This window comes from Leifsonia sp. EB41, assembly GCF_041262565.1.
Classification (GTDB): domain Bacteria; phylum Actinomycetota; class Actinomycetes; order Actinomycetales; family Microbacteriaceae; genus Leifsonia.
Window position 1 is genome coordinate 393,499 of record NZ_JBGCCJ010000001.1, and the last position, 114,076, is coordinate 507,574.

Genomic DNA, 114,076 nt, shown 5'->3' on the forward strand with positions numbered 1-114,076 from the left:
CAGCGCGCTCACCCGCTCGGCCGCCGCCGTCACGCCCGCCCCGGTCTCCGTTCCGACGACCTCAGCCATCGATCGTCCCTCCCGTCTCGATCCGCGCCTTCGCGGACAGCAGCCAGCGGGCGACGCCTGCCAGCAGCGCACTGATCTCGGCCCTGGCCGCGCCGCCGTCCCCCGCCGCGACCGCGTCCGCGATCACGCGCGTGGAGTCCGCCGTCCCTGAGCGCAGCTCGGCGTCGCGCATCCCGAGCCAGAGCAGCGGGCCGAACTCGGCCTGCATCCGGATCTGCTCGCGCACCAGCCGGGTCGACTGGCTGAGCACGGCGAGCTCCAGCAGGAAGCCGCCCGCGTTGCGGCGCGCGGCGGCCGGGCCGGTGAAGTCGGCGGCGTCCAGCCACGCCGCCAGCCGCGCGTCGTCGGCGGCGGTCGAGCGCTCGGCGGCGCGGTCCGCGCAGCCGGCCGCGATGGCCGTCACGTAGACGGCGAGGTCGCCCAGCTCCACCTGCGACAGACCGCGGAGCCGGGTCGCCAGCAGCGCCTCGTCGCCGTCGCCCGGGTGGACGACGAACGAGCCGCCGTCCCGTCCGCGCCTGGTCTCGACCAGTCCGGCCTCGCGCAGCATCCCGAGGCCCTCGCGCGCCGTCACCAGGGCGACGCCGAACCGGCGGGCGAGCTCGGCCTCGCTGGGCAGCCGCTCCCCCGGGGCCAGCACGCCGAGGACGATCGCGTCGGCGAGGCGCCGGGCGACCTGCTCCGCGCGGCCTGCGTCGGAGAGCTGCGCGAAGACCGCGTCCCGCGCCCCTGGCGCCGGCCGGGTCGTTCCGGCAGCATCGCGAGTGGAGGTGGTCACGCCTCCCACGATAACCCGATCCAATCATTCGATATAGGATGAATTACCGACGGCTCGTGTGGGCGACCGTCCGAGCGAAGGAGCGAGCATGGCCGACGGCATCCTCTCCGGCCTGCGCGTCGCCGACTTCTCCCGGGTCCTCGCCGGCCCGTACGCGACGATGGCGCTCGCCGACTTCGGCGCCGACGTGGTCAAGATCGAGAGCCCGGCCGGCGACGACACCCGGTCCTGGCGGCCTCCCGTGGACGAGGCGGGCGAGTCCACCTACTTCGGTGCGGTCAACCGCAACAAGCGCTCGGTGGTCTGCGACCTCGCCACGCCGGAGGGCCTCGCCGCCGCGCGCGCCCTCGCCGAGACCGCCGACGTCGTGGTGGAGAACTTCCGCCCGGGGGTGATGGAGCGGTTCGGGCTGGACGAGGACAGCCTCCGCGCGGCCAACCCCGGACTGATCTACTGCTCGATCACCGGCTTCGGGCGGGCGGAGGGTGCCGGCCTGCCGGGCTACGACCTCCTCGTGCAGGCGGTCGGCGGCCTGATGAGCATCACGGGAGCGCCGGACGGCGAGCCCAGCAAGGTCGGCGTCGCGCTCGTGGACGTGCTCACCGGGCAGAACGCGCTCGCCGGCATCCTGCTCGCCCTCCGCGAGCGGGACAGCACCGGCGTCGGGTCGCGCGTCGACGTCGACCTGCTCGGCTCCCTGCTCGCCGCCCTCACCAACCAAGCGTCGAGCACGCTCGCCACCGGCCGCTCCCCCGGCCGGCTCGGCAACGCCCACCCGAGCATCGCGCCGTACGAGCTGTTCCGGGCGGCCGACCGGGAGCTCGTGCTCGCGGTGGGCAACGACCGGCAGTTCGCCGCGTTCGCCGCCGCGATCGGCCTCCCGGAGCTCGCGGCCGACGCCCGCTTCGCGACCAACGAGGAGCGCGTGCACCACCGCGCCGCGCTGCGCGCCGTGCTGGAGCCCGCGCTCGCCGCACGCCCCGCCGCCGACTGGGTGGCCGTGTTCGGCGCCGCTCGCGTCCCGGCCGGGCTCGTCAACAGCGTCGGCGAGGCGTTCGCGTTCGCGGACTCCCTCGGGCTCGACCCGGTGACGACCACCGCCGACCCGGCAACCGGGCGCACATCGCGCCAGCCCGCGACCCCCATCCACCTCAGCACGTCGCCCGCCGTGCACCGCACCCCGCCGCCGCTGCTCGGCGCGCACGAACCCCAGTGGCTGGACGCCGTCCGCCCGTCCACCGAAAGGACCACCCGATGACCACGCAGACCCGCGCCTCCGCCGCCTCCGCACTCGACGAGGCGTTCAGCATCGACCACCTGCTCACCGACGACGAGCTGCGCTGGCGCGACGCCGCCCGGCGCTTCGCGGTCGAGCGGATCGCGCCGGTGATCGAGCAGGACTTCGAGGACAAGCACTTCCGCCGCGAGTTCGTCGCCGAACTCGGCGCCCTCGGGTTCCTCGGCATGCACCTGAAGGACCCCGGCTGCGCAGGAGCCGGGGCCGTCGCCTACGGGCTGGTCTGCCACGAGCTGGAGGCCGCCGACAGCGGCTGGCGCACCTTCGTCTCAGTGCAGGGGTCGCTCGCCATGAGCGCGATCTCGAAGTTCGGCTCCGACGAGCAGAAGGCCGAGTGGCTGCCCCCGATGGCCCGCGGCGAGCGCATCGGCTGCTTCGCGCTCACCGAGCCGCAGGGCGGCAGCGACCCCGCCGCGATGAGCACCACCGCGCGGCGGGACGGCGACGACTGGGTGATCGACGGCGCCAAGCGCTGGATCGGCCTGGCGGCGCTCGCCGACGTCGCGGTCGTCTGGGCGGCGACGGAGGACGGTGTGCGCGGCTTCGTGGTGCCGACCTCCACCCCCGGTTTCACCGCGACCGCGATCGACGGCAAGCTCTCCATGCGGGCGTCGGTGCAGTGCGACATCGTCCTGGACGGCGTGCGCCTCCCCGCCTCGGCGATGCTGCCGGGCGCGCGCGGCCTGTCCGGTCCGTTCTCCTGCCTCAACGAAGCCCGCTACGGGATCGTCTGGGGCGCGATGGGCGCCGCCCGCTCGTGCCTGGAGGTCTCCATCGAGCGCGCGACGACCCGGGAGGTCTTCGGCCGGCCGATCGGGGCGACGCAGCTCATCCAGCAGAAGCTTGCCGACATGCTGGTCGAGTACGAGAAGGGGATGCTGCTCGCCCTGCACCTCGGCCGGCTGAAGGAGGCGGGCCGGCTGACCCCGACGCAGATCAGCGTCGGCAAGCTGAACAGCGTGCGGGAGGCGCTCGCCATCGCGCGCGAGGCCCGCACCATCCTCGGCGGCGACGGCATCACGAGCGAGTTCCCGGTCATGCGCCACATGGCGAACCTGGAGTCGGTGCGCACGTACGAGGGCACGGACGAGATCCACACGCTGGTGCTCGGCCGGGCGCTGACCGGGCTGGCGGCGTTCTGATGCGCGAGGTCACCGCCGCAGCCGCGGCCACCGCGCTCCTCCCCACCACCCGCCAGGAGCGCGCGGCCTGGCTCGACGCCCTCGCCGCCGCCCTCGAAGGCGACCGCGCCGCGCTGGTCGCACTCGCGGCCGAGGAGACCCACCTCTCCGAGGCGCGCCTCGACGGCGAGGTCACCCGCACCGCCGCCCAGCTCCGCTTCTTCGCGGGCGTCGTGCGGGAGGGCGGCTACCTGGAGGCCACAGTCGACTCACCCGACCCGGCGCTCATCCCACCGCGTCCCGACCTGCGCCGGATGCTGCGTCCCCTCGGCCCGGTGGCGGTCTACACGTCGTCCAACTTCCCGTTCGCGTTCTCGGTGCTCGGGAACGACACGGCGTCGGCGCTCGCCGCGGGCTGCCCGGTGATCGTGAAGGCGCATCCCGGGCATCCCCGGCTGTCCCGGCGCACCGCAGAGCTGGCCCTGTCGGTGCTGCCCGCTGGCTGGTTCGCGCTGGTGGAGGGGATGGAGGCCGGCGTCGCGCTCGTGCAGCATCCCGCTGTCCGTGCAGCCGGGTTCACCGGCTCGGAGCACGGCGGGCGCGCCCTGTTCGACCTCGCGTCCTCCCGGCCCGACCCGATCCCGTTCTACGGCGAGCTGGGCAGCGTCAACCCGGTGGTCGTCACGCGAGCGGCGGCCCGGGAGCGTGCCGCCGAGATCGGCGCAGGCCTCGTGGGCTCCTTCACGCGCGACGCGGGGCAGTACTGCACCAAGCCGGGCCTGGTGTTCGTCCCGTCCGGGGAGGGTGTGGACGACGCGGTGAGCGCCGCGCTCGGCGCTGCTCCGGCCTCGCGCCAGCTCACCGACGGGATGAGCGCGGCCTATGCGTCGGCCGTCGAGGCGTTCGGGGCCGACGACGCCGTGACCGTGCTGCTCGGCCGCGACGAGCCTGCGACTTCCGTGCCCGCGGTCGCCCTCACGGACGCGGCGGCCTTCCTCGCGGAGCCTGCCGTGTTCCTGGAGGAGCACTTCGGGCCGTCCACGGTGCTGGTCTCATACCGGGACGACGAACTCGCCGCGCTGGTCGCCGCGCTGCGGCCGTCGCTCACCGCCACCATCCACCGCGGGGCCGGCGAGGACGTGACAGCACTCGCGGCGCTCCTCACTCCCGTTGCGGGCCGCCTCCTCTTCGACGGCTGGCCCACCGGCGTCGCGATCGGCTGGGCACAGCACCACGGCGGCTCCTGGCCCGCGACCACGGCGAGCGTCCACACGTCGGTCGGCGCAACGGCCATCCGCCGCTGGCTGACGCCGATCGCCTACCAGGACGCGCCGCAGGAGGTCCTGCCTCCCGAGCTCCGCGACGGCAACCCGCTCCGCATCCCCCGCCGCGAGTCCTGACACGATCCAGGGGACGCAACACGCCGCCGGCCGCACGCGGAAGCGGCGCGTCGCGTCCCCTCGTTCACACGATCGAGGGGACGCAACACGCCGCTTCCGCGTGCGTGGCGGCGTGTCGCGTCCCCTGGACGCGCGCGGGCGCGGCCCGCCGCCGGCGCACAGTTCCGGCGGCGGGCCGCGTCCCGGCCGGGGTCAGTCGGCCGGGGCCGGCGCGGCGGCGGCGGCCGGCGCGACCGTCCCGCTGCGGTGCGCCCGCAGCAGCTCCGCCACCCGAATGGCGTCGCCCGCCGGCGCGTCCGACGCGCGGTCCGGCCGCGCGAGGAAGAGGTACAGCAGTCCGGCGCCCGCGACGATCCCGAACCCGATGAGCACGATCCAGTCGTTGAACCAGTTGCCCGTGCTCGTCGGCCAGGCCAGCAGCACCATCGCGAAGATCCCGTACGCCAGCGCCAGGATGTTCACGACCATCCCGCCACGCCCGAGCGAGAACGGCCCGGCCGGACGCCAGCCCTTGACCCGCTGCCGCAGCGACGCGAGCACCACCGATTGGAACGCCACGTAGATGCCCAGCACCGCGAACGCGGTCACTTGGGTGATGAGCCCGTCCGGCCCGAGGTAGACGATCAGGCTGATGAGCACCGGGATGCTGCACGCCACGATCAGCGCGTTCACCGGCACCTTCGTGCGCGGCGACACCTTCGACAGCCAACGGTGCGCCGGGATCATCCCGTCGCGCGCGAACGAGAACAGCAGCCGGCTCGCCGCCGCCTGCAGGCTGAGCACGCAGGACAGGAACGCAGTGACCGCAACGACCAGGAAGATCTTCGCGCCGACGTCCCCGAGCGCCGACTGCAGGATCTCCGGGATCGGGTCGACATCCTTGCCCGCCACGATCTTCGCCAGGTCGGGCGCAGCCAGGATGTAGCCGCCGAACGCGAACAGCGCGGACACGCCGCCGACCAGGATCGTCATCATCATGGCGAGCGGGATGCGCCGGGCCGGGTTCGCGACCTCCTCGGCGACGTCGCCGCACGCCTCGAAGCCGTAGAAGAGGAACAGCCCGGCGAGCGCCGCGCCGAGGAACGCCACCAGGTACGAGCCGTGGCCCTGGACGCCCATCGTGTCGAAGAACACCGAGAACGGGTGCTTGCGCTGGAAGATCAGCAGGTAGAGCCCCACCGCGATCACGCCGATGAGCTCCGCCGACAGCCCGATGCGGGCCACCGTCGCGAGCGTCTTCGTCCCGGTGAAGTTCAGCCCGAGCGCCACGACCAGCAGCAGCACGGTCAGCCCGAGGGTGACCTCCTTGGTGGCGGGGAGACCGAACAGGCTGGCGAGGAACCCGCTGCCGTACGACGCCACCGCGGTGATGGTCACGATCATCGCCCAGATGTAGATCCAGGCCGCCATCCACGCGTAGCGCCGGCCCCACAGCCGCCGCGCCCACGGGTAGATGCCGCCGTGGATGGGGTACTGCGAGACCACCTCCCCGAAGACGAGCGAGACCAGGAACTGGCCGGCGCCGACGATGACGATCCACCAGATGGATGGCGGGCCTCCCGTCGCCATCGCGACGGCGAACAGCGAGTAGACGCCGACGAGCGGCGAGAGGTACGTGAAGCCGAGAGCGAAGTTGGCCCACAGGGTCATGGACCGGTTGAAGGAGTCCTCGTACCCGAGGACGGCGAGGTGCTCGCCGTCTCCGAGATGGGCCGAGGACGAGGGTTCTGAGGACATCGAATGCCTTCCGGGTCAGCCGCACACGACGATGTGTGTGGCAGGAGCGTAGCGGAGACCGGACCGTAAACCTATAGGACTGGATGTTTAAGCCCGGACGGCGTGTCGCGTAGTGTTGCCGCGATGACCTCCGACCGGCCGGCACCGCGCCTCAGCGCCGCGCTCGTTGCCGTCGCCCTGGTCGTCGCGGTGGTGGGGAGCCTGGGCGCTCCCCTGATCACCTCGGTGGCGACCACGCTGCATGTGCCCCTGGCTGCGGCGCAGTCGACGCTCACCGTGACGCTGTTCGCCGGCGCCATCGCCGGACCGGTGCTCGGCAGGCTCGGCGCCGGGCCACGCCGCCGTTCCACCCTCCTCCTGTCGCTGGCGGTCGTAACGCTGGGCGGCGTGCTCACGGCACTGCCGCTCCCCGCCGGCGCGCCGGTCGCGTTCGCGGTGCTGGTCGCCGGCCGCGGCCTCCAGGGTCTCGGCCTCGGCGCGGTCGCGCTGCTGATGAGCATCGCCCGCACCGAGCTGCCGGAGGCCCGCTCGGCGAGCACGATCGCGGCGCTGTCGGTCGCCTCCACCGTCGGGATCGGCGTCGGCTATCCGCTCGTCGGCCTGATCGACCAGCTGGCAGGCCTGCGCGCGGCGTACGCGTTCGGACTGGTCCTCTCGGGCGCCGCCCTGGTGCTCGCCTGGCGGAGCGTCCCGCGCGACGCGCCAGGGGCGATACCGCGCCTGGATGTCGCCGGAGCCGTCCTGCTCGGGCTCGGGACGCTCGGCGTCCTCGTCGTCGTGGCCGAGCCGGCGGTCTGGACTCCGCCGCTCGTCGGCGCAAGCATCCTGGTGCTCTCGGCGCTCGTGCTCGCCGCGTGGGCCGTCGTCGAGTTGCGCGTCCCCGCACCGCTGGCCGACCTCCGGCTGCTCGCCAGGCCCCCAGTGTTGCGCGCGAACTCCGCCATGCTGGTCTCCGGCGTCGGGATGTACCTGATCTTCAGCCTCCTGACCCGCTTCCTGCAGACCCCGCCGGGCGCGGGCTACGGGTTCGCGCTGCCGGGCGTCGCCGCCGGGGCCGCGCTCATCCCGTTCTCGGCGCTCGGGTTCGTCGCCGGTCGCGTCGCGCCTCGGATCGTGCCGCGGACCGGGGCGCGCGCCGTCTTCGCACTGTCCGCCGCCGCCGTCGCCGCGGCTGCGGTCCTGCTCGCGGTCGGCACCGGCTCGCTGGCGCTCGTCCTGCTCGCCATGACCGTCCTCGGCTTCGGCGTCGGCGGCGTCTCCGCCGTCATGCCGCGACTCGTGCTGGAGGGCGTGCCCACGCCCGAGACCGCGAGTGTGCTCTCCATCAACCAGATCGTGCGCAGCGTCGGCTTCAGCATCGGCAGCGCGCTGGCGGGCCTCCTGCTGGCCGCGGCCACGCCCGCCGGGGCGCTCGTGCCCCCGGCGGGCGGGTACGTCGCGGCGTCGCTGTGGGTTCTGCCGCTCCTCGCGGCCGGCACCCTGATCGTCGCGGTGCGCAGGAGACCCTTATCACTCCCCGATGTACGACATGACGTGCTTGAGGCGCGTGTAGTCCTCGAACCCGTACATCGACAGGTCCTTGCCGTAGCCGGAGTGCTTGAAGCCGCCGTGCGGCATCTCGGCCACGATCGGGATGTGCGTGTTGATCCACACGCAGCCGAAGTCGAGGCCCTTCGCGAACCGCATCGCCCGGCCATGGTCCTTCGTCCACACCGAGGAGGCCAGGCCGTAGCGCACGCCGTTCGCCCAGCGCATCGCCTCGGCCTCGTCGGTGAACTTCTGCACGGTCTGGACCGGCCCGAAGATCTCGTTCTGCACCGCGTCGTCGTCCTGCCGCAGGCCGGAGACGATGGTGGCCTCCCAGAAGTAGCCGCGTTCGCCCTGGCGGCGGCCGCCGAGCTCGACGTTCGCGTGGTCCGGCAGCCGGTCGACGAAGCCGCTCACCTGGGCGAGCTGGTTCGCGTTGTTCAGCGGGCCGTACAGGATTCCGTCCTCCCGCGGAGCGCCGGTGCGGGCGTTCTCCCGTGCGTACTGGGCCAGCGCCGCCACGAACTCGTCGTGCACGCCCTGCTGCACCAGCAGGCGCGTCGCCGCGGTGCAGTCCTGGCCGGCGTTGAAGTAGCCGGCTGCGACGATCCCCTCGACCGCCTTCTCGATGTCGGCGTCGTCGAACACGATGACCGGCGCCTTGCCGCCCAGCTCCAGGTGCACGCGCTTGAGGTCGTACGAGGCTGCCCGGGCGACCTCCATGCCCGCGCGCACCGAGCCGGTGATCGACACGAGCTGCGGGGTCGGGTGGTCGATCATCGCCGCTCCCGTGCTGCGGTCGCCGAGTACGACGTTGAGCACGCCGGCCGGCAGGAACTCGCTCGCGACCTCCGCCAGCAGCAGGGTCGACAGCGGTGTGGTGTCGGAGGGCTTCAGCACGGTGGTGTTGCCCGCGGCCAGCGCGGGGGCGAACTTCCAGACCGCCATGTTGAGCGGGTAGTTCCACGGCGTCACCTGGCCGACGACGCCGATCGGCTCGCGGCGGATGAAGGAGGTGTGGTCCGGCATGTACTCGCCGGCCGAGCGGCCCTCCAGGTTGCGGGCGGCTCCTGCGAAGAAGCGGATCTGGTCGACGGACAGCAGGATCTCATCCTCGACCAGGGTGCCGCGCGGCTTGCCGGTGTCCTGCGACTCGGCGTCGGCGAACTCTTCGGCGCGCGCCTCCATCGCGTCGGCGATGCGGAACAGCGCGAGCTGGCGCTCGCCGGGCGTGGTGCTCCCCCACACCTCGAAGGCGGACTCCGCGGCGCGGTATGCGTCGGCGACGTCCTCCGCGGTCGAGACGGGGGCGGTGGCGTACACGTCCTCGGTGGCCGGATCGATCAGGGAGATGCTGTCGCTCCCGCGCGCGGCGGTGCGCTCGCCGCCCACGAAGTTGTGCAGTTCGGGTGTGGTTGTTGTGCTCAGCGGTGAACTCATGGCGGGGAGTCTACTGATTTCGTCGGTGAATCGGGCAAGAATGTGCGGATCCGCTTGCTAGACCGCCTCGCCACTGACAGAATCGCTCCATGAGTACCCCTCGGGCAACGAACGGCACGAAGGCTGCGGTCATCGACGACGTCTCCAAAGCGATCATCGAGCAACTGCAGGTGGACGGCCGCAAGTCCTATGCGGAGATCGGCAAAGCCGTCGGTCTCAGCGAGGCGGCCGTGCGCCAGCGCGTGCAGAAGCTGACCGAGTCGGGTGTGATGCAGATCGTGGCCGTCACCGATCCGATGCAGCTCGGCTTCTACCGCCAGGCGATGATCGGCGTGCGCGTCACCGGCGACACGCTGGTGATCGCGGACAAGCTCGCGGCGATGCCCTCCGTGGACTACGTGGTCCTCACGGCAGGCACGTACGACATCCTCGCGGAGGTCGTGTGCGAGAACGACCTCGACCTCATCACGATGCTCAACTCCGAGATCCGGACCCTCGAGGGAGTGCTCTCCACCGAGACGTTCGTGTACCTCAAACTCCACAAACAGTTCTACAACTGGGGAACGCGATAACAATGACGACAACCGTTGAAACGTTCGGTGAGCCCATCACACCCGATGAGGCCGACCTGCAGGCGAAAGCGCGCGACCACCTCTGGATGCACTTCGCGCGCCAGTCGGTGATGGAGGAGGGCCACGGCGTCCCGATCATCACCCGCGGCCAGGGCCACCACATCTGGGACGACCACGGCAAGCGCTACATCGACGGCCTCTCCGGCCTGTTCGTGGTGAACGCCGGCCACGGCCGCAAGCGCCTCGCCGAGGTGGCCGCGAAGCAGGCCGAACAGCTCGCCTTCTTCCCGATCTGGTCCTACGCCCACCCGAACGCGATCGAGCTCGCGGACCGCCTCGCGCACTACGCGCCGGGCGACCTCAACCGCGTCTTCTTCTCCACCGGTGGCGGCGAGGCCGTCGAGACCGCCTTCAAGCTGGCCAAGTACTACTGGAAGCTGCAGGGCCGCCCGACCAAGCACAAGGTGCTCTCCCGCGCCGTCGCCTACCACGGCACCCCGCAGGGCGCGCTGGCCATCACCGGCATCCCGGCCATGAAGGAGATGTTCGAGCCGCTCACCCCCGGTGGGTTCCGCGTCCCGAACACGAACTTCTACCGCGCAGGCGAGATGGGCGCCCCGACCGACGACATCGAGGCCTTCGGCGTCTGGGCCGCGAACCGCATCGAGGAGATGATCCAGTTCGAGGGTCCCGAGACCGTCGCCGCGATCTTCCTGGAGCCGGTGCAGAACTCCGGCGGCTGCTTCCCGCCGCCCCCCGGCTACTTCCAGCGGGTGCGCGAGATCTGCGACAAGTACGACGTGCTCATGGTCAGCGACGAGGTCATCTGCGCCTTCGGCCGCATCGGGCACATGTTCGCCTGCGACCAGTACGGCTACGTGCCGGACATGATCACCTGCGCCAAGGGCATGACCTCCGGATACTCCCCCATCGGCGCGACGATCATCAGCGACCGGATCTACGAGCCCTTCAAGCACGGCAACACGTCGTTCTACCACGGCTACACGTTCGGCGGGCACCCGGTGTCCTCCGCGGTCGCGCTGGCGAACCTGGACATCTTCGAGGAGGAGCGCCTCAACGAGCGCGTCCGCGAGAACTCGCCGCTGTTCCGTGCCGAGCTGGAGAAGCTGCTCGACCTCCCGATCGTCGGCGACGTCCGCGGCGACGGCTACTTCTTCGGCATCGAGCTGGTGAAGGACAAGGCCACCAAGGAGACGTTCAACGACGACGAGTCGGAGCGCCTGCTGCGCGGCTTCCTCTCCAAGGCGCTGTACGACGCGGGCCTGTACTGCCGCGCCGACGACCGTGGCGACCCCGTCGTCCAGCTCGCGCCGCCGCTGACCATCGGCCCGGACGAGTTCGTCGAGATCCGCCAGATCCTGGAGTCGGTTCTCACCGAGGCGAGCAACCACCTGTAAGGAACGCACCACCGGACGAGTCCGCGCACCGCACCACTTGGGCGGAGCGCGGGCTCGTTCCTCTTTTCCTGACGTGATGTTTCCCTGACGTGTTGAGGAGTGACGTGGACTACCGCAGTGTCGGCTTCTGGTTCGACTCGATCGCCGAGGCCGAGGACGGCTTCCGTCCCCGCCCGGCCCTGGCCGACGACGCCACCGTGGACGTGGCCATCGTCGGCGCGGGCCTCACGGGTCTCTGGACGGCCTACTACCTCCAGGAGCTCGACCCCGGCCTGAAGATCCTGCTGCTGGAGCGGGAGGTCGCCGGCTTCGGCGCGTCCGGCCGCAACGGCGGCTGGTGCTCCGCGCTGTTCCCCTGGTCGGCCTCCGCCCTCGACGCCCGCTACGGCCGCGAGGCCGCGGTCGCGCAACGCCAGGCGATGGTGGACACCGTGGCCGAGGTCGGCCGCGTCGCCGCCGCCGAGGACATCGACTGCGACTACGTCCGCGGCGGCACCGTGACCTTCGCCCGCGACCGCGTCCAGCTCGCCGCCGCGCGAGCCGAGTTCGCCGAGTCCGAGGAGTACGGCGTCGACCGGGTGGCGCTCGCCGGAACCGAGACGGTGCAGGATCGCTACGGCGTCCCGGACGCCGTCGCTGCGACCATCACGCCCGCGTGCGCGCGCGTCCACCCCGCCAAGCTCGTGCGCGGCCTCGCCCGCGCCGTCGAGCGCCGCGGAGCCACCATCGTAGAGCGGACGGAGGTCCTGAGCTGGACGGACGGCGTCGTCCGCGTGCGCGTCGGCGGCGTCGAGCGCACGGTGACGGCGGGCACGGTCGTGAACGCCACCGAGGGCTACGGCTCGCAGCTCCCCCAGGTGGGCAGGAGCGTCCTCCCGCTGTACTCGCTGATGATCGCGACCGAGCCACTGTCCGACGCGGTGTGGGACCGGATCGGCATCGAGCACGGCCAGACTTTCGCGGACTTCCGCCACCTGATCGTCTACGGGCAGCGCACAGCGGACAACCGGATCGCGTTCGGCGGCCGCGGCGCCCGCTACCACCTGGGCAGCGCCATCCACCCGTCGTACGACCGCTCACCGCGCGTGCGCGACCACCTCGTCCGCACCCTCGGCGAGCTGTTCCCCGCGGTCGCGGGCGTGCGGATCACGCACCACTGGGGCGGCCCGCTCGGCGTGCCGCGCGACTGGCACGCCGCGGTCGGCATCGACCGCGGGTCGCGGGAGGCCTGGGCCGGCGGCTACGTCGGAGACGGCCTGAGCACGACGAACCTCGCCGGCCGCACCCTCGCCGACCTGATCACCGACCGGCGCACCGCGCTCACGGAGCTCCCGTGGGTCGGCCACCGCTCGCCGCGCTGGGAGCCCGAGCCGCTGCGCTTCCTCGGCGCCAACGCGGGACTCGTCGCCATGGAGGGCGCCGACCTGGAGGAGCGCGCCACCGCCCGCCCGTCCCTCATCGCCCGCGCCATGGCCCCCCTCACCGGCCACTGACGCGCACTCCCACCCCCAAACAATCCGCCGAGGGGCACGTTGTTGTCACTTACGGGCTCGAAAAGTGACAACAACGTGCCCCTCGGCGGAGGGCGGGCGACGGGTTAGGCGTCTTCGAAGCGGAGGTGGCGGACGCTGCGTCCGTTGCGGCGGACGAGGCGCAGCGCCTCCACGCCAATCCGGATGTGCCGTTCGACGAATTGCGCGGTCACGCTCCGGTCGCTCTCGGCGGTCTTGACGCCTTCCGGGATCATCGGCTGGTCCGACACCAGCAGCAGCGCCCCGGCCGGGATGTGGTTGGCGAACCCGGCAGCGAAGATCGTCGCCGTCTCCATGTCGACCGCCATGCACCTGGTCTGCCGCAGGTAGGTCTTGAAGGTGTCGTCGTGCTCCCACACCCGCCGGTTCGTCGTGTACACCGTGCCGGTCCAGTAGTCGTAGCCGGCGTCGCGGATGCTGGTGGAGACACCGCGCTGGAGCTGGAAGGCCGGCAGCGCGGGCACCTCCGGCGGCAGGTAGTCGTTCGACGTCCCCTCGCCGCGGATGGCCGCGATCGGCAGCACCAGGTCGCCGAGCTGGTTCTTCTTCTTCACCCCGCCGCACTTGCCGAGGAAGAGCGCCGCCTTCGGGCTCACCGCGCTCAGCAGGTCCATGATCGTCGCCGCGTTCGGGCTGCCCATGCCGAAGTTGATCATCGTGATGCCGTCGGCGGTCGCGTTCGGCATCGAGCGGTCGGTGCCGCGGACCTCCGCGCCGTACCACTCGGCGAACCGGTAGACGTAGTCGCCGAAGTTGGTGAGCAGGACGTGCTCGCCGAACTCCTCCAGCGGCGTGCCGGTGTAGCGGGGCAGCCAGTCCCGCACGATCTCCAGCTTCTCCTTCATCGCTCCCCCTTCAGCAGCCCGAGGGCGTCAGCCTACCGTCGTGCCGAGCAGCGCGCCGATCGCGAACGTGGCCGCCAGCGCCAGCGCGCCGCCGATCACCACACGCAGCATCGCCTTGCCGCGCGAGGCGCCGCCGATGTAGGCCGCGACGTAGCCGGTGGCCGCCAGCGCGATCAGCACGACCACGAAGGTCAGCGGGATGCGGATGGCCGGCGGCGTCAGGATGGTCAGCAGCGGCAGGATGCCGCCGATCGTGAACGAGATGGCGGACGCGATCGCGGCGTGCCACGGGCTCACCACGTCGTCCTGGTCGATGCCGAGCTCAGCGGAGAGGTGCGCGGCGAGCGCGTCGTGCTCGGTGAGCTCGATCGCGACCTGGCGCGCGGTCTCGGGCTTGAGGCCCTTCGCCTCGTAGAGTCCGGTCAGCTCGGCCAACTCCTCCTCCGGCATCTCCTCCAGCTCGCGGCGCTCCTTCGCGATGAGCGCGTGCTCGCTGTCACGCTGGCTGCTCACCGACACGTACTCGCCAAGGGCCATCGAGATCGCGCCGCCGACCAGGGCGGCGAGGCCGGCGGTCAGGATGGCGGGGACGGCAGGCGTGGCCCCCGCGACACCGACGACGACCGCCGCGACGGACACGATGCCGTCGTTGGCGCCGAGGACGCCGGCCCTCAGCCAGTTCAGCCGTTGCGCGATCCCCTCGCGGTGGGGTTCGTCGGGGTGCTTTCCGTTCACGGTCTCCGCGGTCATAGCGTCAGCCTAGGAACCTCGCGCCCCGGATTCCAGCAAGCGCAGCCGAACCTAACCCGCGGCCGGCTGGCCCTCGGCCGCCTTCGCGCGTCTCGCCGCCCGCAGCCGGCGCTGCACGCGGTACTCGTGGACGGTCAGCGCCACGATGAGCAGGTCGAACAGGGTGAGCCCGAGCAGCCCCCAGGAGAAGTGCCTGGCCAGCTCCCACGTCTGCCAGCCGATGAACACCACGAGGAAGCCCAGCATCCACGGGTACGCCCAGAGCTGCTCCTTCAGCACCGCCCAGACGAGCACGACCTTCACGACGCCGTGCAGCAGCAGGTAGACCGCGCCGAACAGCGTCGCGGAGCCGGTGAGGGTGTGGCCGAAGTGGACGATCCAGTTGGAGACCGGGTCGTTCGGGTCCTCCCCGAGCTCGTGCTGCGTGAGGAAGACGACGACCGCGTTCATCCGCTGCGGCGTGAGGAAGAGCAGCAGGACGCCGCCGATGAGCTCGAGCACACCGTCCGCGCCCTTCAGCACCAGGGTCACGCGGAAGAGGACCTCCAGGAACCGCTCCCCGCGGTCGATGGTGCCGTGTTCGGCGTCGCGCTCCGTGCTCATTCCCCCATCGAACCACCGGAGTGGAGGGCGCTCGTGGCGAAGCCGGCGAGTTGTATGAGAGTAGACTCAGAAATCTTACGTATAGAGAAAGGCCTCCGTGTGACTCCCGCGCTCTCCTCCCTCCTGGACGACGTCCTCCGCCGCAACGCCGGGGAGCCCGAATTCCATCAGGCGGCACGCGAAGTGCTCGGCTCGCTGGGCCCGGTCATCGAGGCCAACCCGCACTACGCACGCGCGGCCGTGCTGGAGCGCATGACGGAGCCGGAGCGACAGCTCATCTTCCGGGTGCCGTGGACGGACGACGAGGGGAACATCCGTGTCAACCGCGGGTTCCGGGTGGAGTTCAACTCGGCGCTCGGCCCGTACAAGGGCGGCCTGCGCTTCCACCCGAGCGTCACGCTCGGCACGGTGAAGTTCCTCGGCTTCGAGCAGATCTTCAAGAACGCGCTCACCGGCCTCCCGATCGGCGGCGGCAAGGGCGGCAGCGACTTCGACCCGAAGGGCCGCTCCGACGCCGAGGTGATGCGGTTCTGCCAGTCGTTCATGACCGAGCTGTACCGCCACCTCGGCGAGTACACCGACGTGCCGGCGGGCGACATCGGCGTCGGCGGCCGCGAGATCGGCTACCTGTTCGGCCAGTACAAGCGCATCACGAACCGCTACGAGTCGGGCGTGCTGACCGGCAAAGGCGTCGGCTGGGGAGGCTCGCTGGTCCGCACGGAGGCGACCGGCTTCGGCGCCGTCGTGTTCGCGCAACGGATGCTCGCCACCCGCGGGCGCTCCTTCGACGGCGCGCGGGTGCTCGTCTCCGGCTCCGGCAACGTCGCGCTGTACGCCATCCAGAAGGTGCACCAGCTCGGCGGGACCGTCATGGCGTGCTCGGACTCCTCCGGCGTCGTCTACGACCGCGACGGCATCGACGTCGAGCTGCTCCGCCGGCTCAAGGAGGTGGAGCGCGCCCGCCTGTCCGAGTACGCGGCCCGGCGCCCCTCCGCGGACTACCGCGCCAACGGCGACATCTGGGCGCTCGCGGCCGAGACCCCGATCGACGTCGCGATCCCCTGCGCCACGCAGAACGAGCTGGACGCGACCGCCGCCACCACCCTCGCGGGCAACGGCGTCGCCGCCGTGGTCGAGGGCGCGAACATGCCGTGCACGCCGGAGGCCGTCCACGTGCTGCGCGCGGCCGGCGTGCTGTTCGCGCCGGGCAAGGCGGCGAACGCGGGCGGCGTGGCGACCTCGGCCCTGGAGATGCAGCAGAACGCGTCGCGGGACGCCTGGACGCTCGAGTACGCCGAGCAGCGCCTCGACGACATCATGACCGCCATCCACGACAGCTGCGCGGAGACCGCCGAGCAGTACGGCGCCCCGGGCGACTACGTGCTGGGGGCGAACGTCGCGGGGTTCGTCCGGGTCGCGGACGCGATGCTGGCCCTCGGGGTCATCTAAGCGCGTCCCGGGCGCCGCGTCCCGCTACCGCCCGATCCGCTTCCGCAGCCACTCGATGCGCTGCTGGAGCTGCGACACGCTCGCCTGCGCCACCGCCGGACCGCCGCACACGCGGCGCAGCTCGGCGTGGATGAGACCGTGCGGCTCCCCCGAGTTCTTCGAGTAGAGGCCGACCAGGCTGTTGAGGAGCTGCCGCTGCTCCTTGAGCGTGCGGTGCAGCGGCGCGGGCGGGTGCCCGTCGGCCGCGGCCGGCCGGGACGAGTGCCGTCGCGCCTGCCGCTGCTGACGCTGCATCAGGAGGTCGTGCACCTGGTCGGGCTCCAGGATGCCGGGGAGCCCGATGAAATCGAGCTCCTCGTCGGTGCCCGGCACCGCGAACCCGCCGAACTCGCGCCCGTCGTAGACCACGCGGTCGAAGTTGGCCTCCGACCCGAGCGCCTCGAACGCGAACTGCTCGGTCAGCGCCTCCGACGCGCGGGACTCCTTGTTGGCGTCCGCGACCAGGGCGTCCTCCGGGTTCCAGAGGTCACCCTCCCCGCCCTCCTCCGTCGGCCGGTCGAGCGCGTGGTCGCGCTCCATCTCCAGGGCGTTCGCGAGCGCCATGAGGGTCGGGACGTTCGGCAGGAACACCGACGCCGTCTCGCCACGGCGGCGCGCGCGCACGAAGCGCCCGATCGCCTGCGCGAAGAACAGCGGGGTGGAGGCGCTGGTCGCGTACACGCCGACCGCCAGCCGCGGCACATCCACGCCCTCCGACACCATCCGCACCGCGACCATCCACCGCGAGTCGCCCGCGGAGAAGTCGGCGATCCGGTCGCTGGCCTCCTTCTCGTCCGAGAGCACGACGGTGACCGGCTCCCCGCTGATCTGCTGCAGGAGGTCGGCGTAGGCGCGGGCCGTGTAGTGGTCGGTCGCGATCACGAGGCCGCCGGCGTCCGGGATGGAGTTGCGCACCTCGGTGAGCCGCCGGTCCGCCGCGCTCAGCACCGCCGGGATCCACTCCCCGCGCGGGTCGAGCGCCGTGCGCCAGGCCCGCGACGTGATGTCCTTGGTGTTGCCCTCGCCGAGCCGCGCCTCCATCTCGTCGCCGGTCTTGGTGCGCCAGCGCATGTGCCCGGCGTAGACCATGAAGATCACCGGGCGCACGACGCCGTCGCTGAGCGCACGGCCGTAGCCGTAGTTGTAGTCGGTGACCGAGGTGCGGATGCCCTGCCGGTCGGGCAGGTAGGCGACGAACGGGATCGGCGCGGTGTCGGAGCGGAACGGCGTCCCCGTCAGCGACAGCCGCCGGGTGGCTCGCTCGAACGCGTCGCGGATCCCGTCGCCCCAGGACAGCGCGTCACCGCCGTGGTGCACCTCATCCAGGATGACGAGCGTGCGGTACGACTCGGTGATGTCCTTGTGCAGGCTCGGCCGCATCGCCACCTGCGCGTAGGTGACCGCGGCGCCCTTGTAGTGCCGGGCGTACCGCCCGTCCGCGTTGCGGAAGTCGGGGTCGAGGTGGAGGCCGACCCGGGCCGCCGCCTCCGCCCACTGCCGCTTCAGGTGCTCGGTCGGCGCGACGACGGTGACCCGCTCGACGACGCGGCGCGACAGCAGCTCGGTCGCCAGCCGGAGCGCGAAGGTGGTCTTTCCTGCGCCCGGCGTCGCGGCCGCGAGGAAGTCGCGCGGCTCGTGCACGAAGTAGGCGTCGAGGGCCTCCGCCTGCCAGGCGCGGAGCTTGCCGGCGGTGCCCCAGGCGGCGCGCTCGGGGAACGACGGGGACAGGTGCTCGGCGGCGAAACTGCCCGCGCGGGCGCCGGCCGAGAGGTCGAGTTCTGCACTGTCTGCGGGTACGCCAGCGCTCATCCCGGGCTCATCGGGCAAGGCTGCTGCGTTCGTCTCCACTTGGATCGAATCTACCGGAGCCGCCTGACAATCGCCGCCGGGCCTCCGCCGGATGCAGAATGGAGGGATGGTCCAAGCTCAGCATCCGTGGTCCCGCTATGTCGCGATCGGCGACTCGTTCACCGAGGGCATCGGCGACCCGGAGCCGCTCAGCCCGGGCGGACACCGCGGCTGGGCCGACCGCGTGGCGGAGGTGCTGAGCAGCAAGACGGACGACTTCGCCTACGCGAACCTGGCCGTCCGCGGCAAGCTGATCAAGCAGATCCTGGACGAGCAGGTCGACGCGGCGGTCGCCCTCCGCCCCGACCTCATCACGATCTCGGCCGGCGGCAACGACGTCATCCGCCCCGGCACCGACCCGGACGTGATCGCCGCGCTGTTCGACGAGGCGGTGCGCCGCCTGAGCGCGGAGGGCGCCACGGTGGTGGTCTTCACGGGCGCGGACGTCGGCTTCTCCCCCGTGTTCCGCGGCATCCGCGGCAAGGTCGCGATCTACAACGAGAACATCCGCGCGGTCGCCGCGAAGTACGACGCGATCGTCGCCGACCTGTGGTCGCTCACCGAGATCCAGGACGTCCGGATGTGGGCCCCCGACCGCCTCCACCTCGCCCCGCTCGGCCACCACACCGTCGCCCGCATGGTCCTGGCCGCCCTCAACGTGGACAACGACCTCCAGCCCCTCGAGCCGGAACCGCTACCCGCCCGGACCTGGCGGCAGGCCCGCGCGGAGGACCTGTCGTGGGCGCGCGAGTACCTGGTGCCGTGGGTGCTGCGGCGCATCCGGCACCAGTCGTCGGGGGATCATGTGCTGCCGAAGCGTCCGCAGGCGGGGCCGTTCGTGATCGAGGTCGTCGAGGAGGAGTGAGCCGGGGAGCTACGTGCCGGTGAGGCTCACACCCGACTCGGCGAGGAGGGCGACGAACGCCGGCGCGATGTACCGCGCGTACTCCTCGGTGATGTGCGTCATGTCGAACTTGACCGGTATGCCGTCGACGAAGGCCGGACATGTGTTGGAGACGCAGAAGAGCTGCTTGGTGTCGACGAACTGTCCGCCGGTCTCTGTGAGAGTCTGCTCGGCCGACATGGTGTACTTCTTCCAGGTCGGCTGAACGGCGGTCACGCAGTCGGCCGGTGCGCTTCGAGGGGAATAGCACTCCCGCACATCCTTCTGGGCAGGGGGCGGCGCAAGGAGGACGACCTTTCCGACGGTGGGTGTGATCCTCTCGAGATACCGTTTGAGGCCCTGTTGGTACTCGGCGGGCGTGATCTTCTTCCCCGTGTCGAGGTTGATATCCGCAGCCGGTCCGTTCGCGATGAAGACGATCTCCGGTCGCATTTCGGCCAGAGTGGAGATCGCGAGCTCTTTGCGCCCGGGGCAGGCGGCCTCGTACTGGGGATTCGGACTGTTCGTGTGGATGTCGACGAAGGGGCAACTGTAGAGTCCGAGCGATGTGACCCGGAGCTGCCCGCCCGATCCCTCGGCAAGGGCACGGATCATCGCCACATAGGCGATCGACATCGAATCGCCCACGAGTGCCACGGAGTGCGGGGCGTTCGCGTCACCCCAGGTGCACTTGTCCACTCCTGGATAGTTCGAACTCGCGCACGCGTGCACGGCTGGCTCGAATTGGTAGTTCTCGACGACACTGTCCATGCTCGGGCTGAGCTCTGGCCAGCTCTTAGCGGCGAGAGCCGTCGTGATCGCCGTCGAGAGCGAGTCGAGCGCGACTCGATCGGCGCCGCCGCCGAGCATGTCTCCCGTCTCCGGCGCCGCTGTCTTCTCCGCGGACGCCTGGGGAGTCGACGAGTTCCGATCCACCGTGAATGCGAACACCAGAGCTCCGACGGTGGCCACCGCCACCGCTCCGAGGGTCACAGCTCTGGCTCGCGAGCCCGACGCTCCGCGTGACCGCTTCTTCTTCCGTGGCTCCAACCACGACGAACGGCGAACAGGCTCCTCGATGAAGCGGTACGACAATGCCGCCAGCACGACCGAGAGCGCGATGGATTCGAGCGCGGGGATCGCCGTTCCGGAGGCCGATGTCCCGCGGGCCAGCTCCGCCACGAGGATGAGCGCCGGGAAATGCCAGAGGTACAGCGAGTAGGAGATGTCCCCGATATAGCTCAGGAACGGGTTGTCCAGTGGGTTGAGCCACGAACGCCTCGGCTGCCAGGGGAAGGCGATGAAAGCCGCGGTGCTGAGCACGGCGAGCGCGGCCCACGGTGCGGGGAAACCCTGGCCGGACGGCGTGATCGCGCTCGCCAGGATCATGCCCGCCAGCGCGAGCAGAGCGATGGCGGGACGGTAGAAGGCCGGCAACCGCGAGAACCACGGCATACAGAGCGCCACCGTTGCGCCGACCGAGAGTTCCCAAAGCCGGGCAGGCGTGATGAAGTAGGCGCTCGCACTGTCGGCCTGTGTGAGCTGCAGGGAGAGTATGAAGAGGGCGGCCGTGATCGCGAGGGTGATCGCGGCGGCGAGCACGCGCGGCCGACTTCCGCGTGCGACGAGCAGAGCGATGGCGAGGATCGCCGCCGGCCAGACCAGGTAGTACTGCTCCTCCAGACTGAGCGACCAATAGTGCTGCAGCGGGGAGGTCTGGGCGCCCTGCGCGAAGTAGTCGGTCTGTGCGGCGGCGAACCGCCAGTTGGAGACGAAGAACAGCGACGCGAGCGCATCCCAGACGGTCGTGACGAACCGGCCGGACGTGAACAGTGCCCACGCGCCGATCACGGTGGCGGCCAGCACCGCGACGGACGCCGGAATGAGCCGCCGGATGCGCCGGCGGTAGAACGCGAGAAACCTGATGCGCCCGCTCCGCTCGTACTCGCGGTGCAGCACCGACGTCATCAGGAAACCGGAGATGACGAAGAAGATGTCGACGCCGACGAAGCCGCCGGCGGGCCACTCGAAGGCGTGGTTTAGGACGACAAGCCCGACGGCGACGGCACGCAGGCCCTGCAGGTCGAGCCGCACTTTCGTACGCGACGGCTCCGGCGCCCCGCGGCGAGCCGCCGGGACCGCCGCACGCGACCGGCGCACCTCGGAACGCCTCTGCGGCGTGGTCATCGTCTCGGAGCCGGTCATTCGTGCTCTCCGTCTTCCTGCGCTCCGGCGAGGCCGATCCCCTGCTGCGCCACAAGCGCGACGAACCCGGCGGCGATGTGGCGCGAGTACTCCTCGGTGTGATGGATATGGTCGAATTTGATCGGCATCCCCGAGGCGAACGCCGGACATTTCGACTTCACGCAGAAGAGGTGCCGGCTGTCGATCCACGCACCGCCGAATTCTGCGGCGAGGGCGGCTTCCGCCTTTCCCATCGCCTTCCAGCGGGAGGGCACCGTCGTGATGCACGCGTTGGGTCCGGTTCGAGGCGAGTAGCACTCGCGCACGTCCTTCTCCGCCGGCGGAGGCGCGAGCAGCAGGACCTTGCCGGTGTTCGGCGTGATCCGCTCGAGGAACGGGCGCAGTCCTGCCGCATACTCGTCGGGCGTGAATGGCGCGCCGTCGCTGGTCTTGTTCAGCGGGATGTACGTGTTGGAGACGATGACGACATCCGGCTTCAGCTCCGCGATGTTGTCGATCGCCTGTCCCTTGCGCCCCGGGCATGCCCGCTTGAACGACGCCTCACCGTTCGTCGTCTCGAAGTCCACGAACGGGCACGCGTACATGCCGAGGGTGCTGACCGTGAGCTGACCGTTCGAACCGTCTGCGAGCGCGCGCAGCATCGCGACATAGCCGACCGAGATGGAGTCGCCGACGATCGCCACGGAGTGCGGCGCGTCAGCGGCGCCCCAGGTGCACGACCCCAGGCCGGGGAAGACTTGATTCGAGCACGCGATCGTCGCGTCATCCCGCTCGTATCCCGCTACTGCGCTGTCCATGCTCGGACTGAGCTCGGGCCAGCTCTTCGCCGTGAGCGCGGTCGCCAGCTCGGCTGAGAGGGAGTCGAGCGCGGGCCGATCGGCGCCTGGGTCGAGCACGTCTGCCGTTTGCGACGGCGCCGTCGCTGCGGCCGAGGGCTCCCGGTCCGTTGCGCGATCGTCTGCGATGAACGCGAGCGCGAGCGCCGCTGCGGTGACCGCGGATGCGGCGAGGACGATGAGCGGTTTGGCCCGCGAGCGGCCGGCCATGCGCCGCTTCCTCCGCGGCTCCAACCAGGCAGATTTCCGCACCGTCTCCTCGACATACCGGTACGACACCTCGGACAACCCGAACGCGATCACGATCGACACCACCGCCGGGATCGCGGTCTTCTCCCCTGGCAGCCCCCGGAACGCCTCCGCGATGAGGATGAGCGCCGGGAAGTGCCACAGGTAGAGCGAGTACGAGATGTCCCCGACATGCGAGACGACCGGGTTCGCGAGCGGGTTGAGCCACGCCCGCCGCGGTTGCCACGGGAACGCGATGAACACGGCCGTGCTGATGACCGCCACCAGCGCCCAGGGCGCGGGGAACCCCGCTCCCGACGGGGTGATGACGGCCGCCGTGATCATGCCGGCGAGCGAGAGCAGCATGATCGACGGGCGCCACATCGACGGGAGCCGGTCGAACAGCGGCATGCAGAGTGCGACCGTCGAACCGATCGAGAGCTCCCACAGGCGGGCCGGGGTGATGAAGTAGGCGGTCGCGCTGTCGGCCTCCGTGAGTTGGAGCGCCACGAGGAAGAGGCCTGCTGTGACCACCAGGCACAGCGCGGCGGCCAGGACCCGCGGGCGGTGCCGACCGGCCACGAGCAACCCCAGCACGAGGACCGCGATCGGCCAGACGAGGTAGTACTGCTCCTCCAGGCTCAGCGACCAGTAGTGCTGCAACGGCGAGGTCTGCGCCCCCTGCGCGAAGTAGTCGGTCTGGACGGCGGCGAACCGCCAGTTGGAGACGAAGAACAGCGCGGCGACGCCGTCCCACACCGTCGAGAGGAACCGGCCAGGGCCGAACAGCGCGAAGGCTCCCGCGATCGTCACTGCGATCACCGTCGCGGATGCGGGGATCAAGCGCCGGATGCGGCGGCGGTAGAACGCGGAGAACCGGATCGTCCCCGAGCGCTCGTACTCCCGGTACAGCAGCGAGGTCATGAGGAACCCCGAGATCACGAAGAAGATGTCGACCCCGACGAAGCCGCCCGCCGGCCACTCGAACGCGTGGTTCAGGATGACGAGTCCGACCGCGAGCGCACGGAGGCCCTGCAGGTCGAGTCGTTTGACCGTGGGAGCGGTCGCGGAGCGGGTCGTCGCGGACGATCGGGAACGGCGGCGGCCGGATTCGGCGCGCGTGAGAGTCTGGGTGTCAGGGTCCATGAACGGTGGGGCCTCAGCGGGTTGTGGGGGAACCTCATCACGCTAAGGGGACGATCCGCCCATGAGAGACCTCACATGTGGGATATCCGGGCGGACACTCCGAACGCGGCCGCCGGACTCACCCCGGCGATCACCCGGGCACCAGCAAGAACAGGGCCGGGCTCAGGTCCCCAGTCCCCCTGGGTGCGCCAACCGCCACCCGAACCCCGGGTCCGGCACATCCTTCGCCAGCGCCAGGTCCACCGTCTTCGCCGCCCCGTTGACCGTGAACGTCACGTGCCCGACGACATCCCCCTTGAACCCCGACTGCAGTCGCTGCGTCGACAGGTCCACCGTGACCGGGGTGTCCGACCACACCACGAAGCTCTGGCCCGAGGTCGCGACCACGTTGGAGGCCGCGCCCCATTTGGTCGTGTAGGAGCCGAAGACCTGGCCCGTCGTCGCGGCCGTCACCTCGTGGAAGCCCGCCTGCATGCTGGTCAGCAGTCCGCTCACTCCCGCCCACAGCGTGTCGTGGTCGGCCGCGCCCAGCACGACGCCGAGCACGCGCACCTTCTCGGCGCCCACCGGCACCTCGGCCGAGAACAGCAGGCAGAATCCCGCCTCGTCGGTGTTGCCGGTCTTGATGCCGTCCACCCCGTCGACGCCCAGCAGCGCATTGGTGTTGTCCTGCGCGCCGGCGCCGGGGAGCGTCGCCGACTTCTGCGAGACGATCGCGGAGAGCGCGGGCGAGGCGAGAACGAGCTTGCCGATCCCGATCAGATCCTTCGTGCTGCTCACGTTGCCGGGGTCGAGGCCGTCCGGGGTCACGACCTTCGTGCCGGTGAAGCCCTTCGACGCGAGCCAGCTGTTCGCCGCCTCGAGGTAGGCGGAGGTGGAGCCGAAGGCCCAGTTCGCCAGCGAGATCGCGTAGTTGTTGGCCGACGGGAGCAGCATCGCGGTGAGCGCCTGCTTCTCGGTCATCGACGTGCCCGCCTTCACGGGAGCCCAGGAGCCGCCGGCGGCGATCACCTGGTTCCAGATGTCGACGTCCTTCTGCGTGAACGCGATGGTCGGGCCGTCCGCGTTTCCGTCCAGCGGCTTGGCCTGGAGGACGACGAGGGCGGTGATCGTCTTGGTCATGCTCGCGATCGGCATGCTCGCGTCGCTGCCGTGGTACTCGGTCGCGCCCGGATAGTCGGGCGCGGTGATCGCGGCCGACCCGTAGCCGGGCCAGTTCAGCTGCGCCGCAGCCTGCGTGAGGGAGGTCTCGTGCTGGGTGACGGCGGCGGTGGCCGGGATCGGGGTGATGACCGAGCCGAAGACGTAGAGGAGGGCGAGCAGCAGCACGCCGCCGACTCCGAAGACGACGATCCGGCGGCGGCGGTAGACCTGCTTGCGGTTCTGGCGGCGCGGCGGATCGGCGAGGACTTGCTGAGGCACCTTCGGATTCTAGGGGGGTGCACTGAGGCATCCGCTGAGAACGCGCCAGTGCGCTCAGGAGGCCCCGGCACCGGGAAGCGACCGGACGACCCGATCCGCCACCTGGCCCGGCGTGAGCCCACCGGTGTCGACGACCGTGCCCGCGTCGTGGAGCCACGAACGCGCGGCGGCCGCGTACGGCTCGACGTACGCGTGCCGGAACGTCGAGGGCCCGAGGTCCTCGTCGTTGTCGATCCTGCTGACCAGCACCTCCTCGTCGGCATGCAGGACGACGTGCTGGACGGGTATCCCGTAACCGGCAAGACCCGCCTCGATCTCGCGCCAGTAGTCCTCGACCAGGACGGTCATGGGGACGATCAGCGTCCCGCCGACGTAGTCGATCAGGCGCCGCGCGGTCTCCACGACCAGCGGACGCCACAGCGGCCAGTGCTGGAAGTCGTCCGTCGCGGGAAGGCCGGGCCGCACATCCATCAGGACCTCGCCGACCTTCTCGGCGTCGAAGATGCGGGAGTCCGGGATCCGCTGCTGCACCAGCGCGCTCGTGGTCGTCTTCCCGACGCCGTGCGTGCCGTTCAGCCAGACGATCATGCCTGCGGCTCCACCCGCATCGCCCACAGCACCACCGCGCTCGCGGACGCGACGTTCAGCGAGTCCACCCCGTGCAGCATCGGGATCGTGACCACGGTGTCCACGGCCGCCAGCGCCCGCCGGCTGAGCCCGTCGCCCTCCGACCCGAACACGAGGGCGGCGCGCTCCGGGGCGCGGGCGGCGTACTCGTCCAGGGAGACCGCCTCGTCCGCGAGCGCGAGCGCCGCGATCTCGAATCCGGCCCCGTGCAGCAGCGGCGCGGCCTCGTCCCATTCCGGGATGCGCGTCCACGGCACCTGGAGGACGGTGCCCATGCTCACGCGAACGCTCCGGCGATAGAGCGGGTCGGCGCAGCGCGGGCTGACCAGCACTGCGTCGGCGCCGAGGCCGGCGACACTGCGGAAGATCGCCCCGACATTCGTATGGTCCACGATGTCCTCCAGCACCACGACCCGCCTGGCCCCAGCGAGCAACGAGCGTGGATCCGGCAGCTCCGGCCGGTGCATCGCCGCCAGCGCCCCGCGGTGGAGGTGATACCCGGTGAGCTGCTCCAGCAGCGCGGACTCCCCCACGAACACCGGCACGTCGGGGTAGTCGGCGAGCAGCGGCGCCACGTCGTCCAGCCACTGCTCCTGCAGCAGCACGGACCGCGGCCGGTGTCCGGCGGCGAGCGCGCGGGTGATCACCTTGGTCGACTCCGCGATGTAGAGGCCGCCCTCCGGCTCGCTCACCCGCCGCAGTGCGACGTCGGTCAGACGGGAGTAGTCGGCGAGGCCATCGGCGGTCAGGTCGGTCACGCGGTGGATGTGCACCCGTCCAGATTGCCAGTAGCCGGAAACAAACTCGAAAAGCGGCCGGTTTAGACTTCGGGGAGGATCGACCGGGAGGTGTCTGTGACCACGCTGACGACCGAGCTCTCACCCGAGCTCTCGCGCGGCATCGACGAGGTCGAGGGCCTACTTGCCGGGCGGACGTTCGCGGTGCTGACCGGCGCCGGCGTGTCGACCGACTCGGGCATCCCCGACTACCGCGGCGAGGGCGCGCCGAAGCGCACGCCGATGACGTTCCAGCAGTTCCTCTCCGATGACCGGTACCGCAAGCGGTACTGGGCCGGCAGCCACGTCGGCTACCGCCGGTTCGCGGCGGCCCACCCCAACGACGGCCACCGCGCCCTCGCCGCCCTGGAGGCCGCCGGCGCGGCGAACGGCGTGATCACGCAGAACGTGGACGGCCTACACAAGCAGGCGGGCAGCCGCCGCGTGGTCGACCTGCACGGTTCGATGGACCGCGTCGTCTGCCTGGTCTGCGGCCAGATCTTCGCCCGAGAGGCGATCACCGCGAGCATCGACGCGGCGAACCCGTGGCTGGAGGCCGAGGGCGCGGTGGAGATCGCGCCGGACGGCGACGCGATCGTGACCGATGTCGACTCCTTCGTCATCCCCGACTGCACCGTCTGCGGCGGGCACCTGAAGCCCGACGTGGTCTTCTTCGGCGAGTTCATCCCCGCCGAGAAGTACCGGGAGGCCAGCTCCCTGGTGCGCGCGGCCGACGCACTCGTCATCGCCGGCTCATCGCTCGTGGTCAACTCCGGCATCCGGCTCCTGGAGGAGGCGCGCCGCAAGCGCCTCCCGATCGTCATCGTCAACCGCGGCGAGACCAAGGGCGACACGCGGGCCAGCGTTAAGCTGGACGGCGGGACCACGGAGACGCTGGTCGAGCTGGCGCGCCGGCTCGCCTGACCCGCCGCGCGTCCTCGACGAAAGGACGCGCGTGACCTTCATCTCCCTCGTTCGCCACGGCCAGACCGACTGGAACCTGGCCAAGCGCATCCAGGGCTCCAGCGACATCCCGCTCAACGGCACCGGCCGGGCTCAGGCGGAGGCGACGGGGCGCGCGCTGTCGGGAGGCCGCTTCGACGCCGTGTACGCGAGCCCGCTCAGCCGGGCGCTCGACACGGCGCGGATCATCGCCGGGCACCTGGGGCTCGGCGAACCGGGCAGGCTGCCGGCCGTGGCCGAGCGGCAGTACGGCGAGGCGGAGGGGCTGACCGGCGCCGAGATCCTGGAGCGCTGGCCGGAGGGCACGCCCGTCCCGGGACGCGAGTCCCGCGAGGAGGTCGTCGAGCGCGCGCTGCCTGCCCTGATCGAGCTGGGCGACGCGCACCCGGGCCAGAACCTGATCGTGGTCAGCCATGGTGGCGTGATCGGCTCGCTGGTGCGGCACGTGACCGACCACGCGCTCCCCGGACCCGGCGAGGTCATCCCGAACGGCTCGGTGCACCGCTTCCGCTACGACGACGGCCGGCTGACGCTCGACCGGTTCAACCTCGGTCCGGAGGACCGCGACCTCTACACGGCGTCGGTGCTCTGAGGGCCGGCGCTCTGAGGGTCGGTGGTCCGAACCCTTCGCCCGCGCCGGGCGGCCCTGGTCGCCGTCGCGGTGAGCACCGTCAGCAGGTGGTCGGCCGACGCCGTCCAGGTGAACCGTCCGGCCTCGCGCCGCGCGGCCGCCGACCGCTGCGCCCACACACCCGGCTGCTCCAAGTGCCGCACTCGGGCGGCGAGCGCGTCGGCGTCGTCTGCAGGGAAGTACAGCGCCGACTCGCCGCCGATCTCGCGGAAGATCGGGATGTCGCTGACGACGACGGGCGTGCCGAGCGTCATCGACTCCACCAGCGGGATGCCGAAACCCTCGTCCCGCGACGCCGTCACGAGCGCGGTCGCCCGCGCGAGCGTCTCGGCGTAGTCCTCGTCCGTCGCGCCGTCGTGGAAGACCAGACGAGCTCCGGGCGCCAGCGCCGCGAGCCGGTCGCGCTCGGCCGGGGTGACCCGGCTCATCAGATGCAGTGAGTAGTCGGGGAGCTGCGCCGCCGCGCGCACGAGCGTGTCCACGTTCTTGTACGGCATGAACGAGCCCATGTAGACGAGCACCTTCGCCTCCGGGGCGGTGCGCGCCAGACGTTCCTCCGGGAGGGCCGGCATGTCCGCGGCGTTCGGCACGACGTAGACCGGGCGCTTCGTGAGGTGGTGCTCGGCGATGAGTTCTTTGGTCGTCTCCGACACGGTCACGACCGCATCCGATCGGTTGAGCAGCATCCGCTGCGGCCACCACGCGAGGTGGTACAGCCGCCAGAGCACGCGCACGAAGCCCGGGAGGTCGCGCGGCGGCGTCGGGTGCCGGTAGTAGATCAGGTCGTGCACGGTGAGGATCAGGCGGTAGCGCCGCCCGAAGCTCCCCATCGTCTGCATGGGCGTGAACACGATGTCGGGCTTCAGCTTGTTGACCCGGCGGGCGACCAGCGGCTCCAGCGCGGAGGTCGGCGCGGCGGCGAGCTCCCACGGGAGGTCGGGCAGCAGCTCGAGCTGGCGGTGGTCGCTGATCAGCATGGTGACGGCGTGCCGCTGGGCCAGCGCCCCCACGAGTCCGGCCGTGAACCGGCTGATGCCGTCGTGCCGGCCGATGCGCGTGTAGCGGCAGTCGAAGACGATCCTCACGCGCTCTCTCCCTGGTCGGTGGCGGCGTCTCGTGCGGCCAGGCCGGCCAGGAACTCCTCGATCGCCCTGGCGGCCTCCACCGGCTTCTCGTAGTGGATGAGGTGGCCGACGTCCGCGATCTCCACGAGCCGCGCGTCCGGGAACAGCCCGCGCAGCCGGCGCTCGGCGGCGATCGGCGTGATGTCGTCGTCCACCGCGGCGACGAGCAGCGTCGCCTCCGGGATGCCCGCCGCGTACTCGCTGACATCGTGCGCGACCGACGCCCGGAAGGCCTGCAGCACCACGCGCCGATCGCTGAAGGCGGAGAAGTAGCTGTCGTGCTGGCCGTGGATCCATGCGCGCAGCGACCGGACTCGGGTCTTCGCCATCGCGACGCTCATCGCGCGCACGATGACCCGGTTGCGCAGCAGCGCGAAGCCGAGACGCTCGGGCAGCGCCGCCGCGAGCCAGTAGTAGAAGATCGCGAGCCGGGTCAGCACGCCGCGCGGCCCCGCGAGCGCTGGCTGGCCGATCGGATTGACGAGCACGACGGCGTCGGGACGCTGCCCCGTGTCCTCGGCCAGCGTCGCCGCGACCACGATCGAGCCGAACGAGTGCCCGAGCAGCACGACCCTCCCGTGCAGACCGAGCCCGGCCGTGAACGCGCGCAGCCAGTCCGAGTAGCCGGCGATGTCGTGGTCCCGCTCCGTCAGCGGTGTGGACTCGCCGAAGCCGGGGAGGTCGGGCGAGATCAGCCGCAGCCCAGCGTCGAGCTGCGCCACCACCGGCTCGAGGCCGTGGTGGTCGCCGCGGAAGCCGTGCACCAGCACGAGCGTGGTGGCAGCGTCCGGGTCGCCGTAGTCCCAGTAGCGCGTCAGCCCGCCCAGCAGCGGAAGCTCCGCGCGGCGGACCGGGACGCGGGCGAGGGCCTCCGCGTAAGGAGAGGCGTCGTCCCGGTACAGGGAGGCGGCGTACCGTGTCGAAGAGGAGGTCATCGTCGTCCAGTCTAGGTCGCCGGCTGGGTCGAAACCCCGTGAATGCGGCCGGAGGACTGGACAGCCCACCGCCCGCAGGTCCTAGACTTCTCTGAATGTAATCGCTTGCATGACCCCACCGTGCACGACCCCCGAGCTCGCTGCCCCGACGGCGTGGCAACTCGAGAAGGAGAACCGTGAGTTTCACCGCTCCCATCACGCTGCCCGGGCTCACCCTCGATCCGCAGTGGTACCGCCGTGCGGTGTTCTACGAGGTGATGGTCCGCTCGTTCGTGGACAGCAACGGCGACGGCTCCGGCGACATCTCGGGCCTCACCTCCAAGCTCGACTACCTGCAGTGGCTGGGCATCGACGCGCTCTGGCTGCCGCCGTTCTTCCAGTCCCCGCTGCGCGACGGCGGCTACGACGTCTCCGACTTCAAGGCGATCCTGCCGGAGTTCGGCACGATCGACGAGTTCCGCGACCTGGTCACCAAGGCGCACGAGCGCAACATGCGCATCATCATCGACCTCCCGATGAACCACACCTCCGACCAGCACGAGTGGTTCCAGCAGTCGCGGAGCGACCCGGAGGCCCCGTTCGGCGACTTCTACGTCTGGAACGACACCGACGACAAGTGGCCGGACATCCGCATCATCTTCGTGGACACCGAGGACTCCAACTGGGCGTTCGACGAGGCCCGCCGGCAGTTCTACTTCCACCGCTTCTTCTCCCACCAGCCCGACCTCAACTTCGAGAACCCCGCCGTGCACGACGCCATGTTCGACGTCGTCCGGTTCTGGCTCGACCTCGGCGTGGACGGCTTCCGGCTCGACGCGATCCCCTACCTGTACGAGTCGGACGAGGGCAACGGCGAGGGCGAGCCTCCCACCCACGAGTTCATCAAGAAGCTGCGGGTGATGGTCGACCGGGAGTACCCCGGCCGCATGATGATCGCGGAGGCGAACCAGTGGCCCCGCGAGGTCGCGGCCTTCTTCGGCTCGGACGACGAGCCCGAGTGCCACATGGCGTTCGACTTCCCGGTGATGCCGCGCATCTTCTACGCGCTGCGCAGCCAGCAGGCCTCCGAGCTGATCCGGGTGCTGTCGGAGACGACGGACGTCCCGGAGGGATCGGCATGGGGCGTGTTCCTCCGCAACCACGACGAGCTCACCCTGGAGATGGTCAGCGAGGAGTACCGCCAGGCGATGTACGGCTGGTACGCCTACGACCCGCGGATGCGCGCCAACATCGGGATCCGGCGCCGGCTGGCGCCCCTGCTCGACAACTCGCGCGCCGAGCTGGAGCTCGCCCACGCGCTGCTGTTCTCGCTGGAGGGCAGCCCGTTCCTGTACTACGGGGACGAGATCGGGATGGGCGACAACATCTGGCTGCCCGATCGCGACAGCTCGCGCACCCCGATGCAGTGGACGCCCGACCGCAACGCCGGCTTCTCCACCGCCGACCCCGGCAAGCTCTTCCTCCCGGTCGTGCAGTCGCTCGTCTACCACTACAACCAGGTGAACGTGGAGGCGCAGCTCGCCCAGTCACGCTCGCTCCTGCACTGGATCCGCAACGTCATCCACGTCCGCAAGGCGCACCCGGTGTTCGGCCTCGGCGACATGCGCGTACTGCCCACCGACCACGAGTCGGTGCTCGCGTTCGTGCGCACCTACGAGGGCAGCGGCACGCACTTCGGCGACCAGCCGGAGGACGTGCTGTGCGTGTTCTCGTTCGCGCACAACCCGGTGTCGGTGACGCTGGAGGCCCCGGAGTTCGCCGGCAGTGCGCTCTACGACCTGTTCGGCGGAGCGGAGTTCCCGACCGTCGCGGAGGACGGCCGGTTCACCCTGACGCTCGGCACCCAGAACTTCTACTGGCTGCACATCGAGCCCCGGCGGCCCTGACCGGTTCCGCGGCACGCCTGGCCCATTCCGCGGCACTGACGGAGGTCCTTCCTACGCTGGCTGCATGAGCAACTGGCATCACGAACTCGGCGTCTTCGATCTGGAGACCACGGGTGTGGATGTCGAGACGGCGCGCATCGTCACCGCCCACGTCGGGCTGCTCGGCGAGAACGGCGAGGTCAAGCACGGCCGCTACTGGCTGCTCGACCCCGAGGTCGAGATCCCGGCGGAGGCCACGGCGGTGCACGGCATCACCACCGAGCTCGCGCGGGAGAAGGGCATGGACGCCGGCGCGGGCGTCGAGGCGATCGTCGACCAGCTCCGCCGCCTGTTCGACCGGGGCATCCCGGTCGTGGCGTACAACGCCCCCTACGACTTCACGCTGCTCGACAGGGAGGCCCGCCGGCACGGCATCGAGCCGCTGGACTCCCCCGGCCCCGTCATCGACCCGCTCGTGATCGACCGCGCCGTCGACCGCTTCCGCCCGGGCAAGCGCACGCTCACCGTCACGGCGACGCACTACGGCGTCGAGCTCCTGGCCGCGCACGACGCCGCCGCGGACGCCATCGCCGCCGGCCGCCTCGCCCAGGCGCTCGCCCAGCGGCACGTCGAGGAGCTCGCGGTCGGCGCGGTGGAGCTGCACAGCAAGCAGGTGGACTGGTGCCGCGAGCAGGCAGCCGACTTCCAGGAGTACATGCGGCGCGTCCGCGACCCGGAGTTCACGGCGTCGGGCGCGTGGCCGGTGCACACCTGGCTGGCCTGACCGGGTCGCACCCCGCAGGCTGGGGACTGGCCGGGCGTCCCATCGGGTCGCTACTGTCTGAGATATGAGTGACTCCGACCAGAATCCGCAGCCCCTCCCGCCGCAGCAGCCGCAGCAGCCGCAGTACGGCGCCTACCAGCCGCCGGCGCAGCCCGGCTACAACACCATGTCGATCGTGGCCTTCATCCTCGCGTTCTTCGTGAGCATCGTGGGCATCATCCTGGGCTTCGTCGCCCTCTCCCAGATCAAGCGCACGGGCGAGCAGGGCCGCGGCCTCGCCCTCGCGGCCGTCATCATCGGCTTCGTGGAGGTGGCGATCGGCATCCTCGTCTCCATCCTCGTGCTGATCGGACTCGGCATCGCAGCCTCGCACGGGTACCGGAACTACTGACGCATCGCGCTCGCATTCGGCACGAATGTCGCCTGTGGCGCCGCCAAAGTCGACATTCGGCACGAATGACGGCGCTGAAAACGCGAACGACCCCGCCCTGAGGGCGGGGTCGTTCGCGTTGCGGCTTACTTGCCGAAGTTCTTGTAGCGCGTGTTGAACTTCTCGACGCGGCCGGCCGAGTCGAGGATGCGCTGCTTGCCCGTGTAGAACGGGTGCGACTCCGACGAGATCTCGACGTCGATGACCGGGTAGGTGTTGCCGTCCTCCCACTCGATGGTCTTGTCGCTGCTCACGGTGGAGCGGGTCAGGAAGGTCGCACCCGAGGCCAGGTCGCGGAAAACCACGGGGGCGTAGTCGGGGTGGATGCCAGTCTTCATGAGGACTTCCTTGTTGCGTAGTGTTCGGTCGGTCGTGTCCGCGCGCGAAAGCGCGGGGACGAGAAGCTTTTCGGTTCGCACCAGTCGGAGCCACCGGAACGGCGGATCGTGCGGGGAACCAGCTATCGAGTTTAGCAGATACCTCAGTCGCTCGTGGCCTGACGCGCCCGGGCGGTGAAGCGGCCCTCGGTCTCGGTGAGCTCCACGTCGACGCCGAAGGTCTCGCTGAGCGACTCGCTGGTCAGCACCTCGGCGATCGGGCCGGCCGCGGTGACGCGGCCGTCCTTCAGGAGCAGCGCGCGGTTGAACGCGAGCGGGATCTCCTCGACGTGGTGGGTGACCATCACGATCGCCGGGGACTTCGGGTCGCTCGCGTACCCGCCGAGGAGCTGCACGAGCTCCTCGCGGCCGCCGAGGTCGAGGCTCGCGGCGGGCTCGTCGAGCAGCAGGATCTCCGGGTCGGTCATCACCGAGCGGGCGATCTGCACGCGCTTCTGCTCGCCGTCGCTCAGGCTGCCGAAGGTGCGCTCGGCGAGGTGGTCGAGGTGCCACTCGGAGAGCACGCGGCGCGCGCGGCGCTCGTCGATGTCCTCGTACAGCTCGTTCCAGCGTCCGGTCACGGCGTAGGCCGCGGTCATGACCACGTCGAGCACGCGCTCGGTGCGCGGGATGCGCCGGGCCAGCGCGGTGGACGCAAAGCCGAGCAGCGGGCGCAGCTCGGACAGGTCGCTGTGGCCGACGGTCTCGCCGAGCACGACGGCCTCCCCCGACGACGGGTGGATGGCTGCGGCGGCGACCTGCAGCATCGTGGTCTTGCCCGCGCCGTTCGGGCCGAGGATGACCCAGCGTTCGTCCGGCTCCACCGTCCAGTCGACGTTCTGGAGGACGGGGTTGCCGTCCCGGACTACGGACACGTCGTGAAGACGGAGAACACTGCCTGCCATGCGCTCTAGCCTACCGGCGTCAGGCGGAGGTCACGGACCGGTAGACGGCGCGGGTCTGCTCCGCGATCGCCGTCCAGGAGAACTCGGTCTCCGCCCGCGCGCGCCCCGCCTCGCCCATCCGGGCGGCCCGCTCGGGGTCGGCGGCGACCTCGGTCAGCGCCGCCGCGAGGTCGCGCACGAACGCCTCAGGGTCGGTGGGCGTGCCCGTGCCGTCGTGGAGCTGATCGATCGGCACCAGCCGGCCGGTCACGCCGTCGACGATGACCTCGGGGATGCCGCCGGTGGCCGTGCCGACGACCGGCAGCCCGCACGCCATCGCCTCCAGGTTCACGATCCCGAGCGGCTCGTAGATCGACGGGCAGACGAAGACGGTCGAGGCCGTGAGCGCCGCGCGCAGCTCGTCGTTCGGCAGCAGCCGGTCGATCCAGACCACGCCGTCACGCTCGGCCTGCAGCCCCTCCACCAGCCCGGTCACCTCGGCGAGGATCTCGGGGGTGTCCGGCGCGCCGGCGCACAGGATCACCTGCACCTCGGGCGGCAGCATCCTGGCCGCGCGCAGCAGGTACGGGAGGCCCTTCTGCCGGGTGATCCGGCCCACGAAGATGACGGCGGGACGGTCAGGGTCGATGCCGAGCGCCCGAGCCTTGTCGGCGTCGTGCAGCGGGGTCCAGCGCTCCAGGTCGATGCCGTTGTAGACGACGGTGACCTTCTGCGGGTCCAGCGCCGGATAGGAGGCGAGGATGTCGCGGCGCATACCGTCGCTCACCGCGATGACCATGTCCGCGGCCTCGAACGCGGTCTTCTCGATCCAGCTCGACACGCGGTAGCCGCCGCCGAGCTGCTCGGCCTTCCACGGCCGCAGCGGCTCCAGGCTGTGCGCGGTGACGACGTGCGGGACGCCGTGCAGCAGCTTGGCGAGGTGGCCGCCCGCGTTGGCGTACCAGGTGTGCGAGTGGACGACATCCGCTCCCCCGCAGTCCTGCGCCATCCGGAGGTCGACGCCGAGCGTGGTGATCGACCCGTTGGCGGCCGCGAGCTCGGCAGGGACGCGGTAGGCGAAGGTGTCCGCCTCGTCCCGCGGCTCCCCGAAGCAGCGCACGCGGACCTCCGTATCGGTCCTCAGCGCGCGGACCAGCTCGGTCACGTGCACCCCCGCTCCGCCGTAGATGTCCGGCGGGTACTCCTTGGTCAGAAGATCAACGCGCATGACAGGAACGCTAGTACAGCCCCCCGGTTGCCTCTACTGTGGTGGCTATGGCAGCAGGCAAGAAGATCTTCGGCATCGTGCTCGCAGGCGGCGAAGGGAAACGGCTGATGCCGTTGACCGCCGACCGCGCCAAGCCCGCGGTGCCGTTCGGCGGACAGTACCGGCTCATCGACTTCGCGCTGTCCAACCTGATCAACTCCCAGCTCCGCCAGATCGTCGTGCTGACGCAGTACAAGTCGCACAGCCTCGACCGGCACGTGTCGCAGACCTGGCGGCTGGACGGGATGCTCAACTCGTACATCGCGTCCGTGCCGGCCCAGCAGCGGCTCGGCAAGCGCTGGTTCAGCGGTTCGGCCGACGCCATCCTGCAGAGCCTCAACCTGCTGCGCGACGAGCGGCCCGACATCGTGGTCGTGGTCGGCGCCGACCACGTCTACCGCATGGACTTCAACCAGATGCTGCAGGCGCACATCGACTCGGGCGCTCCCGCGACGGTCGCGGCGATCCGCCAGCCGATCGGGCTGGCCGACCAGTTCGGCGTGATCGAGGTGGACGCGGCCAAGCCGGACCGGATCGCGGCGTTCCGCGAGAAGCCGAAGGACCCGGTGGGCCTGCCGGACTCCCCCGACGAGGTGCTCGCCTCGATGGGCAACTACGTCTTCGACGCGGACGCGCTCATCGACGCGGTGATCCGCGACGGCGACCGCCCCGACTCCAACCACGACATGGGCGGCGACATCATCCCGGACTTCGTGTCGCGGAACGAGGCCGCCGTGTACGACTTCAACAACAACGACGTGCCGGGTTCGACCGACCGCGACCGCTACTACTGGCGCGATGTGGGGACGATCGACTCGTTCTTCGAGGCCCACCAGGACCTCATCTCGACGCTGCCGGTGTTCAACCTCTACAACCGGGAGTGGCCGATCTTCAGCCAGGTGCTGAACTCGCCGCCCGCGAAGTTCGTCCGGGACGGCCGCGGTGCGCTGGGCACCACGATCGACTCGATCGTCTCGCTGGGCTCCGTCATCTCCGGGGCGCACCTGGAGCGCAGCGTGCTCGGCCCGTGGGCCACCGTCGCCTCCGGGGCCAAGGTGATCGACTCCGTCGTGTTCGAGCGCGCACTGATCGAGCCGAACGCGTTCGTCGGCCGGGCCATCCTCGACAAGGACGTGGTCGTGGCGGAGGGAGCGCGCATCGGTGTCGACCCGGAGCGCGACCGCGCGCGCGGTTTCACGGTCACCGAGTCCGGCATCACCGTCGTCGGCAAGGGAGTGCACGTCGTCCCATGACGCACGGTCATCCACACGACGGCACCCGCCCTTCCGAGCGTGCCGCCCGCTTCCTCGTCGTCCTCGACGCCGACTCCACCCTGATCCATGACGAGGTCATCGAGCTGCTCGCCGAGGAGGCCGGCTCGCGCACCGAGGTCGCCGAGATCACCGAGCGCGCCATGCGCGGCGAGCTCGACTTCGAGGAGAGCCTGCGCGAGCGGGTCCGGACGCTGGAGGGCCTCCCGGTCTCGGTCTTCGAGCGCGTCGGGGAGCGCATCCGCGTCACGGACGGCGTGCCGGAGCTCATCGCCGGCGTGCAGGCGGCGGGCGGCGAGGTCGGCGTGGTCTCCGGCGGCTTCCACGAGCTGCTCGACCCGCTCGGCGAGCGGCTCGGCCTCGACCACTGGCGGGCCAACCGGCTCGCCGTCGCCGACGGGCTGCTCACCGGCGAGGTGGACGGCCCGGTCGTCGACGCCGCGGCGAAGGCGCAGGCCCTGCTGTTCTGGGCTGCGGAGTCCGGCGTGCACCTGCGTCAGACCGTCGCGATCGGCGACGGCGCCAACGACCTGCGGATGATGGCGGAGGCCGGCCTCGCGGTGGCGTTCAACGCCAAGCCGCGCGTGCGCGAGGAGGCCGACCTCGTGATCGACCGGCAGGACCTCGCGCAGGTGCTGCCGCTGCTCGGTCTGCGCGGCTGACCGCTCTAGTGCCCCATCCCGAGGCCGCCGTCGACCGGGATGACGGCTCCGGAGACATAGCCGGCGTCGTCCCCGGCGATCCAAGCCACCACGCGCGCCACCTCGTTCGGCGATGCGAACCGGCCGGCCGGGATGTTGCGCTTGTACTCGGCCTGCTGCGCCTCGGGGAGGGCGGCCGTCATGTCGGTCTCGATGAAGCCGGGCGCGACCACGTTTGCCGTGATGCCGCGGGCGCCGAGCTCGCGCGTGATCGAGCGGGCCATGCCGACGAGGCCGGCCTTGCTGGCGGCGTAGTTGACCTGGCCTGCGGAACCGTACAGACCCACGACGCTCGAGATGAGCACGATGCGGCCCCAGCGCGCCTTCAGCATGCCCTTGGAGGCGCGCTTGACGACGCGGAACGCGCCGCCGAGGTTGGTCTCCACGACCGAGTCGAACTCCTCGTCACTCATGCGCATGAGCAGGGTGTCCTTCGTGATGCCCGCGTTCGCCACGACGACCTCGACCGGGCCGAGCTCGGCCTCCACCTGGGTGAAGGCCGCATCCACGGAGGCCGCGTCGGTGACGTCGGCGCGCACCGTGAGCGCGCCGGCCGGGCCCTCGCCCGAACGCGCCGTCACCGCCACCCGGTGCCCCTGAGCGAGGAACTCCTCGGCGATCGCGTAGCCGATCCCCCGGTTCCCTCCGGTGACGAGCACAGTGCGTGGCGTGGTCATGCAGACGATCCCTTCAATCGATTCGGTCCGTGGCGGACCGGTACCAGTTTATGGACGTACTCTGGAGTCAACGCACATGAAGCAGCCACGCCCGTCCATCACCAATCTCCCGCTCTCGCCGGACGAAGAGCGCAAGCGGCGGATGATCAAGTACTCCGTCGCCATGGGGGTCCGCATCGTCTGCCTCTTCGTCGCGATCTTCCTCGGCTGGCCGTGGGGTGCGATCCCGCTGATCGGCGCGGTGTTCCTGCCGTACATCGCGGTGGTGATCGCCAACGTCGGCGCGGAGCCGCATGAAGCGGAAGCACAGCGTCCGGGCAATATCCTGCCGATGGCGCCTCCGCCAGGAGGCCGCCAGGAGGACACCGGCGAGGAGCCCGCGGATTCGGGCACACAGGAGGAGGACACGTGATCGGACTGGGCGAGCCAGAGCCGCTCACCTGCTCCCGCGCCGGCTGCCGTGAGACCGCATCCTGGCGGATCGAGTGGCGCAACCCGCGCATCCACACCGCCGACCGGGTGAAGGTGTGGCTGGCGTGCGGCGAGCACGTGGACTACCTGCGCGAGTTCCTCGCGGCGCGGGAGTTCCCGGTCGCCGTCGTGCCCGTCGAGAGGACCAGCGCGTGACCGCCGAGCCGTCGACGCCGGAGCAGAAGTCGGTCGGGTGGGGCTTCGCGTTCTCCCGCCGCTGGTTCGGCTACCTGGCGTTCGCCATCGTCTTCGCCATCGCCTGCGGCTTCCTCTCCAATTGGCAGCTCGCGCGCAGCAAGGAGGCCGCGGCCGCCAACGCGCTCATCTCCGCCAACTTCTACTCGCACCCCGTGCCGCTCGACCAGGAGCTGCCGTCGCTCACCGCCTACTCCCCCGCACAGGAGTGGACGCTCGTCACCGTGACGGGCACCTACGAGAAGGACAAGGAGATCCTGGCGCGCAACCGGCCGTTCAACGGCAGCCCGGGGTTCGAGGTGCTCACCCCGCTGCGCACCGCGGACGGCTCGTTGTTCATCGTGGACCGCGGCTGGGTGCCCACCGGCAACAACTCCAATGCCCCCGACCACGTCCCCGCAGCGCCCTCCGGCACCGTGACCGTCATCGCGCGGCTGAAGGCCAGCGAGCCGGCCATCCAGGGCCGCACCAGCGTCGGGATGCAGGTCGGCACCATCCAGCTCTCGGTCGTCAAGCAGAAGCTCGACGGCGCCGACGTCTACACCGGCGCGTACGGGCTGCTCGCGTCGCAGAAGCCGAGCCCCGCGAGCGCGCCGACGCCGACGGTCACCGACCCGCCGACGCAGGACGAGGGGCTGCACTGGTCGTATATGATCCAGTGGATCATCTTCGCCCTGATCGGCTTCTTCGGCCTGGGCTACGCACTCCGCACCGAGTACCGCAAGCGCAACGAGCACGACCCCGCCGAGCAGGCCCGCGCCGCCGAGCGCGCCCGCCGCCGGGCCCTCAAGCGCACCGACTCCGACGTGGAGGACGAACTGCTCGACGCCCGCTGACTTCGGCTACGCCAGCGAGATCAAATCGAGGTAGTCGCGGTTCCAATGGTCCTCGACGCCGTCCGGGAGGATGAGCACCCGCTCGGGGTTCAGCGCCTCCACGGCGCCCTCGTCATGGCTGACCAGGACGACGGCGCCCTCGTAGTGCGCGAGCGCGTCGAGGATCTCCTCGCGGCTGGCCGGGTCGAGGTTGTTGGTCGGCTCGTCCAGCAGCAGCACGTTCGCGCCGGAGACCACGATCATCGCCAGCGCGAGCCGGGTCTTCTCACCGCCGGAGAGCACACCGGCCGGCTTGTGCGCGTCGTCGCCGGTGAACAGGAACGAGCCGAGCACCTTGCGCGCCTCGGTCTCCGTCAGCGACGGCGACGACGACACCATGTTCTGCAGCACGGAGCGCTCGACGTCGATCGTCTCGTGCTCCTGCGCGTAATAGCCGATGCGGAGGCCGTGGCCGGGCTCCACCTGCCCGGTGTCCGGCCGGTCGACGCCCGCGAGCATCCGCAGCAGCGTGGTCTTGCCCGCACCGTTGAGGCCGAGCACGACCACCTTCGAGCCGCGGTCGATGGCGAGGTCCACGGCCGTGAAGATCTCCAGCGAGCCGTAGCTCTTCGACAGGTCGGAGGCCTGCAGCGGCGTCCGGCCGCACGCCGCGGGGGTCGGGAAACGCAGCTTGGCCACCCTGTCCACCTGGCGCACCTCGTCGAGGCCGGCGAGCAGCTTCTCGGCGCGCGCGACCATCTGGTGGGCAGCCGCCGCCTTGGTCGCCTTGGCGCCGAACTTGGCCGCCTGGAGCTGGAGGGCGGACGCCTTCTTCTCGGCGTTGACGCGCTCCTTCTTGCGGCGCTCCTCGTCGGCCGCGCGCTGGCGCTGGTAGTTCTTCCAGCCCATGTTGTAGATGTCGATCATCTGGCGGTTGGCGTCCAGATAGAAGACCCGGTTGACGGTCTCGCCGACCAGCTCCACGTCGTGCGAGATGACGATGAAGCCGCCCGAGTAGTTCTTGAGGAAGTCCCGCAGCCAGACGACGGAGTCGGCGTCGAGGTGGTTCGTCGGCTCGTCCAGGATCATCGTCCGCGCGTCCGAGAACAGGATGCGCGCCAGCTCGATGCGGCGGCGCTGACCACCCGAGAGGGTCTTCAGCGGCTGGTCGAGGATGCGGTCGGGCAGGTTCAGGTTGGAGGCGATGGAGGCCGCCTCGGCCTCGGCGGCGTACCCGCCGTGCATGTGAAAGCTCTCCTCCAGCCGGCCGTACTTCTTCATCGCCGCAGCCGACACCGCGGCGTCGTCGCTGGCCATGTCGTGCGTCGCCTGCTGCATCCCGAGGACGATCGAGCCGAGGCCGCGGGCGTCCAGGATGCGCGTGCGGGCGAGGTCGTCGAGGTTGCCCGAGCGCGGGTCCTGCGGCAGGTAGCCGAGCTCGCCCGAGCGGTCAACCTTGCCGGAGCTCGGCAGGAGGTCGCCTGCGAGCACCTTGGTGAGGGTGGTCTTGCCGGCGCCGTTGCGGCCGACGAGCCCGATCTTGTCGCCGTCGGCCACGCGGAAGCTGACGTCCTCCATCAGCAGGCGTGCTCCCACGCGGAGTTCGAGATCGTGCACGGCGAGCACAGCAGTAGTCCTTACGTTCGGTAAACAGCGATCCGTTCCGGAGTCGTGCACGCGACACGCCGAGGCGTGGCGTACACAACTCCGGAACGGATGGAAAGGGTGGCGGCGCTAGATCGCGAAGCCGAGGGCGCGCATCATGTCGCGGCCGTCGTCGGTGATCCGCTCGGGGCCCCACGGCGGCATCCACACCCAGTTGATGCGGAAGGCCTCCACGATGCCGTCGAGGCTCTCGGCGGTCTGCTCCTCGAGCACGTCGGTCAGCGGGCAGCCGGCGCTCGTGAGCGTCATCGAGATGATGAGGGCGTTGTTCTCGTCATCCCAGGCCAGGTCGTAGATCAGGCCCAGGTCGACGACGTTGATCCCGAGCTCCGGGTCCATGACGTTCTTGAGCGCCTCTTCGACCTGGTCGAAGAGCGCGGGGCTCAGCGTGGCGGGCATATCGGGATTCTACGCTTCGGCCAGGTCGACGGCGTCGGCCTTGGCGGGCTCGGGGGCGTCGACGAAGCGGTCGTAGCCCTCCTCCTCCAGGCGCTCAGCGAGCTCGGGGCCGCCCTCCTCGGCAACGCGGCCGGCGACGAAGACGTGCACGAAGTCCGGCTTGATGTAGCGGAGGATGCGCGTGTAGTGCGTGATCAGCATGATGCCGAGGCCGGTGTTGGCCTTGGCGCGGTTCACGCCCTCCGACACGACCTTGAGCGCGTCGACGTCGAGGCCGGAGTCGGTCTCGTCCAGCACCGCGAACCTCGGCTTGAGGAGTTCGAGCTGCAGGATCTCGTTGCGCTTCTTCTCGCCGCCCGAGAAGCCCTCGTTGACGTTGCGCTCGGCGAACGAGGAGTCCATGCGGAGCTGCCCCATCGTCTCGCGGACGTCCTTCACCCAGGTGCGGATGGCGGGCGCCTGGCCGTCGATCGCGGTCTTGGCGGTGCGGAGGGAAGTTGGTGTTGGTCACACCGGGGATCTCGACCGGGTACTGCATGGCGAGGAACAGGCCGGCGCGGGCACGGGCGTCGACGGTCATCGCGAGGACGTCCTCGCCGTCGAGCGTGATGGTGCCGCGGGTGACCGTGTACTTCGGGTGGCCGGCGATCGTGTAGGCGAGGGTGGACTTGCCCGAGCCGTTGGGGCCCATGATGGCGTGGATCTCACCCTCGCGGATGGTCAGGTCGACGCCGTTGAGGATGGGCTTGACGCCCTGGTCCGTCTCGACGGTGACGTGCAGGTCGCGGATCTCGAGGACTGACATGTGCTTACTGAATCTCTTTCGTGACGGTCGGGTCGATGTAGACGTCTCCGTCGATGACCTCGACCTGGAAGACGGGGACCGGCTCGTAGGCCGGGAGGTTGAGCGGCTTGCCGGTGACGAGCGAGAACTGGGAGCCGTGCGCCCAGCACTCCAGCGTCTCGCCCTCGATGAAGCCTTCGGCGAGGGAGATCTCGCCGTGCGTGCAGGTGTCGCCGATGGCGTGGATGTCGCCGTTCGAGTCCTTGACGACGGCGATCGGGACGCCGTCGACCACCACGCGGGTGGCCTGGTTCTCGACCAGCTCGGCCGCCGAGGCGACGCGGGAGCCCGCCATCAGCTCGCCGCCGGGATGGTCACCGTGAGCTCGGCCTCGATGGCCGTCTGCAGGTGCTCCTGCAGCGCGGGCGAGCCGATCTGCTGGACGATCTCGAACAGGAAGCCGCGCACGACCAGGCGGCGCGCCTCCTCCTCGGTGATGCCGCGCGACTGCAGGTAGAAGAGCTGCTCGTCGTCGAAGCGTCCCGTGGCGCTGGCGTGGCCGGCGCCGACGATGTCGCCGGTCTCGATCTCCAGGTTCGGCACCGAGTCGGCGCGGGCGCCGTCGGTGAGCACGAGGTTGCGGTTCTGCTCGTAGGTGTCGGTGCCGACGGCCTTCGGGCCGATCAGCACATCGCCGATCCACACGGTGCGCGCGCCCTCGCCCTGCAGCGCGCCCTTGTAGGTCACGCGGCTGCGGGTCTCCGGGCCGTCGTGGTGCACGAAGACCTGCTGTTCGAGGTGCTGGGAGGCGTCGGCGAAGTAGGCGCCGAGCAGGGTCGCCTCCGACCGCGCGCCGACGAGGTGCGCCGACGGGTTGAGCCGGACGACGCCGCCGCCGAGCGTGACGGCGACGTGCTTGAGGCGCGCGCCCTCGGCCTGCTCGGCGAAGTGCGCGGCCACGTGCAATGCGTCGTCGTCCCACTCCTGCACCGAGACGACCGTGAGGTTCGCGTCGGCGCCGAGCAGGAACTCGACGTTCTCGGCCAGATGCGCGGCCCCGCTGTTCTGCAGGATGAGCGTGGCGTGGGCGCCGGGGGCGACCTCCACCACGGTGTGCGCGGCGCGGGCGGCACCGCCGAGGGCGGCGCGCGTGAGCGTGGCCTCCTTGACGTCGTCGCCCGAGATCGACACGAGCAGCGCCTGCTCGAAGTTCGTCCAGGCGTTCGCCGAGGCGCGGTCCTCCGGGATGCCGGCGGCGCCGACCCGGGCGTCGTCGCGGGCGATCCACTCGGCCGTCACGCCGGGAGCCGGAGTGAGGTCGAACACGTAGGGCGAGCCGTCCAGCTCGCCGGAGAGGAGCTCGGCCAGGCGGGCGACCGGGGTGTGCTTCCACATGACCTCGCGGCCGGTGACCTCCGGGAAGTCGGCGACCTCGGTGGAGGTGAACCGCTCGGAGCGGGTCTGGACCGGCACGGGCGCGCGCAGATGCCGCGGCGCCGGCGCTGGGGTGTCCTGGGTCTGCGTCGGGGTACTGGGGGTCGTCATATCAGCCGACAGAGCCTTCCATGCCCATCTCGATGAGCTTGTTGAGTTCGAGTGCGTATTCCATCGGGAGCTCGCGAGCGATCGGCTCGATGAAGCCGCGGACGATCATCGCCATGGCCTCGTCCTCCGGGAGCCCCCGGGACATCAGGTAGAAGAGCTGCTCCTCGCTCACGCGCGAGACCGTGGCCTCGTGGCCGAGCTGCACGTCGTCGACGCGGATGTCGATCGACGGGTAGGTGTCGGAGCGCGAGATCGTGTCGACCAGCAGGGCGTCGCAGCGCACGGTGTTGGCCGCGTGGTGCGCGTTCGCGTCCACCCGCACCTCGCCGCGGTAGCCGGCGCGGCCTCCGCCGCGTGCGATCGACTTGGAGACGATCGAGGACTGCGTGTACGGCGCCATGTGGATCATCTTCGCGCCGGCGTCCTGGTGCTGGCCCGGGCCGGCGAAGGCCACGGACAGCGTCTCGCCCTTGGCGTGCTCGCCCATCAGGTAGATCGACGGGTACTTCATCGTCACCTTGGAGCCGATGTTGCCGTCGATCCACTCCATCGTCGCGCCCTCGGCGGCCGTGGCGCGCTTGGTGACGAGGTTGTAGACGTTGTTCGACCAGTTCTGGATCGTCGTGTAACGAACGCGGGCGTTCTTCTTGACGATGATCTCGACCACCGCGGAGTGCAGCGAGTCGGACTTGTAGATCGGGGCGGTGCAGCCCTCGATGTAGTGCACGTAGCTGTCCTCGTCGGCGATGATCAGCGTGCGCTCGAACTGGCCCATGTTCTCGGTGTTGATCCGGAAGTAGGCCTGCAGCGGGATCTCGACGTGGACGCCCTTGGGCACGTACACGAAGGAGCCGCCGGACCAGACGGCCGTGTTGAGCGCGGCGAACTTGTTGTCGCCGGCCGGGATGACGGTGCCGAAGTACTCCTGGAAGATCTCCGGGTGCTCGCGAAGCGCCGTGTCGGTGTCGAGGAAGATGACGCCCTGCTGCTCCAGGTCCTCGCGGATCTGGTGGTAGACGACCTCGGACTCGTACTGCGCGGCGACGCCGGCGACGAGCCGCTGGCGCTCGGCCTCGGGGATGCCGAGCTTCTCGTAGGTGTTGCGGATGTCCTCCGGCAGGTCCTCCCAGCTCTGGGCCTGCTTCTCGGTGGAGCGGACGAAGTACTTGATGTTGTCGAAGTCGATCTCGGAGAGATCGGCGCCCCAGGTGGGCATCGGCTTGCGCTCGAAGAGCTGGAGGGCCTTGAGGCGGCGCTGCAGCATCCACTCCGGCTCGTTCTTGAGAGCGGAGATGTCCTTGACCACCTCCGGCCCGAGCCCGCGACGTGCGGAGGATCCCGCCGCGTCGGAGTCCGCCCAGCCGAACTCGTACTGCCCGAGGCTCGCGAGTTCCGGACGGTCGATCAGGATGTCTGACATATCTACCTCTGCTTCTTTCCACTCTCAACCGGATATCAGTCCGGCTCATTCCCCTCGCGGCGCGCGTCTGCCATGCGCCGGGAGCGTCCTGATTGTGCGGGTGGCTGTGCTGCGACCAGCGCAGCACGTACCTAGACTGATCGAGGACTGGGGCGGCAGTGCCCCGGCCGCAGGCGAGGAAACGCTTGCGGGCACGCGCACTTTCACCGCGTTTCTCGAACCCACCAATTCTACAGGTGCGAAGCGGTAATAGTAGAGGCGCGCCTGCACGTTGGCCGAGTATCGATCAGATCTGAGGAACCCAGGAACTATGAAGCGCATCATCGCGTGGCTGCCCGACCGTGTCGATCGACGCACCCGGGTCGTCGCCTGGCTGTACCTCGCGGCTCAGGTCATGCTGGTCACCACCGGCGGCGCGGTGCGGCTCACCGGGAGCGGGCTCGGCTGCCCGACCTGGCCGAAGTGCACGGCGGACTCGATCGTGAACACGCCGGAGATGGGCATCCACGGGGTCATCGAGTTCGGCAACCGGATGCTCGGCGGCGTTCTCGCGATCCTCGCGATCCTCGCGTTCCTGATGGTGGTCAAGCTCCTCCGCTCGCGGCGGGACCTGTTCTGGCTCGCCTTCGCGGCGGGCCTCGGCGTGCCGTTCCAGGCCGTCCTGGGCGGGATCACGGTCCTCATCAAGCTGACCTGGTGGGTGGTCGGCCTGCACTTCATCACCTCCATCGTGCTCGTCGCGCTGACGACGGTGTTCCTCGTCCGGGTGTACGCCGTGCCCGGCCCGCGCGTCCGGGCCGTCCCCGGCTGGTACGCGGTCACGGCCTACATCACGAGCGTGGTCGTGGGAATCACGATCGTGCTCGGGATCGTCACGACCGGCACCGGCCCGCACGCGGGCGACCCGAACACCCCGCGCACGGGCCTGAACCCGGAGATCATCGAGCACGTCCACTCCATCCCGGCGTACGCGACCTTCGCCCTGACGCTGGTCCTGGTGATCGGCGCGTGGCGGATCACCGCGACGCCGGTGCACCGCCTGACGCTCCTCCTGCTCGGGGTGGAGCTCGTGCAGATCGCCGTCGGAGTCATCCAGTCCAACACCGGCCTGCCCGGGATCCTCGTCGGCATCCACATGACCCTGGCCGCAACGCTCGCCGCGGTGATGACGGCCGTGGTCATGTCGCTCACGGCCGCCCGGCAGCCCCAGCCGGTCGAGACCGGCTCAGCGGCGGACGTCGTCGCGGCGTAGCACGCCGGTCAGCGCCTCGCGCCCCTCGCCGCGGAAGTCCACGGTGTGCGGCTGCGACTCCGCGAAGTCGAAGCCGACCGCGTCGGCGAGCCTCCTGCTGGCCTCGTTGCCCGGCAGGTACTCCCAGCGCAGCCGGTCGAGGCCGAAGCCCTCCGGCGACAGCGCGTAGTCGCAGACGGCCGTCAGCGCCTCGGTCATCACTCCCCTGCGCCGCGCGGACGGGGTGAGCCAGCAGCCGAGGGAGGCCGATCCGGCCGCCTCGTCCCTGCGCACCTCCACGGCGCCGGCGAGCGGGGCGGTGTCGCCCTCCCGGATCGCCCACACGGTGAACCGGCCGCTGGCCAGCCCGTGCGGGCAGTACGAGCGCACGAAGAACTCGGCGCTCTCGATCGTGTACGGCTCCGGCAGCGGCACCCAGCGCAGCAGCTCCGCGTCGCTGCACGCCTCCAGGACGGCAGGGATGTCACTCTCCCGCGGCGCGTCGAGCACGAGCCGCGCCGTCCTCAGCGCCTGCACGCGTAGAACGCTAGCAGCGCCCCGCACATTCGTCACGAATGTCGCGAATACCGCGCGCATTCACGACATTCGGCACGAATCGCCACACGCAGATTCGTCACGAATCGGCGGTCAGAACCAGAGCAGCGGGTCGATCGCGACGGCGAGGAAGATCAGCGTCAGGTAGGCGATGGAGCCGTGGAACACGCGCATCGGCGAAACGTGCTCGTGGCGGATCGCGAGGTTGTAGAGCCGGTGCGACTCGTAGAGGAACCAGCCGCCCGCGCCCAGCGCGACGACGGTGTAAATCAGCCCCATGTGCGCGACCGGGATCAGCAGCAGCGAGCAGGCGACCATCGCCCACGCGTAAAGGATGACCTGGAGGCCCACGACCGTGCGTCCCCGGACGACGGCGAGCATCGGCACGCCGGCCTCCTTGTAGTCCTCGCGGTACTTCATCGACAGCGGCCAGTAGTGCGGCGGCGTCCAGAGGAAGATGATGCCGAACAGGATGACCGGGGGCCAGGCGAGCGAGCCGGTGACCGCCGCCCAGCCGATGAGCACGGGCATGCAGCCGGCGACGCCGCCCCAGACGATGTTCTGCGCGGTGCGGCGCTTGAGGATGAGCGTGTAGAAGACGACGTAGAGCAGGATGGCGCCGACCGACAGCGCGGCAGCCAGCCAGTTCGTGAAGAAGCCGAGCACCAGAACGGACGCGATGCCGAGCGCCCAGGCGAAGACGAGGGCCTCCCGGTCGCTCAACTCGCCGGTGACCAGCGGGCGGCGCTTGGTGCGGCGCATCACGCGGTCGATGTCGCGGTCGATATAGCAGTTGAACGCGCCGGCCGAGCCTGCCGACATGTAGCCGCCGACCACGGTGGCCAGCACGAGCCACAGGTTCGGGATGCCGTGCGCGGCGAGGATCATCGTGGGGACGGTCGTGACCAGCAGCAGCTCGACGACGCGCGGCTTGGTGAGGGCGAGGTACGCCTTGGCCTTGCGTGCGACACCGATGCGGGCCGCCGGTTCGACACGGCTCTCTACAGCGACGTCCATTGCTCCTCGTACTACTGGGATCGTGCGGCCGCCGGACGCCGGTCTCACGAGGTGTCCCGGCGACTGTGCGGATTGTTACAGACCGCGACCAGTCTACGACACCGGTGCAGTTCCGCAGTCTTCCGCGCCAGGCCGCCGCGTGGTAGCGCACGGACCTGCGGGAACACCCCGGGTTTCGTGCGTGTTACCTATACTTGGAGATGCTCGCCAGCCGGGACCCCTTTCCCTCGAAGCCTGTTTGTAGGACTGTGACGGAAGACGTGACCGGCGCCGATGACGTCCACGGCGCGCACTACCTCAACCGGTGCGGGTTTCACGACGACCCTCACCACCTCTAGGAAGGGTCAGTTTTCACGTGGCAGCTCTGCAGTGGGATCCCATTGACAACAAGGCAGTCGACACGGTCCGCGTCCTCGCGGCCGACGCGGTGGAGAAGGTGGGCAACGGGCATCCCGGCACCGCGATGAGCCTCGCCCCGGCCGCGTACCTGCTGTTCCAGAAGGTCATGCGCCGCGATCCGCACGACGAGCACTGGCTCGGCCGCGACCGCTTCATCCTGTCTGCGGGCCACAGCTCGCTCACCCAATACATCCAGCTCTACCTCGGCGGCTACGGCCTCGAGCTCGACGACCTCAAGGCGCTCCGCACCTGGGGCTCGCTCACGCCCGGCCACCCCGAGTACCGCCACACCAAGGGCGTCGAGATCACCACGGGCCCGCTCGGCCAGGGCATCTCCTCCTCGGTGGGCTTCGCCTACGCGCAGCGCTTCGAGCGCGGCCTGTTCGACCCGGAGGCCGAGCAGGGCACCAGCCCGTTCGACCACTTCGTCTACGTGATCGCGAGCGACGGCGACCTGGAGGAGGGCATCAGCTCGGAGGCGTCGAGCCTCGCCGGCCACCAGCAGCTCGGCAACCTGATCGCCATCTACGACGCCAACCAGATCTCGATCGAGGACGACACGAACATCGCCTTCACCGAGGACGTCAAGGCGCGCTACGAGGCCTACCACTGGCACGTCCAGGTGGTCGACTGGAAGAAGACCGGCGTCTACGAGGAGGACGTGCAGGAGCTGCACCAGGCCATCGTGAACGCGCAGCAGGTCACCGACAAGCCCTCCCTGATCGTCCTCAAGACGATCATCGGCTGGCCGGCCCCGAAGAAGCAGAACACCGGCAAGATCCACGGCTCCGCCCTGGGCGCCGACGAGCTCCGCGCGGTCAAGGAGGTGCTCGGCTTCGACCCCGACCAGACCTTCGAGGTCGCCGAGGACGTCATCGAGCACACCCGCAAGGCCGTCGAGCGCGGCGCCGAGGAGCACGCCGAGTGGCAGAAGGGCTTCGACGCCTGGGCCGCCGCCAACCCGGAGCGCAAGGAGCTCCTGGACCGCCTGCTCTCCGGCGACGTTCCCGCGGGCTTCGAGGAGGCCCTCCCGGTCTTCGAGGCCGGCAAGGACGTCTCGACCCGCGCCGCGAGCGGCAAGGTCATCAACGCCATCGCCGGTGTCATGCCCGAGCTGTGGGGCGGCTCGGCCGACCTCGCCGAGTCGAACAACACCACCATCGAGGGCGCCGCGTCGTTCGTGCCCACCGTGCACTCGACGCACGAGTGGACGGGCAACCCGTACGGCCGCGTGCTGCACTTCGGCATCCGCGAGCACGCGATGGCCGCGATCCTCAACGGCATCGTGCTGCACGGCCCGACCCGGCCGTTCGGCGGCACGTTCCTGATCTTCAGCGACTACCAGCGCCCGGCGATCCGCCTGGCCGCGCTCATGCAGGTGCCGTCGATCTTCGTCTGGACGCACGACTCCGTCGCCCTCGGCGAGGACGGCCCGACGCACCAGCCGATCGAGCAGCTCTCCACCCTCCGCGCCATCCCGCACCTCGACGTCGTCCGCCCGGGCGACGCCAACGAGGTCGCCCACGCGTGGAAGACCATCCTGGAGCGCCGCGGCGGCCCGGCCGGCATCGCGCTGACCCGCCAGAACATCCCGGTGTTCGAGCGCGGAGACGGCGAAGCCACCGGCGACACGCTCGCCTCGGCGGCCAACGTCGCCAAGGGCGCGTACATCCTGGCCGAGGCCCCGGGCGGCACCCCTGACGTGCTGTTCATCGCCACGGGCTCCGAGGTCCAGATCGCGCTGGAGGCCCGCGAGGTCCTCCGCGGCGAGGGCATCAACGCCCGCGTCGTGTCGGCCCCCTGCCTCGAGTGGTTCCACGAGCAGGACGCCGCCTACCAGGAGAAGGTCCTCCCGACCGCCCTCAAGGCCCGCGTCTCGATCGAGGCCGGCCTGGCGCTCGCCTGGGACAAGATCGTCGGCGACCACGGCCGCAGCGTCTCGATCGAGCACTTCGGGGCGTCGGCCGATTACAAGACGCTGTTCCGCGAGTTCGGGATGACCACCGAGCACGCCGTCTCCGCAGCCAAGGAATCGCTCGCGTCGCTCTGAGCGCGGGCACGGAAGAAGAGAAGAAGAAACCACGATGACCGACACCACTTCCACCACCTCCTCCCCCACGGCCGAGCTGTCCGCCGCCGGCGTCAGCATCTGGCTGGACGACCTGTCCCGTGAGCGCATCGCCACGGGCGGCCTCCAGTCGCTGATCGCCGAGCGCAACGTCGTCGGCGTGACCACCAACCCGACGATCTTCGCCGCCGCCCTCTCCAAGGGCGAGGCCTACGACGCCCAGGTGAAGGAGCTCGCCGCCGCCGGCACGACCGTCGAGGACGCGATCTTCCAGATCACGACCGACGACGTCGCCGCCGCCAGCGACATCTTCCACGGGGTCTACGAGGCCAGCAACGGCGTCGACGGCCGCGTCTCCATCGAGGTGGAGCCCGGCCTCGCGCACGACGCGCACGGCACCATCGAGCAGGCCAAGACGCTCGCCGCGAAGGTGAACAAGCCGAACGTGCTCATCAAGATCCCGGCGACGGTCGAGGGCCTGGAGGCCATCACCGAGACCATTGCGGCCGGCATCAGCGTCAACGTGACCCTGATCTTCAGCCTGGAGCGCTACCGCCAGGTGATCGACGCCTACCTGACCGGTCTGGAGAAGGCGAAGGCCGCCGGCATCGACCTCTCCGGCATCCAGTCGGTCGCGTCGTTCTTCGTGTCCCGCGTGGACACGGAGGTCGACAAGCGCCTGACCGCCATCGGCACCGACGAGGCCCACGCGCTCAAGAGCAAGGCCGGCGTCGCGAACGCCCGCCTCGCCTACGAGCTGTACGAGCAGGAGTTCGCCACCGACCGCGCCAAGGCCCTCGTGGCCGCAGGCGCGAACGAGCAGCGCCCGCTCTGGGCCTCCACCGGCGTGAAGGACCCGAGCCTGCCCGACACCCTCTACGTCACCGAGCTGGTCGCGCCGAACACGGTCAACACCATGCCGGAGAAGACGCTGGAGGCGACCTTCGACCACGGCCAGATCGCCGGCGACACCGTCACCGGCAACTACGCCGACGCGAAGGGCGTCCTGGACGCGCTGGCCGGCCTCGGCATCTCCTACGACGACGTGACGGCCACGCTGGAGCGCGAGGGCGTCGACAAGTTCAACGTGTCGTGGGGCGAGCTCGTCGAGACCGTCAGCAACGCTCTGGAGGCCGCCAAGTGACCTTCCGCATCCACGTGACCGGCGCGGCGGCCCAGGCCGTCGCGTCGGTCGTGCCGCAGCTCGTCGCCGACCGGGTCGCCTCCGGCATCACCGCGCAGGACCCGGCCCTCTGGGGCCCGGCCGCCGAGCCGGAGGCCACCAAGCGCCTCGGCTGGACCGAGGCCGTCGCGATCTCGCGCCCGCTGGTCGCCGAGATCGTCGCGCTGCGCGAGCAGCTGCACGCCAAGGGCGTCAACCACATCGTCCTCGGCGGCATGGGCGGCTCGTCGCTCGCTCCTGAGGTCATCACCCGCACCGCGGAGGCCGAGCTCACTGTCCTCGACTCGACCGACCCCGGTCAGGTGCTCTCGGCCCTGCACGACCGCCTCCAGGCGACCGCCGTCGTCATCTCCTCCAAGTCGGGCTCGACCCTGGAGACCGACAGCCAGAAGCGTGTCTACGAGAAGTGGTTCCGCGACGCCGGCATCGACCCGACCGAGCGCATCGTCGTCGTCACCGACCCGGGCTCCCCGCTCGACCAGTCGGCGCGCGAGGCGGGCTACCGCGTGTTCAACGCCGATCCCAACGTGGGCGGCCGCTACTCGGCGCTGACCGCGTTCGGGCTGGTCCCGTCCGGGCTCGCCGGCGTGGACATCTCCGAGCTGCTGGACGAGGCCGAGGCCACTCTCATCGAGCTCGCCGTCGACAACACGGCGAACCCGGGCCTCGTGCTCGGTGCGGCCATCGCCGGCAGCAACCCGCTCAAGGACAAGCTGGGCATCGTCGCGGACGGCACCCACATCGTCGGGTTCGCCGACTGGGCCGAGCAGCTCATCGCGGAGTCCACCGGCAAGGAGGGCACCGGCCTGCTCCCCGTCGTGCTCGACACGCTCGCCCCCGAGCTCACGTCGAAGCCCGCGGACCTGCAGGTCGTGCGACTCGTCGCCAACGCGGAGGCCCGCCACCTGTTCCCGTCCGACCGGCACGAGGGCGAGATCCTCGTCTCCGGCAGCCTGGGCGCCCAGCTCATCGTCTGGGAGTACGCGACCGCCGTCGCGGGCCGCCTGCTCGGCATCAACCCGTTCGACCAGCCCGACGTGGAGGCCGCCAAGGTCGCCGCGCGCGCCCTGCTGGAGAACCGCCCGGAGACCGTCGCGCCCGCCTTCACCGCGGGCGGCGTCGAGGTGCGCACCACCGGGTCGTTCCTCGGCGACGCGTCGACGCTCGACGGCGCGGTGGACGCCCTCCTCGCGCAGCTCGGACCGGACGGCTACGTCTCGGTGCAGGCCTACGTCGACCGGCTGGCGCTGCCGCAGCTCGCGGGCATCCGCGACCTGCTCGCCGCCAAGGCCGGCCGCCCCGTCACCTTCGGCTGGGGTCCGCGCTTCCTGCACTCGACCGGTCAGTTCCACAAGGGCGGCCCGGCCGTCGGCGTGTTCCTGCAGATCACCGCTGCCGCACCGGAGGACCTGGCGATCCCGGACCGTCCGTTCACGTTCGGCCAGCTCAACCAGGCTCAGGCCGCCGGCGACGCGAGCGTGCTCGGCGAGCACGGCCGCCCGGTGCTGACCCTGACCCTCTCGAACCCCGAGGCCGACCTCGTCTCGCTGTTCGAGGCCGTCAACTAGAGGAGCCAGATGTCACCGGTGGAGATCACCCCGGAGTTCAATCCCCTGCGATTGGCCTCCGACCGTCGCCTCAACCGCATCGCGGGACCGAGCAGCCTCATCATCTTCGGCGTGACGGGCGACCTGTCGCGCAAGAAGCTGATGCCGGCCGTCTACGACCTGGCGAACCGCGGCCTCCTGCCGCCCGGATTCTCGCTCGTCGGGTTCGCCCGGCGCGACTGGGAGGACCAGGACTTCGAGAAGGTCGTCTACGACGCGGTCAAGCAGTACGCGCGCACCCCGTTCGACGACGACGTCTGGAAGCAGCTCGCCCAGGGCGTCCGCTTCGTCTCCGGCGAGTTCGACGACGCCGAGGCGTTCCAGCGGCTCAAGCAGACCGTCGAGAAGCTGGACGTCGAGCGCGGCACAATGGGCAACCACGCGTTCTACCTGTCCATCCCGCCGAAGGCGTTCCCGCTCGTCACCGAGCAGCTCAAGAAGTCGGGGCTGGCCGACCAGTCCGGCACCGGCTGGCGCCGCGTCGTCATCGAGAAGCCGTTCGGCAGCGACCTGAAGACCGCGCGCGAGCTCAACCACGTCGTCGAGTCGGTGTTCCCGCCTGACTCGGTCTTCCGGATCGACCACTACCTCGGCAAGGAGACGGTCCAGAACATCCTGGCGCTGCGCTTCGCGAACGAGCTGTACGAGCCGATCTGGAACGCCAACTACGTCGACCACGTGCAGATCACGATGGCCGAGGACATCGGCGTGGGCGGCCGGGCCGGCTACTACGACGGCATCGGCGCGGCGCGCGACGTCATCCAGAACCACCTGCTCCAGCTCCTCGCCCTCACGGCGATGGAGGAGCCCATCTCATTCGACGCCGCGGACCTGCGTGCCGAGAAGGAGAAGGTTCTCGCTGCCGTGCGGCTGCCGGAGGACCTCGCCACGTCGACCGCGCGCGGTCAGTACGGCAGCGGCTGGCAGGGCGGCGAGAAGGTCGTCGGCTTCCTGGAGGAGGACGGGATGAACCCGGACTCCACCACGGAGACCTACGCGGCGATCAAGCTCGACATCGGCACCCGCCGCTGGGCCGGCGTCCCGTTCTACCTGCGCGCGGGCAAGCGCCTGGGCCGCCGGGTCACCGAGATCGCGGTCGTGTTCAAGCGCGCTCCCCAGCAGCTCTTCGCGGAGTCGCAGACCAGCGCGCTCGGCCAGAACGCGCTCGTCATCCGCGTGCAGCCCGACGAGGGCGTCACCATCCGCTTCGGCTCGAAGGTGCCGGGCGCCGGAATGCAGGTGCGCGACGTGAGCATGGACTTCGGCTACGGCCACGCCTTCACCGAGGCGAGCCCCGAGGCCTACGAGCGGCTCATCCTCGACGTCCTGCTGGGCGACCCGCCGCTGTTCCCGCGGCACGAGGAGGTCGAGCTGTCCTGGAAGATCCTCGACCCGATCGAGGAGTTCTGGGCCACGCAGGGCCAGCCCGAGCAGTACCGCCCCGGAACCTGGGGCCCGACTTCCGCCGACGAGCTCCTCGCCCGCGACGGCCGCGTCTGGAGGCGTCCATGATCGTCGATCTGCCCGACACCACGACGAGCAACATCTCGAAGGCGCTCGTCAAGATCCGCGAGGAGGGCGGCGCCGTCGCCCTCGGCCGCGTGCTGACGCTCATCATCGCGACCCACCTCGGCCAGGAGGAGGAGGCCATCGAGGCCGCCAACGACGCCTCCCGCGAGCACCCGATGCGCGTCATCGTGGTCTCGACCGAGGAGGAGCGCAGTCACACGGGCTCCGGGCGTCTCGACGCCCAGATCCGCGTCGGCGGCGACGCGGGCGCCAGCGAGGTCATCGTGCTCCGCGCCTACGGCGAGACCGCGAGCGACGAGGAGGGGCTGGTCACCGGCCTCCTGCTCCCCGACGCTCCCGTCGTCGTCTGGTGGCCGGGGATCGCGCCCGCGAAGGCGTCGCACTCCCCGCTCGGCCGCATCGCCACGATCCGCATCACTGACGCGTCGGCCCAGCCGAACCCGCAGGAGGCGCTGTTCCACCTGGCCGAGACGTACGCCCCCGGCGACACCGACTTCGCCTGGACCCGGCTCACCCTGTGGCGGGCGCAGCTCGCCGCGGTGCTCGACCAGCCGCCGTACGAGCCGATCACGTCGGTGGACGTCGCCGGCGCGGCCGACTCGCCCTCCACCCTCCTGCTCGCCGCGTGGCTGCGACTGCAGCTCCAGGTGCCCGTGAAGTACGACCTCGCGTCGCGCGCGATCGGCTCCGGCGGCATCCACGGCGTCAGGATGGAGCGCGCTTCCGGCACGATCGAGCTCGAGCGCGAGGTCCCGAACGTGGCGCGGCTCTCCCAGCCGGGGCAGCCGACGCACGACCTGTCGCTGCCGCGGCGCAGCCTCCGGGACTGTCTCGCCGAGGAACTGCGTAGGCTGGACCCCGACGACCTGTACGGTGAGGTCATCACGAAGGGTCTCGGAATGCTCGAGGCCCCCGACGAAGGAGCGGGCGCGAAGGCATGACGAACGAACGGCGGGTGCTCGTCCACCCCGACAAGGAAGCACTCGCCGCGTCGGTGGCCGCGCGCTTCCTCACCAAGACCATCGACATCCTCGACGACCTGGGCGCGGCGAACGTCGCGCTGACGGGCGGCACGATCGGCATCGCCGTGCTGGAGGCCATCAACGGCTCCCCCGCACGCGACACCATCGACTGGTCGAAGGTGCATTTCTGGTGGGGCGACGAGCGCTTCGTCGAGAAGTCGAGCGAGGACCGCAACGAGCGTCAGGCGCGTGAGGCGCTGCTCGACCACTTGCCGGTGCCGCCGGAGAACATCCACCCCTTCCCGGCGTCGGACGACATCCCGGACATCGAGGAGGCCGCGCGCGTCTACGCCGCCGAGCTGGAGGCGTTCGCTCCGGAGGGCGCTGCCTACCCGAAGTTCGACATCACGTTCCTCGGTGTCGGCCCGGACGGCCACATCGCGTCGCTGTTCCCGGACCGCGCCGGCATCCGCGAGACGGAGGCGACGGTGATCGTCGAGCGCGAGTCGCCGAAGCCGCCGCCGCAGCGGCTCAGCCTGACCCGGCCGGTGCTCAACGCGTCCGACCGGATCTGGCTGGTGCTCTCCGGCAGCGACAAGGCGAGCGCCCTCGGCCTCGCTCTGGCTGGCGCAAGCTACACCGAGGTCCCGGTCGCCGGGGCCAAGGGCCGCAAGCGCACCGTGTTCTTCGTGGACAAGGACGCCTCGGTCAACGTGCCGGAGAATCTCATCGCCCCGAGCTACTGAGCCACCACAACGAAAGAAGCCCCGCCGGTCACAGACCGGCGGGGCTTCTTCGTAGGCTCTAGTTGCTGGTGGGCTTTCCGCGGCGGGCACGGAGCTGGTTGAGGGCGTCCTCGAGCAGCTGCTCCGCCTCCTCCTCCGAGCGGCGCTCCTTCACGTAGGCCAGGTGCGTCTTGTACGGCTCGGCCTTCGCGACCGACGGCGGGTTCTCCTTGTCGCGACCGGCCGGGAGGCCGGAAGACGGCGAGTCGATCACATCGGGGATCTCCTCGTCGGGCAGGTTCGCCGCGAAATAACGGACGGTCTCGTTGCCGAGGGCGTCCCAGTACGAGACGGCCACGCGCTCGGCGTGGAAACCCCGGTCCTGTTCCCCCATCGGGCCCGCGCCGACGCGCGAACCGCGGATTGCGCTTCCTCCGGATGCCATGCTTCTCCTCTGGTGAAGGGGCGCCGGTCAGGCGCTGAACTTGGTGATGAGCCCGAGGACGACGATGCAGGTGATCCAGATGAGCCCGAGAATGACGGTGATCCTGTTGAGGTTGCGCTCCGCGACGCCCGACGCGCCCAGGTTGGAGGTGACGCCGCCGCCGAACATGTCGGAGAGGCCGCCGCCGCGTCCCTTGTGCAACAGGATGAGGAGGGTCAGCAGGAGGCTGGTGATCCCCAGCAGGACCTGGAGGATGACCGTGAGAATCTGCACGCTTGACCTTTCGATGCGACCGGGCCCGCGCCCGACAAAACCAACAGCCAGTATAACCGCCGGAGGGCGCGACGGCTCACCCGACGTTCGGGGAGCCGCCGCGCGCCGTCAGAGTCCGACGTGCTTCTGGTAGCGGATGATGGCCGAGAACTCGACCACGTCGAGGCTCGCGCCGCCGACGAGCGCGCCGTCGACGTTCGGCTCGCGCATGAAGCCGGCGATGTTGCCCGACTTCACCGAGCCGCCGTAGAGGATGCGGGTCTTGGCCGCGACCTCGGCTCCGAGCTTCTCGACGATGACCGCGCGCAGTGCGGCGGCCACCTGCTCGGCCTGCTCCGGCGTGGCCGCCTGACCGGACCCGATGGCCCAGACCGGCTCGTACGCGACGACGACGTCCGCGGCCGAGTCGACGGAGGCCAGGGCGGCGCCAAGCTGGGCGACGGGGACGGCGCTCGCGCCGTGCGTCTCCAGGTCCTCCGCCGTCTCGCCGACGCAGATGATCGGCGCGATGTTGTTCTTGACGGCCTGCGCGACCTTGGCCGCGACCTGCTCGTCCGTCTCGTTGTGCAGCGTGCGCCGCTCGGAGTGTCCGATGATCACATAGCGCGACTCCAGGGCGGCGAGGAACGACGCCGCGATCTCGCCGGTGTACGCGCCCGAGTCGTGCTCGGAGACGTCCTGGCCGCCGAACGCGATCGGCAGCTTGTCGGCCGAGATCAGCGTCTGCACGCTGCGCAGGTCGGTGAACGGCGGGAACACGGCGACCTCGACGGCCGAGTAGTCGTGCCCGGCGTCCTTGAGGGTCCACGCCAGCTTCTGGACGACCGCGATCGCCTGCAGGTGGTCGAGGTTCATCTTCCAGTTGCCCGCGATCAGCGGGACACGCCGCACGGACTCGTTCACTGCTGCCATCCCAGGACCTCCAGACCCGGCAGGTGCTTGCCCTCGAGGAATTCGAGGCTCGCACCGCCACCGGTAGAAATGTGACCGAACTGATCGTCGGCGAAACCGAGCGCGCGCACGGCGGCCGCGGAGTCTCCCCCGCCGACCACGCTGAGGCCGTCGACCTCGGTGAGCGCCTGCGCGATCGCCTTGGTGCCCGCCGCGAACGGCGCCAGCTCGAAGACGCCCATCGGGCCGTTCCAGAACACCGTGCGTGCGCCGCGGATGTACTCCGAGAACAGTTCGCCGGTCTCCGGGCCGATGTCGAGGCCGAGCCCGGAGGCGCCCCAGTCGGTGTCCTCGATGCCGTCGATCGGGCGCACCACGTGCTCCGCGTCGGCGCCGAACTTCGAGGCGACCACGACGTCGCGCGGCAGCACGATCTGAACGCCGAGCTCCTCGGCCTTCGCCAGGTAGCCCTTCACGGTGTCGAGCTGGTCGGCCTCCAGCAGGCTGGAGCCGACTTTGTGGCCGAGCGCCGCGAGGAAGGTGAAGAGCATGCCGCCGCCGATGAGCAGCGAGTCGACGCGCGGCAGCAGGTGGCCGATCACGCCGAGCTTGTCGGACACCTTCGAGCCGCCGAGCACGACCGCGTAGGGCCGCTCGGGGTTCTCGGTGAGCCGGTCGAGCACGTCGAGCTCGGCCGCGATGAGCGTGCCCGCGGCGCTCGGGAGCGCCTTGGCGAGCTCGTACACGCTGGCCTGCTTGCGGTGGACCACGCCGAAGCCGTCCGATACGAACGCGTCGCCGAACGCGGCGAGCTTGGCCGCGAACGCGGTGCGCTCCGCCTCGTCCTTGGCGGTCTCCCCCGGGTTGAACCGGAGGTTCTCCAGCAGGGCGACGTCGCCGTCCTGCAGGCCGGCGACCGCGGCCTCGGCGCCGGCACCGACGGTGTCCTGCGCGAAGGTCACCGGCTTGCCGAGCAGCTCAGAGAGCCGCTGGGCGACCGGCGCCAGGCTGTACTTCGAGTCGGGCGCGCCCTCCGGGCGGCCCAGGTGGGAGATCACGACCACCTTTGCGCCCTGATTGATCAGGGCGTCCAGGGTGGGAATCGACGCTCGCACGCGGCCATCGTCCGTGATCTTCCCGTCCTGGAGAGGGACGTTCAGATCACAGCGGACGACGACGCGTTTTCCGGCGAGCGAACCGAGTGAGTCGAGGGTACGGAGCGTCACGTCGGTTCCGGCCCTTACAGACGCTCGGCGACGTACTCGGTCAGGTCGACCAGACGGTTGGAGTAGCCCCACTCGTTGTCGTACCAGCTCGAGAGCTTGACCTGGTCGCCGAGGACGCGCAGCAGACCGGAGTCGAAGATCGACGAGTGCGGGTCGGAGACGATGTCCGAGGAGACGATCTCGTCCTCGGTGTACTTGAGGATGCCCTTGAGCGGACCCTCCGCGGCCTTCTTGTACGCGGCCTTGACCTCGTCGATGGTGACGGGGCGCGAGGCGGTGACGGTCAGGTCGGTGATCGAGCCGGTGGGGACCGGCACGCGCAGCGCGAAGCCGTCGAGCTTGCCCTTGAGCTCCGGGAGGACCAGGCCGATCGCCTTGGCGGCGCCCGTGGAGGTCGGGACGATGTTGATCGCGGCGGCGCGGGCGCGGCGGAGGTCGCTGTGCGGGCCGTCCTGCAGGTTCTGGTCGGCGGTGTAGGCGTGGACCGTGGTCATCAGACCGCGCTCGATGCCGAACTCGTCGTTGAATACCTTGGCCAGCGGCGCGAGGCAGTTGGTGGTGCACGACGCGTTGGAGATGATGTTGTGCTTCTCCGGGTCGTACAGGTGCTCGTTCACGCCCATGACGAACGTGGCGTCCTCGTCGGTGGCCGGAGCGGAGATGATGACCTTCTTGGCGCCCGCCTCGATGTGCTTCTTGGCGTCGGCGGCCTTGGTGAAGCGTCCGGTGGACTCGATGACGATGTCCACGCCGAGCTCGCCCCACGGGAGGTTGGCCGGGTCGCGCTCCTCGAGGACCTTGATCGGCTTGCCGTTGACGACGATGCTGTCGCCCTCCAGCTCCACCGTGGCGTCCAGGCGGCCCGTGATCGAGTCGTACTTGAGCAGGTGCGCGAGCGTCTTGTTGTCGGTGAGGTCGTTCACCGCGACGATCTCGAGGTCGCTGCCCTTGGCGAGGGCCGCGCGCAGGTAGTTGCGACCAATGCGACCGAACCCGTTGATTCCGATCTTTACGGACACAGATGTCTCCCGTTGCTTGATGGGGGCGCCGGACGGCGCCGTGTGGGTGTTGTGGCGGACGGCGGCGTCCCGGGAAGGCTCCCTCCCGGGACGCCCACCCGCTACGACAGTAGCAGCAGACCCGAGGTCTTCTCGCGGGCCTTCACGAACCGGTCGGACACGTCGGCCCAGTTGGTGATGTTCCAGAACGCCTTGACGTAATCCGCCTTCACATTCACGTAATCGAGGTAGAAGGCGTGCTCCCACATGTCGAGCAGCAGCAGCGGGATGGTGGCCGCCGCGAGGTTGCCCTGGTGGTCGTAGAGCTGCTCGATGATGAGCTTCTGGCCGAGCGAGTCCCACGCGAGGATCGACCAGCCGGAGCCCTGGATGCCGAGCGCCGAGGCGGTGAAGTGGGCGCGGAACTTGTCGTACGAGCCGAAGAACTCGTCGATCGCCGCGGCGAGCTCGCCGGTCGGCTTGTCGCCTCCCTCCGGGGACAGGTTGTTCCAGAAGACGGTGTGGTTGACGTGGCCGGCGAGGTTGAACGCCAGGTCCTTCTGCAGCTTGTTGACGTAGGTCAGGTCGTCGGCGTCGCGCGCCTCCTGCAGCTTGGCGATCGCGGTGTTGGCGCCGTCCACGTACGCCTTGTGGTGCTTGTCGTGGTGCAGCTCCATAATCCGGCCGCTGATGTTCGGCTCCAGGGCCGAGTAGTCGTACGGAAGTTCGGCGAGCGTGTAGTCAGCCATTACTCATCTCCACAGTTGTTCTTCTTCGAGACCCGATTCGGGCGACTTCTTCAGTCTAGTGAGGGCAACCCGGCGGGCTTCCGGTCTCTTCCCGGCCGCACGCCCATCCGGAAACTACACCTCATCCAGGTCGGCGGGGAGGTTGGCGTCGGTGCCGGGGATGTCGAGGTCCGAGGCCTTCTTGTCGGCCATCGCCAGGAGGCGGCGGATGCGGCCGGCGACGGCGTCCTTCGTCATGGGCGGGTCGGCGTGGTGGCCGAGCTCGTCCAGGCTCGCGTCGCGGTGCGCGAGGCGCAGCTCGCCGGCGTAGCGCAGGTGCTCGGGGACGTCGGGGCCGAGGATCTCCAGGGCGCGCTCGACGCGGGAGCAGGCGGCGACGGCGGCCTGGGCGGAACGGCGCAGGTTGGCGTCGTCGAAGTTGACCAGGCGGTTGGCGGTCGCGCGCACCTCGCGGCGCTGGCGCAGCTCCTCCCAGTTGGCGACGGTCTCCACCGCGCCCATCACCACGAGCATGGCGCTGATCGCCTCGCCGTCGCGGATGACGACGCGGTGCACCCCGCGCACCTCGCGGGCCTTGGCGGACACGCCGAGGCGGCCGGCGGCGCCGACGAGCGCCATGGCGGCCTCGTTGCCGGGGCAGGTGACCTCCAGCGCGGCGGAGCGGCCCGGGTCGGTCAGCGAGCCGTGCGCGAGGAACGCGCCGCGCCAGACGGCCGCGAGCTCGTCGCGGGAGCCCGTGGTGAGGCGGTTCGGGAGGCCGCGGATCGGGCGGCGGCGGGCGTCGAGCAGGCCGGTCTGGCGGGCGAGGGTCTCGCCGCCCTCCAGCACGCGCACCAGGTACTGGCTGGCGCGGCGGACGCCGGAGGCCGAGATCACCGACACGTCGCTGCGGACGCCGTACAGCTCGGCCAGGTCTTTGCGCACCCGGCGGGCGAGCTCTGGCGTGTCCAGCTCGCTCTCGACCGCGATCCGGCCGCCGATCAGGTGCAGTCCACCGGAGAACCGCAGGATGGTCGCGAGCTCGGCGGCCCGGACGGTCGTCTTGCTGACTTCGACCTTCGTGAGCTCGTCTTTGACGTCGGCAGTGAGAGCCAATCGGATTCCTAACTGTGAAAGACGGCGCGGGTCACGCCGTGAAGTGGGCGGCCGGCATCATTCACGGCCCAGGTCGCGGTGCTTGGTGTTGACCGCGACGCCGGGGAAGCCCCTCAACCGGGTCGCGAGCTCTTCGGCTATCGCGACGGACCGGTGCTTCCCTCCCGTGCAGCCTATCGCGATCATCGCGTGCCGCTTGTTCTCCCGCTGATAGCCGGCGAAGATCGGGCGCATCGCGGCGACGTAGCCGTCGATGAACTCCTCGGCGCCGTCCTGCTGGAGCACGTAGTCGCGGACGATCTCGTCCAGCCCGGTGTGCGGGCGCAGCTCGGGGTTCCAGAACGGGTTCGGGAGGAACCGCGCGTCGGCCACCAGGTCCGCGTCCGGCGGAAGGCCGTACTTGAAGCCGAAGCTCATCACGGTCACCTGCACACCCGCGGTGTCCTCGGCCGCGAAGGTGTCGGTGATGTTGGTGGCGAGCTGGTGGATGTTCAGGTCGGTGGTGTCGACGATGATGTCGCTCGCCTCGCGGATCTCGCGCAGCCGGGCGCGCTCCGCGTCGATGCCGTCGAGGATGGTGCCGTTGCCCTGCAGCGGATGCGGACGGCGCACCTGCTCGAAGCGGCGGATCAGCACGGCGTCGGAGGCCTCCAGGAACAGCACGCGCACCTTGGTGCCCTCGCGCAGGCTCTGGATCATCGACTGCAGATCTTCGAAGAAGTTGCGGCCGCGCACGTCGACCACCGCGGCGATGCGCGGGAGGCCGGACTCCGCCCGGTTCGCCAGTTCGATCAGCGGCCGGAGCATCTGCGGAGGCAGGTTGTCGACCACGTACCAGTCCAGGTCTTCGAGGGCGTTGGCGACCGTCGACCGGCCCGCCCCCGACATCCCGGTGACGATCAGCACTTCCTGCTGCTCGCCGTTCGTGTCGATGTCGGTCGCCACGTGCACTCCCTCTCTGAACCAGGTGCGACCAGCCTACCGACTGACCCGCCGGGCCGAGGTGGTTTCCGGGAACGGTGCGCGTCTGCGCGCACCCCTCTTCGGGGCGGACGCGCTCAGCCGGCGGCGAGGCGGTCGTGGACGGCGGCCGCGGTCGCCGGGCCGACTCCGCGCACCTCCGCGATCTGCTCGGGTGTCGCCTGCCGGAGCTGCGCCACCGAGCCGAAGTGCTTGAGCAGTTCCTTCACTCGCGCCGGTCCGAGGCCGGGGATTTCGCCGAGGACGCTCGAGATGTCGCGCTTGCGCCGCGCCCGCTGGTAGGTGATCGCGAAGCGGTGCGCCTCGTCGCGGATGCGCTGCACCAGGAAGAGCGCGTCGCTGTTGCGCGGCAGGATGACCGGGAAGTCGGAGTCCGGCAGCCAGATCTCCTCCAGCCGCTTGGCGATGCCGGCGAGCTGGATGCCGGTGACGCCGGACTCGTCCAGCGCGCGCTGCGCGGCGGCGACCTGCGGCTGGCCGCCGTCGACGATGAGCAGGTTCGGCGGGTAGGAGAACTTGCGGCGGCGGCGCTCGGCGGCCTCCGCGATCTCGGCGTCCACGTCGATCTCGGGGTCGTCGCCGTCGGCAGTGGTCCCGCCGTCTACCGTCTCCTCGGGCTCCCCGCCCGCCGCGTCGTCCTTGAGGTACGCCAGCCGGCGCGTGATGACCTGGTAGATCGACTCGGTGTCGTCGGTGGACTCCGGGATGCTGAAGCGGCGGTACTGGTCCTTGCGGGGCAGACCGTCCTCGAACACCACCATGGAGGCGACGATGTTCGTGCCGCTGAGGTGCGAGACGTCGTAGCACTCCATGCGCAGCGGCGCGTCGGCCATCCCGAGGGCGTCCTGGATGTCGTTGAGCGCCTTCGACCTGGCCACGAAGTCGGAGCTGCGCCGGGTCTTGTAGAGGATGAGCGCGTTCTTCGCGTTCATCTCCGCGGTCTGCGCGAGCGCAGCCTTGTCGCCGCGCTGGGCGACCCGCAGCTCGACGCGGCCGGTCGACTTGGGGCCGCGGCGGACCGGCCCGGCCTCGTCGGCCTCCACCCGCCGCGCCATCAGCCACTGCTCCAGCTCGGTGGCGTCCTCCGGCAGCTCGGGCACGATGATCTCGCGCGGCGGGGCGTCGGTGCCCTCGTAGGCGTTCTGCAGCACGGTCTCGACCAGCTCGCCGAGCGTGATGTCGAGCTCCTTGTCGACCACCCAGGAGCGCACACCGCGGATGCGGCCGCCGCGGACGATGAACTGCTGCACGGCGGCGGCGAGCTCGTCGTGAGCGATGCCGAAGGCATCGAGGTCGACATTCTCCTGGAGGACGACGGCGCTCTTGCCCATCGCCTGCTCCAGGGCCTGGATGGCGTCTCTGTGCCGTGCGGCGGCCTCGTAGTCGAGAGTGCTCGCGGCCTGCTTCATCTTGTCGTTGAGGTCGCGGATGTACTTCGTGTCGTTGCCCGCCATGAACGAGACGAAGTCCTCCGCGAGCTCGCGGTGGTCCTCCGGGCTGATCCGGCCGACGCAGGGCGCGGCGCACTTGCCGATGTCGCCGAGCAGGCAGGGCCTCCCGGTCAGCTCGGCTCGCCGGTAGACGCCGTCGGAGCAGCTCCGCACCGGGAACGCCTTCAGCATGAGGTCGACGGTGTCGCGGATCGCCCAGACCTTTGTGTACGGGCCGAAGTAGCGCGCGTCCTTCAGGTTGCGGTTGCGGGTCACCATCACCCGTGGGATGCGCTCGCCCAGCGTCACCGCGAGGTACGGGTACGACTTGTCGTCCCGGAACTGCACGTTGAACGGCGGGTTGAACTCCTTGATCCAGGTGTACTCGAGCTGGAGCGCCTCGAACTCGCTGGCGACCACCGTCCACTCGACGCTCGCCGCGGTCGTCACCATGCGGCGGGTGCGCTCGTGCAGGCTGCGCAGCGGCTGGAAGTAGTTGCTCAGCCGCGCGCGGAGGTTCTTCGCCTTGCCGACGTAGAGCACCCGCCGGTTCTTGTCGCGGAACCGGTAGACGCCCGGCTGCGTGGGGATCTCGCCGGCCTTGGGGCGGTAGCCGACCGTGTCCGTACTCACAGCGCGATCCTACGCGGCGCCACGGACACGCTCGCTGCCGAGCGCGCCCTCCCCCTGCAGGATCTCCTTCAGGAAGTAGCCCGTGTGGCTCCCCGGCGTCTCGGCCACCTGCTCCGGCGTGCCGGTCGCGATGACCTCGCCGCCCCCGGCGCCGCCCTCCGGCCCCATGTCGATGATCCAGTCCGCGGACTTGATGACGTCGAGGTTGTGCTCGATGACGATGACCGTGTTGCCCTTGTCGAGCAGGCCGTTCAGCACCAGCAGGAGCTTGCGGACGTCCTCGAAGTGCAGGCCGGTGGTCGGCTCGTCGAGCACGTACACGCTGCGGCCGTTGGAGCGGCGCTGCAACTCCGTCGCGAGCTTGACGCGCTGCGCCTCGCCGCCGGACAGGGTGGTGGCGCTCTGGCCGAGCCGGACGTAGCCGAGGCCGACGTCCACGAGCGTCTGCAGGAAGCGGTGGATCGCCGAGATCGGCCGGAAGAACTCCGCCGCCTCGCTGATCGGCATGTCGAGCACCTCGGCGATGTTCTTGCCCTTGTAGTGCACGGTCAGGGTGTCGCGGTTGTACCGCGCTCCCCCGCAGACCTCGCACGCGACGTAGACGTCGGGCAGGAAGTTCATCTCGATCTTGATCGTGCCGTCGCCCGAGCACGCCTCGCAGCGCCCGCCCTTGACGTTGAAGCTGAACCGGCCGGGCAGGTAACCGCGGGCCTTGGCCTCCGGCGTCTCGGCGAACAGGGTGCGGATGCGGTCGAAGACGCCGGTGTAGGTCGCCGGGTTGGAGCGCGGCGTGCGCCCGATCGGCGCCTGGTCGACGTGCACGACCTTGTCGAGGTTCTCCAGGCCCGACACCGTGCGGTGCTTGCCCGGCAGCTTGCGGGCGCCGTTGAGCTTGTTCGCGAGCACGCGGTACAGGATGTCGTTGACCAGCGACGACTTGCCCGAACCGGAGACTCCCGTGACCGCCACGAACGCGCCCAGCGGGAAGTCGACCGAGACCTTCTTCAGGTTGTTGGCCTCCGCGTCGACCACCCGGATCACGCGCTTCTTGTCGATCTTGCGGCGCTTCTCGGGGATCGGGATCTCACGCCGGCCTGCCAGGTAGTCGCCGGTCAGCGACTCGGTGTTGGCGAGCAGCTCGTCGTACGAGCCGGAGTGCACGACGTGACCGCCGTTGACGCCGGCGCCCGGGCCGATGTCGACGATCCAGTCGGCGGTGCGGATGGTGTCCTCGTCGTGCTCGACCACGATCAGCGTGTTACCCAGGTCGCGCAGTGCGACGAGCGTGTCGATCAGGCGGCGGTTGTCGCGCTGGTGGAGGCCGATGCTCGGCTCGTCGAGCACGTAGAGTACGCCGGTGAGGCCGGAGCCGATCTGGGTCGCGAGGCGGATGCGCTGCGCCTCGCCGCCCGACAGGGTCGCCGCGGCGCGCGCGAGGTCGAGGTAGCTGAGGCCGACCTGGATGAGGAAGTCGAGCCGGATCTTGATCTCGCGCAGCACCTGCGCGCCGATCTTCTGCTCGCGCTCGGTCAGGTGCAGCTTCTCCATGAACGCGCGCGCGTCGGACAGACTGAGCAGCGACGCGTCCGCGATGGAGGCGCCGTGGACGAGCACCGAGAGCACCTCGGGCTTCAGCCGCTTGCCCTGGCAGACCGGGCACGGCACCTCGCGGAGGTACTCGGCCCAGCGGGCGCGCTGGGTGTCGGTCTCGGCCTGCATGTACTGGCGCTCGATGTAGGGCACGACGCCCTCGAAGCCGGACGTGTAGGACATCTCGCGGCCGTAGCGGTTCTTCCACCGCACCTTGACCTCGAAGTTGTCGCCGCGCAGCACGGCCTCCTTGACGTTCTGCGGCAGCTTCTTCCACGGCGTGTTCAGCGAGAAGCCGAGGTCGCGCGCGAGGCCGTCGAGCAGCTTCTCGTAGTAGTTGAAGAGGCCCTTGCCCTGCGTGGTCCACGGGACGATGACGCCCTCGGCGATGCTGAGCGAGTCGTCGCCGAGCAGGAGGTCCTCGTCCACCGACATGCGCGTGCCGAGGCCGGAGCACTCCGGGCAGGCGCCGAACGGCGCGTTGAACGAGAAGGTGCGCGGCTCGATCTCAGTGAGCTGGATGGGGTGGCCGTTGGGGCAGGACAGTTTCTCGCTGAACGACTGCCACGCCGCCGGGCCCTCGCGGTCCACGAAGTTGACCTGCACCAGGCCGTCGGTGAGCCGAAGCGCGGTCTCCAGCGAGTCGGTGAGGCGGCCGAGGATGTCCGGACCGGCGACCAGACGGTCGACCACGACGGAGATGTCGTGCTTGTACTGCTTCTTGAGCGTCGGCGGCTCGCTGAGCTGGATCTGCTCGCCGTCCACGAGCGCGCGCGAGTACCCGCTCGCGGCGAGCTCCTTGAAGAGGTCGACGAACTCGCCCTTCTTCTGCGAGATGACCGGGCTGACCACCATGTACCGCGTGCCGGGCTCCAGCTCCATGAGCTGATCCGCGATCTGCTGCACCGTCTGGCGCTGGATCTTCTCGCCGCAGACCGGGCAGTGCGGGACGCCGATGCGGGCCCAGAGCAGGCGCATGTAGTCATAGATCTCGGTGATCGTGCCGACCGTCGACCGCGGGTTGCGGTTGGTGGACTTCTGGTCGATCGACACCGCGGGGCTCAGGCCCTCGATGAAGTCGACGTCCGGCCGGTCGACCTGGCCGAGGAACTGCCGCGCGTACGCCGAGAGCGACTCGACGTAGCGGCGCTGGCCCTCGGCGAAGATCGTGTCGAACGCGAGCGACGACTTTCCCGAGCCGGACAGGCCCGTGAAGACGACCAGGGAGTCGCGCGGGATCTCGAGGTCGACGTTGTGGAGGTTGTGCACCCGGGCGCCGCGGACGCTGAGGTGCGACCCCACGACCTTGCTCGGATTGCCTGCCGAACTCCTGCTGCTCAGAGTGCTCACTCGTTCCATTCTCCGCTATTCGCCGTCGCCCCACCCGCGTGTTCGCCCACCGCGCACCTGCGCGATGCCCCCGCCGGCCGGTTCGAAGCTTTGTTCGATTCTAGCAACCAGAGCAGGGCATGTGCGACCACGCGCGAGCGTACGCCGGACCTCCGACATTCGTACCGGAGGCGGTGCTCACGCCCGCGGCCGGGCGAGCAGGAGCGCCGCCAGGAGGATCACCAGCCCGACGATCGCGCCGCCCGAGAGCACCGCCAGCCACGGCGCCGACGCCGGCCGGGCGACGAGCAGCAGCACGATCGCGACGGCCTGCACCGGGAGCTGGATGAGGATCAGGCGCCGCAGCGACGGCAGCAGCACGGCCGGCTGCACCCGGGCGGTCGCGGGCAGCACGAGCATCCACGCCGCGAGGACGTGCAGCACGTGGACCGCGGCGATGACGGCGAGCAGCCGGAGCGTGAGCCTCCCCGGCTCCAGCAGCGTGGAGAACGCGAGCACCGCGATGAGGACCCACGCGACCCGCCAGCGCGGGACGGCGAGGGCGACCGCCGTGAGGAGGACGGCCACCGCGGGCCACGGGCCGCTGGGGGCAGTGGTGACGGCGAGCGGAACCGCGACGACCGCGAAGGCGACGCGGAAGGCCCAGGCGGGCACGGTGAGACCGAGGTCGGGAGTGGGCGCGGCCTGCTCCCCCGTGCCGGTCATCCCCGCCTCCCCGCTCATCCCCGCCTCCCCGCTCATCCCCGCCTCCGGGGCGTCGCCAGCCGCCGCAGCATCGCGTCCCGCTCCGGCGACGCCCATTGCAGCAGCTCCGCTCCCGCCGCCCGCAGCCGGTCCAGGCGCAGCCCGCGCTCCAGGTCCACGATCCGCAGCGCCAGCCGCTCCCTGGCCGGGAGCTCGTCGACCACGCGCGGCGGCAGCACGTCGACCACCACCACCCGGTGACCCGCCGCGCGCCAGGTGAGCGCCAGGCGCATGGCCTGGTCGTCCAGGAACGTGGACATCACGAACACGACCGCCCCCTGCGCGAGTCGCGGCGCCCGCGCCCGCTCGGTCGCCGACCCGTGCGCGGTGGTCAGCTCGACCGCCCGCAGGACCCGGTGCAGGTGCCGTGCGCCGGCGCGCGGCGGCAGCGCACGGCGGGCGTCGGAGAGGTCGTCGAAACCGATCCGGTCCGAGGCGGCGGCGTACGCGCCCGCCAGCGAGACCGCGGCCTCCCGCGCGACGTCGAGGGAGGTCGCCCCCGGCCGCTGGTACGGCGCCGCCCAGCCGGCGACGGCGCCGGGGACGTCGTCGCGCGCGTCCAGCACGAGTTGCACCGCCGCGTCGGAGGTCGCCGTGGTCCTCCGGACATACAGCTCGCCCGGGCGCTGCGCGAGGCGGGCGGTCGCCTTCCAGTCGATGCGGCGGAGCCGGTCGCCCGGCCGGAAGCGGTCGATGTCCCGGAACTCGCCGCCGTCTCCCGGCCGCGCGGACACGTGGCCGCCGGTCAGGCCGAGCAGGCGTGCGGGCAGCGGGAGGCTGCGGATCCGCTGTGCGGCAGGCCGCACGACGCGCTCCGCGACGGCGGGGAGGCCGGGGTCCCCGGTCCACGCGGCGTCCGGCCCGATCCCGCGCGCGGCCAGCGACAGGATCCGCTGCGGGCCGGAGTGCGAGACGGCGACGCGGAAGCGCAGCCGGGCGGCCTCCCGCGGCGTCACCACTGCGTCCTCTGGCCGGCGGTCGGTCCGGTGGACTCGTATATGCACGCCGTCCACCCGGCCGTCCGCCTCCGCAACCGCGTCGACGTGCACGCGGCCGTCCGGGTCGTCTCCGGCGATGGTCACGCGGGCGCGCGCGGCCGCGGACTCCGGCCGCGACGACCAGCCGAGCACGGCCGCCATCAGCAGCGGGGCCGCGACCAGCATCAGCTCCACCCGTGACAGCACGAACGCGGCGACCAGGCACACCGCCGCGACGATCGCCGCCGCGGTCACCCCCGGGCTCAGGGCCCACCCGGAACCGCCGGCCGGCGCCTCCGTCCGCTCGCGCGGGCCGGGCATGCGCGCCCGCGACCACAGCGACATCAGTCCGCGGCCTCCCGCTCGCGCGTCCCCACCGCCGGCGGCCCCGCCACCGAGGACACGACCTCCAGGACCACCTGGTTGGCGCTCACGCCGCTGGTCCACGCCTGCACGGTCAGCGTCAGCCGGTGCGCGAGGACCGGCACCGCGACGCGCTTGACGTCGTCGGGGATGACGAAGTCCCGGCCGGCGAGCACCGCCAGCGCCCTCGCGACCAGGAGGAGGCCCTGCGACCCGCGCGGCGAAGCGCCGACCTCCACGGAGCGGTGCCGGCGGGTGGCGGCGGCGAGCCGCACGCAGTATGCGGCGATGTCGGGATCGACGTCCACGCTCTCCACCCCCGCCTGCATGGCCAGCAGGGTCTCGGCGTCCGTGACCGGCTCGACCGTGGCCACCTCGTGCCGCCGGTCGACGCGGGCCATCAGCACCTGCGTCTCGCCGTCCGCGTCCGGGTAGCCGACGCCGAGCCGCACCATGAACCGGTCGAGCTGCGCCTCCGGGAGGGCGTAGGTGCCCTCCGACTCGATCGGGTTCGCGGTCGCGACGACGTGGAAGGGTCGGGGCAGCGGGAAGCTGCGCCCCTCCACCGACACCTGCCCTTCGGCCATCGCCTCCAGGAGCGCCGACTGCGTCTTCGGCGAGGTGCGGTTGATCTCGTCCGCGAGGAACAGCCCCGTGAACACCGGCCCCGGCCGGAACTCGAACTCGGCGGTCGACGGCACGTAGACGAACGAGCCGGTGATGTCGGACGGCAGCAGGTCGGGCGTGCACTGCAGCCGCCGGAAGTCCAAGCCGACGGCGCTGGCGATGCTGCGCGCGGCGAGGGTCTTGCCGAGGCCGGGGACGTCCTCGAACAGCACGTGGCCGCCGGCGAGGACGGTGGCGAGCGCGATGTGCAGCGGCTCGCGCATGCCGACGACGACGGACTCGACGCGGTTGAGGACCTCGGCGCCGAGGCGGGCGACCTCGGTGACCGGGAGCGCGGCGGTGGCGGTCGAGGTGGAGGTGGTGGACGTTGTGGACGTCTCCGGGGTCATGCGGCTCCTGTCGTTTCTGCGTTGAGCGGGTCGGCGGGGCGAGCGCCGCCCAGCAGTTCGATTCCGGTGGATGCGTGAACCGCCTGGTCCGCGGGAATCAGGTGGCCGCCAGCGTTGGTCCCGGCCAGCGTCTCCAACCGGCTCAGCGACGCCGCGAACTCCTTCGGGCGCGGGGCGGCCGCGCTGCCCTTGCGCAGCATCGCGGCGGTCCCCTCGCCCAGCAGCCGGACGACCTCCGGCTGGGCGGCCGGGTCGTCGAGCTGCACCCCGTACCGGTCGAGCACTTCGGCGGCGAGCCCGCGGAGGCGGCGCACAGCCTCGGGCGACACCCGTCCGCCGCGCGCGCCGAGCGACCAGCCGAGCTGGACGACGTCCCGCCGCGCTCCCGCCCGCTGCTGCGGCGGCGGGACCGGCCAGGTCACCTCGGCCTGTTCGCCGAGGAGCGACAGCAGGGCGCCGAGCGCGAAGACCACGAACCCGAGCCCGACGGCGTGCGGGCCGTCCATCCCGAAGAACCAGGCCGCCACCCCGACGATCACGGCCGCGAGCACGCACCCGACGGCTCGCCGCACCATCCGCGCGCGGGTCACCGGAGCGCCCCGCCCGCCGCGGCGGTCCCCCACGAGGCACGCAACGCCTCGATCGCGGCACGGGCCGCCTCGACATCGGTCGCGGTCACGGGCGCGTCGCTGAACCGCGCGCGCAGGTAGAGGTCGAGGAGGTCCCCGGCCGCATCGCGATCGGAGGCGACCCGGGCGAGGACCCGGCGGACGAACTCGCCCGGCGTCTCGGCCGGGAGCCGGTGGACGCCGCTGTCGGCCGCGCCCTCCTCCAGCCCGAGCCACGCCCGCTCGATGGCGTCCCGCGGCTCCCGGCCCTCGCCGAGCAGGTCGAGGGCGCGGTCGAGGCCGCGACGCACCCGCTCGGGCCGCGGCTGCGCAGGAGGCTCTGGCGCGACGGAACCTTCGGTGGAGCCGTCGACATCGCGGTCGAGGCCGGGGTACTCGGGACGCAGCCTCCACCGCAGGTAGCGGTAGAGCAGGGCGAGCAGGACGACGACGATCAGCGCGATGACCGCGTAGGTCACCCAGGTCAGGTCGATGCGGGTTTCGTGCGGGACGTCCTGCGGCGCAGGGGTGCCGGTGACCTTCTGCTGCTCACCGGGGTGCGGCTGGAGGTCGGCGGCCGGCGGGGTGAACCGGAGCCCGGTGAACACGGGGGCGCCCTGGAAGGCGAGGGCGAGGCCGGAGAGGGCGAGCAGGATGCCGGCGGCGGTGACCATCCCCCACCGCTGCCGCGTCCGCGTCGCCTTCGAGCTCACCCTGCCACCGTAGCGCGGAGGGGGTGGGAACGCGCGGTGGGACTACCGCGGCTCGGGCACCCTCAGCCCAGGTGCCCCGCCTTCTCCATCTGCCGCAGGTCCCGCTTCAGGTCCGACAGCTCGTCGCGCAGGCGCGCCGCCAGTTCGAACTTGAGCTCTCCCGCTGCGGCGAGCATCTGGCCGTTCAGGTCGGCGATCAGCGACTCCAGCTCGGCCGCGCCCTGGGCGGCGATGCCGCCGTTCCGCAGGTTCGGCGTCGGGCTCTTGCGTCGCTGCTCGCGGCCGGCGAGCATCCGGGCGGTGTCGGCCTCCTCGCGGGCCAGCACGTCGGTGATGTCGGCGATGCGCTTGCGGAGCGGCGTGGGGTCGATGCCGTTGGCGCGGTTGTACTCGATCTGCAGTTCACGTCGGCGATCGGTCTCCTCGATCGCTCTCTTCATCGAGTCCGTCAGCACATCGGCGTACATGTGCACCTCGCCCGAGACGTTGCGCGCCGCGCGGCCGATGGTCTGGATGAGCGACGTCGACGAGCGGAGGAAGCCCTCCTTGTCGGCGTCGAGGATCGCCACCAGCGACACCTCCGGCAGGTCCAGGCCCTCGCGGAGGAGGTTGATGCCGACCAGCACGTCGTAGACGCCCGCGCGCAGCTCGGTGAGCAGCTCGACACGGCGCAGGGTGTCGACGTCGGAGTGCAGGTAGCGGACCCGCACGCCGGCCTCGGCGAGGAAGTCGGTGAGCTCCTCCGCCATCTTCTTGGTCAGCGTGGTGACCAGGATGCGCTCGTCGCGCTCGACGCGCAGGCGGATCTCCTCGAGCAGGTCGTCGATCTGGCCCTTGGTCGGCTTGACGACGATCTGCGGGTCGACCAGGCCGGTCGGGCGGATGATCTGCTCGACCACGCCGTCCGCGATGCCCATCTCGTATTGGCCCGGCGTCGCGGACAGGTACACGGTCTGGCCGACGCGGTCCTTGAACTCGTTCCACCGCAGCGGCCGGTTGTCCATGGCGCTCGGCAGCCGGAAGCCGTGCTCCACCAGGGTGCGCTTGCGGGAGGCGTCGCCCTCGTACATCGCGCCGATCTGCGGCACGGTCACGTGCGACTCGTCGATGACGACGAGGAAGTCGTCAGGGAAGTAGTCGAGCAGGCAGTTCGGTGCCTCGCCGGGCTGCCGGCCGTCGATGTGCCGCGAGTAGTTCTCGATGCCGGAGCAGAAGCCGATCTGCTCCATCATCTCCAGGTCGAACTGGGTGCGCATCCGCAGCCGCTGCGCCTCCAGCAGCTTGCCCTCGCGCTCCAGCTCCTGCAGCCGCTCGCGCAGCTCCTCCTGGATGGTGCCGATGGCGCGCTGCATCGTCGCCGGGCTGGCCGCGTAGTGCGTCGCCGGGAACACCGAGACGGCGTCCATCTTCTGGAGCACCTCACCGGTGAGCGGGTGCAGCGAGTAGAGCGCCTCGACCTCGTCGCCGAACAGCTCGACGCGGACCGCGTGCTCCTCGTACATCGGGATGATCTCGATGGTGTCGCCGCGCACGCGGAACTTGCCGCGCGAGAAGTCGACGTCGTTGCGCTCGTACTGCATCGCGACGAACCGGCGGATCAGCGCGTCACGGCCGACGCTCTGGCCGACCTGGAGGGCGACCATCGCCTCCAGGTACTCCTCGGCCGCGCCGAGTCCGTAGATGCACGAGACGGTGGAGACCACGACGACGTCGCGCCGGCTGAGCAGCGAGTTGGTGGTGGAGTGCCGCAGCCGCTCGACCTCCGCGTTGACCGACGAGTCCTTCTCGATGAAGGTGTCCGTCTGCGGGACGTAGGCCTCGGGCTGGTAGTAGTCGTAGTACGAGACGAAGTACTCGACCGCGTTGTTGGGCAGCAGCTCGCGGAACTCGTTGGCGAGCTGCGCGGCGAGGGTCTTGTTGTGCGCGAGGACGAGCGTGGGACGCTGCACCTGCTCGACCAGCCATGCGGTGGTCGCCGACTTGCCGGTTCCGGTCGCTCCGAGGAGGACGACGTCGGTCTCGCCCGCGTTGATGCGGCCCGCGAGCTCGGCGATGGCCTTGGGCTGATCGCCGCTGGGCTCGAATTCGCTGACGACCTCGAACGGACGGACGAGACGCGTGGCTTGCATGGGTCCAGTCTAGGAAGGACCACCGACATCGCGGCCCGCTCTCGCTCAGAGCGGAACGGCCGGGCACGGAACGGCGGTCAGGACCGCAGGCTCTCCCAGAGCTCGTCCACCTGTTCGCGGGTGACGTCGAGGGAGCCGTCGGTGTCGATCACCACGTCCGCGACAGCCAAGCGCTCCTCGTCGGAGGCCTGCGACCCGATCCGGCGCTCGGCCTCCGCCGCGTCCATCCCGCGCAGCCGCACCAGCCGGTCGATCCGCGTGGCGGCGGCAGCGTGAGCGACGACCACCAGGTCGAACGGGTACTCGTTGGCCGACTCGACCAGCAGCGGCACGTCGTAGACGACGATCGCCGCGGGATCGGCGGCGCCCGCGGCCTCGAACCGCGCGGTGGACGCGGCGAGCACGGCCGGGTGGGTGATCCCGTTGAGCTTCTGGAGGGCGCTTGCGTCGCCGAACACGATCGCACCGAGCGCGGGCCGGTCGAGGCTGCCGTCCGCGGCGATGACCGCGTCGCCGAACGTCCGGGCGATCTCCGCGAGGGCTGGAGTGCCCGGCTCCACGACCTCCCGCGCGATGCGGTCGGCGTCCACGACGACGGCGCCGAGCTCGGCGAGCCGGGAGGCGATGGTCGATTTTCCGGAGGCGATCCCGCCCGTGAGTCCGATCAGCTGCACGCGCACCAGCCTATCGGCCGTTAACGCCGGAACGGCCGGCCCCCGAAGGGACCGGCCGCTCACAGGTGAGACGGGTCTCAGTTGTTGGAGCTGAGCTTCTCGCGCAGAGCGGCGAGGGACTCGTCGTCGGCGAGGGTTCCGCCGTTGCCGGTCTCGCTCGAGAAGGACGAGGAACCGCTGTCGGCGGCCGCCTCCTCGATGCCCTTCGCGACCTGGCGCTTGTGCGCCTCCCAACGGGCCTGGGCGGCGGCGTACTGCTGCTCCCACTCGTCGCGCTGGGTCTCGAAGCCTTCCTTCCACTCGTTGGTCTCCGGGTCGAAGCCCTCGGGGTACTTGTAGTTCCCCTGGTCGTCGTACTCGGTGACCATGCCGTAGAGGGCCGGGTCGAACTCGGTGCCTTCGGGGTCGACGCCCTCGTTCGCCTGCTTGAGGCTGAGCGAGATGCGGCGGCGCTCCAGGTCGATGTCGATGACCTTGACGAAGACCTCTTCGCCGACCGACACGACCTGCTCCGCGAGCTCGACGTGCTTGCCGGAGAGCTCGGAGATGTGCACCAGGCCCTCGATGCCGTCCGCGACGCGGACGAACGCACCGAACGGAACCAGCTTCGTGACCTTGCCCGGTGCGACCTGACCGATCGCGTGGGTGCGGGCGAAGACCTGCCACGGGTCCTCCTGGGTCGCCTTCAGCGACAGCGAGACGCGCTCGCGGTCCAGGTCGACCTCGAGGATCTCGACGGTGACCTCCTGGCCGACCTCGACGACCTCGGACGCGTGCTCGATGTGCTTCCACGAGAGCTCGGAGACGTGCACGAGGCCGTCCACGCCGCCCAGGTCGACGAACGCGCCGAAGTTGACGATCGAGGACACGACGCCCTTGCGGACCTGGCCCTTGTGTAGGTTGTTGAGGAACGTGGTGCGGGACTCCGACTGGGTCTGCTCCAGCAGCGCGCGACGCGACAGGACCACGTTGTTGCGGTTCTTGTCGAGCTCGAGGATCTTCGCCTCGATCTCCTGGCCCAGGTACGGGGTGAGGTCGCGGACGCGGCGCAGCTCGATGAGCGACGCCGGCAGGAAGCCGCGGAGGCCGATGTCGACGATCAGGCCGCCCTTGACGACCTCGATCACCGTACCGGTGACCACGCCGTCGGCTTCCTTGATCTTCTCCACGTCGCCCCACGCGCGCTCGTACTGCGCACGCTTCTTGGACAGGATGAGGCGGCCTTCCTTGTCCTCCTTCTGGAGAACGAGCGCCTCGACGGTGTCGCCGACCTCGACGACCTCGCTGGGGTCGACGTCGTGCTTGATGGAAAGCTCGCGGGAGGGGATGACACCCTCGGTCTTGTAGCCGACGTCGAGGAGGACCTCGTCGCGGTCGATCTTGACGACGGTGCCTTCGATCAGGTCTCCGTCGTTGAAGAACTTCAGCGTCTTTTCGACCGCGGCAAGAAAGTCTTCAGCAGAACCGATGTCGTTGACTGCGACCTGCTTCGGTGCCTTGTCGGTCGTTGCGGTTGTCATGTAGTGGATGCTCCGTTATGGACATAAATCAGGCCGAGCGCGAACCTCTGTGGGTGTCTTCCGCGAACGGCAGGCGGATGTGGATGTCACACAAGTGACGGTCTAGTCTACCGACTGGCCTGCGAAAGGGGCAACTCGCGTCCGGCGACGATGTCGCGGAGGGCGGGCTCCAGGTCGGGGAAGGCGAATTCGTAGCCCGCGGCGAGCAGCCGCTCGGGCACCACCCAGCGGCTCTTCAGCACCAGTTCGGTCTCGGTGCGGATGACCGCGGTGCCGAGCTCCAGCATCCAGCGGAACGCCGGGAGCCCTGCCGGGACGCGGAGCACTCGGCGCAGCGTCGCCATCAGGGTGCGGTTGTCCGACGGGTTCGGCGCGGCGATGTTGACCGCGCCGTCGAGCTCGGGATGCGCGCGCAGGAACTCGATCGAGCCGAGCACGTCGGCGATGTGCACCCAGGAGAACCGCTGTCGGCCGTCGCGGGCGCGGAACTCGTGGAAGGTGCCGGCGTTGCGGCGCGCGGTCGTCGCGAACCAGCGACCGTCGAGCTGCGGTCCGCCGAGACCGGACTTCGTGAGCCGGATCAATGGGAGGAGCGCGGAGCCGTCACCGAGCACGATCGCCATTCGCAGCGCGACGCGTCGCGTGCCCGGCAGCTCGCCCTCGAAGAACTCGGCCTCCCAGGCGCGCGCGACGTTCACCGAGAAGCCGGTGCCGAGCTCGCCGGTCGACTCCGTCATGGGCCGGTCCTCCGCGTGCCGGTAGATGGTCGCGGTGGAGGCGTTGAACCAGACCGGAGGCGGGGCGTCGGAGCCGGCGACGGCCTCCCGCAGCGCCCGCGTGGTCTCCAGCCGCGACCGGAAGATCTCGGCGCGGTTCGCGTCGCCGTAGCGGCAGTTCACGCTCTTGCCCGCGAGGTTGATCAGCACGTCGGCGCCGGTGACGACCCGGCGCAGGGCCCCGGCGTCGCCCCAGCTCGCGTCGGCGCCGTTGCGGCCGACCAGCAGGACGGTCGCGCCGGCGGCGCGGTAGTGCTGCGCCAGATACCGTCCGATGAAGCCGGACGCGCCGGCGATGACGATGCGCTCGCTCACTCACTCCCCCGATGCGACGGCGGCGCTCCCGACCTGGTATCGGAACGTCCCCGTGTACTGGTACACCCTACCGATCAGCGGGATGCGGACGACGACGGAGACCGCCTGCGCGTCGCGCTCGTCGTCGTACCGCTCGGTGAGCGCGACGACCGGAGCGATCGCACGCGGGAGGACGATCCGCATCCTCCCCACCCGCACCGCGACCGTGCGGGAGGTCAGCCGGAGGGCGCCGTCGATCACGCGCGCGGAGAACCACGCCTCGGCGAGCACCGGAGAGCCGAGACGGTCCACGACCATCCAGCCGTCCACGCCGATCTCGTCGCGCATGTCGAGCACGCGCCCGCCCAGCTCGAACCGCCGCACCGCGCGCACCGCCGGGCCGCCATCGGCGGACACCGCGGGCACGTTCTCGACCGTGAACGGCACGCCCCGCTCCCACACCGGGAACATCACGTGCGCCCGCCCGAACACCGCCAGCGCCGGCCACAGCCAGCGCCGGGGCGTGCCGACCGTGTCGAACACGCCCCGGCCCGTGCCGGTGGACCCGGCCGGGATGGCGTCGAAGTAGGCGCGCAGCCGCGGATGGAGCTCGTCGAACGCCGGGCCGAGCACGGCCCGGTACGGGGAGGTCATCGCGGCTGCGCGCTCACTGCGAGTGGCCGGCCGCTCAGTCGAGCAGCGCCGACTTCAGCGTGTCGAGGCCGACGCCGCCGATGTCGAGCGCCTTCTTGTGGAACGCCTTGATGTCGAACGCGGCGCCCTCGCGGCGTGCGTACTCGTCGCGGAGCTGCTCCCAGATCCGCTGGCCGATCTTGTACGACGGCGCCTGCCCCGGCCAGCCGAGGTAGCGGTTCACCTCGAAGCGGACGAAGCCCTCGTTCATGTTGACGTTGTTCGCGAGGAAGCCGAAGGCGTACTCGCCGGTCCACGGGCCGGAGCCGTCCGGGAGCTGCTTCTCCAGGTGCACGCCGATGTCGAGGACGACGCGGGCGGCGCGCATCCGCTGGCCGTCGAGCATCCCGAGCCGGTCGGCCGGGTCGTCGAGGTAGCCGAGCTGCTCCATCAGGCGCTCCGCGTACAGCGCCCAGCCCTCGGCGTGACCCGAGGTGCCGGCGATACGGCGCCAGGAGTTGAGCTGCGCCTTGTTGTAGGTCGCCTGCGCGATCTGCAGGTGGTGACCGGGGACGCCCTCGTGATAGACGGTCGTCAGCTCGCGCCAGGTGTCGAACTCGGTGACGCCCTCCGGGACGCTCCACCACATCCGTCCGGCGCGCGCGAAGTCGTCGCTCGGGCCGGTGTAGTAGATGCCGCCTTCCTGCGTCGGGGCGATCATGCACTCCAGGCGGCGGATCTCGGCGGGGATGTCGAAGTGCGTGCGGCCGAGCTCCTCGATCGCGCGGTCGCTGGTCTCCTGCATCCAGCGCTGCAGCGCGTCGGTGCCGTGCAGCTTGCGGGAGGCGTCGCCGTCCAGGAACGCGATGGCCTCGTGGACCGTCGCACCCGGCTTGATCTCCCGGGCGATGGACTCCTGCTCGGCGACCATGCGCGCCAGCTCCTCGATGCCCCACTCGTAGGTCTCGTCGAGGTCGACGGTCGCGCCGAGGAAGTCGCGGGAGGCGAGGGCGTACAGCTCGCGGCCGACCGCGTCCTTCTCGGGCGCGTGGGCGGCCAGCTCGTCCTGCAGGAACGCGGCGAGCGTGGCGTAGGCGGCCGCCGACTCCGTGGCGCCGTGCGCCAGGTCGGACTTCAGGGACGCGGGCAGCTCGCCGTTCAGCGGGCGCGCGGAACCGGTGAAGTCGAAGAAGAACCCGGTGTCGGCGATCTGCTTCTTCGCCTGGGCCAGCACCTCGCGCACCTGACGGATCGCGGGGACGTTGCCGGCCGCGATGCCGCTGCGCAGGGTCTCGATGTAGCCGTCCATCGCGGCGGGGAGGTTGTGCAGCCGCTTGGCGACGTTCGCCCAGTCCTCCTCGGTGTCGGTGGGGACCAGGTCGAAGATGTCGCGGAGCTCCTGCGCCGGGGAGGCGATCACGTTGAGGTCGCGCTGGTTGAAGCCGGCCTCGTGCTTCTCGATGGTGAGCTCGAGCTCGCGGGAGAGGTCCATCTTGGTGACGCGGTCGATGTCGTCGACGGGCGTCGCGGCCTGGATCTTGGCCAGCGCCTCCCGGACCTTGCCCACGGCCTGCTCGGCGCCGGCCGGCGAGTAGTCCGAGTACTCGCCCTCGCGGCCGGGGCGGCCGAGCCAGACGTGGTACTCGGGGTGGAGCTCCAACTGGGTGTCGACCCACTCGTCAGCGATCGTGTCGATCGGAGTGGATTCGCGCTTCTCTGCGTTCGTCATGATCCGAGCCTATTGGTAGCGCCGAGCACCGGGTCAAGGGGTCAGTGGGCGGCGGCCTCCCAGGTGGGGCCGCGGCCGATCTGGACGTCGAGGGGGACGCGCAGGTCGGCGGCGCCGGCCATCCGGGTGCGGACGATGGTCTCCAGGGCGTCCCACTCGCCGGGGGCGACCTCGAAGATGAGCTCGTCGTGCACCTGCAGGAGCATCCGGGAGTTCAGCGAGCCGTCGATCAGGTCGCCGGCAATCCCGAGCATCGCGATCTTCATGATGTCGGCGGCCGAGCCCTGGATCGGCGCGTTGAGGGCCTGGCGTTCGGCGTTCTCGCGCAGCACGCGATTGGTGGAGGTCAGGTCGGCGAACGGGCGGCGGCGGCCGAAGATGGTCTCGGTGTAGCCGTCGACCCGGGCGATCTCCACGACGCTGCGCAGGTAGTCGCGCACCGCGCCGAAGCGCTCGAAGTAGCCGGCCATCAGGTCGCGCGCCTCCTTCGTCTCGATGCGGAGCTGCTTGGAGAGGCCGAACGGGCTGAGGCCGTAGGCGAGGCCGTAGGACATCGCCTTGACCTTGGTGCGCATGAGCGGGGTGACGTCCTCCGGCGCGACGCTGAAGACGCGCGCGCCGACGAAGCGGTGCAGGTCCTCCCCCGCGTTGAACGCCTCGATCAGCCCGGGGTCCTCGGAGAGGTGCGCCATGATGCGCATCTCGATCTGCGAGTAGTCGGCGGTCAGCAGCGTCTCGTAGCCTTCGGCGCTGCGGAAGGCCGAACGGATCTCGCGACCCTCCTCGGTGCGGATCGGGATGTTCTGGAGGTTGGGGTCGTTGGAGGAGATGCGGCCGGTGCTGGTGCCGGTCTGGTCGTAGGTGGTGTGGATGCGGTCGTCCCCGTTGACCGAGCGCTCCAGCGTCTCCACGATCTGCTTCAGCTTGGTCGCGTCGCGGTGCTGGAGCAGCAGGTCGAGGAATGGGTGCGGGTTGCTCTCCTGCAGGTCGGCGAGCGACTGGGCGTCGGTGGAGTAGCCGGTCTTGGTCGAGCGGGTCTTCGGCATCCCGAGCTCGTCGAACAGCACCTGCTGGAGCTGCTTCGGCGAGCCGAGGTTGAGCTCGTGGCCGACCTCCGCGTAGGCGCGCGCGGCGTAGTCGTTCGCCTTGTCGGTGAGCTGACCGCGCAGGCGGCGCAGGACCTCGGTGTCGATCGAGACGCCGTCGAGCTCCATCTCGGCGAGCACCGCGACCAGCGGGAGCTCGATGTCGTCGAGCACCGCGCGGGTGCCCGCGTCGAGGGCGATCATCTGGCCCTCGGCGACCCGGCGGATGTACCAGGCCTCGGTCGCCGGGCTGACGGCGTCGTTGATCGGGACGAGCTGGTTGGGATCGGACACCGGGAGGGTCTCGCCCAGCACCTCGTAGACCTGCTCGGCCAGCGACTGCGGCGCGGCGCCGGGCTTGACGAGCCAGGAGGCGATCCGGGTGTCGAAGGCGAGACCGTCGACCACGAAACCGGCGCGGGCCAGCGCCTTGAACTGCGGCTTGGCGTGGAAGAAGTACTTGGGAGCGCTGCTCGCCAGCCACTCCTCCAGCGCCGTGTAGTCGGGGCGGCCGGCGGCCCACGGCACGTAGACCGTGTCGTCGGCGGCGGCCAGGCCGAAGCCGGTGATGCCGGCGGGGCCGGTCTCGAGCTGGACGGCGACCGGGGCGCCGTCGGCGGAGGCCTTGGCCAGCCAGTTGGCGAGCTCCTCGTCCACGAGGGTGCGGACGACCGGGGCGCTCACGGCCCCGACGTCGCCCTCCGAGGGCGCGGTGCCGGCGCCGGTGAAGGTACCGTCTTCAGCCGCAGCCTTCAGCAGCCGGTCGAGGAGGGTCTTGAACTGGAGGCGGGCGAAGATGTCGCGCACCGCGTTCTCGTTGAGCGGCTTGCGCTCCAGGTCGTCGGGCGCGACCTCCAGCTCCACGTCGTCGAGCAGCTTGTTCAGGCGACGGTTGCGGAGGGCGTTCTCCTGCTGGTCGCGGAGATTCTGGCCGACGACGCCCTTGATCTCGTCGGAGTGGGCGACGATGTTCTCGACGGTGCCGTACTGCTGCACCCACTTGACCGCGGTCTTCTCGCCGACCTTGTCGATGCCGATGAGGTTGTCGCTGGTCTCGCCGACCAGCGCCGCGATCTCCGGGTACTGGTGGGGCTCGACGCCGTAGCGGTCGCGCACGGCCGCGGGGTCGTAGACCTTCAGCTCAGAGACGCCTCGGACGTTCGGGTAGAGCAGCGTGACGTCGTCGTTGACGAGCTGGATGACGTCGCGGTCGCCCGAGACGAGGAGGACGCGGTAGCCCTGCTCCCTGCCCTGGCGGGCGAGCGTGGCGAGGATGTCGTCGGCCTCGAAATCCTCCTTGGCGATGGTGGTGATGTTCATCGCGTGCAGGGCCTCCTGCAGCAGCGGGATCTGGCCAACGAACTCCGACGGGGTCTCGTTGCGGGTGCCCTTGTACTCCGGGTACTCGCGCGTGCGGAACGAGTAGCGGGAGATGTCGAACGCGACAGCGAGGTGCGTCGGGCGCTGCTGCTGGAGCAGGTTGATCAGCATCGCGATGAAGCCGTGGATGCCGTTCGTGTGCTGCCCTTCACGGTTGACGAAACTGTCGACCGGCAGTGCGTAGAAGGCCCGGAATGCCAGCGAATGGCCGTCGATGACGAGAAGGGTAGGCTTTTCGGAGTCTGACACCAGGCAAGCCTACAAGGGGCCGGTGACAGTCCAGGACGACAGCCGACGAGGGCGGAGAGGCACCAGAATGACCGAGGACGCGCTCGCGTACGTGAAGCAGCGGGGGCTCGGCGCCCTCGCCGACAAGATGGGCATCGAGATCGTGGAATTCACGATCGAGCGGGCCGTGGCGCGGATGCCGGTGCTCGGCAACACGCAGCCCGCGGACTTGCTGCACGGCGGCGCCTACGTGGTGCTCGGCGAGTCGCTCGGCTCCATGTCGGCGAACCTCTATGCCGGCGAAGGGCGCCTCGCGGTGGGCATCGAGATCAACGCGTCGCACACGCGTGCGGCGGTCGACGGCTACGTCACCGGCGTCTGCACGCCCATCCACCTCGGCCGCACGCTGACGACGCACGAGATCGCCGTGAGCGACGACCGCGGGCGTCGCTGCTCGACCATCCGCATCACGAACCTGATCAAGGACCTGTAGCGGGAGGCCGCCGCGATTCGTGACGAATGTCGCGAATGCGGCGTCGTTTCGCGCGATTCGGCACGAATGTGCCTGCGGGGCCTACTTCTTGGGGGCGAGCTGCTCGATGATCGCCTGGGCGACGTCGTGCATGGTGAGGCGGCGGTCCATCGACGCCTTCTGGATCCAGCGGAACGCGTCCGGCTCGCTGAGGCCCATCTTCTCGTTGAGCAGGCCCTTCGCGCGGTCGACCAGCTTGCGGGTCTCGAAGCGCTGCACCATGTCGGAGACCTCGGCCTCCAGCGCGATGATCTGCTGGTAGCGGGCCAGGGCGATCTCGATCGCGGGCAGGAGGTCGTTCGGGGTGAACGGCTTGACCACGTAGGCGAGGGCGCCGGCCTCGGTCGCGCGCTCCACGAGCTCCTTCTGGCTGAACGCCGTCAGCAGAACGACGGGCGCGATGTGGTTCTTGGAGAGGCGCTCGGCCGCGGAGATGCCGTCGAGCTGGGGCATCTTGACGTCCATGATGACCAGGTCGGGGCGCAGCTCGGTGGCCAGCGCGACCGCGGTCTCGCCGTCTCCGGCCTCGCCGACGACCTCGAAACCGTTGTCGCGCAGGGTCTCGACGATGTCGAGCCGGATGAGCGACTCGTCCTCCGCAACGACGACTCGGCGGGGTGCGGCGGGGGTGGTCTCCTGGTCAGTCACGGACAAAAGCCTACGGTATTGTTCAGGTGTTGTTGTGCGCCGCTGTGGCGGAATGGCAGACGCGGAGCACTCAAAATGCTTTGTCCGGAAGGGCGTGTGGGTTCGAGTCCCACCAGCGGCACAACCGAAACCGGCCCGCTCGGCGCGGCCCCTCAGCCCACCCGGCGCAGCCGCAGGGCCAGCACGGGGCACAGCGCCACCGCGTCCTCCGCGGCGTCGAGCTGGTCGCTGCGGACCGGGATGTCGGAGCGGGCGGAGGGCGGCTGGCCGACCGCGAACGGGTAGCCCCACTCGTCGCGCGCGATCGTCCCCTCCAGCAGCTCGGCGCACAGCCCGCGGCCGTCGCAGCGCGTCCAGTCGACGTGGAGGCCATAACGCGGATGTTCAGCCCGGGCGGTCATCGTGCGCTCCTCAGGCAACGGCCCTCGGCGTGGGCGTGGATGTCGCGGGCGAATACGCGCAGCGCGCTGCGGACCAGGCGCGCGGCTCCGTCGGGATGGTGGCACGAGCCGCGGCCGTCGACCACCTCCGCGAGCCGGGCGAGCTCGGCCGCCGCCTGCGGGGCGAGCCGGCCGGCGGCCAGTTCGGCGAACCGGTCGGCCATCGCCGGGAGGCCGAACAGGCACGGCCCGCACTGCCGGGCGGAGGCCGCGGCCAGCTCCTGGACGATCGCTGCGGTCGCCGCCAGGCCGCAGCGCCGGGGGCCGAGCACGTGCACGACCCCGGCGCCCGCCGACTCGCCCGCCGCGGCACCGGTCTCGGCCGGCGCGATCCAGCGCCCGTGATACCCGCCGAGGAGCACCCCGGCAGCGAGCCTGGCCTCCCCGCCCGCCCTGGCGACGATGTCCACGACGGTCGCGTCGGTCGGCACCTCGAGCACGCCCTCCGCGGCGACGTCCCCGGTCACCGTGACCAGCCGGGTCCCCGGCTGCGCTGGGTCGCCGACGCTGCGGAACCAGTCGCCGCCGTAGCGGTCGACGAGCGCGAGCTGCGCGAGGGTCTCGACGTTGTGCAGCAGCGTCGGCCTCCCGTCGAGTCCGGACTCCGACAGCCGCCGCACCCGGTCGAGCGGCACGGCACGGCCGGTCTGGACGGCGTTCACCACGGCGCTCGCCTCGCCGGCGACGAACCCGTCAGCCGCCTCGATCAGCTCCACGCGGCCGGCGTCCGAGCGCTCGGCGATTGCGGCCGCGACGGGGGCGAGGGTGGCCTCGTGGAGGTACAGGACGATTCGCGTCGCACCCAGGGCCTCCGACGCGGTCAGGAGGCCGTCGAGGACGAGGTGCGGCGCATTGGCGAGCAGCACGGCGTCCTTCCAGCTCCACGGCTCGCCTTCGGAGCCATTGCCGATCACGACCGGAGCGCGCCGCCCTGTCGTCGCCGCCAGCTTGCGGAACGCGGAGAACGCGGCGCCGCCGCGGCCGGTGAGGCCCGACCGCTCCAGCTCGCGTTCGAGGTCGGGGCGGCGCAGGCCGCGGCGCGGGCCGAACGCGGAGAGGTGGGCGAGAGCGTCGGCGGCGTGCCCGGCCGCGAGCAGCCGCGGCGGCGTGGCGGCCGGCTCGGAGACCGGCAGGACGTTGTCGGCGGTCATGGTCATGACAGTCCCCTTCTGCTCAGTTCGGCTTCCGTGCGACGCGCTGCGGAGGTCTCCAGGAACCCGGCGGACACCCGCCAGAGCACGGCGACGAGCACGAACAGCACCGACGCACCGGCGAGCAGCAGCATCCAGCCGGACGTGCCGTCGGTGCCGTCGCCGATCGTGTGCGCCAGCGCCACCGGCCACAGCGCGTAGCTCAGCCAGTGCACGGCCTTGAAGACGCGCAGCCCGAGCCGCCGGCGCAGCAGCGCGGTGATCGTCACCGCGATCAGGAGGTCGACGGCCACCGTGCCGAGGCCGAGCCAGAACGGCAGATGCGCGCCGAGGAGCGGCACCAGGATGTCGGTGAGGGTGAGCTTCGCGTAGGAGTCGAGCAGCAGCGTCCCGATGTGCAGGACGAGGAACACGACGGCGAGCAGCGACACGTTGCGGTGCAGGAGAGTGACGGAGAAACGCGGCATCCCGGGCAGCGGGCGGCCGGAGCGGGTCACGATCCCGAGCCAGAGCGAGACGGTGAGCAGGAGGAGGGCGACGACGCCGGAGGCCCGGCCGACGGCCCAGAGGACCTCATCCATCAGTTCGCCCCTGTCCCGGTCGGCGTCAGCTCGGCGGGCCATCGCCCGGTCGTGACGATCGAGCCGTCCCTGGCCACCAGCCGCGCGTCGGCGCCGAGGCCGCGCAGCCAGGCCGGGGCCGTCAGTCCGCGCACGATCGACGCCGTGCTCAGTGCGTTGGCGCGGACGCACGTCGTCGCGGCGACCGTGACCGACCGCCAGACGTCGTCGGCCGGGAGCCCGAAGCGCGGGTCGAGGATGTGGTGTCTGGCCTGCCCGTCGCTGCGCCAGCGCCGCTTCTGCGTGCTCGACGTGGCGACGCCCGCGCCGTTCGGCATCGCGATCTGCTGGGCCGGGTCGGACGGGAGGTCCTGGACGAGCACCTCCCAGAGCCGGCCGGTGGCGCCCGCGGTGGCGAGGTCGCCGCCGAGCGACACCAGGGCGTCCGCTCCGGTCTCCTCCGCGATGCGGCGGGCGAGGCGATCGGCTGCGTGCGCCTTCGCGGTCGCACCGAGGTCGAGCCGGAGGTCCGCGGGGAGGCTCAGCGTGCGCCCGTCGAGCGCGACGCGCTGCCAGCCGGGCCGGCGCGGGCGGGTGACCGTCAACGTCACGCCGTCGGCGGGCAGCGCGGCGAAGTCGCGGTCGTAGCCGAGGCGGTCGAGGTCTGCGCCGAGAGTCGGGTCCACGTCGCCGTCGGTGTCGGCGGCCGCGGCGAGCGCGACCGCGACGAACTCGGCCAGCAACGGGCTCAGCTCGACGCCGCGCGCGGGACGGTCGCCCGCGTTGAGCCGCGAGAGCTCGCTCTCCGGGTCGAACCGGCTGGCGGCGGCCGTGACGGCGGCGAGCTCGGCGTCGGCGATCGCGCGCGCCCGCAGGAGGGTCTCCGGGTCGGAGACCACGATGCGGGCCTCGACTCCCCAGACCGCGAAGTCGTCGTGGACGAAGTCAGGAGCCGCTGGACTGGCCACTGGAACCACCGCCCTGGCTCTGCTGGATGCCGCTTCCGGAGCTGCTGGAGGAGCCGGAGCTGTCACTGCTGCTCCCGCTGCCGGAGGAGTCCGAGCTGGACGAACCGGAGCTGCTCGATCCCGAACTGCTCGATCCCGAACTGCTCGACCCCGAGCTGCTGGTCCCCGACGTGCTCGTCCCTGTCGTGCTGGCAGTCGAGGTGCCCGCGAACAGGAAGCCGGACAGGATCCCCGTCACCGCGAGGCTCGAGATGCCGATCGCGGTCGTGATCCCGATGGCCGTGCGCCGTCCCGCCGATCGAATGTCCATGTCAGGCCTCCATCCCGCCCCGTCCGCCGTCTGTCGTGCGGCGTTCCGGAACTGATCACCAGCCTGCGCTCGGTTTCTTTCCGGAACCTTATTCGGAGTGGGAACGGGATATCGGGTCCCTATGAATCAGCTTTGTGCGAATCGGCTCTGTGCGCTCAGGGCCGCACGCCCACCACGGCCTGCGCGAACCGCCGCACGCGCTCGCCGAGCCCCGCGATCTGCTCCTCGATCACGCGCGCGGAGTCGAAGCCGACGAACTGCGGAGGCGGCGTGCGCCGCACGTTCTCTGTGCACTCGAACGAGGCGCAGACCAGCGCACCCACGGTGTCGCCTCGCCGCCCGGCGTCCCCGGCCCTGCGCGCCGACCAGAAGTAGACGTCGCGCCGGACGTGGACGTCCTGGCACCAGCCGCACATGGTGGGCGCGTGCGAGCGCATGGAGGCCTCCGACGCGCGCAGCAGGATGCCGACCGGTCCGCTCCCGGTCGGGATGACGACGTAGCCGCGTTGCGGGAGCCGGGGGTCGCGCCAGCCGAGGTACTCGCGGCGGGACCAGTCCACCTCGTGCATCCCGGGCGGCAGCGGCAGGTCGGCGGCGTCGGAGCGCGAGCAGTTCACGAACGAGTCGCGGAGCTCCTGCGGGGTCAGGGTGTCCATGTCCACCTCCTTCGTCCCATGCTGGCACAGGTGCTTGACCTTGACCTCGGGGGCACGGCTTAGCCTCCCGGCATGAGCACTCTCCCCAGCGTCACCGACGCCTCCTTCGCCTCCGACGTCCTGGACGCCGAGGGCACCACCCTCGTGGAGTTCTGGGCGCCCTGGTGCGGCCCCTGCCGGGCGGTCACGCCCATCCTGGAGCGGATCGCCGACGAGCACCGCGACGACATCAGGATCGTGCGGATCAACGCCGACGAGAACCCGCGATCGTCCGCCGCGTATCACGCGCTCTCGCTGCCGATGATGAAGGTGTTCCGGGGCGGGGAGGTCGTCAAGACGATCGTAGGCGCCAAGCCGAAGCCCGCGATGGAGTTCGAGCTCGCGCCGTACCTGAGCTGACGCCTCCCGGCCTGACGCCGGTCAGGTCAGGTGGTCGAACGCGCCGCTGACCCAGCCGATGTACCGCTCGGCCGACCGCTGCACGGCCTCCCGCGCGTCCACCGGGATCACGTTGCCCAGGTTCCCGTACATCCGGTCGAACGGCCGATCGCAGACCAGCTCGGAGACGCGCCGCACCACGGCGGCCGAGAGCGGGATGTCGTTGGGGAAGCTCCGCTGGAAGGTCACCCACTTCTGCGACGGCCCGGGGAAGACCGTGTCGCCGCTGAGCACGACGCCGCGGTCCCAGTGCACGATCGCGCTGCCGGGGAAGTGCCCGCCGACCGTGCGCAGCAGCACGCCGGGCAGCACCTCCTCCTCGCCGCTCCACTCCCGGATGGCCGGGTCCTCCCGCTGCACCCAGTGCCGGTCGGCCGCGTTGACCAGCACCGGCACGCCGCCGAGCAGCCGCGACCAGGCGGTCTGCGCGCCGAACATGTGCGGGTGGCTGCTGGCGATGACCGCGGCGCCGCCGAGGTCCTGGACGGCTGTGGCGGTGGCGTCGTCGACGTACCCGGTGGGATCCCAGAGCAGGTTGCCGTCCGGTGTGCACAGCAGCAGGGCGCGCTGCCCGATGCCGACCCTCGGCTCGCTGCTCAGCCCGTAGAGCCCGGGCTCCAGCTCCGTCACGGTCACGCGCTCGCCCTCGCGCTGGAGGCGCTCCAGGGTGGTCCAGCGCTGACCGCTCGGCGGCACGTACTGCCGCTCGTCCTCGCAGATCGGGCAGGAGGCCGGGGGCTCCTCCCCCGCGTCCGTCACGATCGGGGTCGTCTCCACCGCGCACGTCGCGCACAACCAGTCGGCCATGCGGGTCAGGTTACCCGGCGCCGCGGCCGTCGTCAGGGTCTGGTCACGCGGCGCGCTGCGCAATACCCTGTGCCGCATGGCGAATCAACCGGTGATCTTCATCCACGGCCTCTGGCTCCACGCGAGCAGCTGGCAGCCCTGGATCGACCTCTTCACGGCGGAGGGCTACGCCCCCGTCGCACCACCGTGGCCCGGCGAGAAGGACACCGTGGCCGACACCCGTGCGCACCCGGACGACGTGGCCAACTTCGGCATCGACGAGGTCACGGAGCACTTCGCGAAGATCATCGAGGCGATGGACGTCCCTCCGGTGATCATCGGCCACTCGTTCGGCGGCCTGGTCACCGAGAAGCTGATCGGGCAGGGCTACGGCAACGCGGGCGTCGCGATCGACCCGGCGCAGATCAAGGGCGTGCTGCCCCTTCCGATCCGTCAGCTCAAGTCGGCGTTCCCCGTGCTCGACAACCCGGCGAACATCCACAAGCCGATCGCCCTCACCGAGGAGCACTTCAAGTTCGGCTTCGCGAACCAGCTCGGCGACGACGAGGCGAAGGAGCTGTTCGACCGCTGGACCGTGCCCTCCACGGTCCGCCCGATCTTCCAGGCCGCGGCGGCGAACTTCAGCGTCCACTCGCAGGCAGCCGTCGACACGAAGAACGAGGACCGCGGACCGCTGCTGCTCATCGCCGGCGGCGAGGACAACACGGCCCCCGAGGTGACGGTCGACGCGACGCTCAAGCTCTACCGCGACTCCAACGCCGTGACCGAGCTCATCACGTTCCGCGACCGCGGCCACTCGCTCGTGATCGACCACGGCTGGCGCGACGTCGCGACCGAGATCCTGGTCTGGCTCGGGCAGCAGGGGCTGGAGGACTGAGCCGAGCCGGAATACCGCGCCGGCTGTACGGCTTGCCCTCACTGTGAAACGCATCGGCTTCCTCAGCTTCGGCCACTACCAGGCCGTCCCCGGCTCCGTCGTGCGGACGGCGGCCGACGCCCTCCTGCAGACGGTGGAGCTCGCGGTCGCCGCGGAGGAGGTGGGGGCCGACGGCGCGTTCGTCCGCGTCCACCACTTCGCTCCGCAGCTCGCCTCCCCGTTCCCGCTGCTCGCCGCGATCGGCGCGCGCACCTCGCGCATCGAGATCGGCACCGGCGTGATCGACATGCGGTACGAGAACCCGCTCTACATGGCCGAGTCGGCCGCGGCCGCCGACCTGATCAGCGGCGAGCGCCTCCAGCTCGGCGTCAGCCGCGGGTCACCGGAGACCGCGCTCGCCGGCTACGAGTCGTTCGGCTACGTCCCGGGCGAGGGCGAGTCCGACGCCGACATGGCCCGGCGGCACACCGCGATCTTCCTCGCCGCCATCGCCGGCGAGGGGATGGCGAACGCCGACCCCCGGATGACGGGCACGAGCGGCGGCCTCTCCATCCAGCCGCTCTCGCCGACCCTCCCGGACCGGATCTGGTGGGGTGCCGGCACCCGGGCGACCGCCGAGTGGACCGCCGAGCAGGGCATGAACCTGATGTCGTCCACGCTGCTCACCGAGGACACCGGCGAGGCGTTCGACAAGCTCCAGGCCGAGCAGATCCAGCGCTACCGCGACACCTGGGCCGAGATGGGCTGGGAGCGCGAGCCGCGTGTGAGCGTCAGCCGCAGCATCATCCCGATCGTCGACGACGAGTCGCGCCGCTACTTCGGCGCGCGGGCGCAGGTGGAGGGCCGCGACCAGGTCGGGCACCTCGACGGCGGGATCGCGCGCTTCGGCCGCTCCTACATCGGCGAGCCGGAGAAGCTGGTCGCCGAGCTGGCGCAGGACGAGGCGGTGCGGATGGCCGACACCGTACTCGTGACCGTGCCGAACCAGCTCGGGGTGGACTTCAACGCGCGGCTGCTGGAGGCCGTGGTCGGCGTCGGGCGCGAGCTGGGGTGGCGCGACTGAGACTCGAAGTGGGCCTGGCGTGTACCCCGAATGCGGCCCTGTGGGATATTCAGGCACATGAGAGGATCGCAGTGCGGTACACCCGAAGTCCGCAGCACAGGCCGTGACGACATCGTCCGGTCCCATGGAAGGGGTGTGCTTTGCGAACTCGACGATCGGGTGCTGGAATCATCGCGGCCGGGCTGGCGCTCGCCCTCGGCGCGGTGGGGATCGGGGCTGCCGGGCTCTCCGCTGAGCCGGCGAAGGCTGTGACGCTGAACGACACGTCCACGCCGTCCGCCATCACGGGCATGTGGGCGTGGGGCAATCCGATCGACCCGTCCGTGGATGCGCGCGGCGACGGCCAGCCGGCATTCGAGCCGAAGGCGCTGGCCGCGTTCGCCTCCGCGCACAAGCTGCGCACCGTCTACCTCTCCGTGCCGTGGGCGGCCGACCAGGGGCCGTTCGGGCCGTGGCTGCGCTCGGCGGTCACCGCGCTCCACCGCGCAGGCGTGACCACGGTCGGCGCGCTCGGCGGCGACCCGGCGTGGGCGCAGCAGCCCGATCTCGCCGCCACCTGGACCACCGCGGCACTGAAGGCTGCGCCCTTCGACGCGGTGCAGTTCGACGTCGAGCCGTGGGTGAACGCCACCGACGACCAGCTCCCCGGGATCGTGGACCAGCTCGCGACCATGTACGACACCGCGGCGCGCGCCGCCGGGTCCGTGCCGGTGGGCGCCGACCTCCCCTGGTGGCTGGAGGCCAAGCCCACGGCGGACGGCAGCAGCACGCTGTTCCGCACGCTGCTCCCCCACGTCAAGTCGGTCGCCATCGTCGCGTTCTCCGACCACGCCGCGGGCGATGACGGCATCATCGCGCTGGCCCGGCCGGCGGCGACGGCCGCGGCGAGCGCCAGGGTGCCGTTCAGCGTCGGCGTCGAGACGGACACGCCGGACGTGGCCGGAGGCTCCTCCGCGACCTTCGGGGACGACTCGGCGAGCGTTCTCGAGTCGCAGACGGCGCTCGTGCGGAGCGCGCTCGGCGGCCTCCAGGGCTACAAGGGCGTCACCGTCGAGCACCTGCTCGCCTGGCAGGCGCTGATCGCCCGCGGCTGACGCGCGCTCAGACCGCGTCGGCCGCCGCGTAGAGTGCGGCGATGTCGAGCTTGCCCATCGCGAGCATCGCGGCGTTCGCGCGTCCTGCGCGCTCGCGGTCGGGGTCCTGCTGCAGCTCCAGCAGCGCCCGCGGCACGATCTGCCAGCTCAGCCCCCAGCGGTCCTTCAGCCAGCCGCACGGCCCCGGCTCGCCGCCGTCCGCCGTGAGGCCGTCCCAGAGCCGGTCGACCTCCGCCTGGTCCTCGCAGACCACCATGATGGAGGCCGCCTCGGTGAAGGAGTACAGCGGGCCGCCGTCGAGCGCCACGTACTCGATCCCGCCGAGCTCGAACGTGACGATGACGGTGCTGCCGTCCTCGCCGAGCCTGTCGACGCTGAGGATGCGCGAGTCGGGGACGAGCGAGACGTAATGGCTCGTGGCCGCCTCGGCCTGGCCGTCGTACCAGAGGAACGTTCTGACCTTCTGCATGCGGGTCATGCTACGCGCGGGCGGTAGCGTAGCGGGATGGGCTACTCCAGTTTCATCGCGATCGGCGACAGCTTCACGGAGGGGGTCGGCGACGACCTCCCGGACGGCCGGCAGCGCGGCTGGGCGGACTTCGTCGCCCTCGGGCTGGCGCTCGCCTCGCCCGAGCCGGTGAGCTACGCGAACCTGGCGATCCGCGGCCGGAAGCTGACCCCGATCCTCACCGAGCAGCTCGATCCGGCCATCGCCCAGCGCCCGCAGCTCGTGAGCCTCAACGGCGGCGGCAACGACATCATGCGCCCGCGCGTCACGATCGCGTCGGTGGCGAAGCAGCTCATCGACGCCGCCGACCGGGTGACGGCCTCCGGCAGCACGATGCTGCTGCTGAGCGGCGCCAACCCGAGCCGGCACCTGCCTATGGGCGGGCTGCTGCGCAAGCGCGGCGACGAGCTGGCGGTCGCGGTGCGGGCGCTGCTGCCGCGCGACGGCGTGCTCTTCGTCGACAACTGGGCCGACGAGTCGCTGGAGCACATCCGCTACTGGTCGGCGGACCGCCTGCACCTCAACGCGCTCGGCCACGCGAAGGTCGCGAGCAACGTCCTGACGGCGCTCGACGTGCCGGTGCCGGCGGAGTGGGGTGTGGACGAGGTGGAGACCGCTGCGGAGGGCGAACCCTCCCGCCGCACCGCCGACTACTACCGCCGGTACGTGCTGCCCTGGATCGGCCGCCGCCTCACCGGCCGCTCGTCCGGCGACGGCCGCGTCGCGAAGATCGCCGAGCTGACGGTCGTCGACCCCACCTCCGCCCACCCGCTCTGATCGTCGAAGGGCACGCAAACGCCCCTAAACTGCGGTTTTAGCGGCGTTTGCGTGCCCTTCGGCGTCAGTCGTTGTCGCCGCCGGTGCTGTCGATGCGGGAGGTGCGCGCGGAGCCGCCCCAGCGCCACTCGGCGACGGCGGGGATGTCCTCGCCGTGGTCGCGCGTGTATTGCCGCGCGTGCAGCCGCGCGTCCACCATCTCTTGGCGGAAGGCGGCCCCCCGCGCCGCGAGCCCCGGCACCCGGTCGAGCACGTCGATGACCAGGTGGTACCTGTCGAGGTCGTTGAGCATCACCATGTCGAACGGCGTGGTGGTCGTGCCCTCCTCCTTGTAGCCGCGGACGTGGAGGTTGTCGTGGCCGGCACGGCGGTAAGTCAGCCGGTGGATCAGCCACGGGTAGCCGTGATACGCGAAGATCACCGGCTTGTCCGTCGTGAACAGCGCGTCGTACTCGCGGTCGTTCATCCCGTGCGGGTGCTCGCCCTCGCTCTGCAGGCGCATCAGGTCCACCACGTTCACGACCCGCACCGCCAGATCCGGCAGCCGACGGCGCAGGATGTCGGCCGCGGCCAGTACCTCCAGCGTCGGGATGTCGCCCGCGCAGCCGAGCACGACGTCCGGCTCCTCGCCCTCCCGCTCTGTCCCGGCCCAGTCGAAGACGCCGATGCCGCGTGTGCAGTGCGCGATGGCGTCCGGCATGCTCAGCCAGTTCGGCGACGGCTGCTTGCCCGCCACCACCACGTTCACGTAGTCGACCGAGCGCAGGCAGTGGTCGTACGTCGACAGGAGCGTGTTCGCGTCGAACGGCAGATACACCCGGACGATGTCGGCCTTCTTGTTCATCACGTGGTCGATGAAGCCGGGGTCCTGGTGGGAGGCGCCGTTGTGGTCCTGCCGCCAGACGTGCGAGCTGAGCAGGTAGTTGAGCGAGGCCACCGGGCGACGCCACGGGATCCCGCGGGCGCTCTTCAACCACTTGGCGTGCTGGTTGAACATCGAGTCCACGATGTGGATGAACGCCTCGTAGGAGGTCAGCACGCCGTGCCGGCCGGTCAGCAGGTAGCCCTCGAGCCAGCCCTGGCACTGGTGCTCGCTCAGCACCTCCATCACCCGGCCGCTCGGCGCGAGGTGGTTGTCGGAGTCGATGGGCAGGTACTCGGCGTTCCACTGCTTGCCGGTGACCTCGTAGACGTCCTGGAGGCGGTTGGAGGCCGTCTCGTCCGGGCCGAACAGCCGGAAGTCGTCAGGGTTCTGCGCCATCACGTCGCGCAGCCAGCCGCCGAGCACGCGGGTCGCCTCCGCGACGGTCTCCCCCGGCGCCGGAACATCGACGGCGTAGTCGCGGAAGTCGGGCAGCCGCAGGTCCTGGCGCAACAGGCCGCCGTTCGCGACCGGGTTGGCGCTCATCCGGCGCTCGCCCTCCGGCGCGTGCGCCGTGATCAGCGGGACCGGCGCGCCGGACTCGTCGAACAGCTCGTCCGGGCGGTACGACAGCAGCCAGCTCTCCAGCAGGCGCGTGTGCGCCTCGGTGTCGCGGGCGTCGGCGAGCGGCACCTGGTGCGAGCGCCAGTTGTTCTCCGCGGGGTGGCCGTCGATCTCCTTCGGGCAGGTCCAGCCCTTGGGTGTGCGGAGGATGAGCATGGGCCAGGCGGGACGGTCGACCAGGTCGCCGGACTCCGCCGCCGCCTTGATGTCGGCGATCCGGTCGAGGATCTCGTCCAGCGTCGCCGCCATCCGCTTGTGCACCTCGCGCGGGTCCTCGCCGTCGAACCCGCCGGAGACGAGGTAGGGCGTGTAGCCGTATCCGCGCATCAGCTCCAGAAGCTCGGCCTCCGGGATGCGCGCCAGCACGGTCGGGTTGGCGATCTTGTAGCCGTTGAGGTGCAGGATCGGGAGGACGACGCCGTCCGCCTTCGGGTTCAGGAACTTGTTCGAGTGCCAGGCCGTCGCGAGCGGCCCGGTCTCGGCCTCCCCGTCGCCGACCACGGCCGCGACCAGCAGGTTCGGGTTGTCGAACGCGGCCCCGTAGGCGTGCGAGAGCGAGTAGCCGAGTTCGCCGCCCTCGTGGATGCTGCCCGGCGTCTCGGGCGCCGCGTGCGACGGGATGCCGCCGGGGAACGAGAACTGCCGGAACAGCTTCCGCAACCCGTCCTCGCTCCGGTCGATGCCGCTGTAGACCTCGCTGTAGGTGCCGTCCAGATACGCGCCCGCGACGACGCCAGGGCCGCCGTGGCCGGGGCCTGCGACGAAGATCGTGTCGAGGTCGCGCTGCCGGATCGCACGGTTCAGGTGCGCGTAGAGGAAGTTGAGGCCGGGGGTGGTGCCCCAGTGCCCGAGCAGCCGCGGCTTGATGTCGTCGCGCGAGAGCGGCCGGCGCAGCAGCGGGTTGTCGAGGAGGTAGATCTGACCGACCGAGAGATAGTTGGCGGCGCGCCACCAGGCGTCGAGCTGATCGAGGTCGGAGTCGGAGAGGACGGAGGCTGACGGGTTCGAGGAGTCGCTCACGCGGGAATCCTATGAGCGCTCCGCTCCGAAGAACAGGTGTGGAAACCTCCCTCATTGACACCGCCCTCGGACCCGTGACCGTGCGTCACACGCGGGTCGTCTCGGGGACGGCCACCATCCTGCTGCACGGCGCGGCCGGATCGTGGACCACCTGGCTGCCCGCGATCGAGGCGGCGGGCGGCGCGGAGGCGACCGACGACCTCGTGGTGCCCGACCTCCCGGGCTGGGGCGACTCTCCCGCCGTGACGGCCGAGCTGAGCCCGGAGTCGCTCGCCCGGGCGGTCGCGACGGTCGCCCGCGCGCTGGGCTATCGCCACTGGAGGGTGGTCGGTCACTCGATGGGCGGCTTCATCGCACTGGAGCTGGCGGTTCTGGAGCCCACGGCGACCGTCTCGGTGCTACTGGTGTCCGCGACGACCCTGGGCGGGCGCGGCGACCGGCTGGGGCGCGCCGGGCTCGTCGGTGCTGCGCCGTCGCTCGCCCTCATGCTCGCCGGGATGCGGCTGCTCGCGGCCGCAGGCGCGGCCGCGGCCCCGTTCGTCCGCTGGCTCGACCGGCACAAGCTGCTCGGGCTGCTGCTCGCGCCGCTCTTCGACGGGCGGCAGCCGGGCGCGGTGCACGAGCTCGCGCGCGACCTCCGCCCCGCCGCGTTCGTCCGCGCCGTCGCATGCCTGCGACGCTATCCGGCCGCGGAGCGCTGGTCGCGGATCACCTGCCCGGTCATGGCCGTGCACGGCGACCACGACCTGTTCTCCCCGGCGGACGACGACGCGCGGCTCGCCGGCATCATCCCGCGGTTCGCGACGCTCACTCTCCCGTCGACCGGTCACTTCGGCCACGTCGAGCGGCCGGGAGTCCTCGCGGGCGCCCTCCGCTCGCGGTAGTTTCGGACGCATGACGGACGAGGTGGTCACGGAATCGGTCGACGCGTCGACATGGGGCGAGCTGCAGACGGTGTTCGGCACGAAGGGCGACCCGGCAGGCTGCTGGTGCCAGTGGTTCAAGCTGAGCCGGTCGGACTGGGACGCGGCGACGCGCGAGGACACGCAGGCGCTGCTGCACGCGCAGGTGGAGGCCGGCTCCCCCGGCGTCATCGCCCGCATCGACGGCGAGCCGGTCGGCTGGGCGGCGGTCGAGCCGTTCTCCGCGTACCCGGCGCTCGGCCGCTCGCCGATCACCCGGCGCCGGGAGGGCGACCCGGAGGACGTCTGGGCGGTCACCTGCTTCGTGGTCCGGCTGGAGTACCGCAAGCGCGGCGTGGCCCGCGCCCTGCTCGCCGGCGCCCTCGAACACGCCTGGCGCCACGGCGCGACGGTCGTGGAGGGCTACCCGGTCGACCCGGAGGTCCGGCCGTCGCTCTCGGCCGCCGAGCGGTACCACGGCACGGTGTCGCTGTTCCGCGACGGCGGCTTCGAGGAGGTCCGCCGGCCGAGCGCGACCCGCGCGATCATGCGGAGGACGCTGACCCCGTGACGCGCCGCCGCCCGCCCGGGAACTAAGCTCGGTCGGGTGAGTTCGCAGCGCAACCGGGTCGTCGCCGGAGCAGGCACCCAGGTCGCCACCGAGGTCAGCATCAACTTCGGCTCCTCGGTCGCCGGGCTGCTCATCCCGATCGTCGGCTCGCTCGTCGTGGTCGCGGTGCGGCAGCTCGTCACGGCCGTGTGCATCCTGCCGTTCTACCGGCCGAAGCGCGCGGAGCTGACCTGGACCCGGCTCTGGCCGGCGCTCGCGCTCGGCGTCGTGCTGGCCGCGATGAACCTCAGCTTCTACGAGGCGGTCGGCCGGCTCGGACTCGGGATCGCGGCGACGATCGAGTTCCTCGGCCCGTTCGCGCTCGCCCTCGCGGGCTCCCGCCGGCTGCTGGACGCCGGCTGCGCGGTCGCGGCGGCAGGAGGCGTGCTGCTGCTGACCGCGACGGAGGGCGCCGTCGACCCGATCGGCGTCGTGCTCGCGCTCACGGCTGCGGCCTCCTGGGCGGCGTACATCCTGCTGACCAGGCGGGTGGCGACCGGGCTGCCCGGGCTGGAGGGACTCAGCGTGGCAAGCGTGGTCGCCACGGTGCTCACGGTGCCGCTCGCGCTCGTCGTGGTCGACTACAGCCGGATCGACTGGCGCGTCGCCGGTCTGCTGCTGACCGCGGGCATCCTGTCCTCGGCGGTGCCCTACAGCCTTGACACCTTCATCCTGCGGCGGATCACCCCGCGGCTCTACGCGGTCATCACGGCGTTCGGGCCGGTGATCGCGACGATCTTCGGCGTCATCGTGCTCGGCGAGCGCTTCGCGTTCGTGCAGCTCATCGGCATCGTCATCGTCTGCCTGGCCGCCGGCATCACCATCGCGACCCAGCGCGAGCACCCGCGCTCCGACCTCGAGTCGACCGCCGAGACCATCCCCTGATTCGAACGACCTGACGCGATCTACCTGACAGGACACGCCGCCTCGCGGGCGGGCCAGGCGGCGTGTCCTGTCAGGGAGATGGTCAGGACAGGATGTCCTTGGTGAGGAACCGGCCGATGGCCAGCGCGCCGAAGACGGCGACGTAGCCGGCCTGCAGCCAGAGGTTGGAGACGAAGGAGTCCCACACCAGGGGCGCGCGCAGGAAGTCGGCGAAGCCGAGCCAGTAGTGGCTGAACAGCCACGGGTGGATGGCGTCGAGCTGCGGGAGCTGGTCCAGAACCTGCGACACCACGGCCAGCACCGCGGTCGCCGCCATCGCACCGACCGGCACGTCGGTCAGGGTGGACAGGAACAGCCCGATCGCGCACATCCCGAGCAGCGACACCACGATGTAGAGCGCAATCAGCAGCATCCGCACCGCCGCCTCGCCCAGACTCACGACCGCTCCCGACAGCAGCGTCACGGGGCCGATCGGGAACAGCAGCGCGCCGATCAGCGCTCCCGCCAGCGCGACGACCAGTGCAGCGGCGACGCAGAAGACGGCGCAGCCGGCGAACTTCACCGCGAGCAGCCGCAGGCGGCCGGCCGGTGCGATCACGAGGTAGCGCAGCGTGCCGTGGCTCGCCTCCCCCGCGATCGTGTCGCCGGCGACCACGCCTATGGTGAGCGGCAGGAACAGCGGGACGCACACCACCAGCGCTGTGAACGCGACGAACAGGCCGTTGCTGGTGATCTGCTCGAGGAAGGCCGGTCCCCTGCCCCCTCCCCGCAGCCGCACGGCGACCGCGATGAGGATGGGGACGGCCGCCAGCGCGCCGAGCATCGCCCAGGTGCGCCAGCGGCGGAACATCACCGACAGCTCGGAGCCCAGCAGCGCCCAGCCCGCGGAGGGCCTGGCGCGGCGCGCGCCGAGCGACGCCACCGCGGGTGCGGTCGTCGTCGCTGCGACCTCCCCGACCGGGACCGCCTCACTGCTCGACATCGAAGCCCTCCCCGGTCAGCTCCACGAAGCGCTCCTCCAGGCTGGACGAGCGGACCGTGAAACCGCGGAGCCGCACGCCCTCGCCGACCAGGCGCGCGGCGAGCTCTTCGACGGCCGGTGCGCCCTCGATGAGCGCCGCCTCCACGCCGTCACCGCCGGTCTCCGGCGCGAGCCCGGCCCGCACGAGCACCTCGGCGGCCGCGGCGCGATCCGGCGTCATCACGCTGAGCCGCGGGCCGGAGGCGCTGCGCAGCTCGTCCAGCGAGCCCTGCGCGACCAGCCGGCCGGTGCGCATGATCGCCGCGTGCGTGCAGATCTGCTCGATCTCGGCCAGCAGGTGGCTGGAGACGAACACGGTCGTGCCCTCGTCGGCGAGCGAGCGGACCAGGTTGCGCACCTCGCGCGTGCCCTGCGGGTCCAGCCCGTTGGTCGGCTCGTCCAGCACCAGGAGGTCGCGGTCGGTGAGCAGGGCGCCGGCGATGCCGAGACGCTGCTTCATGCCGAGCGAGTACGTGCGCACGTGCTTGCCTGCGGCGTGCGTGAGCCCGACGCGGTCGAGCGCGGCGGCCACGCGCGCCGAGCGGGTCGTGCCGGGCGCGTACCGGTCGGCGGTGTCGCGCCGCACGAGGTTCGCGGTCCCGGACAGGTAGGGCGCGAACGACGGGCCCTCGACCAGCGCGCCGACGCGCGGCAGCACGGTCGCGCCGCGGACGGGCATGGCCTCCCCGAGCAGGTCGATCGAGCCGGCGGACGGCGAGATTAGTCCCAGCAGCATCCGGATGGTCGTGGTCTTGCCCGAGCCGTTCGGCCCGAGGAAGCCGAAGACCGACCCGCGCGGCACCGACAGGCTGAGGCCGTCCACGACGGCGCGCCCGCGGAAGCGCTTGGTCAGCCCGCTCGTCGCGATGGCGGCGGCGTCGCTCACCGGTCGTCGCTCACTGAGCGGCGGCCTGGAGCGCGGAGACCGGGACGGCGCCCGCGAGCAGCCGCCCGTCCGACGTCACCAGCACCGACACCAGCGAGGTCGACAGCGCACGTCCTCCCCCGACGGACTGGGTGAGCTGGGCGACCAGCGGGTCGGCCAGCGCCTGTGCAGGCACAGAGCCTGCCCGGAGGCTGACGATCGTCGCCCAGCCGGTTCCCGTAACGGTCGGCTTCGGCCGGTTCGTCGCCGTCGCGTGCTCGCCCGTCTTCGGCGTCTGCTCGGTGACCGTGGCGCCCTTCGGCGGGGTGAACGAGAAGACGCTCGCGTCGGGAGCGCCCGGCGTGAAGTCGCTGAACCCGGCCTGGAACGACGGCGAGGACGCGCCGCGCGCGGTCACCTGGACCTGCAGAGGGAGGCCGGTCTGGCCGTCCACCGCGATGGCCACCGAGCCCACCAGCGTGGCGTCGGTACGCGGCGTCAGCACCAGGTCGTAGGCGTCCCGGTTCGCGACCTTCGTGTTCGCGCCGAGGGTCACCTTGGTGGAGGGGTCGACGGCGGCGAGGAACTTCTCGGCCAGCGCCTGCGGCGTCGTGGCCATGGCGCCCGGCGTGGCCGTCGGAGCCGGCGTCGCGCCGCTCTTCTCGTGCGCCGGCACGGTGGCGTGGGTGACGGACTGGTCGCTCGACTGGTACAGCCAGACGTCGGAGCCGTTGCGGATGACGTCGCGCTCGGCGAGCTGGTCGAGGAGCTGCACGCGCACCTTGGTCGGGCCGTCGACGTAGACCTTGGCGGTGTGGTCGCCCATCAGCAGCGACAGCGTGCTCGCGATGGAGCTATCCGTGCTGGAGGACCCGCCGCCCATCTTCGGGATGCTGGGCAGCCCCAGGTCGGAGGTCTGCTGGACCGTGCCGGAGAACGCCTTGGTGTCGCTCGACGCGACCAGCCGGAGGACGTCCGCCGGCGACTTCACGGGCAGGTCCGCCGCACCCGCGGCGAGCGGGATCGCGATCGCGCCCGCGGCGATGGCGGCGGGGACGACGATGGCCGGGAGCCAGCGGATCAGGCGGTGCTTCATAGTCCCGAGGATACGCTCGCGACTCCCCCGCCGACCCTCCGGATTCCATGGGAGAGGCCGAAATCATCCCCAGGTATGACACGCAGAAGGCCCCGCCGAAGCGGGGCCTCCCTCATCCGCCCTAGAGGACGTCGCCGACCTTGTGGACGCGGATGTCGTTGGTGGTTCCGGGGATCCCGGGAGGGGAGCCGGAGATGATGATGACCTTGTCGCCGTTCTCGGCGAGGCCCCTCGACTTCAGGGCCTCGTCCACCTGGGCGACCATCTGGTCGGTGTGGGTGACGCGGTCCACGACGAACGACTCGACGCCCCAGAACAGGGACATCCGGCGGCGCACCGACTCCTCCGGCGTGAACGCCAGGATCGGGATCTTGTTGCGCAGGCGGGCCATCCGGCGGGCCGACTCGCCCGACTCGGTGAACACGCAGAGGTACTTGGCCTCCACGAAGTCGGCGACCTCCGTCGCGGCCAGTGTGATCGCGCCCGACTGGGTGCGCGGGCGGGTGCCGAGCGGGAGGATGCGGTCGAGGCCGTGCTCCTCGGTCGAGGTGACGATGCGCGCCATGGTGGCCACGGTGATCGCCGGGTACTCGCCGACACTCGTCTCGCCGGAGAGCATGACAGCGTCGGCGCCGTCGAGGACGGCGTTGGCGACGTCGGAGGTCTCCGCGCGGGTCGGGACCGGGCTGGAGATCATCGACTCGAGCATCTGCGTCGCGACGATGACCGGCTTGGCCGCGCGGCGGGCCAGCTCGACCGCGCGCTTCTGCACGATCGGGACGGCCTCGAGAGGGAGCTCGACACCGAGGTCGCCGCGGGCGACCATGATGGCGTCGAACGCCTCGATGATCTCCTCCAGCGCCTCGACGGCCTGCGGCTTCTCGATCTTGGCGACGACGGGGACCTTGCGGCCCTCCTCCGCCATGATCTCGTGCACACGCTCGATGTCGGCGGCGTTGCGCACGAACGACAGCGCGATGATGTCGGCGCCGAGCTTGAGGCCCCAGCGCAGGTCCGCCTCGTCCTTCTCGGACAGCGCGGGCACGTTGACCGCGACGCCGGGGAGGTTGATGCCCTTGTTGTTGGAGACCGGGCCGGCGACGATGACCTCGGTGGTCACGACGTTGCCCTCGACCTCGACGACGCGCACACGCACCTTGCCGTCGTCGATCAGCAGGTAGTCGCCCGCCTTGACGTCGTTGGGCAGGCCCTTGAACGTCGTGGAGGAGATCTCCTTGGTGCCGATGATGTCGTCGGTGGTGATCTTGAAGATGTCGCCCTCGGCGAGATCGTAGGGACCTGCCTCGAACTTGCCGAGACGGATCTTGGGACCCTGGAGGTCGACAAGGACCGCGACCGGCTTTCCCGCGTCGTCGGCGGCCTTGCGCACGTTGGCGTAGACCCCTTCGTGCACGTCGTAGCTGCCGTGGCTCAGATTCATCCGCGCGACGTCGACACCCGCATCGATGATCGCGCGGATGTTGTCGTAGCTGGAGGTCGCCGGACCGAGGGTCGCGACGATTTTCGCCCTTCTCATGGGTTTCTCAATGCTCCGTGATTCTCGCACCCCTGACGGCGCGTTCTCGTGGTGGAGGGGATCAGACCAGGATGCCGCGATCCGTGGGGCGGACCGGCGACGGCAATTCCGTCTCCCCTTCAAGATACCGGTCGACGGCGGCTGCCGCTGCCCGGCCCTCTGCGATGGCCCAGACGATGAGCGACTGCCCGCGGCCCGCGTCGCCGGCGACGAACACGCCGGCCTCGCTGGTCTGGTAGTCGCCGTCGCGGGTCACGTTACCCCGGTCGTCGAACGGGAGGCCGAGCTGGGCGCTCAGGTCCTCCTGCTCCGGACCGGTGAATCCCAGTGCGAGCAGGACGAGGTCCGCGGGGATCTCGCGCTCCGTGCCCGCCTTCGGCACGCGACGGCCGTCGAGGTACTCGGTCTCCGCGACGCGGAGGGCCTTCACCTCGCCGAACTCGTTCGCGAGGAACTCGACGGTGGAGGCGAGGTACTCGCGCGCCCCACCTTCCTCGTGGGCGCTCTGCACCTCGAACAGCGTCGGGGTCATCGGCCACGGCTGGTGCGCGGGGCGCTCCGCCGGCGGCTGCTTGCCGATCGCGAGGTTGGTCACGCTGGCCGCGCCCTGACGGTGCGCGGTGCCGATGCAGTCCGCGCCGGTGTCGCCGCCGCCGAGCACGATGACGTGCTTGCCGTCCGCCGTGATCTGGTCGGCGATCCGGTCGCCGGCGCCTGCCTTGTTCTGCTGGACCAGGTACTCCATCGCGTAGTGCACGCCCGCGAGGTCGCGGCCCGGGATCGGGAGGTCCCGCGGGACCATCGCTCCGGTGGCGACCACGACGGCGTCGTAGCGCGCCCGCAGGTCGTCCCAGGCGATGTCGACGCCGATGTTCACGCCGGCGCGGAAGCGGGTGCCCTCGGCCATCATCTGGTTCAGCCGCGCCTCGAGGTGCTTCTTCTCCATCTTGAAGTCCGGGATGCCGTAGCGCAGCAGGCCGCCGATGCGGTCGTCCCGCTCGTACACGGCCACCGTGTGGCCGGCGCGGGTGAGCTGCTGGGCCGCTGCGAGCCCGGCGGGGCCGGAGCCGACGACCGCGACGGTCTTGCCGGTGAGGCGCTCCGGCGGATGCGGCTGCACCCAGCCGTTCTGCCAGGCCTGGTCGATGATCGAGACCTCGACCTGCTTGATCGTGACGGCGGGCTGGTTGATGCCGAGCACGCACGACGACTCGCACGGGGCCGGGCAGAGCCGGCCGGTGAACTCCGGGAAGTTGTTGGTCGCGTGCAGGCGCTCGATGGCCTGGCGGCCCTCCCCGCGCCACATCAGGTCGTTCCACTCCGGGATGAGGTTGCCGAGCGGGCAGCCCTGGTGGCAGAACGGGATGCCGCAGTCCATGCAGCGCCCGGCCTGGCGGCGGAGCTGTGCAGGGTCGCCGGCCTCGTAGACCTCTTTCCAGTCCATGAGGCGCACGGACACGGGGCGGCGCTTCGGCAGCTCCCGCTCGGTCGTCTTCAAGAAACCCTTCGGGTCAGCCACCGGTCACCTCCAAGATTCGGTTCCACACAACATCGCCGTCGGGGTCGAGCCCTTCGTCGACGGCCTCCTGACGCATCTGCAGCACGGCCGCGTAGTCGCGCGGCAGCACCTTGACGAACTTCGCCACCGTGGCGTCGACGTCCGCGAGCATCCGCTCGGCGAGGGCCGAGCCGGTCTCCGCGAAGTGCTTCTCGAGCAGGTCGCGCACGATCTCGATGTCCGCGCTGCCGAGCGGCAGCAGCTCCAGCTCGCCGGTGGCGAGGGCGTCGCGGTTGACGCGCTCGGGCTTCAGGTCGTACACGTACGCCGTGCCGCCGGACATGCCGGCGCCCAGGTTGCGGCCGGTGCCGCCCAGGATGACCGCGAGGCCGCCCGTCATGTACTCCAGCGCGTGGTCGCCCACGCCCTCCACGACCGCGGTGGCGCCCGAGTTGCGGACCAGGAAGCGCTCGCCCACGATGCCGCGGATGAACATGCTGCCCTGCGTCGCGCCGTAGCCGATCACGTTGCCCGCGATGACGTTGCGCTCGGCGGGGAAGACGCTGCCCTGCGGCGGGCGCACGATGATCTGGCCGCCGGAGAGGCCCTTGCCGACGTAGTCGTTGGAGTCGCCCTCCAGCCGCAGTGTGATGCCCGCGGGGAGGAACGCGCCGAGCGACTGGCCGGCGGAGCCCGTCAGCGTGATGTCGATGGTGCCGGTCGGGAGGCCGTTCTCGCCGTGGCGGGCCGTCACCTCGTGACCGAGCATCGTGCCGACGGCGCGCTCGGTGTTGCGGATCGGCAGCGACAGCGCGAGCGACGCGCCCTCCGAGCCGGGGTGCGCGGACGCCAGCACGTCGTGCGCGGCCTGGATGAGCTGGTTGTCGAAGTGCTGGTCCAGCTCGTGGTCCTGAGCGCGGCCGTTCTTGCGCGGAGCGGACTCCGGGAACTCCGGCCCGCGCAGGATCGGCGTCAGGTCCATGCCCGACGCCTTCCAGTGCTCGATCGCGCGGTCCGCGTCGAGCAGCTCGGCGTGGCCGATCGCCTCGTCCAGGCTGCGGAAGCCGAGCTCGGCGAGGTACTCGCGCACCTCCTGGGCGATGAACTCGAAGAAGTTGACGACGAACTCCGGCTTGCCCGAGAACCGCGAGCGGAGCTCCGGGTTCTGGGTGGCGACGCCGACCGGGCAGGTGTCGAGGTGGCAGACGCGCATCATGACGCAGCCGGAGACCACCAGCGGCGCGGTCGCGAAGCCGAACTCCTCGGCCCCGAGCAGCGCGCCGACGATCACGTCGCGGCCGGTCTTGAGCTGGCCGTCCACCTGCACCACGACGCGCTCGCGCATGCCGTTGAGCATGAGCGTCTGCTGCGTCTCGGCCAGGCCGAGCTCCCAGGGCGTGCCCGCGTGCTTCAGCGAGTTGACCGGGGACGCGCCCGTGCCGCCGTCGTGGCCGGAGACCAGGATGACGTCGGCCAGCGCCTTCGCCGTTCCGGCCGCGACCGCGCCGATGCCGGACTCGCTCACCAGCTTGACGTGCACCCGCGCCTGCGGGTTCGCGCGCTTCAGGTCGAAGATGAGCTGCTTGAGGTCCTCGATCGAGTAGATGTCGTGGTGCGGCGGCGGCGAGATGAGCCCGACGCCCGCCGTGGCGTGCCGGGTGCGCGCCACCCACGGGTAGACCTTGGTCGGCGGCAGCTGGCCGCCCTCGCCGGGCTTGGCGCCCTGGGCGAGCTTGATCTGGATGTCGTCCGCATGGGTCAGGTACATCGACGTGACGCCGAACCGGCCGGAGGCGACCTGCTTGATCGCGCTGCGCCGCTCCGGGTCGAGCAGGCGGTCGAGGTCCTCGCCGCCCTCGCCGGTGTTCGACTTCGCGCCGAGGCGGTTCATCGCGATGGCGAGGGTCTCGTGCGCCTCCTTGGAGATGGAGCCGTAGCTCATCGCCCCCGTGGAGAAGCGCTTGACGATCGACTCGACCGGCTCGACCTCGTCGATCGGGACCGCGGGGCGGTCGCCGGTGCGCAGCGCGAACATCCCGCGCAGCGTCATCAGCGACTCGGCCTGGTCGTCCACCAGCTTGGTGTACTCGCGGAACACGTCGTAGCGGCGCGTGCGCGTGGAGTGCTGCAGGCGGAACACCGTCTCCGGGTTGAAGAGGTGCGGCGAGCCGTCGCGGCGCCACTGGTACTCGCCGCCGGTCTCCAGCCGCTCGTGCGCGAGGATCGCGCCCTCCGGCGGGTAGGCCGCGGTGTGCCGCGCCAGGTTCTCGGCCGCGATGACGTCGATGCCGACGCCACCGAGCTTGCTCGTGGTTCCGGTGAAGTACTGGCCGACGAACTCCTGGCTGAGGCCGACGGCCTCGAACGCCTGGGCGCCCGCGTACGACGACACGGTCGAGATGCCCATCTTCGACATGATCTTCAGCACGCCCTTGCCGAGCGCCTTGATCACGTTCTTGACGGCCTTCTCCGGCGTAACGTTGGTGATCATCCCGCTGCGGACGAGCTCCTCGCAGGTCTCCATCGCCAGGTACGGGTTGATCGCGGAGGCGCCGTAGCCGATCAGGAGCGCGACGTGGTGCACCTCGCGGACGTCGCCCGCCTCCACGATCAGACCGCACTTCATGCGGTTCTGGGCGCGGATCAGGTGGTGGTGCACGGCCGCGAGCATGAGCAGCGACGGGATGGGCGCGAGGTCCTTGGTGGAGTCGCGGTCGCTCAGCACGATGAACTGGGCGCCGGCCTCGATGGCCTCGTCCACCTCGTCGCACATCTCGGCGAGGCGCGCCTGCATGGCGTCGGGACCGGCGTCGGAGCGGTACAGACCGCGCAGGGTCGTCGTCAGCCGGCTGCCCGGGCGCGGGTCGATGTGCTGGATCTTGGCCAGCTCGTCGTTGTCGATCACCGGGAAGTCGAGGACGACCTGGCGCGCGTGCTCCGGGCCGGCGCTGAGCAGGTTGCGCTCCGGGCCGAGGCCGAGGGCGAGGGAGGTGACGACCTCCTCGCGGATGGAGTCGAGCGGCGGGTTGGTGACCTGCGCGAACTGCTGCGTGAAGTAGTCGAACAGCAGCCGCGGGCGCTCCGAGAGCACGGCGACCGGGGTGTCGGAGCCCATCGCGCCGAGCGGCTCCGCGCCCGTCGTCGCCATCGGCCGGAGCAGGACGCGCACCTCCTCCTCGGTGTAGCCGAAGGTGCGCTGGCGGCGGGTGACGGAGGCCGGGGTGTGCACGATGTGCTCGCGCTCCGGCAGGTCCTTGAGGTTGATCCGGCCGTCCGCGAGCCACTCGCCGTAGGGCGCGCCCGCGGCGAGCTCCGACTTGATCTCGTCGTCCTCGATCAGGCGGCCGGCGACGGTGTCCACCAGGAACATGCGGCCGGGGCGCAGGCGCCCCTTGCGCACGACGCGGCTCGGCTCGATGTCGAGCACGCCGATCTCGGAGGCCAGCACCACCAGACCGTCGTTGGTGACGACATAGCGGCCGGGGCGGAGTCCGTTGCGGTCGAGCGTCGCGCCGACGACGGAGCCGTCGGTGAAGACGATGGCCGCCGGGCCGTCCCACGGCTCCATGAGCATCGAGTGGTACTCGTAGAAGTCGCGGCGGACCGGGTCGATCTCGGTCTGGTTCTCCCAGGCCTCCGGCACCATCATCATGACGGCGTGCGGCAGCGACCGGCCGGTGAGCGAGATGAGCTCCACGACCTCGTCGAACGACGCCGAGTCGGAGGCGCCGGGCGTCACGATCGGCAGCACGGGCGACAGGTCGCCGAGCAGCTCGCTCTCGAGCTGCGACTGCCGGGCGCGCATCCAGTTGCGGTTGCCGGAGACCGTGTTGATCTCGCCGTTGTGCGCGATCATCCGGAACGGCTGCGCCAGCGGCCACGACGGGAACGTGTTGGTGGAGTAGCGCGAGTGCACCAGGGCGAGCTTCGACGCGAAGCGCTGGTCGGAGAGGTCGGGGTAGAACGGCTCCAGCTGGAGCGTGGTGACCATGCCCTTGTAGACCATCGTGCGGCTGGACAGCGACGTGAAGTAGAGGTCCAGCTCGCGCTCGGCCCGCTTGCGCAGGAAGAACGTCAGCCGGTCGAGCGCGATACCGGCGATCGGCTCGCCGCTCTCGTCCGTGCGCGTGCTCCCGACGAACAGCTGTTCGATGACGGGCATGGCGTCGCGCGCCAGGTTGCCGAGCTCCTCGGGGCGCACCGGGACGGGCCGCCAGCCCAGCACCGTGAGGTCGTGCTCGGCCGCGATCGTCTCGACCGCGGCCTTCACGGCGTCGCGGGCGTCGGCGTCGGTCGGCAGGAACGCGTTGCCCACCGCGTAGCGGCCGGCGCCGGGCAGGTCGAGCCCGGAGACCGCGCGCAGGAACGCGTCGGGGATCTGCGTGATGATGCCCGCGCCGTCGCCGGTGCCGGCGTCGGAGCCGACCGCGCCGCGGTGCTCCAGGTGGCGCAGCGCCTCGAGCGCCGCGTCGATGATGTCGTGACCGGCGGTGCCGCGGAGCGTGGCGACCATGGCGAGGCCGCACGCGTCCTTCTCGTCAGCGGGGTCGTAGAGACCCTGCTGACCGGGAACCATGCTGAACCGGGAATGGGGAGGCGTGACCGCCATGTTTCGACCGTCCTCACAGTGTCGTGGATGTGGGGAGTGGAGTGCGGGGACGCCTTCGGCCCGATGCTGGGAGGTTCCGCCGCAACTGCGCCGGGCTTGTGTGCGGCCCGGGGGTCGGTGCGGTCAGGTAGTGCTTATGGGATCAGCCTCTACGGGGTGGGTTGTTCTGAGCCGGCGGAGGTCATCCGCGCGACGGGCTTGTGGCCTTGGCTCCGGCGGACGCGGTGGGCTCTCCGTCGCCATCGACGAAGTCCTCGTCGTCCGAGTCCGTGTCGTCAGAGTCTACCTCAGCATCGGGGCGAACCCATTCACGGCCCGTGTGGTACACGCTGGGCTCGAGTCCGGGGTGGCGCCGGGACTGGACGATGAAGATCACCACGCCGAGGACGACCGCGGCGAAGGCGGCCCACACGTTGCTCGGGATGCCGAGGAACGTGAACTCGCTCGGGTCGATGCGGATCGACTCCAGGTAGGAGCGGCCGACGCCATACCAGATGAGGTAGACGGCGAGCGTCTTGCCCCACTGCAGGCGGAATTTGCGCTCCAGGTACAGGATGACGATGACGCCGATGACGTTCCAGATGATCTCGTAGAGGAACAGCGGCTGGAACAGCGTGTTGTCCGGCAGGCCGACCGGGATGGCCTTGTTGCCCGAGTCGATCTGCAGGCCCCAGGGCAGGTTGGTCGGGAGGCCGAACAGCTCCTGGTTGAAGTAGTTGCCGAGGCGGCCGATCGCCTGGGCGAGCAGCAGCCCGGGCGCGAGGGCGTCGGCGACGCTCCAGAACCGCAGCCCGCTGATGCGGCAGGCGATCCAGATGCCGAAGGCGCCGCCGATGAGTGCGCCGAAGATGGCGTTCCCGCCCTCCCAGATCGCCCAGACGCTGCCCGGCTGGAACGGGTTCCAGGTGTTGTGGCCGGCCGCGAAGTAGTCGCTGGGGTGCGTGACGACGTGGTAGATGCGGGCGCCGATGATGCCGAGCACGACCGCCCAGAGCAGGATGTCGAGGATGACGCCCGGCTCCGCGCCGCGCTTGGTGAGGCGGCGGGAGGTCCACATGGCGGCGATCACGATGCCGATCAGGATCATGATGGCGTAGGTCTGGATGCGCCAGTGCAGACCGAAGATGTCGATCGGGATCTGCTGCCACTCGGGTCCAGGGCTCGGGATGCTGGCGACCCAGCTGCTCATCGTCGCGACCACGCGAAGACTACCTTTCGTATCCGATGGAGTCCGGCGCCGAGTGGCGCGCGACCTCCAGTCTAAGTGTTGGCCGGGGGTGCCCCGGTTACGCGGACGCGCCTTGGCGCACCGTGCCGCGCGCGAGCTCCGCGGCGACCCGTCCGGCCTCCGCGACTCCCCCGTCGGCCAGCGCCTTCACGAGGGCCGAGCCGACGATCGCGCCGTCCGCATACTCCAGCACCTCGGCGACCTGCGCCGCGCTGGAGATGCCGAGGCCCACGCAGGCGCTGGTGGCGCCCGCGTCGCGCAGCCGGCCGACAAGCGTGCGGGCCGCTGCGTCGACGTCTGTGCGCGCGCCGGTGATACCCATCGTGGAGACGGCGTAGACGAAGCCGCGGCTGTGCTCGACGGTCGAGCGCAGGCGGGCGTCCGTCGAGGAGGGCGCCGCGAGGAACACGCGGTCGAGCCCCGCACGCTCGGAGGCGGCCAGCCAGGCCGCTCCCTCGTCGGGGATCAGGTCGGGGGTGATGAGCCCCGCGCCGCCCGCGGCGACCAGGTCGTCCGCGAACCGGTCGACTCCGTACTGCAGCACGGGGTTCCAGTAGGTCATCACCAGGACCGGCACGTCCACGCGCTGCGTGATCTCGCGCACGGCGGTGAAGCCGTCGCGCAGCCGGAAGCCGTTCGACAGCGCCCGCTGCGTGGCTGCCTGGATGACCGCGCCGTCCATGACGGGGTCGGAGTACGGCAGGCCGAGCTCGATGACGTCGACGCCGTTCTCGGCGAGGGCCACGGCGGCGTCGACGCTGGTCTGCAGATCGGGGAAGCCGGCCGGGAGGTAGCCGATCAGGGCGCCCGCGGCCTCCGCGTTGCGGCGGGCGATGGTGTCTGCCACACGGCTCACGACTGCACGGCTCCTTCGTCGATCAGGCCGAAGTAGCGTCCGGCGGTCTCCATGTCCTTGTCGCCGCGGCCGGAGAGGTTCACCAGCACGATTCCGTCCGGGCCGAGCTGTTTGCCGAGCTCCAGGGCGCCCGCGAGTGCGTGCGCCGACTCGATGGCCGGGATGATGCCCTCGGTGCGGCTGAGCAGGCGCAGCGCCTCCATCGCGTCCGCGTCCGTCACCGGGCGGTACTCTGCGCGGCCGATCGACGCGAGCCAGGAGTGCTCGGGGCCGACACCGGGGTAGTCGAGCCCGGCGGAGATCGAGTGCGACTCGATGGTCTGGCCGTCCTCGTCCTGCAGCAGCATGCTGCGCGCGCCGTGCAGGACGCCGGGGCGACCCTTGGTGATGGTCGCGGCGTGCCGCGGGGTCTCCGCGCCCTCGCCGCCGGCCTCGAAGCCGACCAGGCGCACGTCCTCGTCGTCCAGGAACGCGTGGAAGATGCCCATGGCGTTCGAGCCGCCGCCGACGCACGCAGCGACGGCGTCGGGCAGGCGGCCGGTCAGCGCGAGCACCTGCTCGCGGGCCTCTTCGCCGATGATCTTCTGGAGGTCGCGCACCATCTCCGGGAACGGGTGCGGGCCCGCGACGGTGCCGAAGATGTAGTTGGTGTCCTCGACGTTGGTCACCCAGTCGCGCATCGCGTCGTTGATCGCGTCCTTGAGGGTGCGCGAGCCGGTCTTGACCGCGACGACCTCCGCGCCGAGCAGCCGCATGCGCGCGACGTTCAGCGCCTGGCGCTCGGTGTCGACCTCGCCCATGTAGATGGTGCAGCTCATGCCGAACAGGGCCGCCGCCGTCGCGGTCGCGACGCCGTGCTGGCCCGCGCCGGTCTCGGCGATCACGCGGGTCTTGCCGATCCGCTTGGTGAGGATGGCCTGGCCGAGCACGTTGTTGATCTTGTGCGAGCCGGTGTGGTTGAGGTCCTCGCGCTTGAGGATGACGCGCGCGCCGCCGGCGTGGGCGGCGAAGCGCGGCACCTCGGTGATGATGCTGGGGCGCCCGGTGTAGCTGCGGTGCAGCTCGTCGAGCTCGGCGTGGAACGCGGGGTCGGCCTTCGCCGCCTCCCACGCCACGGTGAGCTCGTCGAGGGCGGCGACGAGGGACTCGGGGACGAAGCGCCCGCCGAACTCGCCGAAGTAGGGTCCGTGTTCAGAACGAAGGGACATCAGGCTCCAAGGAACTGGCCGAGCGTGGCGATCGGGTCGCTCGTGACGAGCGCCTCGCCGACGAGCACGACGTCCGCGCCCGCCGCCCGGTAGTGCGCGACGTCGGCGGCCGACTTCACGGCCGACTCCGCCACGCGGATGACGCCGGACGGGTACCGGTCGGCCAGGCGGCCGAACAGGTCGGGGTCCAGCTCGAACGTCGAGAGGTTGCGCGCGTTCACGCCCACCAGCTTCGCGCCGATGTCGAACGCACGGCTCAGCTCGTCCTCGGTGTGCGCCTCCACGAGCGCGGTCATGCCGAGGTCGGCGATGAGGTCGTGGAGCTCCGCGAGCCGCTGCTGATCGAGCGCGGCGACGATGAGCAGCACGAGGTCGGCCCCGGCGGCACGCGCCTCGAGCACCTGGTAGGGCTCGGCGACGAACTCCTTGCGGAGCACCGGGAGGGTCACCGCGGCGCGGACGGCTTCCAGATCGGCGAGCGATCCCTTGAAGCGGCGCTCCTCGGTGAGGACGCTGATCGCGCTCGCTCCCCCGGTCTCGTACAGGGCGGCGAGGGCGGCCGGGTCGGGGATCTCGGCGAGGTCCCCGCGCGACGGGCTCGCGCGCTTGACCTCGGCGATGATCTTGACCCGCTCGGCGGGCGCGAGCGCCGCGAGCGCGTCGATGGCGGGCTCACGTGCGGCCGCGGCGGCCTCCACGACCGCGTACGGTCGCTCGGCACGTCGCCGCTCCGCATCCTCCAGCGCGCCGGCGACGAGGTCGGCGAGCACGGGCTAGTGGCCCTTCGGGGTGTACTTGGAGCCGCCCACTCCGTATCCCGCGCGCTTCATGACCCAGCCGACGATCAGTCCGACGATCGCCAGACCGG

Annotated in this window: 103 protein-coding genes, 1 tRNA gene and 2 pseudogenes (2 of these 106 running past the window's edge); 37 read left to right on the forward strand and 69 right to left on the reverse strand. The window is 70.8% G+C overall.

Translation table 11 applies throughout. The annotated features are described in order from the left end of the window. Together ABH923_RS01935 and ABH923_RS01940 are read right to left on the reverse strand one after the other, a co-directional pair. Positions 1-69, reverse strand: partial view of a cache domain-containing protein gene (locus tag ABH923_RS01935; protein ID WP_370053526.1) — the beginning only. It extends 651 nt beyond the left edge of the window; the window shows 69 of its 720 coding nt (coding positions 1-69); it begins with the start codon at positions 67-69; the stop codon falls past the left edge of the window. Beyond that, positions 62-847: a FadR/GntR family transcriptional regulator gene (locus ABH923_RS01940; RefSeq protein ID WP_370053528.1), complete on the reverse strand. Its 786-nt coding sequence runs from the start codon at positions 845-847 to the stop codon at positions 62-64. Before ABH923_RS01940 ends, ABH923_RS01935 begins: the two co-directional genes overlap by 8 nt. An 88-nt stretch (positions 848-935) precedes the next feature. Between ABH923_RS01940 and ABH923_RS01945 the strand changes: the two genes are divergently transcribed. The 3 genes from ABH923_RS01945 to ABH923_RS01955 are packed head-to-tail and all read left to right on the forward strand — an operon-like array spanning position 936 to position 4,665. Continuing rightward, on the forward strand, positions 936-2,105 hold the full coding sequence (locus ABH923_RS01945; RefSeq protein WP_370053529.1) for a CaiB/BaiF CoA transferase family protein: 1,170 nt from the start codon (positions 936-938) through the stop codon (positions 2,103-2,105). After that, entirely contained in the window at positions 2,102-3,286 is a 1,185-nt protein-coding gene (locus tag ABH923_RS01950) for an acyl-CoA dehydrogenase family protein (RefSeq protein ID WP_370053530.1), read from the forward strand. The genes ABH923_RS01945 and ABH923_RS01950 overlap by 4 nt, the downstream gene beginning before the upstream one ends. Continuing rightward, the gene (locus ABH923_RS01955; RefSeq protein ID WP_370053531.1) at positions 3,286-4,665 is read left to right on the forward strand and encodes an aldehyde dehydrogenase family protein; all 1,380 of its coding nucleotides are present in this window, start codon (positions 3,286-3,288) and stop codon (positions 4,663-4,665) included. The genes ABH923_RS01950 and ABH923_RS01955 overlap by 1 nt, the downstream gene beginning before the upstream one ends. Positions 4,666-4,857: 192 nt before the next feature. Here the strand turns inward: ABH923_RS01955 and ABH923_RS01960 are convergent, their stop codons facing one another. Then, on the reverse strand, positions 4,858-6,402 hold the full coding sequence (locus ABH923_RS01960; RefSeq protein WP_370053533.1) for an APC family permease: 1,545 nt from the start codon (positions 6,400-6,402) through the stop codon (positions 4,858-4,860). Positions 6,403-6,525: 123 nt separating this feature from the next. Here ABH923_RS01960 and ABH923_RS01965 point away from each other — a divergent pair. Beyond that, positions 6,526-7,704 (forward strand): annotated as a pseudogene (locus ABH923_RS01965) (MFS transporter); the annotation flags it as partial. Positions 7,705-7,911: 207 nt separating this feature from the next. Here the strand turns inward: ABH923_RS01965 and ABH923_RS01970 are convergent. Beyond that, the gene (locus ABH923_RS01970) at positions 7,912-9,369 is read right to left on the reverse strand and encodes a gamma-aminobutyraldehyde dehydrogenase (RefSeq protein WP_370053535.1); all 1,458 of its coding nucleotides are present in this window, start codon (positions 9,367-9,369) and stop codon (positions 7,912-7,914) included. A gap of 89 nt (positions 9,370-9,458) precedes the next feature. Here ABH923_RS01970 and ABH923_RS01975 point away from each other — a divergent pair, with 89 nt between their 5' ends. From ABH923_RS01975 to ABH923_RS01985, 3 genes are all read left to right on the forward strand, one after another. After that, on the forward strand, positions 9,459-9,941 hold the full coding sequence (locus ABH923_RS01975) for an Lrp/AsnC family transcriptional regulator (RefSeq protein WP_370053537.1): 483 nt from the start codon (positions 9,459-9,461) through the stop codon (positions 9,939-9,941). Positions 9,942-9,943: 2 nt separating this feature from the next. Next, complete coding sequence (locus ABH923_RS01980; RefSeq protein WP_370053539.1) at positions 9,944-11,359, forward strand: aspartate aminotransferase family protein; 1,416 nt, start codon at positions 9,944-9,946, stop codon at positions 11,357-11,359. A gap of 104 nt (positions 11,360-11,463) precedes the next feature. Further along, a complete protein-coding gene (locus ABH923_RS01985) occupies positions 11,464-12,852 on the forward strand; it encodes an NAD(P)/FAD-dependent oxidoreductase (protein ID WP_370053541.1) in 1,389 nt (462 codons plus the stop codon). A 104-nt stretch (positions 12,853-12,956) separates the two neighbouring features. On the opposite strand, the gene ABH923_RS01990 is transcribed toward ABH923_RS01985, so the two are convergent. The 3 genes from ABH923_RS01990 to ABH923_RS02000 are packed head-to-tail and all read right to left on the reverse strand — an operon-like array spanning position 12,957 to position 15,089. Continuing rightward, entirely contained in the window at positions 12,957-13,736 is a 780-nt protein-coding gene (locus tag ABH923_RS01990; RefSeq protein ID WP_370053542.1) for an AMP nucleosidase, read from the reverse strand. 27 nt (positions 13,737-13,763) lie between these two features. Beyond that, positions 13,764-14,486: a VIT family protein gene (locus ABH923_RS01995; RefSeq protein WP_370053544.1), complete on the reverse strand. Its 723-nt coding sequence runs from the start codon at positions 14,484-14,486 to the stop codon at positions 13,764-13,766. A gap of 51 nt (positions 14,487-14,537) precedes the next feature. Then, entirely contained in the window at positions 14,538-15,089 is a 552-nt protein-coding gene (locus ABH923_RS02000; protein ID WP_370053546.1) for a DUF2127 domain-containing protein, read from the reverse strand. Between the two features lie 99 nt (positions 15,090-15,188). On the opposite strand from ABH923_RS02000, the gene gdhA reads away from it, so the two are divergent. After that, positions 15,189-16,538, forward strand: a complete 1,350-nt coding sequence (gene gdhA, locus ABH923_RS02005; protein WP_370053548.1) for an NADP-specific glutamate dehydrogenase — start codon at positions 15,189-15,191, stop codon at positions 16,536-16,538. A 24-nt stretch (positions 16,539-16,562) separates the two neighbouring features. Here the strand turns inward: gdhA and ABH923_RS02010 are convergent, their stop codons facing one another. Next, the gene (locus ABH923_RS02010; protein ID WP_370053550.1) at positions 16,563-18,386 is read right to left on the reverse strand and encodes a DEAD/DEAH box helicase; all 1,824 of its coding nucleotides are present in this window, start codon (positions 18,384-18,386) and stop codon (positions 16,563-16,565) included. Between the two features lie 106 nt (positions 18,387-18,492). Here ABH923_RS02010 and ABH923_RS02015 point away from each other — a divergent pair, with 106 nt between their 5' ends. Continuing rightward, positions 18,493-19,290, forward strand: coding sequence for an SGNH/GDSL hydrolase family protein (locus ABH923_RS02015; RefSeq protein ID WP_370053552.1), 798 nt, complete (start codon positions 18,493-18,495; stop codon positions 19,288-19,290). Positions 19,291-19,299: 9 nt separating this feature from the next. On the opposite strand, the gene ABH923_RS02020 is transcribed toward ABH923_RS02015, so the two are convergent. From ABH923_RS02020 to ABH923_RS02040, 5 genes are all read right to left on the reverse strand, one after another. Continuing rightward, a complete protein-coding gene (locus ABH923_RS02020; protein ID WP_370053554.1) occupies positions 19,300-21,513 on the reverse strand; it encodes an acyltransferase family protein in 2,214 nt (737 codons plus the stop codon). Further along, positions 21,510-23,723, reverse strand: coding sequence for an acyltransferase family protein (locus tag ABH923_RS02025; protein ID WP_370053556.1), 2,214 nt, complete (start codon positions 23,721-23,723; stop codon positions 21,510-21,512). The genes ABH923_RS02020 and ABH923_RS02025 overlap by 4 nt, the downstream gene beginning before the upstream one ends. Before the next feature lie 162 nt (positions 23,724-23,885). After that, positions 23,886-25,145: a D-alanyl-D-alanine carboxypeptidase family protein gene (locus ABH923_RS02030; RefSeq protein ID WP_370053558.1), complete on the reverse strand. Its 1,260-nt coding sequence runs from the start codon at positions 25,143-25,145 to the stop codon at positions 23,886-23,888. A 54-nt stretch (positions 25,146-25,199) separates the two neighbouring features. Then, positions 25,200-25,733: an AAA family ATPase gene (locus ABH923_RS02035; protein WP_370053559.1), complete on the reverse strand. Its 534-nt coding sequence runs from the start codon at positions 25,731-25,733 to the stop codon at positions 25,200-25,202. After that, on the reverse strand, positions 25,730-26,545 hold the full coding sequence (locus ABH923_RS02040) for a TrmH family RNA methyltransferase (protein ID WP_370053561.1): 816 nt from the start codon (positions 26,543-26,545) through the stop codon (positions 25,730-25,732). Before ABH923_RS02040 ends, ABH923_RS02035 begins: the two co-directional genes overlap by 4 nt. A gap of 81 nt (positions 26,546-26,626) precedes the next feature. Between ABH923_RS02040 and ABH923_RS02045 the strand changes: the two genes are divergently transcribed. Beyond that, complete coding sequence (locus tag ABH923_RS02045; RefSeq protein ID WP_370053563.1) at positions 26,627-27,472, forward strand: Sir2 family NAD-dependent protein deacetylase; 846 nt, start codon at positions 26,627-26,629, stop codon at positions 27,470-27,472. A gap of 31 nt (positions 27,473-27,503) precedes the next feature. Further along, on the forward strand, positions 27,504-28,103 hold the full coding sequence (locus tag ABH923_RS02050; RefSeq protein WP_370053565.1) for a histidine phosphatase family protein: 600 nt from the start codon (positions 27,504-27,506) through the stop codon (positions 28,101-28,103). Here ABH923_RS02050 and ABH923_RS02055 read toward each other — a convergent pair. Beyond that, positions 28,082-29,227 carry a glycosyltransferase family 4 protein gene (locus tag ABH923_RS02055; RefSeq protein WP_370053567.1) on the reverse strand — a complete coding sequence of 382 codons (1,146 nt, stop codon included), beginning with the start codon at positions 29,225-29,227 and terminating at the stop codon, positions 28,082-28,084. The two genes, ABH923_RS02050 and ABH923_RS02055, sit on opposite strands and share 22 nt — an antisense overlap. Beyond that, the gene (locus ABH923_RS02060; protein WP_370053568.1) at positions 29,224-30,201 is read right to left on the reverse strand and encodes an alpha/beta fold hydrolase; all 978 of its coding nucleotides are present in this window, start codon (positions 30,199-30,201) and stop codon (positions 29,224-29,226) included. Before ABH923_RS02060 ends, ABH923_RS02055 begins: the two co-directional genes overlap by 4 nt. A gap of 176 nt (positions 30,202-30,377) precedes the next feature. Here ABH923_RS02060 and treS point away from each other — a divergent pair, with 176 nt between their 5' ends. The 3 genes from treS (at position 30,378) to ABH923_RS02075 (ending at position 33,241) form a co-directional block, all read left to right on the forward strand. Continuing rightward, complete coding sequence (gene treS, locus ABH923_RS02065) at positions 30,378-32,087, forward strand: maltose alpha-D-glucosyltransferase (protein WP_370053570.1); 1,710 nt, start codon at positions 30,378-30,380, stop codon at positions 32,085-32,087. A 64-nt stretch (positions 32,088-32,151) separates the two neighbouring features. Beyond that, complete coding sequence (locus ABH923_RS02070; protein ID WP_370053572.1) at positions 32,152-32,850, forward strand: 3'-5' exonuclease; 699 nt, start codon at positions 32,152-32,154, stop codon at positions 32,848-32,850. A 64-nt stretch (positions 32,851-32,914) separates the two neighbouring features. Next, on the forward strand, positions 32,915-33,241 hold the full coding sequence (locus ABH923_RS02075) for a DUF4190 domain-containing protein (RefSeq protein WP_370053574.1): 327 nt from the start codon (positions 32,915-32,917) through the stop codon (positions 33,239-33,241). Between the two features lie 125 nt (positions 33,242-33,366). Here ABH923_RS02075 and ABH923_RS02080 read toward each other — a convergent pair whose 3' ends face one another. The 3 genes from ABH923_RS02080 to glgA form a co-directional block, all read right to left on the reverse strand. Continuing rightward, positions 33,367-33,618 carry a type B 50S ribosomal protein L31 gene (locus ABH923_RS02080; protein ID WP_090038270.1) on the reverse strand — a complete coding sequence of 84 codons (252 nt, stop codon included), beginning with the start codon at positions 33,616-33,618 and terminating at the stop codon, positions 33,367-33,369. Between the two features lie 143 nt (positions 33,619-33,761). Continuing rightward, positions 33,762-34,562 (reverse strand): ABC transporter ATP-binding protein, encoded by an 801-nt coding sequence (locus ABH923_RS02085; RefSeq protein ID WP_370053576.1) that lies wholly within the window; start codon positions 34,560-34,562, stop codon positions 33,762-33,764. Positions 34,563-34,581: 19 nt separating this feature from the next. Beyond that, on the reverse strand, positions 34,582-35,769 hold the full coding sequence (gene glgA / locus ABH923_RS02090; RefSeq protein ID WP_370053578.1) for a glycogen synthase: 1,188 nt from the start codon (positions 35,767-35,769) through the stop codon (positions 34,582-34,584). Positions 35,770-35,816: 47 nt separating this feature from the next. Between glgA and glgC the strand changes: the two genes are divergently transcribed. After that, positions 35,817-37,061, forward strand: a complete 1,245-nt coding sequence (gene glgC / locus ABH923_RS02095; RefSeq protein ID WP_370053579.1) for a glucose-1-phosphate adenylyltransferase — start codon at positions 35,817-35,819, stop codon at positions 37,059-37,061. Next, positions 37,058-37,741 carry a phosphoserine phosphatase SerB gene (gene serB / locus ABH923_RS02100; protein ID WP_370053581.1) on the forward strand — a complete coding sequence of 228 codons (684 nt, stop codon included), beginning with the start codon at positions 37,058-37,060 and terminating at the stop codon, positions 37,739-37,741. Before glgC ends, serB begins: the two co-directional genes overlap by 4 nt. 5 nt (positions 37,742-37,746) lie before the next feature. On the opposite strand, the gene fabG is transcribed toward serB, so the two are convergent. Next, positions 37,747-38,457 (reverse strand): 3-oxoacyl-ACP reductase FabG, encoded by a 711-nt coding sequence (gene fabG, locus ABH923_RS02105; protein WP_370053583.1) that lies wholly within the window; start codon positions 38,455-38,457, stop codon positions 37,747-37,749. Positions 38,458-38,533: 76 nt separating this feature from the next. Here fabG and ABH923_RS02110 point away from each other — a divergent pair, with 76 nt between their 5' ends. The 3 genes from ABH923_RS02110 to ABH923_RS02120 are packed head-to-tail and all read left to right on the forward strand — an operon-like array spanning position 38,534 to position 39,959. After that, positions 38,534-38,869: a DUF3099 domain-containing protein gene (locus ABH923_RS02110; protein WP_370053585.1), complete on the forward strand. Its 336-nt coding sequence runs from the start codon at positions 38,534-38,536 to the stop codon at positions 38,867-38,869. Further along, positions 38,866-39,084: a hypothetical protein gene (locus ABH923_RS02115; RefSeq protein ID WP_369963269.1), complete on the forward strand. Its 219-nt coding sequence runs from the start codon at positions 38,866-38,868 to the stop codon at positions 39,082-39,084. Before ABH923_RS02110 ends, ABH923_RS02115 begins: the two co-directional genes overlap by 4 nt. Continuing rightward, positions 39,081-39,959: an SURF1 family protein gene (locus tag ABH923_RS02120; protein WP_370053587.1), complete on the forward strand. Its 879-nt coding sequence runs from the start codon at positions 39,081-39,083 to the stop codon at positions 39,957-39,959. Before ABH923_RS02115 ends, ABH923_RS02120 begins: the two co-directional genes overlap by 4 nt. A 6-nt stretch (positions 39,960-39,965) precedes the next feature. Here the strand turns inward: ABH923_RS02120 and abc-f are convergent, their stop codons facing one another. The 6 genes and pseudogenes from abc-f to sufB form a co-directional block, all read right to left on the reverse strand. Further along, positions 39,966-41,564: a ribosomal protection-like ABC-F family protein gene (gene abc-f / locus ABH923_RS02125; RefSeq protein WP_370053589.1), complete on the reverse strand. Its 1,599-nt coding sequence runs from the start codon at positions 41,562-41,564 to the stop codon at positions 39,966-39,968. A gap of 108 nt (positions 41,565-41,672) precedes the next feature. Continuing rightward, on the reverse strand, positions 41,673-42,002 hold the full coding sequence (locus ABH923_RS02130; RefSeq protein WP_055893974.1) for a metal-sulfur cluster assembly factor: 330 nt from the start codon (positions 42,000-42,002) through the stop codon (positions 41,673-41,675). 9 nt (positions 42,003-42,011) lie between these two features. Continuing rightward, positions 42,012-42,807 (reverse strand): annotated as a pseudogene (sufC, locus tag ABH923_RS02135) (Fe-S cluster assembly ATPase SufC). Positions 42,808-42,811: 4 nt separating this feature from the next. Beyond that, a complete protein-coding gene (locus ABH923_RS02140; protein ID WP_370053592.1) occupies positions 42,812-43,141 on the reverse strand; it encodes a non-heme iron oxygenase ferredoxin subunit in 330 nt (109 codons plus the stop codon). Then, a complete protein-coding gene (sufD, locus tag ABH923_RS02145) occupies positions 43,141-44,331 on the reverse strand; it encodes a Fe-S cluster assembly protein SufD (protein WP_370053593.1) in 1,191 nt (396 codons plus the stop codon). The genes ABH923_RS02140 and sufD overlap by 1 nt, the downstream gene beginning before the upstream one ends. Position 44,332: 1 nt before the next feature. Beyond that, on the reverse strand, positions 44,333-45,751 hold the full coding sequence (sufB, locus tag ABH923_RS02150; protein ID WP_370053595.1) for a Fe-S cluster assembly protein SufB: 1,419 nt from the start codon (positions 45,749-45,751) through the stop codon (positions 44,333-44,335). Positions 45,752-46,061: 310 nt separating this feature from the next. Here sufB and ABH923_RS02155 point away from each other — a divergent pair, with 310 nt between their 5' ends. After that, entirely contained in the window at positions 46,062-47,003 is a 942-nt protein-coding gene (locus ABH923_RS02155; RefSeq protein WP_370053596.1) for a heme A synthase, read from the forward strand. On the opposite strand, the gene ABH923_RS02160 is transcribed toward ABH923_RS02155, so the two are convergent. Beyond that, positions 46,977-47,519 carry a GNAT family N-acetyltransferase gene (locus tag ABH923_RS02160; RefSeq protein WP_370053598.1) on the reverse strand — a complete coding sequence of 181 codons (543 nt, stop codon included), beginning with the start codon at positions 47,517-47,519 and terminating at the stop codon, positions 46,977-46,979. The two genes, ABH923_RS02155 and ABH923_RS02160, sit on opposite strands and share 27 nt — an antisense overlap. A gap of 111 nt (positions 47,520-47,630) precedes the next feature. Next, complete coding sequence (locus ABH923_RS02165) at positions 47,631-48,554, reverse strand: heme o synthase (RefSeq protein WP_370053599.1); 924 nt, start codon at positions 48,552-48,554, stop codon at positions 47,631-47,633. 355 nt (positions 48,555-48,909) lie between these two features. Here ABH923_RS02165 and tkt point away from each other — a divergent pair, with 355 nt between their 5' ends. Genes tkt through pgl form a run of 6 tightly spaced genes read left to right on the forward strand, consistent with a single transcriptional unit; the run spans position 48,910 to position 57,049 of the window. Then, positions 48,910-51,003, forward strand: a complete 2,094-nt coding sequence (gene tkt / locus ABH923_RS02170; RefSeq protein WP_370053601.1) for a transketolase — start codon at positions 48,910-48,912, stop codon at positions 51,001-51,003. A gap of 34 nt (positions 51,004-51,037) precedes the next feature. Further along, entirely contained in the window at positions 51,038-52,165 is a 1,128-nt protein-coding gene (tal, locus tag ABH923_RS02175) for a transaldolase (protein ID WP_370053602.1), read from the forward strand. Continuing rightward, a complete protein-coding gene (locus tag ABH923_RS02180; RefSeq protein ID WP_370053603.1) occupies positions 52,162-53,772 on the forward strand; it encodes a glucose-6-phosphate isomerase in 1,611 nt (536 codons plus the stop codon). Before tal ends, ABH923_RS02180 begins: the two co-directional genes overlap by 4 nt. Positions 53,773-53,781: 9 nt before the next feature. Beyond that, positions 53,782-55,323 (forward strand): glucose-6-phosphate dehydrogenase, encoded by a 1,542-nt coding sequence (gene zwf, locus ABH923_RS02185; RefSeq protein ID WP_370053605.1) that lies wholly within the window; start codon positions 53,782-53,784, stop codon positions 55,321-55,323. Further along, a complete protein-coding gene (locus ABH923_RS02190) occupies positions 55,320-56,282 on the forward strand; it encodes a glucose-6-phosphate dehydrogenase assembly protein OpcA (RefSeq protein WP_370053606.1) in 963 nt (320 codons plus the stop codon). The genes zwf and ABH923_RS02190 overlap by 4 nt, the downstream gene beginning before the upstream one ends. Beyond that, on the forward strand, positions 56,279-57,049 hold the full coding sequence (pgl, locus tag ABH923_RS02195; protein WP_370053608.1) for a 6-phosphogluconolactonase: 771 nt from the start codon (positions 56,279-56,281) through the stop codon (positions 57,047-57,049). The genes ABH923_RS02190 and pgl overlap by 4 nt, the downstream gene beginning before the upstream one ends. 58 nt (positions 57,050-57,107) lie before the next feature. Here the strand turns inward: pgl and ABH923_RS02200 are convergent, their stop codons facing one another. The 22 genes from ABH923_RS02200 to polA form a co-directional block, all read right to left on the reverse strand. Next, positions 57,108-57,473, reverse strand: coding sequence for an RNA polymerase-binding protein RbpA (locus ABH923_RS02200; protein ID WP_370053610.1), 366 nt, complete (start codon positions 57,471-57,473; stop codon positions 57,108-57,110). Positions 57,474-57,500: 27 nt separating this feature from the next. Further along, a complete protein-coding gene (secG, locus tag ABH923_RS02205; protein WP_179605831.1) occupies positions 57,501-57,746 on the reverse strand; it encodes a preprotein translocase subunit SecG in 246 nt (81 codons plus the stop codon). 108 nt (positions 57,747-57,854) lie between these two features. Further along, the gene (tpiA, locus tag ABH923_RS02210) at positions 57,855-58,658 is read right to left on the reverse strand and encodes a triose-phosphate isomerase (RefSeq protein ID WP_370053613.1); all 804 of its coding nucleotides are present in this window, start codon (positions 58,656-58,658) and stop codon (positions 57,855-57,857) included. Beyond that, positions 58,646-59,863, reverse strand: coding sequence for a phosphoglycerate kinase (gene pgk, locus ABH923_RS02215; protein ID WP_370053614.1), 1,218 nt, complete (start codon positions 59,861-59,863; stop codon positions 58,646-58,648). The genes tpiA and pgk overlap by 13 nt, the downstream gene beginning before the upstream one ends. Before the next feature lie 14 nt (positions 59,864-59,877). Next, positions 59,878-60,882, reverse strand: a complete 1,005-nt coding sequence (gene gap / locus ABH923_RS02220; RefSeq protein ID WP_370053616.1) for a type I glyceraldehyde-3-phosphate dehydrogenase — start codon at positions 60,880-60,882, stop codon at positions 59,878-59,880. A gap of 101 nt (positions 60,883-60,983) precedes the next feature. Beyond that, positions 60,984-61,610 (reverse strand): superoxide dismutase, encoded by a 627-nt coding sequence (locus ABH923_RS02225; RefSeq protein WP_370053617.1) that lies wholly within the window; start codon positions 61,608-61,610, stop codon positions 60,984-60,986. Positions 61,611-61,724: 114 nt separating this feature from the next. Next, positions 61,725-62,705, reverse strand: a complete 981-nt coding sequence (gene whiA / locus ABH923_RS02230) for a DNA-binding protein WhiA (protein WP_370053619.1) — start codon at positions 62,703-62,705, stop codon at positions 61,725-61,727. Positions 62,706-62,762: 57 nt separating this feature from the next. Then, positions 62,763-63,650 carry an RNase adapter RapZ gene (rapZ, locus tag ABH923_RS02235; RefSeq protein ID WP_370053620.1) on the reverse strand — a complete coding sequence of 296 codons (888 nt, stop codon included), beginning with the start codon at positions 63,648-63,650 and terminating at the stop codon, positions 62,763-62,765. 113 nt (positions 63,651-63,763) lie between these two features. After that, on the reverse strand, positions 63,764-65,749 hold the full coding sequence (gene uvrC / locus ABH923_RS02240; RefSeq protein WP_370053622.1) for an excinuclease ABC subunit UvrC: 1,986 nt from the start codon (positions 65,747-65,749) through the stop codon (positions 63,764-63,766). 9 nt (positions 65,750-65,758) lie between these two features. Then, complete coding sequence (uvrA, locus tag ABH923_RS02245; RefSeq protein ID WP_370053623.1) at positions 65,759-68,698, reverse strand: excinuclease ABC subunit UvrA; 2,940 nt, start codon at positions 68,696-68,698, stop codon at positions 65,759-65,761. A gap of 168 nt (positions 68,699-68,866) precedes the next feature. Beyond that, a complete protein-coding gene (locus ABH923_RS02250) occupies positions 68,867-69,430 on the reverse strand; it encodes a hypothetical protein (RefSeq protein ID WP_370053625.1) in 564 nt (187 codons plus the stop codon). Then, positions 69,427-70,755, reverse strand: a complete 1,329-nt coding sequence (locus tag ABH923_RS02255) for a DUF58 domain-containing protein (protein WP_370053627.1) — start codon at positions 70,753-70,755, stop codon at positions 69,427-69,429. Before ABH923_RS02255 ends, ABH923_RS02250 begins: the two co-directional genes overlap by 4 nt. Continuing rightward, positions 70,755-71,789, reverse strand: a complete 1,035-nt coding sequence (locus ABH923_RS02260; RefSeq protein ID WP_370053629.1) for an AAA family ATPase — start codon at positions 71,787-71,789, stop codon at positions 70,755-70,757. The genes ABH923_RS02255 and ABH923_RS02260 overlap by 1 nt, the downstream gene beginning before the upstream one ends. Beyond that, positions 71,786-72,379 (reverse strand): hypothetical protein, encoded by a 594-nt coding sequence (locus ABH923_RS02265; protein ID WP_370053630.1) that lies wholly within the window; start codon positions 72,377-72,379, stop codon positions 71,786-71,788. Before ABH923_RS02265 ends, ABH923_RS02260 begins: the two co-directional genes overlap by 4 nt. Continuing rightward, positions 72,376-73,110, reverse strand: a complete 735-nt coding sequence (locus ABH923_RS02270; RefSeq protein ID WP_370053632.1) for a DUF4129 domain-containing protein — start codon at positions 73,108-73,110, stop codon at positions 72,376-72,378. The genes ABH923_RS02265 and ABH923_RS02270 overlap by 4 nt, the downstream gene beginning before the upstream one ends. A 62-nt stretch (positions 73,111-73,172) precedes the next feature. After that, complete coding sequence (uvrB, locus tag ABH923_RS02275; RefSeq protein ID WP_370053634.1) at positions 73,173-75,239, reverse strand: excinuclease ABC subunit UvrB; 2,067 nt, start codon at positions 75,237-75,239, stop codon at positions 73,173-73,175. Positions 75,240-75,316: 77 nt separating this feature from the next. After that, entirely contained in the window at positions 75,317-75,913 is a 597-nt protein-coding gene (coaE, locus tag ABH923_RS02280) for a dephospho-CoA kinase (RefSeq protein WP_370053636.1), read from the reverse strand. A gap of 77 nt (positions 75,914-75,990) precedes the next feature. After that, the gene (gene rpsA / locus ABH923_RS02285; RefSeq protein ID WP_370053637.1) at positions 75,991-77,433 is read right to left on the reverse strand and encodes a 30S ribosomal protein S1; all 1,443 of its coding nucleotides are present in this window, start codon (positions 77,431-77,433) and stop codon (positions 75,991-75,993) included. Between the two features lie 107 nt (positions 77,434-77,540). After that, complete coding sequence (locus ABH923_RS02290; protein ID WP_370053639.1) at positions 77,541-78,524, reverse strand: epimerase; 984 nt, start codon at positions 78,522-78,524, stop codon at positions 77,541-77,543. Further along, positions 78,525-79,157: a DUF4166 domain-containing protein gene (locus ABH923_RS02295; RefSeq protein ID WP_370053641.1), complete on the reverse strand. Its 633-nt coding sequence runs from the start codon at positions 79,155-79,157 to the stop codon at positions 78,525-78,527. 34 nt (positions 79,158-79,191) lie between these two features. Continuing rightward, positions 79,192-80,865, reverse strand: a complete 1,674-nt coding sequence (locus ABH923_RS02300) for a DUF885 domain-containing protein (RefSeq protein ID WP_370053643.1) — start codon at positions 80,863-80,865, stop codon at positions 79,192-79,194. A gap of 41 nt (positions 80,866-80,906) precedes the next feature. Continuing rightward, complete coding sequence (gene polA / locus ABH923_RS02305) at positions 80,907-83,579, reverse strand: DNA polymerase I (protein ID WP_370053644.1); 2,673 nt, start codon at positions 83,577-83,579, stop codon at positions 80,907-80,909. A 67-nt stretch (positions 83,580-83,646) separates the two neighbouring features. Between polA and ABH923_RS02310 the strand changes: the two genes are divergently transcribed. After that, a complete protein-coding gene (locus tag ABH923_RS02310; RefSeq protein WP_370053646.1) occupies positions 83,647-84,051 on the forward strand; it encodes a hotdog fold thioesterase in 405 nt (134 codons plus the stop codon). A gap of 81 nt (positions 84,052-84,132) precedes the next feature. Here the strand turns inward: ABH923_RS02310 and ABH923_RS02315 are convergent, their stop codons facing one another. Next, positions 84,133-84,738, reverse strand: coding sequence for an ANTAR domain-containing response regulator (locus tag ABH923_RS02315; RefSeq protein ID WP_370053648.1), 606 nt, complete (start codon positions 84,736-84,738; stop codon positions 84,133-84,135). Between the two features lie 38 nt (positions 84,739-84,776). On the opposite strand from ABH923_RS02315, the gene ABH923_RS02320 reads away from it, so the two are divergent. Continuing rightward, a tRNA-Leu gene (locus ABH923_RS02320) sits at positions 84,777-84,859 on the forward strand. Positions 84,860-84,890: 31 nt separating this feature from the next. Here the strand turns inward: ABH923_RS02320 and ABH923_RS02325 are convergent. The 4 genes from ABH923_RS02325 to ABH923_RS02340 are packed head-to-tail and all read right to left on the reverse strand — an operon-like array spanning position 84,891 to position 87,857. Further along, on the reverse strand, positions 84,891-85,139 hold the full coding sequence (locus ABH923_RS02325) for a ferredoxin (protein WP_370053650.1): 249 nt from the start codon (positions 85,137-85,139) through the stop codon (positions 84,891-84,893). Then, positions 85,136-86,335 (reverse strand): NADH-ubiquinone oxidoreductase-F iron-sulfur binding region domain-containing protein, encoded by a 1,200-nt coding sequence (locus ABH923_RS02330; RefSeq protein ID WP_370053652.1) that lies wholly within the window; start codon positions 86,333-86,335, stop codon positions 85,136-85,138. The genes ABH923_RS02325 and ABH923_RS02330 overlap by 4 nt, the downstream gene beginning before the upstream one ends. Further along, positions 86,332-86,910, reverse strand: a complete 579-nt coding sequence (locus ABH923_RS02335; RefSeq protein ID WP_370053654.1) for a ferric reductase-like transmembrane domain-containing protein — start codon at positions 86,908-86,910, stop codon at positions 86,332-86,334. The genes ABH923_RS02330 and ABH923_RS02335 overlap by 4 nt, the downstream gene beginning before the upstream one ends. Further along, positions 86,910-87,857, reverse strand: coding sequence for an FAD:protein FMN transferase (locus ABH923_RS02340; protein WP_370053656.1), 948 nt, complete (start codon positions 87,855-87,857; stop codon positions 86,910-86,912). Before ABH923_RS02340 ends, ABH923_RS02335 begins: the two co-directional genes overlap by 1 nt. A gap of 26 nt (positions 87,858-87,883) precedes the next feature. On the opposite strand from ABH923_RS02340, the gene ABH923_RS02345 reads away from it, so the two are divergent. Beyond that, on the forward strand, positions 87,884-88,222 hold the full coding sequence (locus tag ABH923_RS02345; protein ID WP_370053658.1) for a hypothetical protein: 339 nt from the start codon (positions 87,884-87,886) through the stop codon (positions 88,220-88,222). A 100-nt stretch (positions 88,223-88,322) separates the two neighbouring features. Here ABH923_RS02345 and ABH923_RS02350 read toward each other — a convergent pair whose 3' ends face one another. Beyond that, a complete protein-coding gene (locus tag ABH923_RS02350; protein ID WP_370053660.1) occupies positions 88,323-88,823 on the reverse strand; it encodes an FBP domain-containing protein in 501 nt (166 codons plus the stop codon). A 72-nt stretch (positions 88,824-88,895) separates the two neighbouring features. On the opposite strand from ABH923_RS02350, the gene ABH923_RS02355 reads away from it, so the two are divergent. Next, entirely contained in the window at positions 88,896-89,222 is a 327-nt protein-coding gene (locus tag ABH923_RS02355) for a thioredoxin family protein (protein WP_370053661.1), read from the forward strand. 21 nt (positions 89,223-89,243) lie between these two features. Here the strand turns inward: ABH923_RS02355 and ABH923_RS02360 are convergent, their stop codons facing one another. After that, positions 89,244-90,068 carry a hydrolase gene (locus ABH923_RS02360; protein WP_370053663.1) on the reverse strand — a complete coding sequence of 275 codons (825 nt, stop codon included), beginning with the start codon at positions 90,066-90,068 and terminating at the stop codon, positions 89,244-89,246. Positions 90,069-90,144: 76 nt separating this feature from the next. Between ABH923_RS02360 and ABH923_RS02365 the strand changes: the two genes are divergently transcribed. The 3 genes from ABH923_RS02365 to ABH923_RS02375 all read left to right on the forward strand — a co-directional run bounded on the left by ABH923_RS02365 (position 90,145) and on the right by ABH923_RS02375 (position 93,102). Next, positions 90,145-90,945: an alpha/beta hydrolase gene (locus tag ABH923_RS02365; RefSeq protein WP_370053665.1), complete on the forward strand. Its 801-nt coding sequence runs from the start codon at positions 90,145-90,147 to the stop codon at positions 90,943-90,945. A gap of 43 nt (positions 90,946-90,988) precedes the next feature. After that, the gene (locus tag ABH923_RS02370) at positions 90,989-92,008 is read left to right on the forward strand and encodes an LLM class flavin-dependent oxidoreductase (protein WP_370053666.1); all 1,020 of its coding nucleotides are present in this window, start codon (positions 90,989-90,991) and stop codon (positions 92,006-92,008) included. Positions 92,009-92,148: 140 nt separating this feature from the next. Continuing rightward, positions 92,149-93,102 carry a hypothetical protein gene (locus tag ABH923_RS02375; protein WP_370053668.1) on the forward strand — a complete coding sequence of 318 codons (954 nt, stop codon included), beginning with the start codon at positions 92,149-92,151 and terminating at the stop codon, positions 93,100-93,102. 7 nt (positions 93,103-93,109) lie between these two features. On the opposite strand, the gene ABH923_RS02380 is transcribed toward ABH923_RS02375, so the two are convergent. Continuing rightward, positions 93,110-93,571: a VOC family protein gene (locus tag ABH923_RS02380; protein WP_370053670.1), complete on the reverse strand. Its 462-nt coding sequence runs from the start codon at positions 93,569-93,571 to the stop codon at positions 93,110-93,112. Positions 93,572-93,607: 36 nt separating this feature from the next. On the opposite strand from ABH923_RS02380, the gene ABH923_RS02385 reads away from it, so the two are divergent. Then, positions 93,608-94,387: an SGNH/GDSL hydrolase family protein gene (locus ABH923_RS02385; protein ID WP_370053672.1), complete on the forward strand. Its 780-nt coding sequence runs from the start codon at positions 93,608-93,610 to the stop codon at positions 94,385-94,387. Between the two features lie 64 nt (positions 94,388-94,451). Here the strand turns inward: ABH923_RS02385 and ABH923_RS02390 are convergent, their stop codons facing one another. Continuing rightward, positions 94,452-96,893, reverse strand: coding sequence for a phosphoketolase (locus tag ABH923_RS02390; protein WP_370053674.1), 2,442 nt, complete (start codon positions 96,891-96,893; stop codon positions 94,452-94,454). A gap of 38 nt (positions 96,894-96,931) precedes the next feature. Between ABH923_RS02390 and ABH923_RS02395 the strand changes: the two genes are divergently transcribed. Genes ABH923_RS02395 through ABH923_RS02405 form a run of 3 tightly spaced genes read left to right on the forward strand, consistent with a single transcriptional unit; the run spans position 96,932 to position 99,290 of the window. After that, entirely contained in the window at positions 96,932-97,777 is an 846-nt protein-coding gene (locus tag ABH923_RS02395; protein WP_370053676.1) for an alpha/beta fold hydrolase, read from the forward strand. Between the two features lie 10 nt (positions 97,778-97,787). Further along, entirely contained in the window at positions 97,788-98,366 is a 579-nt protein-coding gene (locus tag ABH923_RS02400; RefSeq protein ID WP_370053678.1) for an N-acetyltransferase family protein, read from the forward strand. A gap of 36 nt (positions 98,367-98,402) precedes the next feature. Beyond that, positions 98,403-99,290 carry a DMT family transporter gene (locus tag ABH923_RS02405; RefSeq protein WP_370053680.1) on the forward strand — a complete coding sequence of 296 codons (888 nt, stop codon included), beginning with the start codon at positions 98,403-98,405 and terminating at the stop codon, positions 99,288-99,290. Positions 99,291-99,372: 82 nt separating this feature from the next. On the opposite strand, the gene ABH923_RS02410 is transcribed toward ABH923_RS02405, so the two are convergent. The 11 genes from ABH923_RS02410 to ABH923_RS02460 all read right to left on the reverse strand — a co-directional run. Next, positions 99,373-100,272, reverse strand: a complete 900-nt coding sequence (locus tag ABH923_RS02410; RefSeq protein WP_370053682.1) for an ABC transporter permease — start codon at positions 100,270-100,272, stop codon at positions 99,373-99,375. After that, entirely contained in the window at positions 100,259-101,197 is a 939-nt protein-coding gene (locus ABH923_RS02415) for an ABC transporter ATP-binding protein (protein WP_370053684.1), read from the reverse strand. The genes ABH923_RS02410 and ABH923_RS02415 overlap by 14 nt, the downstream gene beginning before the upstream one ends. Before the next feature lie 10 nt (positions 101,198-101,207). Continuing rightward, the gene (locus tag ABH923_RS02420) at positions 101,208-102,272 is read right to left on the reverse strand and encodes an outer membrane lipoprotein carrier protein LolA (RefSeq protein WP_370053686.1); all 1,065 of its coding nucleotides are present in this window, start codon (positions 102,270-102,272) and stop codon (positions 101,208-101,210) included. A 121-nt stretch (positions 102,273-102,393) separates the two neighbouring features. Then, positions 102,394-103,809: a pyruvate kinase gene (pyk, locus tag ABH923_RS02425; RefSeq protein WP_370053688.1), complete on the reverse strand. Its 1,416-nt coding sequence runs from the start codon at positions 103,807-103,809 to the stop codon at positions 102,394-102,396. A gap of 61 nt (positions 103,810-103,870) precedes the next feature. Then, positions 103,871-105,328: a glutamate synthase subunit beta gene (locus ABH923_RS02430; protein WP_370053690.1), complete on the reverse strand. Its 1,458-nt coding sequence runs from the start codon at positions 105,326-105,328 to the stop codon at positions 103,871-103,873. Further along, entirely contained in the window at positions 105,321-109,916 is a 4,596-nt protein-coding gene (gltB, locus tag ABH923_RS02435; protein WP_370053692.1) for a glutamate synthase large subunit, read from the reverse strand. Before gltB ends, ABH923_RS02430 begins: the two co-directional genes overlap by 8 nt. Positions 109,917-110,097: 181 nt before the next feature. Beyond that, positions 110,098-111,105 (reverse strand): prolipoprotein diacylglyceryl transferase, encoded by a 1,008-nt coding sequence (gene lgt, locus ABH923_RS02440; protein WP_370053694.1) that lies wholly within the window; start codon positions 111,103-111,105, stop codon positions 110,098-110,100. Positions 111,106-111,202: 97 nt separating this feature from the next. Further along, the gene (trpA, locus tag ABH923_RS02445) at positions 111,203-112,000 is read right to left on the reverse strand and encodes a tryptophan synthase subunit alpha (RefSeq protein WP_370053695.1); all 798 of its coding nucleotides are present in this window, start codon (positions 111,998-112,000) and stop codon (positions 111,203-111,205) included. Then, positions 111,997-113,208: a tryptophan synthase subunit beta gene (gene trpB / locus ABH923_RS02450; protein WP_370053697.1), complete on the reverse strand. Its 1,212-nt coding sequence runs from the start codon at positions 113,206-113,208 to the stop codon at positions 111,997-111,999. Before trpB ends, trpA begins: the two co-directional genes overlap by 4 nt. Then, positions 113,208-113,978, reverse strand: coding sequence for an indole-3-glycerol phosphate synthase TrpC (gene trpC / locus ABH923_RS02455; protein WP_370053698.1), 771 nt, complete (start codon positions 113,976-113,978; stop codon positions 113,208-113,210). The genes trpB and trpC overlap by 1 nt, the downstream gene beginning before the upstream one ends. A 3-nt stretch (positions 113,979-113,981) precedes the next feature. Next, positions 113,982-114,076, reverse strand: partial view of a DUF6704 family protein gene (locus tag ABH923_RS02460; protein ID WP_370053699.1) — the final stretch only. The gene runs 136 nt beyond the window's last position; 95 of the gene's 231 nt are visible here — the last part of the coding sequence; its start codon lies beyond the right edge, outside the window; it ends in the stop codon at positions 113,982-113,984.

Excerpts from the sequence above, each read along its gene's own strand:
- ABH923_RS01945 (WP_370053529.1), top strand. The coding sequence starts at position 936 with ATGGCCGACGGCATCCTCTCCGGCCTGCGCGTCGCCGACTTCTCCCGG.
- ABH923_RS01950 (WP_370053530.1), top strand. The coding sequence starts at position 2,102 with ATGACCACGCAGACCCGCGCCTCCGCCGCCTCCGCACTCGACGAGGCG.
- ABH923_RS01955 (WP_370053531.1), top strand. The coding sequence starts at position 3,286 with ATGCGCGAGGTCACCGCCGCAGCCGCGGCCACCGCGCTCCTCCCCACC.
- ABH923_RS01960 (WP_370053533.1), bottom strand. The coding sequence starts at position 6,402 with ATGTCCTCAGAACCCTCGTCCTCGGCCCATCTCGGAGACGGCGAGCAC.
- ABH923_RS01970 (WP_370053535.1), bottom strand. The coding sequence starts at position 9,369 with ATGAGTTCACCGCTGAGCACAACAACCACACCCGAACTGCACAACTTC.
- ABH923_RS01975 (WP_370053537.1), top strand. The coding sequence starts at position 9,459 with ATGAGTACCCCTCGGGCAACGAACGGCACGAAGGCTGCGGTCATCGAC.
- ABH923_RS01980 (WP_370053539.1), top strand. The coding sequence starts at position 9,944 with ATGACGACAACCGTTGAAACGTTCGGTGAGCCCATCACACCCGATGAG.
- ABH923_RS01990 (WP_370053542.1), bottom strand. The coding sequence starts at position 13,736 with ATGAAGGAGAAGCTGGAGATCGTGCGGGACTGGCTGCCCCGCTACACC.
- ABH923_RS01995 (WP_370053544.1), bottom strand. The coding sequence starts at position 14,486 with ATGACCGCGGAGACCGTGAACGGAAAGCACCCCGACGAACCCCACCGC.
- ABH923_RS02000 (WP_370053546.1), bottom strand. The coding sequence starts at position 15,089 with ATGAGCACGGAGCGCGACGCCGAACACGGCACCATCGACCGCGGGGAG.
- ABH923_RS02010 (WP_370053550.1), bottom strand. The coding sequence starts at position 18,386 with ATGAGCGCTGGCGTACCCGCAGACAGTGCAGAACTCGACCTCTCGGCC.
- ABH923_RS02015 (WP_370053552.1), top strand. The coding sequence starts at position 18,493 with ATGGTCCAAGCTCAGCATCCGTGGTCCCGCTATGTCGCGATCGGCGAC.
- ABH923_RS02020 (WP_370053554.1), bottom strand. The coding sequence starts at position 21,513 with ATGACCGGCTCCGAGACGATGACCACGCCGCAGAGGCGTTCCGAGGTG.
- ABH923_RS02025 (WP_370053556.1), bottom strand. The coding sequence starts at position 23,723 with ATGGACCCTGACACCCAGACTCTCACGCGCGCCGAATCCGGCCGCCGC.
- ABH923_RS02035 (WP_370053559.1), bottom strand. The coding sequence starts at position 25,733 with ATGATCGTCTGGCTGAACGGCACGCACGGCGTCGGGAAGACGACCACG.
- ABH923_RS02060 (WP_370053568.1), bottom strand. The coding sequence starts at position 30,201 with ATGACCTCCTCTTCGACACGGTACGCCGCCTCCCTGTACCGGGACGAC.
- ABH923_RS02070 (WP_370053572.1), top strand. The coding sequence starts at position 32,152 with ATGAGCAACTGGCATCACGAACTCGGCGTCTTCGATCTGGAGACCACG.
- ABH923_RS02075 (WP_370053574.1), top strand. The coding sequence starts at position 32,915 with ATGAGTGACTCCGACCAGAATCCGCAGCCCCTCCCGCCGCAGCAGCCG.
- ABH923_RS02080 (WP_090038270.1), bottom strand. The coding sequence starts at position 33,618 with ATGAAGACTGGCATCCACCCCGACTACGCCCCCGTGGTTTTCCGCGAC.
- ABH923_RS02085 (WP_370053576.1), bottom strand. The coding sequence starts at position 34,562 with ATGGCAGGCAGTGTTCTCCGTCTTCACGACGTGTCCGTAGTCCGGGAC.
- glgA (WP_370053578.1), bottom strand. The coding sequence starts at position 35,769 with ATGCGCGTTGATCTTCTGACCAAGGAGTACCCGCCGGACATCTACGGC.
- glgC (WP_370053579.1), top strand. The coding sequence starts at position 35,817 with ATGGCAGCAGGCAAGAAGATCTTCGGCATCGTGCTCGCAGGCGGCGAA.
- serB (WP_370053581.1), top strand. The coding sequence starts at position 37,058 with ATGACGCACGGTCATCCACACGACGGCACCCGCCCTTCCGAGCGTGCC.
- fabG (WP_370053583.1), bottom strand. The coding sequence starts at position 38,457 with ATGACCACGCCACGCACTGTGCTCGTCACCGGAGGGAACCGGGGGATC.
- ABH923_RS02110 (WP_370053585.1), top strand. The coding sequence starts at position 38,534 with ATGAAGCAGCCACGCCCGTCCATCACCAATCTCCCGCTCTCGCCGGAC.
- ABH923_RS02130 (WP_055893974.1), bottom strand. The coding sequence starts at position 42,002 with ATGCCCGCCACGCTGAGCCCCGCGCTCTTCGACCAGGTCGAAGAGGCG.
- ABH923_RS02140 (WP_370053592.1), bottom strand. The coding sequence starts at position 43,141 with ATGGCGGGCTCCCGCGTCGCCTCGGCGGCCGAGCTGGTCGAGAACCAG.
- sufD (WP_370053593.1), bottom strand. The coding sequence starts at position 44,331 with ATGACGACCCCCAGTACCCCGACGCAGACCCAGGACACCCCAGCGCCG.
- sufB (WP_370053595.1), bottom strand. The coding sequence starts at position 45,751 with ATGTCAGACATCCTGATCGACCGTCCGGAACTCGCGAGCCTCGGGCAG.
- ABH923_RS02155 (WP_370053596.1), top strand. The coding sequence starts at position 46,062 with ATGAAGCGCATCATCGCGTGGCTGCCCGACCGTGTCGATCGACGCACC.
- ABH923_RS02165 (WP_370053599.1), bottom strand. The coding sequence starts at position 48,554 with ATGGACGTCGCTGTAGAGAGCCGTGTCGAACCGGCGGCCCGCATCGGT.
- tal (WP_370053602.1), top strand. The coding sequence starts at position 51,038 with ATGACCGACACCACTTCCACCACCTCCTCCCCCACGGCCGAGCTGTCC.
- zwf (WP_370053605.1), top strand. The coding sequence starts at position 53,782 with ATGTCACCGGTGGAGATCACCCCGGAGTTCAATCCCCTGCGATTGGCC.
- ABH923_RS02190 (WP_370053606.1), top strand. The coding sequence starts at position 55,320 with ATGATCGTCGATCTGCCCGACACCACGACGAGCAACATCTCGAAGGCG.
- pgl (WP_370053608.1), top strand. The coding sequence starts at position 56,279 with ATGACGAACGAACGGCGGGTGCTCGTCCACCCCGACAAGGAAGCACTC.
- ABH923_RS02200 (WP_370053610.1), bottom strand. The coding sequence starts at position 57,473 with ATGGCATCCGGAGGAAGCGCAATCCGCGGTTCGCGCGTCGGCGCGGGC.
- tpiA (WP_370053613.1), bottom strand. The coding sequence starts at position 58,658 with ATGGCAGCAGTGAACGAGTCCGTGCGGCGTGTCCCGCTGATCGCGGGC.
- ABH923_RS02225 (WP_370053617.1), bottom strand. The coding sequence starts at position 61,610 with ATGGCTGACTACACGCTCGCCGAACTTCCGTACGACTACTCGGCCCTG.
- uvrA (WP_370053623.1), bottom strand. The coding sequence starts at position 68,698 with ATGGAACGAGTGAGCACTCTGAGCAGCAGGAGTTCGGCAGGCAATCCG.
- ABH923_RS02250 (WP_370053625.1), bottom strand. The coding sequence starts at position 69,430 with ATGAGCGGGGAGGCGGGGATGAGCGGGGAGGCGGGGATGACCGGCACG.
- ABH923_RS02255 (WP_370053627.1), bottom strand. The coding sequence starts at position 70,755 with ATGTCGCTGTGGTCGCGGGCGCGCATGCCCGGCCCGCGCGAGCGGACG.
- ABH923_RS02260 (WP_370053629.1), bottom strand. The coding sequence starts at position 71,789 with ATGACCCCGGAGACGTCCACAACGTCCACCACCTCCACCTCGACCGCC.
- uvrB (WP_370053634.1), bottom strand. The coding sequence starts at position 75,239 with ATGCAAGCCACGCGTCTCGTCCGTCCGTTCGAGGTCGTCAGCGAATTC.
- rpsA (WP_370053637.1), bottom strand. The coding sequence starts at position 77,433 with ATGACAACCGCAACGACCGACAAGGCACCGAAGCAGGTCGCAGTCAAC.
- ABH923_RS02295 (WP_370053641.1), bottom strand. The coding sequence starts at position 79,157 with ATGACCTCCCCGTACCGGGCCGTGCTCGGCCCGGCGTTCGACGAGCTC.
- ABH923_RS02300 (WP_370053643.1), bottom strand. The coding sequence starts at position 80,865 with ATGACGAACGCAGAGAAGCGCGAATCCACTCCGATCGACACGATCGCT.
- ABH923_RS02310 (WP_370053646.1), top strand. The coding sequence starts at position 83,647 with ATGACCGAGGACGCGCTCGCGTACGTGAAGCAGCGGGGGCTCGGCGCC.
- ABH923_RS02325 (WP_370053650.1), bottom strand. The coding sequence starts at position 85,139 with ATGACCGCCCGGGCTGAACATCCGCGTTATGGCCTCCACGTCGACTGG.
- ABH923_RS02330 (WP_370053652.1), bottom strand. The coding sequence starts at position 86,335 with ATGACCATGACCGCCGACAACGTCCTGCCGGTCTCCGAGCCGGCCGCC.
- ABH923_RS02335 (WP_370053654.1), bottom strand. The coding sequence starts at position 86,910 with ATGGATGAGGTCCTCTGGGCCGTCGGCCGGGCCTCCGGCGTCGTCGCC.
- ABH923_RS02345 (WP_370053658.1), top strand. The coding sequence starts at position 87,884 with ATGCCGCTTCCGGAGCTGCTGGAGGAGCCGGAGCTGTCACTGCTGCTC.
- ABH923_RS02350 (WP_370053660.1), bottom strand. The coding sequence starts at position 88,823 with ATGGACACCCTGACCCCGCAGGAGCTCCGCGACTCGTTCGTGAACTGC.
- ABH923_RS02355 (WP_370053661.1), top strand. The coding sequence starts at position 88,896 with ATGAGCACTCTCCCCAGCGTCACCGACGCCTCCTTCGCCTCCGACGTC.
- ABH923_RS02360 (WP_370053663.1), bottom strand. The coding sequence starts at position 90,068 with ATGGCCGACTGGTTGTGCGCGACGTGCGCGGTGGAGACGACCCCGATC.
- ABH923_RS02365 (WP_370053665.1), top strand. The coding sequence starts at position 90,145 with ATGGCGAATCAACCGGTGATCTTCATCCACGGCCTCTGGCTCCACGCG.
- ABH923_RS02380 (WP_370053670.1), bottom strand. The coding sequence starts at position 93,571 with ATGCAGAAGGTCAGAACGTTCCTCTGGTACGACGGCCAGGCCGAGGCG.
- ABH923_RS02385 (WP_370053672.1), top strand. The coding sequence starts at position 93,608 with ATGGGCTACTCCAGTTTCATCGCGATCGGCGACAGCTTCACGGAGGGG.
- ABH923_RS02400 (WP_370053678.1), top strand. The coding sequence starts at position 97,788 with ATGACGGACGAGGTGGTCACGGAATCGGTCGACGCGTCGACATGGGGC.
- ABH923_RS02410 (WP_370053682.1), bottom strand. The coding sequence starts at position 100,272 with ATGTCGAGCAGTGAGGCGGTCCCGGTCGGGGAGGTCGCAGCGACGACG.
- ABH923_RS02420 (WP_370053686.1), bottom strand. The coding sequence starts at position 102,272 with ATGAAGCACCGCCTGATCCGCTGGCTCCCGGCCATCGTCGTCCCCGCC.
- pyk (WP_370053688.1), bottom strand. The coding sequence starts at position 103,809 with ATGAGAAGGGCGAAAATCGTCGCGACCCTCGGTCCGGCGACCTCCAGC.
- gltB (WP_370053692.1), bottom strand. The coding sequence starts at position 109,916 with ATGGCGGTCACGCCTCCCCATTCCCGGTTCAGCATGGTTCCCGGTCAG.
- lgt (WP_370053694.1), bottom strand. The coding sequence starts at position 111,105 with ATGAGCAGCTGGGTCGCCAGCATCCCGAGCCCTGGACCCGAGTGGCAG.
- trpB (WP_370053697.1), bottom strand. The coding sequence starts at position 113,208 with ATGTCCCTTCGTTCTGAACACGGACCCTACTTCGGCGAGTTCGGCGGG.